This is a genomic window from Streptomyces sp. NPDC057002 (assembly GCF_042673825.1).
Lineage (GTDB): Bacteria > Actinomycetota > Actinomycetes > Streptomycetales > Streptomycetaceae > Streptomyces.
In genome coordinates, this window is record NZ_JBHURZ010000004.1 from 389,884 (window position 1) to 505,226 (window position 115,343).

Here is a 115,343-nt window from a genome sequence, read left to right on the forward strand (position 1 = left end):
AGGCACGCGGTGAGCGCGGCGTCGATCTGGCCGGGGGCCAGGCCCGGGTTGGAGACGACCTGCGCGTCCACGGTGACCTGCCGGTAGACGTCCAGGTTGCTCTCCGCGCGGGGGCTCATGTGCGAGGTGAGCAGGCCGACGGCCCGGTAGTTCTGCCACTGCTCGTAGGGCGGGGAGGCGTTGACGGCGACCAGCGGCACCTGTTCGACGTAGGCGCCGCCGCAGGCGTTGAGCAGGTTGAACGCGCCCACGCTGTAGGTGACGGCGACCGCTCCCACGCCGTGGATACGGGCGTAGGCGTCGGCGGCCTGGCCCGCGCCGCCCTCGGTGGGGGTGCCCACCCACTCGATGTCGTCCTCCTCCCGCAGGGTGGTCAGGAACGGGCCGAGGTGGTTGCCGGGGACGCCGAACAGATGGGTGATGCCCAACTCGGCCAGCCGCAGGGCGAGATAGCGGGCGACCGTGCACCCGCGGCCGATCGAGGTCACGAGCTCTCCCCCTGCCCGTCCGGGCCCGGGACGGTGACCGGCGGGGCCTGGTGGACGGCGAGCGCGGCGCGGACGGCGCTCTCCAGGGCGCCCTCGATCCAGGCGTGCTTGAGGGAGGTGTGCTCCCCGGCGAAGTGCACCGGGCCCTCGGGCCGGGAGACGTCCAGGTGGAAGCTGGTCATCTGGTGCGCGGTGTAGATGGCGGCCTCGCCGAAGGCGTACGGGTCGCGGGCCCAGCTCTTGGTGGCGCCCTGCCCGGTGAAGAACACCTCGATGCGGCGGCCGTGCAGGGCCTGGAGGTTGCGCAGGGCGTAGACGTAGCGCTCGGCACCGCGCATGGAGTCCCAGCGGGCGGCATCGTCGGACCAGCAGTAGGAGGCGAGGACGACGCCGCCGGTACTGCCCTCGACCCGGTGCGAGGGGTAGTACATGAACCGGTTGGGGTTGTCGGCCGCGGAGCCTCCGCCGAAGCAGTGGGTGGCGGGGCGGACGGCGGGGCCGCGCAGCGGCAGGGTGCTGTCGAGCTGCCGCATCTCCTCGGTGACGGCGCTGTCCTTGACGGCCGCGCCGAGCAGCCCGGCGAAGGCGAGACCGGTCCCGGAGTCCGTGCTGACGACCGTGAGAGCGGTGTCCGCGTCGGCGCCCTGCCGGTAGTGCTCGTACAGCCCCGGCGAGATGCGGTCCAGCTCCTCGCGCCAGTCGTCCTCGGTGAACTCCCACCACCGGTGGCTGAACTCCAGCAGCACCTTGGTGGCCTGGTCGTAGTGGGTCTCGATGATCGCGCGGCGCTTCTTGTACGACATCGAGGGGACGATCTCCACGAAGCGCAGGGCGGAGAACGGGACGGTGACGATCGCCAGGTCCGCCGTCCACAGGCGGGGCGGGGCCTGTGGATCATCCTCGGCGACGGTCTGCACGGCCACGCCCCAGCCGTCGGGTCCGACGGCGCCGGTGCCCTCGGGGTCGGTGTCGCGGCTGGGGTCGTGGTACTCGAGGCGGATCATGCGGTGACCGAGCCGCACCTCGTCGCGCAGACCCTGGTGGAGGGCGTGCGGCAGGCGCCAGTTGCCGCCGGGGATCTCCCAGTAGCGGACGCCCGGGTCGATGTCGCTGCGGCTCAGGAAGCTGTGGAAGAAGGAGAGATGGAGCCGCGAGGACATGTTCTCCAGGGTTCCGACGGCCTCGATGGCCTCGTCGGTGAGCCCGGCGTGGTCGCGCAGGAAGCCGCCCATCGAATAGCCGTCGAAGTCGCGGATCACCCGGGCCCAGCCCTCGACCCACTCCTCGAACGGCTTGTTGACGCGCCGGCCGTCGACCACGTCGGAGTAGTAGTCGCGCACGCATTCCAGCGCGTCGTCGACCATTTTCACGACGGGGGAACGCACTTCGTCGCCGGTGAGGTGGAAGCCCTCGTTGACGCGTTCCGGACCAGCGGCGTAGTCGGAGCGGCGCACCTGGACGCGGTTGGTGCGGATCCAGGAGTTGCCGCGCTTGTCCGGCTCGCGGAAATCGGGGCTGTCGTCGCCGTAGGACCAGGTGCGGCCGGTGAAGGAGGAATACGACACCGGGGGCACGGGGACGTCGGGGCCGCTGCCGGTGCCGGGGTCCACGTCCACGTTGTAGAACTGGCGGCGGCCGAGCCCGAGTTTGTCGACCAGGGCGAGGACGAGCGGGTGGAAGTCGGGCAGCCGCATGGCACCGGCCTCGGCGTACTGGGCCGGGTCGTCGAAGGGCTGGTGGTGCTTGGTGGCCCGGAACGTCTTGATACGCCCGCCGACCCGGCTGGCGTTGGCCTCCAGGACGGTGACCTCGTGGCCGGCGTCCTTGAGTAATCGAGCGGCGACCAGGCCGGTGATTCCGGCGCCGATGACGATGATCTTCTTGCGCGGGTGGTGGGTGGGGCCGAGGCGGCCCGTGTCTATCAGGGTGTGCAGATAGTCGAGTTTGAGGTCCTTGCCGTCCGGCCCGACGAGCAGAAGTTCACGGGCGAGCTTGAGACAGGTCTGCCAGCGCGCACGGGTGGCGGAGCTGTCCCGAGAAGTGTCGGTCATAGCCAGCGATCGTAGATATGGCGAAACGATTTCGTGTTTTTACCGGCGGGTAAAGTCCTGAAAACATCGATCGCCCCTATTGACGGGATTTCACCTTGCTCGAATTCCTTTTCGACGGACGGGAGATTCCCCAGAGACGGAAGGGAATTGGGCTCGAAATCCCATGAATAATTCACTTGCGGAATACGTACCACCACCGACGGCCGCCCGCCGCGTTGTTCAGGGCGGTGTACCGGGTGGCCGAACAATCCGTGGCGGGTCTGAACTGGTGCTACGGAGACGGGTCGTGGCAGGGAGAGGGGTCGTCGATGGGCAACAAAGGGAGCGTCGCGGTCGTGGTCGCCGGGCTGGTGCTGGCCGTCGGGGGGTGTGGGGGCGGCGGGGCCGACAACGCGGACGGAACGGCCGGACCGGCCGGATCGGTCGGCTCGGCCGGGAGGAAATCGGCCTCTGACACGCCGGTTCCGCCGCCGTCGGAGGAATTGGTGAAGTGGGCAGGCGGAGTCTGCGAGTCGACACTCGCCCTCAAGGACCTGCGGGCGGAGAGCGCCGCCGATCTGAAGGAGATCCGGGGCGCGGGCGAGGGGGATCTCGCCGCCCGGGCCACCGCCGTCGGCTACCTCTTCAGCACACCGTCCGCGGTGGACAGTGTGCAGAGCGGCCTGGAGGACCTCGACCCGTCGGGCGTTCCGGCGGCCGACCGGATGCTCGACGCCCTGCGGAAAAAGGTGAACGGTGTCGCGGCGAAGCTCGAGGGGGTGTCACCGGCGGTGGCTCTCGAGGACGCGGGGGACGAGGCCGCGGACGTCGACAGGCTCGTCCAGTCCCTCACCCCGCCGAAGCCGGACCTGCCCGAGCTCACCGAGAAGGACCCGCGGCTCGCGGCCGCGTACCGGAAGGCCGCCCCGTGCGCCCCGGGCTGGAAGCCCGGCGAGGAAACCGGCGATCCGGACACGCCCGACCCCACCGGCCCGTTGCCCGAGGCGGCGGACGGCAGGAACTACGCCGCCTGCTCGGACGGCGGGTGCGAGGTCCTGGTGACCTCTCCGGCGGACATCACGGCGAACGGGACGACGGTCCATGTCACCGTGGCGGACGAGCACGTCACCCTGCAGACGGACGGCACGGTGATGCAGCTCGGCGGCACGGGCGGCGAGGCGGGGTTCGGCAACGCGCTGAAGGCGACCGTCGTCGCGCACAACGAGGACGGTGCCGTGCTGAAGTTCAGCACTCCCTGAGCCCCTAGCCCCCTTCGCACACCTCCCGGTACCCGAGTCGCGGCAGGCGTTCCTCCCAGTCGGCCCGGGTGAGGACACCGGCCGTGCGGGCACAGGCGTAGTGGGCCGCGCGGGCCGGGTCCAGGGTCCAGACGCGGGCCGTCAGGTCGTAGCCCGCGGAGGCGAGGGCGTCGCCCCTGGGGCTGAAGGCGACGGTGGTGACGGTGTCGAGATGGCCGGTGAGTTCCTGGCCGGCGGGCTCGGCACGGGCCGGGGCGGCCACGTCCCACAGCCGGACCGCGTGGTCGCCGCCACCGGTCGCCAGGGTCTTCCCGTCCGGGGCGAACGCCAGGGCCCGGACCTCCCCGCGGTGTCCCGTCAGCGGTTCTCCCCACGGGCGTACCCGGCCGTCCTCCCCGACGTCCCACAGCCGCACCGTGCGGTCGTCGCTGCCCGTCGCCAGCGTCTTCCCGTCCGGGGCGAACGCCACCGCGTTGACCGCCTCGTCGTGTCCGCGGAGGGCGGCGCCCGCGGGGCGGGCCGGTGTTCCGCCGCCCACGTGCCACAGCCGGGTCGTCGAGTCCTCGGAGGCGGTGGCCAGGAGACGGCCGCCGCGTGCGAAGGCCACGGAGGTGACGGTGTCCCGGTGGCCGCGCAGCGGCTCGCCGAGCGGCCGGACACGGTCGGGTCGCCGGACGTCCCACAGCCGCACCGTGTCGTCCTCGCCGCCGGTGGCCACCGTGCGGCCGTCCGGCGCGAAGGCCACGGCGGAGGTGCCGCCGTCGTGTGCGGGCAGGGGCGCTCCCAGGGGCGCGGGGCGGTCGGGCGTGGAGACGTCCCACAGGCGTACGGTGCCGTCCGCGCTGCCGCTGACCACCGTACGGCCGTCCGGGGCGAACGCCAGGGCGAGCACCTGGTCCTCGTGGGCGAGCGGCCGCGGCAGCCGGCGCGGACGGTCCGGCCGGCGTACGTCCCACAGGCGGATCAGCCCGTCGTCGGTGCTCGCGGCGGCGAGGAGGCGGCGGTCGGGGCTGAAGGCGACCGCGGTCACCGGGTTGGTGAAGTCGGTGAGGACGCTCGGCGGCCGGTGCCAGAGCAGGACGCTCCCGTCGGCGCCGGTGCTGGCGAGGGTACGGCCGTCGCGGCTGAACGCCACCTCCCAGACGGCCTCGGTGTGGCCGGTCAGCGGCTCCCCGAGCTGTTGCGGATAGGCCGGGTTGGCCACGTTCCACAGGACGGGCGCGTCGTCCTCGCCCGCGCTCGCCAGGGTCTCGCCGTCGGGGCTGAACGCCACCGACATGACGGGCGCGGTGTGCGCGGTGAGCGGTTCGCCCAGCGGTGCGACGCGGCCCGGGCGGGACGTGTCCCACAGACGTACGGTCTCGTCGAAGCCGGCGGTGGCCAGCGTCCGGCCGTCCGGTGAGAAGGCCAGCGTCCAGACGGGCGCGGTGTGGGCGCGCAGGGGCTTGCCCAGCGGTGCGGGGCCGTCGTCCTCGCCGTAGCGCCACATCCGTACGGTGCCGTCGTAGCCGGCCGTGGCCAGCGTGCGGCCCTCCGGCGCGAACGCGACCGCGCGGACACTGCCGTCGTCCGACGCGTCGGCCTCGGCGGGCTCGCCGAGCGGTGTGGGGCGGGCCGGGTCGGCCAGGTTCCACAGCCGTACGGTTCCGTCGTCGCCGGCGGTGGCCAGTGTCCTGCCGTCGGGGGCGAACGCGGCGGAGACGACGTTCTCCTCGTCGTGGCTCACCAGTGGGCGGCCCAGGGCGCGGGGCCGCTCCCGGTCCCGTACGTCCCACAGCCGGATGGCGCCGCCTTCCCCGGTGGCCGCCAGCAGGTTCCCGCCGGACGGTGCGAAGGCGACCGCGCCGACCCGGGCCGTGCCGAGCCGCAGGGGTCCGCCCAGGGCCTTCCCGGTGGTGGCGTCCCACAGCCGGACCGTGCCGTCGTGGCCGCCGCTCGCGAGGGTGCGGCCGTCGGGCGCGTACGCCACGGAGCTGCCGACCCCGTCGTGCCCGCCGGGCAGCCGGGTGGGCAGCACCCGGCCCGCGTCCGAGGCCAGCCGGGTCCTGAGGTCCGGGGTGGAGCGCATGCGGTACGCGGCGACATCGAGCCGGGCCGCCAGCCCGGCGTCGGTCTCGCGGACCCGGTCGGCCTCGGCGGTGAGCCGGCCGAAGACGGCCTCGTCCCGTTCGGCCTGCGCGGTGGCGCGGGCCTGGAGGGCGACGACGGCGGTGCCGGTGGCGAGCAGGGCGAGCGCGGCGAGTACGGCCACGACGGTGCGGCGCAGCAGCGCGGCACGTTGCCGCCGTCCGAGCGAGGTGGTGAGGAACCGCCGCTCCAGGGGCGTCAGTTCGTCGCTGTCCCGGGCCGCCTCGCCGTCCGCCGGGAAGGCGTCGCGGGCTGCGCTCAGCCGGGAGCCCGCGTAGAGCGCGGCGTTCTCCTGCCCGAGTCTCTGCCAGGTCCGGGCGGCCTCGGAGAGCGCGCGGTGGACGCGCAGCCGGTCGCGCTCGGCGTCGATCCAGCCGCGCAGCCGGGGCCAGGCGGTGATCAGGGCCTCGTGGGCGAGGTCGACGGTGCCGTCGTCGAAGGTGAGGAGCCGGGCCCGGGCCAGACGCTCCAGGACGACCCGGGTGTCGGCGGGGCTGCCGAAGTCGAGCTCCGCGCGGTCGGTGGGGCGGCGCGTGTCGGGTGTCCCGTCGCCGGGGGCGACCAGCCGGAGCAGAACCCGGCGAGCCAGCTCGGCCTGCACCGCGGTCAGTTCGCCGTACACCTCCTCGGCCGTCCGCACGACGGCACCGTGCAGTCCCCCGGCCGCCTCGTACGCGGTCTCGGTCAGGGCACGGCCGCTGCGGTGGCGCCAGGTCTCCAGCAGGGCGTGCGACATCAGCGGCAGCCCGCCCGGGGCGTCCTCGACCTCGTCCAGGAGGCGGTCGGTCAGGGCGCGTTCGACGATCAGTCCGGCCGTGGCGGCCGGGCGGACGATGGCGTCCCGCAGTTCCGCGCGGCTCATCGGCCCGGCGAGCAGCGTGGCGTCCTGCAACGCGGCGGTGAGCCCGGGGTGTTCGGCGCAGCGGCCGAGGAAGTCGGCCCGGACCGCGATGACGACGCGCAGTCGGCTGCCGGCGTCGGTGGCGGCGACGAGGCGGTCGACGAAGGCGTCCCGGTCGGCCGGGTCGGCGCCGAGGGTGTACAGCTCCTCGAACTGGTCGACGATCAGCCAGGTGTCGGCGTCCGTGCCGGGGACGGGCTCCAGCCGGCCGGCGTGCGTGTGCAGCGGGTCCGCGCCCGGGGTGAGGATCCGTACGGCCGCGGGCGGCACGCCGTCGTCGGAGGCCGTCCGCAGCCGGGGGATGAGACCGGCGCGCAGCAGGGAGGACTTGCCGCTGCCGGAGGGGCCGAAGACGGCGGTGAAGCGGTGCTTGCGGTTGAGCTCGGCGAGCCGCTCCACGAGCTGGTCACGGCCGAAGAACAGCTCGGCGTCGCCCGGTTCGAACCGGGTCAGGCCCCGGTAGGGCGGCCGGGCGGTCTCGTCGGCGGCGGCCTCGGCGGCCAGTTCGTCCGACGCCTCGCGCCAGCGCCGCTCCCACTCGGCGAGGTCGCCGCCGCAGGCCTTCACATAGGCGAGCGTCACCGCCCGGGTGGGCAGCTGCCTGCCCGCCGCGGCCTGCGACAGGGTGGTCACTCCGTACCGCGCCCGCCGGGCCATCTCCCGGTAGGTGGGCCTGCCCGCGGACTCCCGCAGCGCGCGCAGCCCGGCGGCGAACCGCGGCACCGGCCCGGCCGCCGGATCCAGCTCGCCCTCGGCTCTGCCCGGTCCCGCTTGTCCCGGCACGTCCCCGCCCCTCCCCCTCGTACGCCCTCCCCCGACCTTCGGCCGAATCGGCGGGCGGGACACCGGCGTTCACTCATTCCTCACCCTTCCTCCAGGCCACTCGGCACCGCGCGCGCCCCCGGGTTGTTCGGCGCGGGGAGAGGGCCTGCCGAACAACCCCGTACGGCGGTCGACTTCTGGTGGGCCACGGCGCGGCCCGAGCCCGGCGAGGGGAGGGCTCGGGCCGCGCCGCGCATCCACGAGAAGGAGAGTCATGTACGGACGACATCGGCATCTCGCCGTGGGGCTCGGGGCGGCGGTCCTCGCGCTGACACTCACGGCACCCGCCCCCGCGAAAACCGCGGCGGAGCGGTACGGCTGGGGAGAACCGCTCCCCGCGTGGTCGGACGAGTTCGGCTACGGCTCCGAGGCCGCCCCGGCCGTGCCCGACCGCGCCAAGTGGCGCCTGGCGGGCGGCAACCCCGGCGCCTGCTGGCCCGGCCACGCCGGCAACGGCCGCCGCTGCGACGCCAGCACCCGGGTCGTCGGCGGCATCCTGCGCATGACCGGCGAGACCGGCGGCGACACCGGCTGGCTCGCCTCGCAGTACGGGCAGCGGTACGGCCGGTGGGAGGCCCGCGTCCGCTCCCGGGCCACCGCCCCCGACAACGGCCGGACGTACCACCCGCTGCTGATCCTGTGGCCGGACTCCAACCGGCATCCCGAGGACGGCGAGTACGACTTCCTGGAGAACGGCGCCCCCGGCGAGGACTGCGCGGAGGCGTTCCTGCACTACCCGCACCCCGAGGACGTGCCCGTCCAGCAGGAGCACGCGCGCCAGTGCGGTGTGGACCTGTCGCGGTGGCACAACGTCGCCGTCGAGTGGACCCCGGACCATCTGCGCGGCTTCCTCGACGGCGAGGAGTGGTTCCGCTTCTCCGGCGGCGCGAACGAGGACCGGGGCTGCATCCAGTGCGCCCCGTCGATGCACCAGACCATCCAGCTCGACAACTTCCACGGGGACGGCCTGCAGAGCGCGGTCTACGAGGTGGACTGGGCGCGGGTCTACGCCCTGCCCGAAGACGAAGACGAAGACGTGAGGTGAGGGCGATGCGGGACTCCACGACGACACATATGCCGAAATCCCTGATCTGGATCCTCGTCCTGGTCTGCGTGCACGGGATCGGAACCTTCTTCGGCGGCTGGGCGGTCATCGACGAGAACCAGAGCAAGCTGGACCACGGGCAGGACCCCCTGATGCCGATGGCGATGGCCTGGTTGCTGGCGCTGTTCTGCTGCGGACTTGCGGCGCTGAACATCACCTGTGCCGTGCTGGCACGCGGGCGGCGCTACTGGGTGCGTGTCGCGCTCATCGTGTGCCTGTCGCTCGCGGCCCTGGGGATGGTCTTCGCCTTCCTCGGTTCGCTGACCGCCGGAGCGCCGAGCCACCCGGCGTTCCTGGTCGCGTGCGCGGACCTGGCGGCCCTGTGGACCGTGAGCGGCGAGACGGGCCGCCAGTACTTCTCCGTACGGGCCGCGGCTCCGGGGGTGACCACACCATGACCCACCCGGCATACGAACCTCCGCGGGCGCAGGCCCCCGCCGACCCACTCGCGGTGGCCCTCGGCAACGCCACACTGCTCGGCATCGGCTATCTGCTGCTGCGCCGGTGGCGGTGGGCGGCGGTCGCCGTGATCGGCACGGTCGTGCTCGTCGACCTCACCGCGAAGACCGCCGAGATCTGGTGCGAGATCCTGCTGCTCCTGTGGTGGACGGCCGGCATCGCCCACGGCTGGTTCCTGGCCCGCCGCGGCCCGGAGCGGGCGGTACGGCGCGGGCAGCGCGCCGGCACACTCACCCTCGCGCTCGCGGTCGTCCTGACCGCCGCCCTGCTCCGTATCGACGCGTACGGCATAGAGAACCGTGTGACCGAGGCCCGCGAGGGCGGCGACTGCGGGGCGGCCGTGGCCGCGCAGGGCGAGGTCGGGTGGGGCCACCGTCTGGCGGGCGGGCCGGTGGTGGAACCCGGCGACGCGGTGGTGGAGGCGTGCCGCCGGCTCGACGGGGCGGCGGCCACCCTGGCCCTCGCCGCGCGCAGGGGCAGCACCGAGGACCTTGGGCGGGGCTTCGGCACGCTCGCCGGAGTCCTCCTCGAACCCGGCAACGAACAGACGGTCGGGACGGTCCTGGACACCTTCCTCGACGCCCTGCCCACCGACGACTCCTGCGACACCGCCGCCCTCACCGCCTGGCTCCGCGACCGGGGCCCCAGCCACGACGTCCTGGACCGCTCCGCCGGCACGGCGGCCCACACGGAACCGGCCGCCCTGGTGGGCTGCGGCGACCACCTGATGACCGAGGACGCCTGGCGGCAGGCGCGCACGCACTACCAGCGGCTCCTCGACACCTACCCGGACGACGCCCGCGAGGGCGAGGCCCGCGACGGCGTGCGCGAGGCCACGCTCGCCATCGAACTGAACCACGTGCGCGGCCTGGTCGAGGACGCGTACGACGCCCGCTCCGGCTACTGCGCCGAGCCGGCCAAATACGGCGGAGCCCCGCCGTACCGCAAGGGCTCCGGCCGCGCGCTGTTCCTCGGCGACGAGGAGTACACCGATCAGCTCCCCGCCTCCTGGCGCACCGGCGACCCCGCCAAGGCCGCCCTCGTGGTCTGCGCCGGCGAGGCGGAGAACGGGGCCGCCGTCCAGACCTGCCCGTACGAGAACAAGAAGTCCGAGTACCTCCCCCACCAAGTGACCTTCTACAAGGTCAAGGTCCCCCTGAAGATCTACGAACTCCGCACCGGCAAGCGCCTCGATCCCCACTCGGTCCAGATCGGCGGCGGAAGCTGCCCGAGCATCCTGCGCTACACGTCCTACGGCACCTACGACCTGGGCCCGGGCGACCAGTTCGTCTCCACGTCCAAGTCGGGCGTACGCAACGCCTTCGGCCCGGCCGTCGGCCGCTGAGCCCACGGCCGGGATCGCGACGCAAACAGGTGAATGCGGCGGCCGCGCCGGTAGCGGCCGAGGTGCCCCCGGGAAGGCATGCCCCATGCCGAAGTTCCTCATCCAGGCCACGTACACGCCCGAAGGCACCAAAGGGCTGCTCAAGGAAGGTGCCAGTGGGCGGCGGGCTGCCGTCGACCAGGTCGTCTCCGGGCTCGGGGGGCAGGTCGAGGTCATGTACTTCACCTTCGGGACGGACGACCTCGTGATGATCATCGACTTTCCCGACACCGTCTCCATGGCCGCCGTCAGCCTCACCGTCAAGGCCAGCGGTGCCGTGCAGTCCCGGGCGACCCCGCTGCTCACCGTCGAAGAGATCGACGAGGCCACCCGCCGGCAGGTCGCGTTTCGCGCTCCTGGAACGTAGGCAGCCGTCAGGGCGCATTACCTTGTGAGGCATGGGGGGCATACGCAGGGACCCACGAGGGTGGTGGGCGCACGCGCGGGCGTTGACGGCCGCCAATCCGCTCGTCGTCGACATCGGCATCGCGCTGCTCGTGCAGTGCGCGATGACCATGCCGTTCGTCGTGCCGCGTGCGGCCGGGGCGCCGCCCGCGACCTGGGGCGCCTACGGGCTGAGCACGCTCACCGTGCTGCCCCTGGTCTGGCGGCGGCGCGCTCCCGTCGCCGTGCTGTTCGCGATGCTGGCCGCCACCTTGCTGTACGGGCTGGCCGTGGACGGGCCCGGGCAGCCGCTGCCGTACACCGGGCTCGTGATCACGTACACGATCGCCGCGCTGTCGACCGCGCGGAAGCGGCTGGTCAGCGCGGGTGTGCTGCTGGTCGCCGTGCCGGTGGGGGTGTGGCTCAACACACGGTCCGCGCGTGAACTGACCTTCTCCCTCATCGTGTTCACGGCCGCCTATGTCTTCGGGCGGCTCACCGATGCCCGCCAGCGGGCGAACCGCGTCGAGGCCGAGCAGGCCGCCGCACGCGAACGAGCCCGGATCGCACGGGAGATGCACGACATCCTCTCCCACGCCGTGAGCCTGATGATCGTGCAGGCGGAGGCCGGGCCGGTGGCGGTGCGTGCCGCGCCCGAGCGGGCGGAGGCCGCCTTCGACGCCATCTCCGCGACCGGGCGGGACGCCATGACACAGCTGCGCCGGATGCTGGGCGTGCTGCGGGAGGGGGCCGACGACGACGCCGCCCCGCGTGAACCGCAGCCGGGGCTCGCGGAGCTGCCCGCCCTACTCGACCGGGTGCGGGCCGGGGGCCTCGACGTCACCTACGGGACGGCGGGAGACGTCCGGCGCGTGCCGGAGGCGGTGGCCGCCACCGTCTTCCGGATCGTCCAGGAGTCCCTCACCAATACCGTCCGGCATTCCGGTGCCCATACCGTCGCGGTACAACTCACCTATGAGGGAAGCGACTTGGATGTCAGGGTGACCGATGACGGGCACGGGCCGCGACCCGGCCACGGGGGGCGCGGGCACGGGCGCGGGCTCGCCGGGATACGGGAGCGGGCAGCGGCACACGGAGGGAGCGCGGTGACCGGGCGGGGAGCGGACGGCCGGGGGTTCGAGGTGCGTGTGACGATCCCCGTACCGGCCACCGCGGAGGTGACGCGGTGACGATCCGTGTCGTGGTGGCCGACGACCAGGAGCTGGTGCGCAGCGGCTTCGCGATGATCCTGGACGTGCAGCCGGACATCGAGGTCGTCGCGGAAGCGGGCGACGGGGCCGAGGCGGTCGAGGCGGTGCGACGGCACGCGCCCGATGTGGTGCTGCTCGACATCCGGATGCCGCACATGGACGGCATCGAGGCCTGCCGCACGATCAGCGCCCTGGGCGACTGCCGGACCGTGATGCTCACGACCTTCGACTCCGACGAGTACGTGTACGAGGCGCTGCACGCGGGCGCGAGCGGCTTCCTGCTCAAGGACGTACGCCGGGACGATCTCGTGCACGCCGTACGGGTCGTCGCCCGGGGCGACTCGCTGCTCGCGCCGTCCGTGGCCCGGCGCCTGGTCGAGCAGTACACCCGGCCCGCCGCCGCCCGGCCCCGCCGCCCCGATCCCCGCCTCGATGTGCTGACCGGGCGGGAGCGGGAGACGCTGCTGCTGCTCGCGCGGGGCCTGTCCAACGCCGAGATCGCCGCCGAGCTGGTGGTCAGCGACCACACGGTGAAGACGCATGTCGGCAATGTGCTGGCGAAGCTGGGGCTGCGGGACCGGATCCAGGCCGTGATCTGCGCCTACGAGACGGGTCTGATCGCGGCCGGCGATCCCCCGCCCGGGGGATCGGGCCCGGCCGGTTCCTCCCCCGCGTCGGCGAGGAACTGACTGCCCTGGACCGCCCGCGGGGGCGATCCGCCGGGCGCCTCGGGTCCGGAGGATGGAGCCGTCCTGAACAACGGTTCCATTCAACGGAGTTGACCTATGAACCGCACCCGTTTGCTGACCGCCGTGCTCGTCGTCGGTGTCGTGGCGGGGCCGTCGGTCGTCCCGGCCGCCGCGACCGGAACGGCCGACCCGACCGCCGTGGTGTCCGCGCGATCCTCGAACCCCGCCCTGGAGGCCGCCATCGCCGGCCTGCCCTCGGCCGACGCGACCGCGGCGCTGGTGCGCGTCTCAGGCCCCGAGGGCGTCTGGCGCGGCAGTTCGGGCGTGCACGATCTGCGGACGAACCGGCCGGCCGATCCGGCGGCCCGGTTCCGGGCCGGTTCCGTGACCAAGGTCTTCACGGCGGCGGTCGCCCTGCAACTGGCCTCCGAGGGCGAGCTGGACCTGGACCGCAGTGCCCACTCGTATCTGCCGGACCTGATCCCGGCGTCGTACGCGGGCGTCACCGTCCGGCAGCTCCTGAACCACACGCACGGCATCCCGGCCCCCGACTTCCCCGGCACCACGGTCGAGGAGGCGTACGCGAACCGCTTCCACGTCTACGACCCCCGGGAGATGGTCCGCTCGGCGACGTCGAAGCAGCCGGAGTTCGCGCCGGGCGAGCGGCAGCACTACCTCAACATCGGCTACACGATCGCCGGTCTGCTCATCGAGCGCGTCACCGGTGACTCCTACGAGCGTCAGGTCGCCCGGCGGGTGCTCAAGCCGCTCGGGCTGTGCGACACCTACTTCCCGGGGGCGAACCCTCGGATCCTCGGACCGCACAACCGCGGCTACCAGAGGATGCGGCTGGACGACGGCACGGTCGGGCTCCGCGACGTGACCTTGTGGGGGGCCACGGACGCCTGGGCGGCCGGGGACATCATCTCGACCACGGCGGACCTCGAACGGTTCACCAAGGCCCTTTTCCAGGGCCGGGTGGTGCGCGGGCCGCTGCTGGAGGAGATGTTCACCCTGCCGAAGGTGACCGACTCCAAGACCGGGAAGCCGGCCGCGTACGCCTCGGGCCTGTCGATGAAGGTGCTGGGCGGGCGCGAGGTGTGGGGCAAGACGGGCGGGCGCTGGGGGTACAACGCGGCCATCGCGGGCACCAACGAGGGCTCCCGCTCCCGCACCCTCGTCTACAGCGTCAACTCCACCGACGCCAAGGGCCAGGGCATGAACAAGGTGGCCGAGGCCCTCATGGTGGCGACCTACGGCAGGCCGTAGCGGCCCCCCTCACCCCGCGGGCGGCGTCGCCCGCACCAGCCCCGTCTGGTAGGCGATGACGACCAGTTGGGCACGGTCGCGGGCGTTCAGTTTGGTCATGGCCCGGTGGATGTGCGTGCGCACGGTCAGCGGGCTGAGGGTCAGGTCCTCGGCGATCTCGGTGTTGGACCGGCCCTCCGCGGCCAGGGCCATCACCTCCCGTTCGCGGACCGTGAGGTCGGCGAGGCGTTCCGGCGGTGCCAGATGGGTGCCGGCGGCGGGGGCGAGCAGGAAACGGGTGATGAGGGAGCGGGTGGCCACGGGCGAGAGGAGGGACTCGCCGGAGGCCACCGTGCGCAGCCCGGTCAGCAGGGTGTCGGCGGTGACGTCCTTGCCGAGGAAGCCGCTGGCACCGGCGCGCAGGGCCTCGGCGACGTAGTCCTCGGTCTCGAAGGTGGTCAGGATGAGGACGCGGGTGGCGGACAGCTCCGGGTCGGCGCAGACGGCCGCGGTGGCGGTGAGGCCGTCGGTGCCGGGCATGCGGATGTCCATGAGGACGATGTCGGGGCGGTGGGCACGGGTCAGTTCCACCGCCTCCGCGCCGTCGGAGGCCTCGGCGACCACCTCCATGTCCGCGCAGGAGTCGATGAGGATCCGGAACGTGGCCCGCAGCAGGGCCTGGTCGTCGGCGAGCAGCACCCTGATGGTCATGGCGTGGTTCCTTCCGCGAGATCGGTGGAGGGCTGCAGCGGCAGCGCGGTGGTGACCTCGAAACCGCCCTGGGGGCGGGGGCCCGCGCACAGCTCGCCGCCGATGGAGTGGGCGCGTTCGCGCATGCCCATGACGCCGAAGCCGCGCCCCTGGGCGGCCTCCGGTTTGCTGGGGCCCTCGTTGAGGACCGTGATCAGCAGACGGGAGTGGGTGTACTCGAGACGGACGTGGGCGGCCTCGGCGGCGGCGTGCTTGGTGACGTTGGTGAGGGCCTCCTGCACGATCCGGTAGGCCGTCAGATCCACGCCCGGTGAGAGCGGCTGCGGCTCCCCTTCTGTCGTGACGGTGACCTGAAGGCCCGCCGACTCGCACGCCGCGACCAGCTCGGGCAGCCGGCCCAGGCCCGGGGACGGCTCCAGCCCCGGGGAGCCGGGGTCGGAGTCGTTGTCACGCAGCAGGCCGAGCGTGGCCTTCAGCTCCCGCAGCGCGGAGGACGTGGTGCCGGTCAGGTCGGTGAGGATCTTCTGGGTCTGCTCGGGGTTGGTGAGGGCGAGATGCGCCGCCGTGCCGGCCTGGGCATTGGCCAGGGCCATGTGGTGGGCGACCACGTCGTGCAGCTCCCGGGCGATGCGCATCCGCTCCTCGGTGACGCGCAGGCGGGCCTCCTCCTCCCGGGTGCGCTCGGCGTGTTCGGCCCGGGCATGCACGGACCGGAGGTAGGCGCGCCGCAGCTGGGTCGTCTTGCCCGCGGCGAGGGGCAGCAGCAGCCAGAAGATCGGGCCGATCGTCCTGAGCAGCAGCGAGATGTGGTTCATGGAGTCGGAGAACACGGCCGCGAGCGTCACGGCCACCACGATGGTGAGGCCGTAGACGCGGGTCGTCCTGGCGTCGGTGAGCGCGGCCAGCCAGTACAGGGCCGCCATCATCGGCGCCAGCAGCAGGGGCGTGACCAGGTAGCCGAGCGCGATCGCGGCCACCGTGCAGCCCCCGGCCACGACGACGCAGGCGCGTGGGTGCGTGCGGTGCTTGAGCAGGACGAGACAGGCCACTCCCGAGAGGGCGGTGGCGGTCTTGTCCTGGTCCGGCGGGGCGGCGCCGGGCATGGTCAGCGAGCCGCCGAGGGCCGTGCAGCCGAGCAGCGCCAGGACCATCGCCAGGTCGATGAGGAAGGGGTGGCGTGAGGAGAACTCCTCGAGGCGGTCCGCGTAGCGCCGCTCCAGGCTGATACTCATCGGGCTCTCCGGTCGGTGGGACTGGGACCATCGTGGTCGACTCCGGGCTGGAACGCCCGAGGGGCCGCCCGTGTCCTTCGCCACGGGCGGCCCTGGTCGGGGGTGGGTCAGGTGCGCGCCGGTTCCAGGTCGGGCGTGCCCTCGGGGGCCGGCTCCGTCCCGGGCCGGCGGCTGAGCGCCTCTCCCTCCACGTCCACACGGGGCAGCACCCGGTCCAGCCACTTCGGCAGCCACCACGCCTTGTCGCCGAGCAGGGCGAGCACGGCGGGCACGATCGCCATCCGTACGACGAAGGCGTCGAAGAGGACGGCGGCGGCGAGCCCGAAGCCGATCATCTTGATCATGGAGTCGTTCTCGCCGATGAACCCGGCGAACACCGCGATCATGATCAGGGCCGCGGCCGCGACCACACGGGCGCTGTGCCGGAAGCCGGACGTGACCGCCTGCGCGGGCGCCTCTCCGTGGACGTAGGCCTCCCGCATCCGGGAGACGAGGAACACCTCGTAGTCCATCGCGAGGCCGAAGACGATGCCCACCAGGAAGATCGGCATCAGGCTCATGATCGGTCCGGTCTGCTCCACACCGAGGAGCTCCGCGCCATGGCCCTGCTGGAAGACCACGACGACCGCGCCGAGCGAGGCCAGCACCGACAGCAGGAAGCCGAGGGCCGCCTTGAGCGGGACGAGCAGCGACCGGAAGACCACCAGCAGCAGGACGATCGCCAGACCGACCACGACGATCAGATACGGGATCAGCGCGGCCTGCACCTTCTCGGAGATGTCGATGTTCAGCGCGGTGGTGCCGGTGACCTCGTAGCTGGCGCCGGTCCCGGACTCGATGCCGGGGCGTTCGTCCCGGATGGTCTTCACCAGGGTCTTGGTCTTCTCGTCGGTCGGCGCGGTGGAGGGCACCACGGAGAAGACGGCGGTGTCGCCGGCGTCGTTGAAGCGCGCCGGGGAGACGGACACGACGCCCTTCGTGGCGCCGATCTCCTTGGCGATCGAGTCCGCGGCCCCCTTGGGGTCGGCGGCGCCCTTGCCGTCCACGACGATGGTCAGCGGCCCGTTGAAGCCCGGCCCGAAGCCCTCGGCGAGCGCGTCGTAGGCCCGGCGCTCGGTGGTGGAGGTCGGCTTGGCCTCGTCGCCGGGCATGCCGAGCTGGAGGTCGGCCGCGGGCAGTGCGAGGGCGCCGAGGCCGACGACGCCGAGCAGCAGGACGGGTATGGGGCGGCGCAGGACGAACCGGGCCCAGCGGGCTCCGCCGTTGGTCTCGGTGCTCTCCTCGATCCGGCCGCTCTTGCGGGCCCGGCGCGGCAGCACCGCGTTCGGCCAGAAGCCGAGGAACGCCGGGACTAGGGTCAGCGCGATCAGTACGGCGACGACGACCGCGCCCGCCGCGGCCAGGCCCATCTTGGTGAGCATCGGGATACCGACCACGGCGAGCCCGGCCAGCGCGATGACGACGGTGAGCCCGGCGAAGACCACCGCGGACCCTGCCGTGCCGACGGCCATGCCGACCGCCTCCTGCGGCGCGGCGCCCTTGGCGCGTTCCTCCCGGTAGCGGGAGACCACGAACAGGGCGTAGTCGATGCCGACGGCGAGGCCCAGCATCATCGCCAGGGTGCCGGTGGTGGTGGACAGGCCGAGGGCGCTCGCCAGGGCGAGGATCGTGGCCATGCTGACGCCGACGCCGATGACAGCGGTCAGCAGGGGCAGCCCGGCGGCGGCCAGGGAGCCGAAGGTGACGAGGAGGACGACGGCGGCGATCGCGACACCGATCACCTCGGCCATGCCGCCCGGCCCGGTCTCGTCGGCCAGCGCGGTGCCGCCCGCCTCGACCGTCAGCCCGGCGTCCCGGGCCCCCTCGATGGTGTGCTCCAGCTGGGTCCGGCTGGCGTCGGTGAGGTCGGTGGCCTTGACCTTGTAGGTGACGGTCGCGAAGGCGGTCGAGCCGTCCTTGCTGATCGTCTTCGCCTGGAACGGGTCGACGGCGCTCGCGACCTGCGTGCCGTCGCCCAGGCCGGACACGGCCTTCTCGATGGCCTCCTGGTTCTCGGCGGCGGTCACCTTCTCGCCGCCGGGCGCGATGAAGACGACCCGGGCGGTCGCCCCGTCGGCCGTGGCGCCCGGGAAGCGCTGTTCCATGAGGTCGAACGCCTTCTGGGACTCGATGCCGGGCATCGAGAACTCCTCGTCGACGGCACCCGGCGCCTTGAGGGCGCCGAGCCCTACGGCGGCCAGGACGGCCGCCCAGACCAGGGCGACGTACCAGCGTCGCCGGAAGGCCAGACGGCCCACTCGATACAGGAAAGTTGCCACGGCAGCAGGTCTCCACATCCGGTGTCGATCGTCCGCCAAGCGTGTCCGTGACAAGGCCCCCGCGTCGTCGTGCGGCTGCCGACAATCCCGACTACTGAGAACGCAGTACGACCGGGCCCCGGGTCCGCCTCGGGGACGACATTTCCCGGCCCTCCGAGACGACCTGTGCTACCTTGGCTGGTGTTGCAGTTTTGGTTCCCAGAGACTTCGAGTGCTCTATCGACCTTCGTCGACGAGCACTCTTTTTAGTTTCCGAGGATTTTCGGATCTCTCCGAGGGTGATCATTGCGGCGACTCCGAGTCCGTAAAGTGCGGATCTCGGGTATTTGCCCCTCAAGGGAGATTCACTATGGCAACTGGCACCGTGAAGTGGTTCAACGCGGAAAAGGGCTTCGGCTTCATCGAGCAGGAGGGTGGCGGCCCCGACGTCTTCGCCCACTACTCGAACATCGCCACCTCCGGCTTCCGCGAGCTTCAGGAAGGCCAGAAGGTCACCTTCGACGTCACGCAGGGCCAGAAGGGCCCGCAGGCCGAGAACATCGTTCCCGCCTGACGCTGACGCGTTCGACGTGATCGGGGCCCGCACCCATGTGGTGCGGGCCTCAGGGCCTGTCTGACGAATCCCCGTCTGCTCCGCGACGCGGAGCCCGCCCTCCGGGCGGACGACGGGGATTCATCAGACAGGCCCTAGCACGTTTCACTCCCCACCCGGCTCATTCTTGCGAATCCTGGTGCGGCCCCTGAGGCCGTCTGACCTCCGGGAATTCCCCGATACGTGCCGCATCGAGGAAGGATCCCCTTGGATCGCACCGCTCGCAAGAACAACGGCTCGTCCCACTCCCGCAGGGCGGGGGGCGGCCGGAACAGCTCCTCCCGTTCGGCCGGCGCCGGCCGCGGCACCCCCCGGCGTCGTACGGCGCCCGGCGGCGAATTCGCGCCGCCCGCCACCATCACCCCGGCCCTGCCCGCCGTCGAGGCGTTCGCCGACCTCGACCTGCCCGACCGGCTGCTGACCGCGCTGCGCGCCGAGGGCGTGGTGGAGCCGTTCCCGATCCAGGCGGCGACGCTGCCGAACTCGCTGGCCGGGCGTGACGTCCTGGGCCGCGGGCGCACGGGGTCGGGCAAGACCCTCGCCTTCGGCCTCGCCGTGCTGGCCCGTATCGACGGGCAGCGGGCCGAGCCCAAGCAGCCGGTGGCGCTCGTCCTCACGCCCACCAGGGAACTGGCCCAGCAGGTCACCGACGCCCTCACCCCCTACGCACGCGCACTGCGCCTGCGGCTCGCGACGGTGGTCGGCGGAATGTCGATCGGCCGCCAGGCGAGCGCGCTGCGCGCCGGTGCCGAGGTCGTCGTCGCGACGCCCGGCCGGCTCAAGGACCTCATAGACCGCGGCGACTGCCGGCTGGACCGGGTCTCGGTCACCGTCCTGGACGAGGCCGACCAGATGACCGACATGGGCTTCATGCCGCAGGTGACGGCCCTGCTCGACCAGGTGCGCCCCGACGGCCAGCGGCTGCTGTTCTCGGCCACGCTGGACCGCAACGTCGACCGCCTGGTCCGCACCTACCTCCACGACCCGGTGGTCCACTCGGTCGACCCGTCCGCGGGCGCGGTCACCACGATGGAGCATCACCTGCTGCACGTGGAGGACGAGGACAAGCACGCCACCACGACGGAGATCGCCGCCCGCGACGGCCGCGTGATCATGTTCCTGGACACCAAGCACGCCGCCGACCGGCTGGCCAAGAAGCTGCTGGCCGTCGGGGTGCGCGCCTCGGCCCTGCACGGCGGGAAGTCCCAGTCCCAGCGCACCCGGACCCTGGCCCGGTTCAAGGACGGCGAGGTCACGGTCCTGGTGGCCACCAACGTCGCCGCCCGCGGCATCCACGTCGACAACCTCGACCTCGTCGTCAACGTGGACCCGCCCGGCGACCACAAGGACTATCTGCACCGGGGCGGCCGTACCGCCCGGGCCGGCGAGTCGGGCACCGTCGTCACGCTGGTCCTGCCGCACCAGCGGCGCGAGACGGCCCGGCTGATGGCCGACGCCGGCATCACCCCGCGGATCACCCGGGTCCGCTCGGGCGAGGCGGAGCTGAGCCGTATCACCGGCGCCCAGGCGCCGTCGGGCGTGCCCGTCGTCCTCACCCCGCCGCCCGCCGAGAACCGCCCCGCACGCACGGGTACCGCCCCGCGCGCCCGGCGCGGCAGGCCCTCCCGGGGCCGCCGCCGCTGAACCGCTCCCGGGCCCTGCCCGTCACCCCCCGGCCGGCGACAGCCGCACCACCGTTCCCTCCCCGTTCGCGGACAGCAGCAGGGAGCCGTCCGGGGCCGCGGTGAGGCCCGCGAACCGGTGGGCCAGGCCGGGGACCCGGTGGGTGAAGAGCGCCGGAGCCGGGCGGGGGCCGGTGCCCGGGGGGATGCCGACCGCAAGGGATTCGGCCTCGATACGGGTGTCGCCCGTCGCCGGGGAGACCGCCCACAGCCGGCGGTGCTCGGTGTCCACGGTGAAGAGTTCGCCGCCGTGGGCGGCGAGGCCCTGCGGTGCGCCGAGGCCCTCCGCGACCGGCACCGCCTCGCCGTCGTCGATGCGCAGGACCGCTCCGCGCCGGTCGTCGCTGACGTAGCAGCGCTGCTCGGCGTCGAAGCACACGTCCACGGGGTGGTCGAGGCCCTCGGCGAGGACGGTCACCGTGTCGGCCTCGTCGATGGCGATGACCCGGCCGGCGCCCGTCTCGGCGACGACCAGGGCGCCGTCGGACCGGGTCGCGATGCCCAGGGGCTGGTTCAGGCCGTTCGCTCTGAGCCGGGTCGTCCCGGCGGCGGGGTCGTAGGTCTGGACGGTGCCGAACTGCGAGGTGGTGTGCAGCAGTCCGTTGTCGGCGGTGATGCCGTGGAAGAACGGCTGGAGGATCTCCGTGGCCACGTCGCCCGAGCCGCCCTCGTCGGGGTGTTCCGGCCGGGCCAGCCGGTAGTGGTCGGCCGCGTACACCGTGCCGCCGAGGTCGATCGTCACGCCGTAGGGGCCGTCCAGGCCGCGGGGCACGACGGGGCGGGTGCGGCCGTCGGGACGCAGTTCCGTGATGCCGCCGCTGGCGAAGCTGGAGACGAACATGCGGTTCTCCGCGTCGAACGCGGCGTTGTCCAGGCCCGTGACCCCGCTGATGACCAGTGAGCGCGAGCCCGTGCCGTGCAGGTCGACGCGGGTGACGATGCCCTCGGGGCCGCGTGACAGGACGTTGAGGACACCGCCCAGGTCGAAGCGGACCGCGACCGGGTCGTGCACGTCCTCGGCGACCACCTCGGGCACCCCGCCGTCGGGCGGGATCCGCCAGACCTGTCTGCTGATCATGTGCGGGTAGTAGAGGCAGCCGTCCGGGCCCAGCTGCATCGCGTTGCCGAAGGCCAGCCCGTCGGTGAGGACCACCGGGTCGCCGCCCCCGGGGAAGAGCTCCAGCAGCCGGCCGTTCATCTTCATCTCGTTGACGAAGAGCCGGTCGCCGACGCAGGTGATGCCGTTGGGCACCTTCACCTCCTCGGAGACGAGGAGGTACTCGCCCGCGGGGCTGCGGCGCCACACCCGGCCGGGGACCAGGTCGGCGATGTACATCGAACCGTCCGCCCCGAAGGCCAGGTCGTCGGGCGACTCGACGGGGCTGTCCATCGGGACGACGACCTCGACGTCCCCCGTCGCCGGGTCCACGGCGCTGATCTTCCCGGCGAGGAACTGGGCGACGTAGAGCCGCCCGTCCGGGCCGAACGCCACGCCGTTGGAACCCCACAGCGGGTTCGGTGAGTTGAGGCGCGTGGCCTGCCGGCGGGTGCTGCGCACCCCGGGCGTCTCGTACCGGGTCGGATGCGAAGGAGACGTCATGATCCCAGCACCTCGGTCATGCCGCTCTCCGCGCGCCAGCGCCGGATCAGCTCGTAGAACGCGACCGGGCCGTCGCCGTAGGACTCGCTGCGGGGCCGGGGCATGCCCTCGGCGTTGTAGTAGCCGGGGGTGCACTCGGACTGGAACGTGTACAGGTCCGCCGACTTCTGACGGATCGTGTCCCCCCAGGCGGCCTCCGCCTCGGCCGTCGGCTCCACACACCGGGCCCCGCGCCGGTGCGCCTCGGCGATCACCTCGGCGACATGGGTGGCCTGTTCGTCCAGGACGTGCACATAGTTCACGGAGCTGGCGCTCTGCACGGAGCCGAGCATGAACAGGTTGGGGAAACCCCGGCTGTAGAAGCCGTGCAGGGTCCTCGGGCCGGTCTTCCGCCAGGAGTCCAGCAGTGCGGTGCCGTCCCTGCCGTATGCGGGGAGCTGCCCGGACAGCAGACCGGAGACGCCGACCTCGAAGCCGGTGCCGAAGACGACGCAGTCCACCTCGTACTCCACCCCGCCGACCACGACGGCGTGCTCGGTGACGCGCTCGACGCCCCCGTGGTCGGCCGTGTCCACGAGGGTGACGTTCGGCCGGTTGAAGGTCTCCAGGTACAGGTCGCTGAAGGTGGGCCGCTTGCACATGTAGCGGTACCAGGGCTTGAGCTTCTCGGCCGTCGCCGGGTCCTCGACGATGCTCTCCACCCGGGCCCGCAGCTCGTTCATCTTCTGGAAGTCGGCGATCTCCTCCAGGCGTTCGCGCTCCTCGGGCGTGAGGGCGTCGTAGTTGTTGGTCGGGATGAGCTTCTGCTGGAGGCGGGCACTGCTGGTCCAGCCGTCGGCGACCAGGTCCTCCTCGGTCCGGCCGCCCGTGACGACCGCGAGGAAGTTGTCCCTGCGCTCCCGGGCCCAGCCGGGCTTCAGCGCGCCCGCCCACTCGGGATCCGTGGGGCGCTGTCCGCGCACGTCCACGGAGGACGGGGTGCGCTGGAACACATACAGGTGCCGGGCGTCCCGGCCGAGATGCGGGACGACCTGGATGGCCGTGGCGCCCGTGCCGATGAGGGCCACGCGCTTGTCGGCGAGCCCCGTCAGGCCGCCGTTCGCGTCGCCGCCGGTGTAGTCGTAGTCCCAGCGGCTGGTGTGGAACATGTGCCCCTTGAAGGTCTCGATGCCTTCGATCCCGGGCAGTTTGGGCTGGCTGAGCAGGCCGGTCGCCACGACGACGTGCCGGGCGGTCATCCGGTCGCCGCGGTCGGTGCCGATGACCCACACGGACTCGGCCCCGTCCCAGCGGAGTTCGCTCACCTGGGTCCGGAGGCAGGCGTCGCGGTAGAGGTCGAAGTGCCGTGCGATCGCCCCGGCGTGCTCCCTGATCTCCTCGCCCGGCGCGTACTTCCACTTCGGGACGTAGCCGAGCTCCTCCAGCAGGGGCAGATAGACGTACGACTCGATGTCGCAGTGGATCCCCGGGTACCGGTTCCAGTACCAGGTGCCGCCGAAGTCGGCGCCCTTCTCGATGATCCGGATGTCCCGCAGACCCGCCTGGCGCAGCCGGGCGGCGGCGAGCAGGCCGCCGAATCCGCCGCCGACGACCACCACCTCGACGTGGTCGTGCAGGGTCTCCCGGGTGAATCCGGGCTCGGCGTGCGGGTCCTCGTCGAAGTGGCCGAACTCGCCTGCGGTACGGCGGTACTGGCGGTTGCCGTCCGGGCGGATCCGCCGGTCGCGCTCGGCGCGGTACCGCTCGCGCAGGGCGTCCGGGTCGAAACCCAGGGCCGAATCGGGGGTGTGGGGGGTGGACATGGGTGGCGTCTTCCTCTCGCGGTGTTCCGTCGGTGAGGGGGTCGGGGTCAGACCGCGGCCCAGGCGTTGTCCACCGGCAGGATGACGCCGTTGACACCGCTCGCCGCGTCGGAGGCGAGATAGACGATGGCGGCGGCCTGCTCCTCCGGTTCGCAGATGCGGCCCATGTTGACGAAGTGCCTGCCGACGACGGACGGCCCGTGGGCGTCCCGGTCGATGTGGACATCGGCCGTGATGTCGGTGGCCGTGCCGCCCGGGGCTATGGCGTTGGCGCGGATGCCCTGGTCCCGGTACATCACCGCGAGGGAGCGGGTGAGTCCGAGGACCCCGTGCTTGGAGACGGTGTACGCCGTCCCGGCCGCGCTGCCCCGCAGCGACGCCTCGGAGGCGGTGTTGACGATGGCTCCGCCGCCCGCGGCGATCATGTGCGGCAGGGCGGCCCGGGTCAGCAGGAACGGCGCGGTGAGATTGATCCGCAGCACCCGCTCCCACTCGGCGTCGGTGACGTCCGCCGTGGCGGACATGCTGTCCATGACGCCCGCGTTGTTGACCAGGACGTCGATGCCGCCGAAGGTGCCGGTCGCGGCGGTCACGACGGCGTCGGCCACCGCGGCGTCGCTCAGATCGCCCGTGACGGCGACGGCCGTTCCGCCCGCGGACTCGATGGTTTCTACGACGCTCTTGGCGCCCTCCGCGTTCAGGTCGGCGACCACGACCTTCGCTCCCTCTTCGGCGAACCGCAGGGCGGTGGCGCGGCCGATGCCGGAGGCGGATCCGGTGACGATGACGCTCTTGCCTGACAGACCCGTGGCTCCCATGCGGCTCCTCTGCTCGTCGCGTTGCCCAGTGCGGCGTGAGGCACCGTACTGGTTTTTGTCTCAGTGCGACATAAAGACGCGACGCGACAACAGGGCCTTTCACGCCACTCAGACGTGACGCGACGTAAATTAGAGTGAGCACGGCAAGTCGAGGAGGGCGCATGGCCGGACGAGCAGCTGGTGCCACGGGGCGGCCACCGCTGACGGAGCGGCGGCGCGCCGAGACGCGTATGGAGATCGCCGAGGAGGCGGTCCGGCTCTTCGCCGCCAAGGGCGTGGCGGCGGTGACCGCGGAGGACATCGCCTCCGCCTCGGGGGTGTCGACGCGCACGCTGTGGCGGTACTTCCGCTCCAAGGAGGAGTGCGTACGCCCCCTGCTCACCACGGGCCTCGAGCTGCTGACGGAGCATCTGCGGGAGGGCCGGGACGAGCGCGGCTCACTCGCCGAGGCGATCCTGAGCGTCCCGTACGACGACGACGCCACATCCCGTCTGCGGACCCTGGGCGACCTGCTGCTGCTGTGCCGTGAGGAGCCGGGGCTGCGCGCGGTGTGGCTGGAGGCGCACTACGACGCGGAGGCGACGTTCGCCGCGGTGATCGCCGACCGTACGGGCCGGCCCGTCGGCGATCTCGCGGTCCGGGTGGAGGCGGGGGTGCTGAACACCGCGATGCGCATCGCGGTGGAGGACTGGGCGCTGCGGTCCGACGCGACGGCGGGACCGTCGCTGGCGGAGACCGTCAGGCGCGCGTTGCGGATGGTCGAGGCCGTCGAGAAGCGCTGACCCGCCCCGCCCGGGTCGCTCAGGCGTCGGCCCCTGGCGCCCCGAACCAGCGCCGCAGCGCGTTGAGGAGGGTGGTCTCCGGGGCCGCCTCGGGGGTCCAGGCGACATAGCCGTCGGGGCGTACGAGCAGCGGAGTGGGCACATCCGGCGAGACCCGCTCGGCGGCCAGTACGGCGATACGGTCGCGCCATGCCCGGGCCTGTGCCACGAGTTCGGTCCGGTCGGCGGTGTGGATCAGGACCGCCCGTCCCTCCTGCTGGAGCGTGGCCAGGCGGACCGTGCCGCCGCCGTCCTGCCGCGGGCGTTCCAGCAGCAGATCGGGGCAGGCACGGCCGAGGAGGCCGTCCGGCCCGGACCCCTCGGGGCCCATCGGGTGGACCACGTCCTTCATGGCGTACACGTCGTGCAGGCGCCGCTTGACCGCGGGGGCGGTCATCAGCTCCTTGAAGAACAGCTCGTAGGGGGCCGTGTTGTCCGGGCCCGGGTGCAGCAGCCTGGTGGCCGCCTCCGAGTTGCGCAGCACCCGGGCGGCGACCGGCCTGCGCTCGCTCTCGTAGCTGTCGAGCAGACCCTCGGGGGCGTCGCCGCGGACGGTGGCGGCGAGTTTCCACCCGAGGTTGACGGCGTCCTGGAGGCCGAGGTTGAGGCCCTGTCCGCCGAACGGGGGGTGGACGTGGGCGGCGTCGCCGGCGAGCAGGACCCGGCCCTGCCGGTAGCGGTCGGCCAGCCGGCAGGTGCCGGTGAACCGGGCGAGGGAGACCGGGTCGCGCAGGGTGACCTCGACGCCGCTGGTGCGGCGCAGACTGGCCTCGACCTCGTCCAGGGTCACCTCGCTGCGGCGGTCGACGGGCGGGGCCCCTTGCGCGGGACGAGCCGCGCCGCACAGAGCACGACCGGCCGGTCGCCCAGGCCGTACCGTTCCCGCACCCGGGCCGCGGCGGCCCCGGAGCCCTGGAAGACCTCGGCGTCGACGCCCGGCGCCAGCCGCCGCATGCGGGCCGCGGCCTCCGGCCCGACGGCGGCGGCGATCCGCGCCCGGGTGTACGAACCGAGATACGTGACGCTGTCCACCCCGGCACCGACGCGGCGCAGCAGCGCGCGGGCGCCGGGCGTGCGCGCCCACCACACCTCGTGCCCGTGCGTCGTGGCGACCAGCCGCTCCACCTCCGTGCGGCGGCGCAGTTCGCCGGCCATCAGCCCGAGCGGGGCGGCGGCCCCGAACCAGACGCTGTCGCAGCCGAACCGGCGGGCCAGCTCCGCCGCCCGGGCGGTGACCCGCCGGGTCGGCAGCAGCATGTGGGCGCGGTCGCGCACGACGGGTAACGGCAGCCGGGCGTCGTAGGCCCGGTCGCCCGGTGTGCTGGAGGTGTAGACGGCGACCCGGTCGGGCGGGAAGCGGACCGTCATTGCGTGGACGAAGGTCTCTATGCCGCCCTGGCGGGGCGGGAAGTCGTTGGTGACGACGAGCGTGCGCGGCATGGTCGGTCAGTCCTCCAGCGGCTTCACGGTGAACAGGTAGTTGCGGTGCGCCCCGGTGACCCGGTCCGCGCGACGCCACCGGCCCTCCCGCCACAGGAACATCGAGTAGCCCGCGTCCCGCAGCTCCCCGACGAGCCGGCCGGCCCGCGCCCCGTACTTGGCCAGGTGCCGTTCCTCGATCTCCAGCAGCAGCGTGGGCCGGTCCCGCAGCAGCGTCCCGGCCGCCCCGGCCAGCACGAGGGGCTCCGCGCCCTCGACGTCAGCCTTGACGAAGTCGACGCGCGGCAGCCCGGCCGCCGCCACGACCTCGTCCACGGTGCCGACCCGTACGACGGGCCGCCGTTCGCCCGCGAACTCCTCGTTGGGCCCGAGCCCCCGTGCCCCGTCGGTGAGGAACGCCCGCCCGTGGACGGGCAGTCCGCGGCGGTACGGCAGGCTCATCACCGCCGCGTCCCGGGGCCGGTCGCCGAGGGCCAGCCGGTGCGCGTGGGCCCGGCCGCCGCACAGCAGCCGCACTCCCGCGCCGAGGACGCGGTACGGCCCGGGCAGCGGCTCGAAGCCGTGCACGCGCCCCTTGGGTCCGGCCACGTACGACAGCGCGTAGGTGTACACCCCGTACTCGGCCCCGATGTCGAGGCAGACGTCCCCGTCCCGCACCACGTGCCGCAGCCCGTCGATCTCGTCCTCCACGAAGGAGAATCGGCGGCTGAGCGCGCACAGTGCGGAGTACGTCCAGCGCAGGGGGCGCCCGGTCTCCGGGGACGGGGCGGGTCGGGTGGGCATGAGTCGCGTGGGCATGGCAGCTCCTGGCCGGGCCGGACGGCGGCCGGCCGGCACGAGCCGGAACCAGCCGAACAGCACCAGCGGGTAGACGACGTATCCGAAGCGGGTGGCGGGGATCAGGCACATGGCGATCCCGAGGCCCAGCGCGAGCCGGTCGGCGGCGGCGACGGTGGTGCGCGGCGGGCGCGTCACGAGGGACAGGGCCACCGCGACCGCGCTCAGCGCCAGCGCCGCCACCGCGAGGGCGAACCCCCCGGGCACGTACGTCGCCAGGAGATAGCCCGGCAGCGGGCTGGTCGCCGGGGAGCCGGTACCCCCCTCGCCGAGCGGGAAGAGCAGCACATGCTCGGCGAACGCCCCCGGGTCGGCGAGCGCGACCGGCAGCACGGCCAGTACGGCGAGCGCGACGGCCGTGGCACCGGCCCGTACGGCGGCCCGGCGCCCGGCGGTCACGGCGAGCAGCGCGAGCCCGACGGGCAGCAGCGGCCAGGCGGTCCACTTCAACGCCGCGGCGGCACCGAGCGCGAGCCCGGCGGCGACAGGACGGCCCCGGCCCGCGAGGGCGAGCGCGAGACACATCAGAGCGATGACCGGCAGATCGACCCCACCGACGGCGAGGGGCAGCGCGACGGCGGGGGTCGCGGCGAGCCAGAGGAGGGGCAGGGTGGTGCCGCGCCGGGACGACTGGTCGCCGGCGGAGAGCGGGGCGGTGCGGCGCCGGGCGGACTGGTCGCCCGCGAACAGCAGGGCGATGCGGCGCCGGAACGGCCAGTCGCCCGCCGACAGCGGGACAGCACCCTGCCGGAACGACCGGCGGCCCGCGAACAGCAGGGGTATACGGCGCCGGAACCGCCAGCCGCCCGCCAACAGCCGGACAGCGCCCCGCCGGACCGACCGGCCGCCCGCCAACAGCAGGGCAACACGGCGCCGGAACCGCCAGCCGCCCACCGACAGCGGGACAGCGCCCCGCCGGAACGACCGGCCGCCCGCCAACAGCGGGACAGTGCCCCGCCGGACCGACCGGCCGCCCGCGGACAACGGGACCGTGCCCTGCCGGACCGACCGGCGGCCCGCCAACAGCAGGGCAACACGGCGCCGGAACCGCCAGCCGCCCACCGACAGCGGGACAGCGCCCCGCCGGAACGACCGGCCGCCCGCCAACAGCGGGACAGTGCCCCGCCGGACCGACCGGCCGCCCGCCAACAGCGGGACAGTGCCCTGCCGGACCGACCGGCCGCCCGCCAACAGCAGAGCAACACGGCGCCGGAACCGCCAGTCGCCCGCCGACAGCGGGACAGTGCCCCGCCGGAACGACCGGCCGCCCGCGGACAACGTGACCGTGCCGCGCAGGGACAGCGGATCGCCCGCAGGCATCAGGGCGATGCCGCGCCCGAATGACCGGTACCCCCCGCACACCAGCGCCGCCAGTCCCATCGCCCCGAGGGACACCAGGGCGAACCAGAACCGGGCGTCCGCGAGCGGGACGTCGCCGAGGACGGCCCGGGGCAGGCCGAAGAGGGCCATGCCCGGCAGGTACGGGTTGTAGTCGCGCAGTTCGGCCGGGTCGGGTACGTACGGCGTGCCGGAGTCCAGTAGCAGCGTGCCGGACCGCTCGACGACCGTGACCTCCATCTGCCGGGCCCCGTCGGCGACCAGGAACACCATTGGCACCAGCACCGACCCGACGGCGGCCACCGCCGCGCTCGCCCGGCCCCAGGGCCGCGCGGAGAAGTGGGCGACGAGCGCGGCGAGTCCGTATCCGGCGGCGGCGCAGGCGCCCCACACCTGGTGCGGGGTGATGGTCGTACGCAGACAGAGCAGCAGCGCGAACACCGCGCAGCCGGTCCAGCAGAGGGCCTCCCAGGGGCGGCGGGCGGTACTACGCCGGGGCCTCGGGAGGGAGACGGGAAGCGCCGCCGCACGCACCGGCGGGACGGACCGCACCGGCGGCGCGATCTGTACAGGCGGAGCCGTCCGTACGGCGACCACCGACGGCACCGGCGAGTCGAACAGCCCTCTCGAAGCGCCCCGCATCCCGCTCCCCCTGTCCCCTGCCGGCCGGTGTCGGTCCACTGCCGGCAAGTCTTCGCAAGGGGCGGTCGAGAAGCGTCACACCGGATTCCGATCCTGGGCGTCAACCCGTGGTACTCGCCCGGCACCCGGGTCAACCCGTACGGTGACGCGAGCCGGAGGGCCCTGGCCGACAATGTGGGGATGCGTCAGAAGCCGTCCCTGCGCCCCACCGCCTGGCCGCGCTCCCCCCGCTACCCGTACGTCACCGGCGTCCTGCTGACCCTCCTGGCCGCCGCCGAGGTGCTGCACGCGCGCATCACCTCGACGACGGTGCTGGCGACCCTGCCCTTCGTGGTGCTCCCCCTGCTGTGGCGGCAGCGCGAACCCCGGCTCGGACTCCTGGTGGTACCGGCGGCACTGCTGAACTTCCTCTTCCGGCCCGAGCTGCTGATGGCGGTCGCGGTCGCCGGGGTCATGGGCCTCTACACCCTCGCCCGCCACCGCGTCCTGCACCCGGCGCTGCTCAGCGCCGCCGCGATCACGGGCTCGCTCCTCGTCAACGCGGGCCATGTGGTGACGGGCGTGTACGACCTCGGCGGCCGCTCGCCCGCCCTCGGCGCCGACGGCTCGCTGTCGTACTTCACGGAGTCGTTCGTCCTGGCCGTGGGCGTCGTGGCCACGGTCGGCATCGCGGACGCCTTCCGCAGCCGCGAGGAGTCCCGGCAGGCGCGCGACGCGGCTCAGCGGGAGCTGATCGCCATGGAGCGCAGGCATGCCGCCGCCCAGGAACGAGCGGCCATAGCACGGGAGTTGCATGACATCGTGGCGCACTCGGTGTCGGTGATCGCGGTCCAGGCGGAGAGCGCCACGTACACCACGCCCGACCTGTCCCCGCCCGCGCGCGACGGCTTCCAGCAGATCGCCTCGTCCGCCCGCTCGGCCCTCACCGAACTGCGCCAGCTCCTCAGCGTGCTGCACGCGGACGACGCCGGGGCCGAGGACCCGGCCCCGGTGCTGCCGCAGCCCACGCTCGACTCCCTGGACGCCCTGCTGGAGGCCCACCGGTCGGCCGGCGGAGAAGTCACCCTGCGCACCGAGGGCACCCGGCCCCCCGTGCTCCCGCCCTCCCTCGAACTCACGGCCTACCGCATCGTCCAGGAGGCCCTGACGAACGCCCGCCGCCACGCGAGGGGCGCGGCGGTCGACATACTCCTCACCTACGAGGAGGACGAGCTCCGGCTCCGGATCGCCGACGACGGCCCGGGCCCGAAGAGTCCCCAACTCGACCCGGGGGGCCACGGGTTGAGCGGCATGCGGGAGCGTGCGACGCTACTCGGCGGACGTCTGACCTGCGGGCCGGCCGGCCCCGGGGGCGGCTTCCTGGTCGAGGCCGGACTCCCGGTGGCGGCGGGCGCGAAGAGCTTCGCGGAGGGTGTGTACGAGTGACGGCGGGGGAACCGATCCGCGCGATCGTGGCGGACGACCAGGCGGTGGTGAGAACCGGCTTCGTGAACCTGCTGTCCACCCAGGACGACATCGACGTCGTCGGCGAGGCGGAGGACGGCGAACAGGCCGTCGCCCTCGCGCTGGCCCACCGGCCCGACGTGGCCCTGCTGGACATCAGGATGCCCAGGCTGGACGGCATCCAGGCGGCGCGCACGATCCTCCGGGAGACCGAGGGCGCCACGAAAGCGCTGATGCTCACCACCTTCGACCTCGACCAGTACGTCTTCGACGCCCTCGCGGCCGGCGCCGGCGGCTTCCTCCTCAAGGACGCCACCTTCCCCGAACTCCTGCACGCCGTACGGGTGGTGGCCGCGGGAGACGCCATGCTCGCCCCCGGCATCACCCGCCGCCTCATCTCCGAGTTCGCCCCCCGGCGCCCGGTCAGCACCCCGGGGCCCCTCCTGGACCGCCTCACGGCCCGCGAGATCGAGGTCCTCCTCCTCATCGCCCAGGGCCACTCCAACGCGGACATCGCCGACCGCCTCACCATCACCGACCACACGGTCAAGACCCACATCAACCGCCTCTTCACCAAGCTGGAGGTCCGCGACCGGGCACAGGCGGTGATCGTGGCGTACGAGGCGGGTCTGGTGACGCCGGGGGAGGGCGGCTGACGCCAGGGGAGGCGGGGTGAGGCCGTCTGGCCGGCGAGGACCATCACCGGCGTGCTGCGCATGGCCGGGCTTGAAGAGGGCCCCCCGGGCGGGTTCGGCGGCTAGGCGCCCCCCGCCCCGTAGGGGCACGTCGCGCCCCCGGTGGGTGTCGTGGTGGTGGCGTCGGACGTCACCGGGGTCACGGTGTGCGGCTTGTGCTCGCGTGAGCGCAGACGGACCGTCACGTCCCGCAGGGGCCGCAGGGAGATGACGGGAGAGCCGTAGCCCAGGGCGGCGCCGGGCACGAGGTTGAGCTTGAAGCGCTGGTTGATCATCGCCACGATGATCCGCAGTTCGAGCAGCGCCATGGCGTTGCCGACGCACTGCCGCGGGCCCGCCCCGAAGGGGAAGTACGCCATGCGCGGGCGCTCCCGCACGGCCTGCGGGGTGAAGCGGTAGGGGTCGAAGGCCACCGGGTTGTCCCAGTGGCGCGGGTTGTGGTGCGAGGCGAGCGGCGAGAGCAGGATCGACGAGCCGGCCTCGATGTCGTAGCCGTCGAGAGTGTCGGCGCCGACGGCCGCCCGCGGGAAGATCCAGATCGGCGGGTACATCCGCAGGCTCTCGTCCACCACCATCCGCGTGTACGTCAGCCCGGCCGCGCTGTCCGCGTCGAGGGTGGCGCCGCCCAGCTCGCGGCCGATCTCCTCGTCCAGCTCCTCCTGGACCTGCGGGTGGTTGGCGATCGACAGCAGCGTCCAGCACAGGGAGACGGCCGTGGTCTCGTGGCCCGCCAGATAGATGGTGAGCAGTTCGTCCCGCAGCTGCCGGTCGGTCCACGGCTCCCCGGTCGCCGGGTCCTCGGCCTGCTCCATCAGGGCGATCAGCGGGCCCTCGCCGGTGCGCGCGTAGTTCTCCCGGACGTCCGCGACGACCTTGTCGAAGACCTGGTGGATGTTCGCGATCTTGCGGTTGCGTGCGGTCGGCAGCCAGGACGGCAGCATCTCGGACGGGGTGCCCCGCCGGAACATCACCTCCACGACATCGTCGACGATCCGCTTCAGCGCGGGCGCGTCGGGCTTGATGTCGTAGGCGAACAGCGAGCGGCTGAGGGTGACCAGGGTGAGCCGCAGCATCTCGGCCATCAGGTCCACCGGCTCGTCGCGCGCGGCCCTCGCCTCCCACTCGTCGAGCATCTCGTTCGTCGCCTCGACGATGTTGGGGACGATGTCGGTGACCGCGTTCTTCAGGAACACCGGCTGCACCGCCCGGCGGTGCCCCCGCCAGAACTCGCCGTCCGTGGTCAGCAGGCCCTTGCCCATGACCACTCCGAACTGCTCGTACAGCGGCCCGCGCACATAGTTGGCGTTGTTCTCCACCAGCACCCTGCGGACCGCGTCGGGGCTGGTGGCCTGGTGGACCGTCATCGGCCCGAGCCGCATCCGGACCAGCTCGCCGTGGTCGCGCTGGAGGCCGAGCAGGAACTCGGCGGTGTTGCGGCGCCACGGGCCGAGACTGCCGAGGACGGGAGCGCCCTTCGGGCCGGGGGCGGTGCGGGGGGCCGTGGGGGCAGGGGTGGCGGTGAGGGTGTTCATCGAAGGTCCTTACCTGCGGGAGCGGTTCGGGTCAGGGGCGCCGGGTGCGGGGAGCCGCCGCGCGGCACCGGGAACGCGCGCCGTACGAAGAGGTGGTCGAAGACCACGTCCGGGGCCAGGCGGCGCAGCGCGATGGTGCTCCGGGCGAGGAAGCCGACGGTGTAGCGGGCGCGGGGGCGCCGGGTGCGGGCCGCGCGGGTCACGACGCGGGCGACGTCGTCGGCCTGGACGGCGAAGGTGCCCGCCAGGGTGCGGCGGCTGCCGGTGTAGATGGCCTCGAAGTACTCGGCGGTGCGCTGCCGGAACTCGTCGTACACCGCGCTGACGGAGGGGAGGTTGTCTACGTACGTCGCGCCGAAGTTGGTGGTGCGCACCGGCCCCGGCTCGATGACGACCACCTTGACGCCGAAGCCGGCCGTCTCCAGCCGCAGCGCGTCGCTCAGCGCCTCGACGGCGTGCTTGGACGCCTGGTAGAAGCCGCCGCCGGGGACCGCGTACCGGCCGAAGATCGAGGAGATGTTGACGACGGTGCCCCGCCCGGCGGCCCGCATCCCGGGCAGGACCAGCTGGCTGAGACGGGCCAGCCCGAACACGTTCGTCTCGAACTGCCGCCGCATCTCGGACAGTCCGATCTCCTCCACGACACCGGAGGCGGCGAACCCCGCGCTGTTCACGAGCGTGCCCACCGACCCGTGCTCGGCCTCGACGGCGTCGACGGCCGCGCGCATGCTGTCCTCGTCGGTGACGTCGAGCCGCAGGGTGCGGATGCCCTCGGCGGCCAGTCGGGAGAGGGTCTCGGGCCTGCGTGCGGTGGCGTACACGGTCATTCCCGCGCGGTGCATCCTGAGCGCGCAGGCACGGCCGATTCCGGATGAGCAGCCCGTGATCAGTACCGGGCTCGGTCGGGTGGGCAAGGTCTCGGTGGGCAAGGTCTCGGTGCGCAAGGTCTCCCTCATCTTCCGTTTCGGGCGGGGCATTTCGGAAAGGAGGCGGATATGTATCACCGGATCGTGGCAGCGAAGCTGCGCAAGGCGTTTTCCGACATCAACTCCGGCAATTGGCAGTCCATGGTGGACACGCTCGCACCGGAATTCACTTATGTTTTCTACGGGGAGCACGCGCTCTCCGGTGAGCGGCATACCGTCGAATCCATGAGCCTGTGGTGGCAGCGGGTCTTCCGCCTCATTCCCGACGCGGAGTTCGAGCCACTGGAGATCATCATTTCCGGCGGCCCCTGGCTGACGAAGGTCGCCACCCGCGTCCGGATCGGCGGCCCGCTGCCGGACGGCTCCCGCTACGACAACGTGATGACGCAGTTCATGTATCTCAAGTGGGGGCGCATCACCGAGATCCACACCTTGGAGGACACCGTCGTCCTGCAGCGGGCCCTGGACCGCATCGCCGCCTCCGGCAACGCCGAGGCCCATGCCGAGCCCATCACGGACGCGACCGCGCGGGCGGCCCGTACCGCGTGACGACGGCCCCGGCCCGCCCCCGGCGCCCCTCGTACGGGGCGCCGGGGGCCGCCGTGGTCAGCCGAAGGCGCCCAGCTGCTTCGCGAGGTCGAACGCGTCGAGCGAGAACCAGCTTTCCACGATCACCCCGTCCCGGAACGCGTCGATGACGATTCCTGGAACGGCGAATTCACGCCCCTGCGCCGGAATCCCCTCGTACGGCTCCCCGGTATGGGTTCCCCGCGCGGTGAACCGGCTGACGACCTTGTCGCCCTCCAGGATCCAGTCGTCCACCGTGACATGCAGATCGGGGAAGGAAGCGCGCTGGATCCGCACCCATTCCTTCAGGTGCTCCACGCCCTCCTCGCTGTTCGGGGCGGTGCCGTGACTGATGTGGTCGGGGGCCGCGCCCTCGTAGATGACGTCGAGGTTTCCCTTGTTGAGGCACTCCTCGTAGTAGCGCTCCAGAACGGCCTTGTTCTTCAGGGTGTCGGACATTTTCTCGCGCTCCTTATCTGCGGGAATTCAGCCGGCCGGGACCGGGCCCTCGAATCCGGTCAGCGTCATGACACGGGCGCCGGTCGAGGCGTTCTTCACTTTCCAGGTGCCGAGGACGGGGTCCCCCTCGATGAGGGAGTCGCCGTCCTCGGGGTCGTGCGGGGTGACGCGGCCGACGGTCAGCGGGTCCACCGCGACCGAGAGCCCCGGCCCCTGCCGCGCGCACAGCCGCACCACGTTCTCCAGCGCGGACACCGCGAGGGCGGTGCGCGGGGCGGCGGGTGTCGCCCACAGGTCGCCGGGCGCGCAGGGGCGTACCCGGCCCTCCCAGCGGCCCCGCTCGCCCCTGGTCCAGCGCGCGCGGGGCACCACCGAGGACCGCCAGCGCAACCGCGCGGGCCCCGAACGCCAGGTCGTCATCGGGGTGATGCCGCTGCGCGGCGGGGCGGGCGAGCGGGTCTCCCCGGGCACGTAGCGGAGGCGGACCCTCGCCTCGGTGCCCTGGGCATCCGGTTCGCCCGGCCGCCGGAAGCGGACCTCCACGGTCCAGGAACGCCCTTCGTAGCAGCCCCGGACCTCACGCTCCAGGACCGTCGCCGGGCCGTGGAGCTTCAGCAGGTCGAGAGGGACGACGATGTCCTCCAGACACTCGGCCTCCAGCTCCGGGAAGTCCGGGGGCACGATCCACTCCGCGCCCCGCAGCGCGTTCTCCAGGAGCAGGCTCACCGGGACCGCCTCCGCGTCGTCCACCAGGAAGTCCGTGAGGACCGGCGTGGTGTCCCGGTCGAACCGGACCCGCGACACCAGGCGGGTGTGCGGCTCGTAGGAGGTCACCTCCCCGAGGTGGTGGATCTTCGGATAGACCTCGGGGTGTCCCGGCAGGTCGGGCACGACCGGGTAGCCGGTGGCCTGCCCGGGGTCGATCGCGTCACCGAGCGGCCCGACGAAGGTGATCTCACCGGTGGAGCCGGCCAGCAGCTCGTCCTGCCACTTGGCGAGTCCGTCGGCCACGCCGAGCGGGGCCATGTAGCGGCGGGTCGCCGCGAAGTTGGCGATGAGGCCGATGCGGTCCCAGGTCGGCCAGGCGAGCGTCATCACCGGGAAGTCCGCGCGGCGCTCCGCCCACCGGCCGAGCCGGGCCAGGCCCTCGTTCGCCGCGGCGTACTCCAGCTGGCCGACCATGCCGCCCAGTCGGCCGGTGAGCGAGCCCACGTTGCAGAAGAACTTGAGCCTGCTGCCCTCGAGTTCGCCGAAGAGGTGGAGGAAACTGCCGATCTTCGTCCCCACCGTCCGCAGGATGTCGTCGTCGGACTTCTTGGGCAGCCGGGCCGCGTGGTCCACGCCCGCGTTGTGCACGACGCCGGTGAGGGCGTCGCCCTCCCGCCGCACCAGGTCCCGCACCTGCTCCGGGTCGGTGAAGTCGCAGCGCACGTACTCGATGCGCAGTCCGCGCTTCTGTGCGGCGGTGACGTTGCGGGCGAGTTCCCACAGACGGCGGGTGCGGGCGATGTCGCGGCGGATCTCGGGCAGCGGGCGGCCCCGGCCGCTGCCCGACCACAGCCGCTTCTCGTACTCCTTCAGCTCCGCCTCGTCCACGCCGAACCAGGGTTCGCCCTCGGAGGGGAACGGCTCCCGGCCGGTCACCAGGACCCGCGTGCCGTGCCGTTCGGCGAGCGTACGGGCCAGTTCCCAGCCTATGCCCCGGCCGCCGCCCGAGATCAGGACGCAGTCGCCCTCACCCAGGTCCAGCGCGGGCGGGCCGACAGGCCGCGCGGCGGGCGACAGGGTCAGCCGCCGGCCCTCGCGGTGGCCGACCTCGATCTCCCCCGGCCGTCCCAGCTCGCTCGCGACGATGCCGGGCAGATCGTCGACGGCGGACAGCCCGACGTCGACGACCCGGGCGTTGCAGTTGGGGAACTCCCGGTGCAGCGTCTTGGCCAGGCCCGCCCAGATGCCGCCCAGCGGCTGCGCCAGGTCGTCGTCGGGGTGGTGGCCCATACCGCCCCCGAGACAGGTGACGGCCAGATAGAACAGCCGCCGGGCGGAGGTCTCGCCCGACCAGTCGTCGTACTGCCCACGCAACGCGGCGACGGTCCGCAGCAGGGGCTCGCGCCAGGCACGGTCCAGATCGGCCACACCGTGCCCGTGCGAGACGCCGGTCACCGTGAGATCGACAATCGCGTCCACGGGCCCGTCACCGCCGGAGGCCGGTGCGGATGCGCCGGGGGCCGGTACGGGCACGCCCGGGGCCGGTTCGGGCGCACCCGGGGCCGGCGCGGGCGGGCCGAGGCCCGGATCGGGCGCGCCGGAGGCCTGTGCGGATGCGCCGGAAGCCGGTGCGGATGCGCCGGAAGCCGGTTCCGGCACGCCCGGGGCCGGTTCTGGCACACCCGGGGCCGGTTCTGGCACACCCGGAGCCTGTGCGCCCGCGACCGGCACCGACGGGCCGGGGCCCGGATCCGGTGCGCCGGAGTCCAGCACGGCTGCACCCGGGGCCGGCGCGGGCGGGCCAAGGCCCGGATCGGGCGCGCCGGAGGCCTGTGCGGATGCGCCGGGGGCCGATTCCGGCCCACCCGGAGCCTGTGCGCCCGCGACCGGCACCGACGGGCCGGGGCCCGGATCCGGTGCGCCGGAGTCCAGTACGGCTGCACCCGGGGCCGGCGCGGGCGGGCCAAGGCCCGGATCGGGCGCGCCGGAGTCCTGTGCGGATGCGCCGGGGACCGGTTCCGGCGCGCCGGAAGCCTGGGCGGGCGCGCGGGGGCCCGGATCGGGCCCGCCGGGGGGCCGCCGTGCGGGTGCGACCGGGGTCGGCGCGGGCGGGGCGGGTGCCGGTGTGTGGGTGGTGGGGGTGTGGCGGTGTACGTGGGCGCCGTGTGCGGTCAGTTCGTGTGCGACTCGGTCGGCGGTCGTGTCGTCGCAGGCGAGCAGGAGGACCCGCATGCCGGACAGGCCGGGTGCCACCCCGGTGAGGGGTGGCAGGGCGGCCGGGCGCCACACCATCCGGGTTGTCGGCTGCACCGACGGGTCCTCGGGCTCCGCCCCGGGCGGGGACGACTGCATGGGTGCGTGTTCCTTCCTGGTCGGGCCGGTCATGCCGCGTCGGCGTCGACGTAGCCGATCAGGGCCGCGCGCAGGTCCTTCATCTGGAGGACCATCCGGCCGTCCGGCCGGGCCGCGACGAACCGGTTCTCGGCCCGCTCGGCGTCCAGGCCGAACCCGGGGGGTGTGGCGTACAGGCCGATGCGGTCGGGGCCGGTGGACAGGGTGTGGTCGTTCGCCTCCTCGTAGAGGTCGATACGGCGGATCGACAGGGGCGCGGCGACCGGCATCCGCCGGTCGTCCAGCAGGTCCAGCACCCCGACCCGGGCCAGTCCGTCCAGCAGGACGCACGGCACGGAGAACCCCTGCCAGTGCGGTTCGTCCGAGGGGAGGGAGAGGTCGTAGCGGGCCCTCTTGCCCCGGGGGTGGACGGCGGTGCCGCTCGTCGAGACGAACGGTCCGCTCAGCCGGACCGGGGAGCCCGGCTGGTGGTACGGGTCGGGGACGGGAGTGTCGTCCGCGTGGTCCCAGGCGTCCCAGCGCGGGGCGTGCGGATACGTGTCCGCCAGGAGCACGCGGGCCGTGAAGTGCGGCCTGTCCTTGACGAGTACGACGCCACTGGGAGCCACCACGTCCTCCAGGACCCGGACCTGGACGACCGTGGTCTCGCCCCCCTCGCCCCTCTCGTCCCCCTCGTCCTCGACGACCTCGGCCGTGATGCGCTTCGGTGCCGTGGGGACGTCGCGGTACACCCGCAGGAAGTGCTCGAACGTCACGTCCTCGAAGGCCACCACCCGCCGGCCCGGCACGAGGCGACGGGCCGCCTCGGCCGCCAGCTCGGTCACGAACGTGCCGGGCAGCGTGGGTTCGCCGCGCACGGTGTGGTGTTCCAGATAGCCGTCCGTGCGCAGGTCGAAGGGGCACTCGAACTCCGCCGACCGGCCGTCCGAGGACACCTCGCGCCGTAGGAAGAACCCCCCGGGCTCCCCGGGCCGCTCCGCCGGCGCCTGCGCGAGATAGCCGGGGTAGAACTTCTCCACCGTGGCCTTCTCCGCCTCGCCGAGGTGCACGACCGAGGGGCGCCGGACGGGCGCGTGCAGTTCCTGCACGAAGTGGTGGACGCCCTCGGGAACCGGCATGCTGCTGTAGGAGCCGGCCCGTTCGTAGTACGCCTTCGTCAACTCCCCGGCGCCCATGCCGACACCCGCCCACAGCGTCCAGCCGATGGTGACCTCCGGGTGGTCCGAGGTGGCCGTCGCATGACCGGCCGCCGTGCCCAGGAAGTCGTTGGCGGCGGCGTAGTCCGCCTCGCCGAGCTGCCCGAACCAGCCCAGCAGCGAACCGAAGTTGCACCACAGCCGCGGCGGGGCGTCGCGCAGCGCGTACTTCAGGTTCCGGTACGACGCCACTTTCAGATCCCGGATGGCGGTGAACTCCGCGAAGTCCTTGTCCTTGATGAGCGCCGAACGCTGGAGCCCGGCGGCGTTGACGAGCAGGTCGACCCGTCCCTCCGCCCGGAGGATCTCGCCGAGGGCCTTCTCGACCTCGACTCCGTCGCGCATGTCGCAGGCGCGGTAGGTGACGCGCTCGCTGCCGCTGTGCTCCACCATCTCGCGCAGATTCGCGCGGGACTCGCGGGCGTTGAGCATCCGGTCGAAGTCCTTGGTGATGCTCGCGACGCTACGGCCGCCGCCCTTGCCGAGTTCGGCGGTGATGTACTTCGCCCGGCCGGCGGCGAACTCCTCGTCGGTGCCCTCGAAGACGGACGCCGGGTAGGCGTCGAGGTCGTTGCTGCCGAGGACGTGGATGCGCGGGCCGAACTCCCTGGCGAGGGACTTGGCCACCTCCGCGGTGATGCCCCGGGTTCCCCCGGCCACCACGATCACGGAGTCCCGGTCCAGCGCGGCCGGCGTCGCCTCCTCCAGCTCGACCGGTTCCTCGCGCAGCCGGTGCGTATGGCGTGCTCCGCCGCTCTCCACGACCACGGGGAAGTCCCGCTCGGCCCGGCTCTCCTCCTCGACGCCGAGGACCGCCGCCGTCACGTCCGTCCCGGAGGTGAGGAACGCGAGGCTGCCGCCCTCGGCCAGCTCCAGGCCCGCGCTCTTCAGCAGGCCGGTGAACAGGCCCGAGCAGGGGTGCGGGGTGCCGTCCCGTACGGCGCCGAGCAGCAGCATCGTCAGATCGGCACCGGGCCGGGCCAGATCGTCGTAGGTCTGCTGGACGGCCAGGTACACGGCGTCGTGCAGGGCCGTCAGGGGCGGTGCGGTGTCCGAGGCGAGGGCGTCCGCCTCCGGCGGTACAGCGCGGGCGAGGTCGCTCAGCACCCGCAGGTGCGTGACCGGCCCGGCCGCGCTTCCCGAGAGTGCCTCGCGGACCGTTTCCGGAGTGACCCGGGGCAGGTGGTGCCAGCCGGGGCGGCCCCGGTCGTCGAGCGGTGTGGTGGACAGCACCGTGAGCCGGGTCCCCGGACCGGCGGCCCGGGCCACCAGATCGGGGGCGTCGGTGACGACCACGGCCCCGTCCGGCAGGAACGGCACCTTCTCACGCACCGGCTTCGCGGGCGTCTCCTCCAGCACCGGCACGAAGCGGCGGACGCGCAGCGGGTCGCCGGCCTCGGTGTGGGTGGTGGAGCGGAAGGGCGCGCGCAGCAGGGCGGACGGGGTGCCGGGGGTGACGTCCGTCGGGCCCGGGATCGTCAGGTGGACGCTCGCTCCCGGCCTGCCGGCGTCGCCGCCGCCGGACACGGTCGCCCGGCCCGCCGGCCCGTGCAGGGCACGCAGGACGGCCAGGCCTCCGGACGCGCCCAGATAGCGGGCGTTCTCCGGGGCGTCGGGGCCGCACAGGACGGGTTCACGCGCGGGCGTCTCCCGCACGGTCTCGTCGACGTAGGCGAGCACCGTCAGGCCCGCGCTCCGGGCCCGCTCCTCGGTCGTCAGGGCGAACAGGAAGGCGCCCTCGGCGAGTTCCGCCCCGTCGTCGGGGAGCAGGTCGCCGATGAGGGAGCGGTACTCGGGGAGGCTGTTGCCGTTGATGCCTCCGGCCAGGGCGAAGTCCAGTTCCCCGGTGCGCAGATAGCGGCTCGCCAGGGTGAGGGACGACAGGGCGGAGGCGAAGCCCGAGTCCACGGTCATGTTCGCGCCGTTGAGGTCGAAGTAGTTCGCGACCCGGGCGGAGATGATGTTGGGCATCTGGCCGGGGAAGGAGTCCTCGTTGGACTCCGGGATCATCGACCGCACCTGTTCGCGCAGCCGTTCCAGCACGCGCGGAACCTCGGCGGACCCGGCCGGGGGCGAGGCGGCGAGGGCCTCCCCGACATCGTCCAGGTAGCAGCGGTTGGCGTAGTGCATCGCCGCCCTCGTCGGCCCCATGTGCCCGACGAACACCCCGGTCTTCGCGGCCTGTCCGCTCCAGAAGTCCGGCATCCGGTCGCGCAGTTCGTGCGCGCACTCCAGGATCATCAGCTGGCACCGGTCCAGCGCGCGGATCGTCTTCGGGGGCAGCCGGACCCGGTTGAACGGCGGTACCGGATAGTCCGCCCCGAAGCTGTCGAGCGGCCCGTCGCCGCCCTCCAGCCAGCGCGTCACGTCCTCCCGTCCCTCCAGTCCGGGCAGATGCGCCGACCAGCCCACGAGGGCCACCCGGCTGTCGGCCGCCGGTGCCTTGGTCGTGGGGGGCCGCACCTGTTCCGGTTCGGCGGCGCGGTCCTCGGAGACGATGAGATGGGCGTTCGTACCGCCGAAGCCGAACCCGGACACCGCCGCCAGCCGGGGCCGCTCCCCGTCGGCCGTCCAGGGCCTCGGCCGCGAGGTGACCTCCAGGCGGGTCTCGTCCAGCCGGAAGTCGGCCCGGGGCGTGTCGAGGCGGTACTGCCCCGGAATGGTGTCCTGCTCCAGGCCCTTCAGGTTCTCGATGAGCGAGACGACGCCCGCGGCCCAGCCGGTGTGGCCGAGCAGCGACTTGTTGGAGGTGACGGCCGTCGGCGTGGAGGTGCCGAAGTGCTCCCGCAGCGTGGTGAACTCCTCCAGGTCACCGGCGGGCGTACCGGTCGCGTGCGCGTTGATCCACCGCACGTCGGCGCTGTCGACCTCGCCGCCCTCCAGGGCCCGCTGCACGGCGAGGCCCTGCCCGGCGGCGTTCGGGGCGTAGATCGCCTTGCCCTTGCCGTCGGAGGAGGAGCCGAAGGCCCGCAGCACCCCGAGCACCCGGTCGCCGTCCCGGCGGGCGCTGCTCAGTCGCTTGAGGACGACCAGGGCCGCACCGTCCGCGAAGATCACGCCGTCGGCGCTCTCGTCGAGGGCGTGGACGGTGCCCCGCTTCGACAGGCCCTGGAGCTTGGAGAACAGCACCGTGCCGCGCGGCGCCAGCGCGAACGCCCCGCCGCACACGGCGATGTCCTGCTTGCCCATGAGCAGGCCTTTGGCCGCGATGTCGACGGCGTACAGGGACGAGGAGCACGCGGTGTCGACCATGTGGAGCTCGGTGGACGCCGGCAGGACACCGTCCATGGCCACCTCGCCGACCCGGTGGGGCAGGAAGCGGGACGGGGAGCCGGCGCCGCGCCGGTACCGCTCGGCGAGGGTCCGGTCGATGCCGTCGCGCAGCTTGTCCCGCTCCTCGTCGGGCAGGCCGAGGCCGTCGACGATGTCGTGCGTCAGGCGGGTCGCGCTCTGCAGGACGCCGGCCTCTTCCAGGTGCTGGCTGCCGTCCGGGGTGTAGCCGATCACGAAGGAGCACCGGTCGTCGTCCCGGCGGCTGACGCCGTCGAGCGCCTGCACCAGGCTGTGGCGCAGCCACTGGGTGGTCAGTTCCTGCTCACCGGGGCCGCCGGGCATGCCCGCGAGGGCGCCGTCGGCGGCCTCGAAGTCCGTGATGAACACGCACTGTTCGGCGTACGCCTTGTCCTCGGCGGACAGGTCCGCCGAGTGGAAGCTGTCGTGCCGCCAGCGGTCCCGGGGGACCTTGACGAACAGCTCGTCCCCGGTCGTACGCAGCTTCCAGAACTCGTCGGGGCTGTTGGCACCGGCGACGGCCATGCCCATGCCGACGACGGCGATGGCGTCGTCCCCGGACTCGGCGGGTTCCCTGGGCTCAGCGGGTTCCCCGGACTCGGCGGATTCCCCGACCTCAGCGGATTCCCCGGGCTCCGCCACCGGCTGCTCCGCGGGTTGCCGCGGCGGCGAGAGCAGTGCCGCGCCCAGTGTGAGGCCGCCGTCCGCCAGGACGACCTGCCCCGTGATCCAGCGGGCGTCGTCGGAGGCCAGGAAGGAGACGAGCGCGGCGAACTCCTCGGGGCTGCCGAGCCGCCCCCAGGGCGTGGCCCGTTCGATGACGTCCCGCATCGGTCCGGCGTCGGGGAACTTGTCCGCCACCTCGCTGCTCAGCATGGCGGCGGAGGCGATGTTGACGCGGATGCCCAACGGCGCCAGCTCCACGGCGAGATACCGGGAGGCGGCCTCCGCGGCGGCCTTCGCCGGGGCGCACGCCGAGTAGTTGGCCATCACCATCTGGGAGCCGCCGAGCGCGGAGACGGTGACGATGGAGCCGCCGCCACCACGCGCCATGAGCGGCGCGGCGGCCCGGGCACAGCGCAGCCCGCCCTTGTAGTTGGTCTCGATCGCCTTGTCCAGGTGCGTCTCGGTGACCTCGTCCGGCGGCAGCAGGGCGCCGTTCGCCGCGTTGTTGACGAGGATGTCGAGCCGTCCGTGCAGCTCGTCGATCTCCTGGAACATCCGGTCGACCTGTTCCTGCCGGGCCACCGAGGCCCGTACGAGGTCGACCCGGGCGCCTTCGGCGACGAGCTCGTCGCGGGTCTGCTTGGCCTGGTCGTGCGAGTGGAAGTAGTTGAGGACGATGTCGGCGCCGCGCGCGGCGAGATCCCGCGCGATGGCCTTTCCGATCCCCCTCGACCCGCCGGTTACCAGCGCCACCTTGCCGGTGAGGTCGCTCATGAAATCCGTGTCCTTCTTCCAGAGGTGCGTCAGGCGGTGATCGGCTCGGCGAGCCGGTCCAGCTCCGCGATCACGAAGTCGGCGATGGTGTCGAGCGTGTTGTAGGGGTCCAGGCGGAAGTCGGCCTCGCGCGGCGGCAGCCCGTAGCGCTGCGACACCCGCGACAGCAGCTCCACCTGCTTGACGGAGTCGACGCCGAGTTCCGCCTCCAGCTGCACCCCGGCCTCGAAGACCTCCTCCGGGTACTCCAGCGCCTGCGCGTACAGGGTCCGCAGCTCGGCGAACACCTCGTCCCGGTCGAGAGCGGCGTTCGCGGGCGCCGAGGCCGCCGGGGCCGGCTCGGGCTCGGGCTTCCCGGCCTGCTCCGGCTCCCGCTGCGGCTCCGGCTTCTCCTGCCCGTCCCCGAAGGCCCGCAGATCCGTCCGGATCCGCTCCCTGACCTCGTGCCCGTGCGCCTTCCAGTACGCGTCGAAGAGGTCGGACGGCACGGACGGGGCGAGCAGTTCGGCGAGGCCCGAGCCCTCCGGGCCCGGGTCGGCCAGGCCCGCCGCGCGCAGGTCGCGGAGCGTGGTGTCCAGGGCGAGCCGGTCGCCGTCGTCGAGGGCGAGGGTCGCCAGGGAGCGGACGTCCGAGCCGCGCGTCAGCCGGGTCACCAACTTGGACAGCGCGGGGCGTCCGCCCGCCTCGACGAACGTGGTGACACCGTCGGCGTGCAGCCGGCGCACCGCCGCCGCGAACCGCACCGGCTGGACGAAGTGGTCCGCGAGCCGGCCCGCGAGCGGCTCGCCGGGCTCGTAGAAACGCTGGAGGATCGGCGAGTACACGCGCCCGCGCAGCGGGTGCTGCTCCAGCGTGCGGACGTACGCCTCGAACTCGGGCGCGGCGGGGGCGAGGGCCGGGGTGTGGAAGGGGAAGGGCGCGTCGATCTCGATCGCGCCGATGCCGAGCTGCGCCGCGATGGCCGTCACCTGGTCCAGGACGGCGTCGGGTCCGCTGACCACGGTCTGCTCGTCGTGGTTCTCGGTGGCGACCGCCAGCAGCGGCTCGTCCAGCAGTCCCAGCAGCATCCGCACCCGGTCCGCCCCGGCGGACAGGGCCACCATGCGGCCGTCGATCCCGTCGTGGCGTTCGATGACCGCGACGCGCTGCGCGACGATCCGCACCCCGTCCTCCACCGAGAAGGCACCTGCCGCGACGAGGGCGGTGATCTCGCCGAGGCTGTGTCCCGCGAGAACGTCCGGGCGGACGCCGTGGTCGGTGAGGATCTCGTGGGCGGCGAGGCCGGCGCCGTAGATGGCGACCTGGGACATCCAGGAGTCGCGGGCGAGCAGGTCGCGCAGACCGGCCTCGCCCGGGCCGAGGACGAGATCGCTGATACGGCGGGAGAACAGCTTCTCGGTCTCGGCGTCGAGGCGTTCGAAGACCCGCCGGACCTGGGGGTGGGTGGCGTCGGCCCGGCGCAGCGCGGCGCCGTCGAAGCCGCCCTGGCCGGGCAGGAGGAAGGCGGTGGAGGTGTTTTCGGGCATGGCGGAGCTTCCCTTTCTCGCGAGTGTGTCGAAGGTCGTGGCCGCTCGGCCGCTACGGGCCCGCTATACGGGCGCGGGCTCGGCCGGCCGCTGCCGGGTGCTGTCCAGCAGGTACTGGCCCATGGAGCCCAGGTTCCCGGCGATCAGCCGGTCGCCGGCCCGGCGGGCCGGGGGGAGGTGCCGTGGTGCTCCGCGCACCAGCCAGCGCACCATGCGCACCTTCCAGCTGGTGTCCGGGCCGGGGGCGATGTGGTCCAGCAGGGCGTGCATGTTGGCTGCGGAGTAGAACCGCGCGGGGTCCACGATGGTGGCGAAGACACCGACCATGTCGCGGCCGTGTGTGGCGCTGCGGCTCATCGCCTCGATGAACTCGACCTCCTCGGGGCTGTGATCGGCGATGGCCGCGTGGTCGCAGGTGTACCGGTAGTGACCCCTGACCAGGTCGTCCCGCCGCCTGCCGTAGCGGGCGAGCGCCTCGGGCAGTCCGGCGCCGCCCTGCCGCGACCACGCGGTGTCGACGGCGTCCGCCAGGAGTTCGGCGCTGCGCAGGCTGTCGCTGATGCCGGCGGCGGTGATGGGGTCGCGGGTGTAGCCGGCGTCGCCGACCAGGGCCCAGCCGGGGCCGTGGGAGCGGCGCAGGAAGTTGGGCACGGATCCGGTCATCCAGCGGCCGGTGCGCCGGGTGTCGCGCAGGGCGGCGGCCCACTCGGGGTCGACGGCCTCGAAGGCGTCGATGACCGTCCGGTCGCGTTCCTCCTGGGCTCCGGCCTTGAAGTCCCCGGTGGGCTGGGCGACTCCGACGATCGTCAGGCCGTCGTGGGTGGGCCAGGTGAAGGTGTGCTTGCGGGCGTGCCGGTGGGTGCGGACCCGGCCGTCGTGCGGCAGGCCCTCCCAGTACGCCCAGTGGCTCTTGTTGAGGACGGGCCGGGCGCCGTACTTCTCGGCGCCGGTCAGGCGGGCGACGGTGGAGTTGGAGCCGTCGCCGCCCACCACGAGCCGGGCGTGCTCGGTCACCGCCGTGCCGTCCTCGGTCTGTCCCCGGACGCCGGTGACGGTGCCGGCCTCGTCGGTGCACAGGTCCCGCACGGAGAAGCCCTCGCGGAACTCCGCGCCGGACGCGATCGCGGCGTCCAGCAGGATCCGGTCCAGGGTGGCCCGGTCCGGGGAGTACGCCTCGTCGACCTCGTCGGCCGCGGGCAGCGGGGCCATCAGCCGGGCCCGGCCGCTCTGCAGGCCGTACTCGCGGATCGGCGGGCAGCCCGTGGCCTTCAGCTGCTCCAGGAGCCCCCAGCGCTTGAGCCGGAGGATGCCGGGCGGGTGCACCAGGTTGGTCGCGGCGGCCTTCCCACCGGGGAAGACGGCGCGGTCGAGGAGGAGGACCTTGTGTCCGGCCCTCGACAGGAGCATGGCCGTGGCGGCACCGCTGATGCGTGCCCCGACCACGATGACGTCGTACATCTCAGGTCCCCCAGTCGCCGTGTCGTCCGAATCGCCCGGATCGGCCGAATCGCTCGTACGTCATCGCCGCCGCGCGGCGCTGCCGGCCCCGCTCTTCTCCCGCTCGGCCGGCCCGCCGGCCTCGGGAGACGCGCCGGCCTCGGAGGACGCGCTCGCGTCGGTTTCGCGGGCGGAGGAGCCCCGGGCCGCCTCGGCCGTCCGGCTCTGCTTGGAGCGGCGCGGCGCGGTGAGCATCGCCAGCACGCCGAGCGCGGCGAATCCGGCCCCGGCCCAGGTGGCGGGCACCAGCCCGTCGACGAACTGCTGCGGGGTGCCGTAGCCGCCGTAGGAGGTGAAGATCGAGGTGAGGACCGCGACACCGAGGACACCGCCGAGTTCGCGGAAGGTGTTGTTGGCGCCGGAGGCGATGCCCTGCTCGCGCGGCTTGACGACGTTCATCGCCATCTCGGCGGTCGGCGCGAAGAACAGTCCGAGACCGATGCCGCCCAGCACCAGGCCGGGCACCTGGTCGGTGTACTCGGTGTGCACCTCGGTCACCGAGGCGAGCCAGCCGAGCGCGACGGCCTCGGCCAGCAGTCCCAGCGCCACCACGAGCCGGTTGCCGATCCAGGCGGTCAGGAAGGACGCGAGCGGGGCGATCACCACGGGCATCGCCGTCCACGCGAGCATCCGCACACCCGCCTCCAGCGGCGAGAAGCCCTGGATGTTCTGCATGAACTGGGTGAGCAGGAAGACCAGTCCGAACATGGCCGCGAACATCAGCATGCTGGTGACGTTGACGGCGCTGAAGGCCCGGTTGGCGAACAGGCGCATCGGCAGCATCGGCGTCCGGGCGCGCAGTTCCCACAGCACGAACGCCACGAGCAGCACGAGCCCGGCGATCAGGGAGCCGAGCACCTTGGCGCTGGTCCAGCCGTCGTTGGTGGTGCTCACCAGCGCGAAGACCACACCGAGCATGCCGAGGCTGACCAGGACGGTGCCGACGATGTCGAGCCGGGCTCCGGCCTGCTTGCTCTCGGCCAGCTGCCACACGCCGAGCAGCAGCACGGCGGCGCCGATCGGCACATTGACCCAGAAGATCCACTCCCAGGAGATCTTCTCCACGACGGCCCCGCCGATCAGCGGGCCGAGCGCTACGGCCAGTCCGCTGAGCGCGCCCCACACTCCGAGGGCGATGCCGCGCCGCCGCTCGGAGACCGCCTCGGTCAGCAGCGTCAGGGTCAGCGGCATGACGATGGCCGCGCCGAAGCCCTGCACGGCCCGGGCGGTGATCAGCTCCCCGGGCGAGCCGGCCAGCGCACAGCCCGCCGACGCGGCCGTGAACACTGTGAGACCGATCAGGAACATCCGCCGGCGTCCGAAGCGGTCGCCCGCGGCGGAGCCGCCCATCAGGAAGACGGCGAAGGACAGGGTGTAGGCGTTCACCGTCCATTCCAGTTCCTGGAGATCGGTTCCCAGGGACTTCTGGATGGCGGGCAGCGCGGTGATCACCACGAGGTTGTCCAACGCGGCCATGAACACCGCGAGGGCGCTCACGATCAGCGTCGACACTGCGTTTCCACGGGAAGGGGGCCAACCGAACACAGGAGATCCTTCGTCGGACGTACGGGAGTCAATTTCGGGGTATGGGGGGCGGGTCAGGCGGAGACGGACAGGGTGTCCAGCGCCTCGCGCCACAGGCCGGCCAGCCGCCGCGCGTCGGGCAGGGCGCGGTCGTACAGGAAGCCGACCCGGACCCGCTGCCCGTAGGAGAGCAGCGTCACGGACAGGGCGTTGCCCGGCAGCAGGACGCCGATCGGGGTCGCGTCGACGGCGGGGGCGCCGCCGAAGGACAGCGCCGTGGGCAGGGTGAAGTTGGAGGCGTACAGCGGTGAGGCGTGCGGGCTGAGCAGCCGGCGTACCGTCCACCGGGTCACCGGCGCGGGCAGGATCCCGACCAGGACCCTGCTGGCCGGCCGCAGGCCGTGGGCGCGCATCCGCCGGGTCCGCTCGGCGAGTTGCCCGAAGGCGACGTCGAACGGCGTGCCCCGCTCGGGCAGGTTGACGACCGCGGTGGTGAGGTGGTTGCCGACGAGGGCGTCCTCGCCGGGCACGCGGGTGCTGAGCGGCATCCGGACCGGAACCGGTGCCGTGCGAAAGCGCGCCCGGATCTCCTCGTCGCCGTCGGCCGCCCAGTCGTCGACGGCCTTCCACAGGGTCATCAGGAACGCGTCGTTGAGGGTGGCGCCGAACCGGTGGCTCAGCTCTCGCAGTTCGTTCCAGGTCGCACCGGCCGCGGCCACGCCGAGGCGTTCGGCGCAGGGCCTGGGCGCCCGCGGCCAGGGCTGGGCGGGCAGCAGGGCGCGGGCGAGTCCGGTGCCCACGCTCACCGTGCCCCGGGCCAGTTCGCCGGGAGAACCGCTGACGAGCGGCCGCACACCCGACGAACGCCGTTTGCCGTCCTCCAGGCCGGGGTCGCCGAACAGCGAGGAGACGATGTGGGAGGCGCCCATGCCGTCCTCGGCACTGTGGTGGACCCGGAAGCAGACCGCGAACTCGTCGTCGGCCCAGCCGTGCACGAGGTGCGCCGACCACAGCGGGGCGCTGTCCGGCAGCGGCTCACGGACCAGCGCGGTCAGGACGGTGTCGAGGGGCGTCCCCGGCGGGAACTCCTCCTCGCGCAGATGCGCCGCCGGATCGAAGCCCGGGTCCGGCTCGCGCCGGGGGCGTCCGGGGCCCGGTGTCATGCGGTGGGTCAGTCCCGGGAGCGCGGGCAACCGCTGCTTCAGGAGGTCGTACAGGTCGCTCAGGGGCGGCGGGCTCCCCCGGAACCGGAGGAACTGTCCGTGGGTCAGGCCGGCTTCCCGCGCCACGGATCCTCGGGATCCCCTGGATCCCATGGCGAGGAAGACCTCGTCGATCGGGTTGAGTCGGTGATTCATGCGCTCGGCTCCCCTGCCGGTCGCGGCGTGCATCGTCCCCGGGCGGCTGGTCAGGTGGGTGGGTTGCCGTGCTTGCGGGACGGCAGGTCGGCGTGTTTGGCCCGCAGCGCGCGCAGCGTCTCGATCAGCGTGGCGCGGGTCTCCGCCGGGTCGATGACGTCGTCGACGAGGCCCCGCTCGGCGGCGTGGTAGGGATGCATCAGCTCGGCCTTGTACTCCTTGACGAGCCGCTCGCGGGTCGCCTCGGGATCGTCGGACGCGGCGATCTCCCGCCGGAAGACGACACCCGCGGCGCCCTCCGCGCCCATCACCGCGATCTCGTTGGTGGGCCAGGCGTAGGCGGCGTCGGCGCCGATGGACCGGGAGTCCATGACGATGTACGCGCCCCCGTACGCCTTGCGCAGCACCACCGAGATCCTCGGCACGGTGGCGTTGCAGTACGCGTACAGCAGCTTGGCGCCGTGCCGGATGATGCCGCCGTGCTCCTGGTCGACCCCCGGCAGGAAACCCGGCACGTCGACCAGGGTGACCAGGGGGATGCTGAAGGCGTCGCAGACGGAGATGAAGCGGGCGGCCTTCTCGGAGGCATGGATGTCCAGCACGCCCGCGAGGCTGGTCGGCTGGCTGGCGACGACGCCGACGGTCTGCCCGTCCAGCCGGGCCAGTCCGCACAGCACGCTGGTCGCCCAGCCCGCGTGCGTCTCCAGCCAGTCGCCCTCGTCGACCACCTCCTCGATCACGGCGCGCATGTCGTAGGGGCGGTTGCCGTCGGCCGGCACCAGGTCGGCGAGCGCCTCGCCGGCGCGTCCGGCGGGGTCGGCGCAGTCGTAGGACGGCGGCGTCTCGCGGTTGTTGGACGGCAGCAGGGAGAGCAGGTGGCGGACCTCCTCCAGACACTCGGTCTCGTCGTCGTGGACGAAGCCGGCGACGCCGGACACCGCGCCGTGGACATCGGCGCCGCCCAGCCCCTCGTGGGAGATCTCCTCGCCTGTCACCGACCGCACCACATCGGGACCGGTGATGAACATCTGAGAGGTGCCGCGCACCATGAAGACGAAGTCGTTGAGAGCCGGAGAATAGGCGGCCCCGCCCGCGCACGGGCCGAGCATCACCGCGATCTGCGGTATCACCCCGGACGCTTTGGTATTGCGCTGGAATATGCCCCCGTATCCGGCGAGCGCCGATACTCCCTCCTGGATACGGGCGCCCGCGCCGTCGTTGAGGGAGACCAGGGGTGCTCCCGCCGAAAGGGCCATGTCCATGATCTTGTGGATCTTGGCGGCGTGCGCCTCGCCCAGGGACCCGCCGAAGATGCGGAAGTCATGGGCGTAGGCGAAGACGGTGCGGCCGTGCACGGTGCCCCAGCCGGTGACGACGCCGTCGGTGTGAGGCCTGCGGTGCTCCAGTCCGAAGCCGGTGGCCCGGTGCCGCCGCAGCCGCTCCATCTCGTGGAAGGAGCCGTCGTCGAAGAGCAGGTCAAGCCGTTCCCGCGCGGTCAGTTTGCCGCGGGCGTGCTGTTGTTCGGTGGCGCGCTCGCTCGGCCCTTGCTCCGCTTCGCGCCGGGTGGCGTGCAGGAGGGCGACGCTGTCGCGCAGGGCGGAGTGGTTGTCGGTGGGGGTGTCGGCGTGGGTTGCTAAGCCTGATGCCGGGGCGGGGCTCTCGACCGGAGCCGCGGATCGGACCGTCATCCTCGGGTCTCTCTCCGTCAGTTGGAGGCGGGACTCCTCGCCTTTGAGGCGCTCCCTTTCCCTTCGATTATTCGAGGGTCGCCACACCGCATGTCAAGCGAAATCGGGACTCTCCCGCAGGGCGGGATATCCAGGAATCCAGGGAATCCCGTCTCGCGAGAAGCGGGAGATCCGGTGAATACGACTGCTCCGCGCGGGCACTTTCAATTAACCGCGAACTCGCCGCGAACTCGCCGCGAACTCACCGGTAACTCGCCGGACCCCGGAATTGCCGGCATCCTCCGGCAGCGCTCAGTACGACCCCGGGGCCTCCTCGGACCACGGGCCGTGATCATCGTCGCCGGGCGTGAAGCAGGACGCGGCTCGCCGTACCGCCCGCACCGCGGACACCGAGCAGGCCGACATGTCGTGACCGGGCTTCAGCACCGCCACGGACCCCATGATCAGCCCGTCCCAGCGCACGGGCGCCGCGCAGCCGACCCAGCCCTCCGCCCACTCCTCGACGTCGAGCGCGAGCCCTTCCTTGCGGACGGACTCCAGGGAGGCGAGCAGCCGTGCGTCGTCGCGGAACGCCCCCGGCCCGGCGCCGTCGGGCACGGGCTCGGCCAGCACACCGTCCTGGATCACCTTCGGCAGGAACGCGAGGATGGCCCGCCCGGCCGCCCCCGTCCGCAGCGACCGGCACAGCTCCACCAGCGCCCGGGGGGAGACGCCGAGCTCGGACAGGTCCGACGCGCCGACAGCCATGTCCAGGCACTGTTTCCCGGCACCCCCGAAGGGCGCCAGAGCGAAGAGGAACGCCAGTCCGCCGTCGGTCGCCGTGTGCAGATCCTCCAGAACGGCGTGCGCGACACGAGCGTTGGGCGCGTGGGCGAGGGATTTCAGCCCCAGCCGCGCGGCCCCCGCCCCCAAGCGGTACAGACCGTGCCCTTCCCGGGCGAAAATGCCGTCGTACACACCGGACTGGAGGATCCGGTGCACGGTCGAGTCGTCCAGCCCTGTCGCCTCGGCCAACTCACCGGGCCCGTGCATCTGGCCTTCGACCTCGGTGAAGGCCCGCTGGACCCGGAAGACCCGGTCGGCGTGCGCACTGCCGCCGAGAGTGCTGCGCTTGCTCATTGCCTGCTCCCCGTTGCTCCCCGTTCAGGTGGCTTCGCCTCACCCACGGTGTGACGGCCTGTCCCTTGCCCACCACGGTAGTTGGCCCGGCCGCCGGCCACAGGAGGGCGCCTGATCCGGCCTCAAGCCCACCTCGGACCGGCGCCTTTCGCCCTTCGGTCTTCGCCCTTCGCCGTGAGCCGGAACCACCCCATCGGCACCAGCGGGTAGACGACGTACCCGAACCGCGTGGCCGGGATCAGGCACATGGCGATGCCGAGCCCCAGTGCGGGGCGGGCTCGTCACGAGCGGGCCTCAGTCAGGGCCTCGGCCTTTCGGACGACTCGACGAACCAGGGGCCTGACAGGTCGCCGTCCGCGGTGAGGCCGTAGCGCGGAAGGTCCTCCCAGCGCGGGTCCGTCCGACCCCGCAGTTCCGCGAGGTGTCTCAGCGCACCGCCGTATCCTGCGTCGATCGCGGCCCTGTGAAGGCGGTCGGCGTCATCGGTCAGGCCCCTTTCGGCGCACATGCATGCGAGGTCGCAGAGTGCCTCCACGTGACCGGCACATGCCGCATCGCGGGCATAGTCCTCCGCCGCGTCGTGATCGTCGGCCTGATGCTTCAGACGGGCCATCTCCCGCAGTGCCTGTGTCTCGCCCCGCTTGGCGGCGTGCCGGTAGAGCCGCTCCGCCTCGGCCCGCCTGCCGTCCGACTCCCAGAGCCGAGCGAGCAGCAGCACCACCTTGCCGCCTCCGGCCGTGGCGAGGCGTTCGGCTCCTTCACTGTCACCGGCCTTCTCCCTGCGCAGCACGAACTCGTTGAGCACACGGCTGTCGCCGGCACCTGCGGCCTGAAGGACGAGGCCTTCGGCACCCTGCTGATCCCCGGCCTTCTCCCGTAACCGCGCCAGCAGAACGAGCGCCCCCGAATTCCCCGCACGGTGTGCGGTCTGGGCCAGGCGCTCGGCGCCCTGCCGGTCGCTGGTCTTCTCGCGCAGCCACGACAGTTCGAGCAACGCGAACGTACTGCCCCCGTCCGCGGCGCTGCACGCCATACGCTCGGCTTCCGCGCTGGCCCCCTCTTCCTCCTTCAGCAGGGCGAGGTGCGCCAGCGCGTCCGTGCTTCCGCGCTCGGCCGCGCTGCGGTAGAGCAGAAGCGCGGCCTGGCTGTCGCCCGCCTTCTCCCGCAGCCGGGCCAGCTCGGTCAGGGCGAACATGCTGCCCCGCTGCACGGCCGTGCGCAGAAACCGCTCCGCCCCGTCGTCGTCCCCCCACCGTCGCATCAGACGGGCGAGCTCGGTCAGGGCGAAGATGCTGCCCGAGCCGGCGGCGAGGTCGAGGGCCCGCGCCGCGCCCTGCCAGTCCCTGGCCTGCCGCCGTATGCAGGCCAGCCTGATGGCGGGACGCACCTTCCCGCGCCCGGCCGCGGCGAGCACCAGACGCTCCGCCGCCTCGCCGTCTCCCGCCTTGTCTCGCATGCCCGCCAGCTCGGACAGGGCGTACGTGCTGCCCGTCTGGTCCAAGGCCAGGAACGCCAGAGCATCCGCCTCCGCCCGGTCTCCCGCCTCTTCCCTCGACCGGGCCAGTCCCGCGAACGTCCTGATCTTCCCTCTGGCAGCAGCGTTCCTCGTCAGCCGCTGCGCCCCCTCCTCGTCACCGGCCTCCTGCCGAAGCCGGGCCAACCGGGTCAGCGACGTGCTGTCGCCCTGATTGGCGGCCTCGTGCGCCAGTTCCTCGGCCCTGCCCGGCTCACCCTTGATCTCGCGCAGCCGTACGAGTTCCCAGCGCGCCACGTGATCGTCCCGCCACGCGGCCTCATAGAGCTTCTTCGCCGCGTTGTCATCTCCCACGCCCTCGGCGAGCCCGGCCAGTTCGGGCCGCACGTCGATGTCTCCGGCCCGCACAACTCGTTGGTAGAGCGCCGCTGCGGCCCGCAGCCGTCCCCTCTGCTGCGCGGCACGAGCCAGCGCGACGGTGTCGTCGGTGCCGAGGCTGTGGCGGGCCGCCGCGTTCCAGAAGGAGGCCGGAGGGCATACGAGCCGGCGCTCGATACGGCCATGCTGTTCGAGATAGTCCGCGAGCCGGTACGCCGTGCCCAGGAGAACATCGCCCCGGGGCGGAACAGGCGTCAGCGGTCCCGGTACCCCATGGCACGGCATGGCACAGTACGCCAGTGCCATGTCCAGCCAGCCGCTTCCGCTCAGGGCGAGCTCCTGGTCCTTCATATAGCCCTCCGCGGCTTCGGCGAGGAGCTCATGGGGCAGTACGGGGCCGTGCCCAAGCCTGCGGTAGTCCATCGCCGCGTGGACCAGGGCCTGCTCCGCCGGGGGCGCGCACTCGTAGCGCCGCATGAGTTCCGGGACGCCCGCGAGGTACTGCGTGATCTGCCCGTCGGCCGCCGCCTTCAAGGCGCTGGCCAGACGCGGGTCGTCGTGCGCCTTGCGGCGTGCCTGCCGCAGGTCCCTCTCCGAGAACGTCTTGGGCACCGCGATGCACCGGCCGAGATCGGTGAGGAGCTTGCGCTGCTGGTCGAAGCGGTCGTCCGTCCCCGCAGCCGAGGGGGACGTCAGGAGTTCCCAGAAGCGCGGCCAGACAGTGGCGAGGACCAGGATCGGGCTCCGGCGCATGTCGGTCAGGGCCGAGCGCAGGCCGGCGGCGATGCCCTCTGCGGTCCTCGCGTCCGGGGAGAGGAGGTAGTGCTGGGCCTCGTTGAGCCAGATCACCGTCTGCGGGCCGACCTCCCCCAGGCGCACGAGTGCTGCGTCCGGACGGCTCGGATCGAACGGATGCCATACGCGCCACCCGGGCGGCAGCCTCCGCAGCGCCTCCCAGCAGGCACGGGTCTTCCCGGTCGAGGACTCACCGACCACCGTGACGAGCAGGCTCTCCCCCGCGGCCGCCCGGTCCACGAGGGCGCCCAACTCGGTGTCGTGATCCCTTGGAACGTAGGACGGCAGGCTGGGCAGCGACCGCTCACCCGGAACACTGATCGCCCGGTGCACCTCCAGGGCGAACGGGTCGACGTCGGCTACGGGGATGCCCAGTGGCGGGGTGAAGTGAGCGGCGACCCACATCCGCCGGACCCGCGTCTCCACCTCGCCGAGGTTCTTGTCCGCCTCACGAGCGAGCAGGAGGGCGACGGAAACGACGTCCTCCTGGCTCGTGGGGAGTTCCCTGGAGCCGATGATCCGGTGAATGGTGGCTTTGGAAGGGCTGCCCGGGAGTGCGTCGTCCTTCCCGATCTCGGCCGCCATCCGGTGCGCCGGCGGCGCACCGGCCTCCACATAGAGCTGATAGACGTAGTCCTTCAAGTCCCGCAGTGGGGCCGGTGTCACGCCCAGGGGCTGCGGAATCCGCCGCTGGCTCCCTTGCCGCGAACCACTCGTGTGACTGGTCATCGATGCATCCTTGCCTATGGGAACCGTAGCCGCCCGGACTGTCACGGATTCAGCGACGGTGTGGAGCTTGTACCGCATCGCTCAAGGCGATCCGCGCGGAGCTGCGTCGCGAGTCGCACCGGTCAGGACAGCAACACCTTGAAGGTCTCGCTGATGGCCGCTCCGACGACGGCGGAAACCAGACTGCCCAGGAGGATTCCCATCAGTGTCAACCGTTCACGGCGGTTCAGCGGGCGTCGTGGCACAGCAGGTCTCCCGTCTCGGTGGAATCGGTCGGCGAGTGGCCGACCACGACCTACTTTCGCGGACCTGAAAGGGCCGTGGACGAGTTGAGACGAGAAGGCGACGACCGGACCAACCGGGGGTCTTCGAGGCCGGCGGTCGCACAGCACGACGCCCCCGACCCGGCCACCAGGACGGTGGCGGCGGGCGGGGGCGTCGTGGGCGGATGTGCGAGGCGGGGCTAGTCGGTCGTCACATCCGTCAGCTTCCAGCGCTGGTTGGACCCGGAGTTCGGCTGCCACACGCCGACGGACGCGCCGTCGTTGGTGGACTGGCCGGAGACATCCGGGAGTTGACCAGTGGCGGCGTTGACGAGGGTCCACGTGCCGTCACCGGTGGTCGACATGATCCACTCGGTGGCCTTGTCACGGCGGCCCTCGTCCGGCTCGGCCACCAGGGCGCCGTCGCGGACGGCAAGCCGCTTGTCCTCGCTCGTCTCGGTCAGGACGTACCGCTTGCGGTTGTCGCTCCCGCGGATCTGCTCCACCTTCCACTGCTGACCGCTCGGGTCGGAAGCGTTCGCGCTCCGGATGACCAGGCCAGTGCCGTTGTCGGCGATGGTGAGGTCCTTGCCGCTCTGGGCGCCGGTCAGGCGGTAGGTGTGGCCCTTGCGGAGCTCCGCCGCGTCCTCGGCCGTGCCGGAGACGCCCTTGACGAGGAAGGACGTCACGGACTGGGCGGGCACGGTGAGCGTGGCCCGCTTGCCGGAGACGCGGACGGCCTTCTGCTTGTCGAGCTTGCCGTCGGCGCTGGTCACCACGGGCGTGACGGTGGCGCGGGAGGAGACCCGGCCGAACTTGGACAGGTCGAGGGTGACCTCACGGGCCTCGGCCGTGCTGTTGACGTGGACGACCGTCGCCGCGTCGCCCTTGCGGGAGACCGCCGCCGTGCTGGACGTGTCGTCCGTCTTGATCAGCCGGTCGCCGGGCTTGATGTAGTGCGTGAAGTTGCGGGCCGTGTCGAACTTGGTGTTCGTGTAGACCGGGCAGGACTCCAGCGTGTCCTTCGAGGTGCAGCTGAACGGGAGCTGGATCTCGCCCCAGTTGCCGCCCTTCGCGGACTCGCCGCCCGGCTTCATGTTGTCGTAGTCCTCGACGGGCTGCCAGAACACCCAGGCCTTGGGCTCCAGTTCGCGCAGATCGTCGACGATGCGCTGGGCGAGGCCCAGCCCGGGCCGCATGTCCGTGAAGCTCTGGCCGTCGCCCCAGTCGCCCTCGACCTCGCTCATCCACAGCGGCTTGTCGGCGGCCTTGGCCAGGTCGCGGACGGTCGTACGCTGCCCGGTCCCGTAGGTGTGCACGTTCATCTGGTCGACGAGGTCGCGCACCTCCTGGGGGTAGGAGTTCCAGTTGGTGGCGAAGGTGCCCGGGTTGGTCTCGTCCATCGCCGAGATCTTCGCGTCCGACTTGGACTTCTTCAGCACCGGACCCAGCGCCCGCAGGACCTTCTGCTGCATCTCGGGGCCTATGTGGGCGCCCTCCTGGCGCCCGCCGGTCGGCTCGCCGTCCGGGCCGAGCTTGGTGCCCCAGTAGTCGGTGTTCGGCTCGTTGAACGCGTCGAGCGTGTCGACCTTGATGCCGTGCGCCTTCTCCAGCCGCTCGGTCGCGCCCACCAGGTACTTGGCGAAGTCCTCCACGGACTCCGGCTTGAGCTGGTCCTTGCCCGCGTCGAAGTTGCCGGAGACGTAGCCGCTCTCGGTCATGAACCAGGGCGGGGAGTTGCTGAAGGTCTCCCAGTGGGTGATGTCCTTCTTGATGCGGTCGACCCACCAGCGCTGCGTCTTGTCGGCGTTCTTGTTCCAGTCGGCCGAGTCCTCGGCGTCCCACCAGTCGACGTCCTCGCGGGTCGTGCCCGCCGGCGCCTTCCACCAGCCCTCGACGGCTCCGCCGGCCCGCAGGTAGTCCTTGACGTCCGGGGCGTTGCCACCGCCGATGTTGTAGCGGGCGATGTTCAGCGCGAGGCCCTCGTCGCCGAAGAGGAGCTTGTAGAGCTTCTCGCGTACCGCGGGCGGGTAGTCGCCGGTGGCGTTGGCGAACCAGACGAGGCTGGTCCCCCAGCCCTCGAACTTCTCCCCCGAGTAGGAGGGGTCGGGCCGGACGGTGACCCCGGCCGCGGCGGTCTGAGACGCCGTCTCGGCGTGCGCGGCGGGCAGGGTGGTCGTGGCCAGGACGGTTCCGGTCGCCAGGGCGGTGACGCCGATGGCGCCGAGGAGCCTTCTCTTACGGGTGCGGTGTGCCATCTCGAGTACTCCAGGGCTCTGGTGCGGTGTGGCGCCTTCTTGTACGGATTCGGCTGTTTCTACTGTTTTCTGCTAGGCAATGTTTACGTAAACATCCACTGGCGGGATGTCTACACTGTCCGAATCTCAGGGGTCAAGGAGTCGTTCCGGACCTAAATTTTTCGCGCCGGTCGGGCCGGTCGCGGGGCGAGGAGAGCGAGGGGCAGGTGGGCACAGTGGAGGGCGAGAGCGAACCGATGGGCACGAGCCGTACGAGAAGGCGCGCGGGCCGCCCCCGCCAGGGCGCGTCCATGGCCGACGTCGCCCAGCTCGCCGGCGTCTCCTCCCAGACCGTCTCCCGTGTCTCCAACGGCTTCCCGGGCGTCACCGAGGACACCCGCCGCCAGGTCCTGGACGCCATGCGGGAGCTGGGCTACCGCCCCAACAGCGCGGCCCGGGCGCTGCGCCGGGGCGAGTTCCGCACCCTCGGTGTGATCACCTTCTCCCTCTCCACCATGGGCAACATCCGCACCCTGGAGGCCATCGCCACCTCCGCCGCCCAGCACGGCTACGCCGTGACGCTGCTGCCCGTCGCCGTCCCCACCCAGGACGAGGTGAACGGCGCCTTCTCCCGCCTGGGCGAACTCGCCGTGGACGCCGTCATCGTGATCATGGAGATCCACCTGCTGGACGCGGCGACGGTCTCGCTCCCGCCCGGTGTGCAGGTCGTGGTGGCCGACTCGGACGCCGGCGACCGCTACACCGTCGTCGACACCGACCAGGCGGGCGGCGCGCGTGACGCCGTACGGCATCTCCTGGACCTCGGCCACGACACGGTGTGGCACCTGGCAGGACCCGAGGGCTCCTTCGCCGCCCAGCGCCGCGCCAACGCGTGGCGCGACACGCTGACGGCGGCGGGCCGGGCGACGCCGCCCCCGGTCCGCGGCGACTGGTCGGCCGAATCCGGCTACCGGGCCGGTCTGCGACTGGCCGACGAGCCGGACTGCACGGCGGTGTTCGCGGCCAACGACCAGATGGCCCTGGGCCTGCTGCGCGCCCTGCACGAACGGGGCCGCCGGGTTCCCGACGACGTCAGCGTCATCGGCTTCGACGACATCCCCGAGTCCGCGTCCTTCCTCCCGCCCCTCACCACCATCCACCAGGACTTCGCCCAGGTGGGACGGCTGTGTGTGGAGGGGGTGCTGGACAAGATGCGGCAGGACGGGGCGGAGCACGGGACGACGTTGGTGCCCACGCGGCTGGTGCGGCGGGAGAGTACGGGGGCCCGGCGGCGGTAGGGCCGGGCATCAGCTGGTGGGTGAGCGCGTTCAGCCGGTCGGCGGGGTGAACTCGGGCTGGTCGAGGACGCGCAGCCAGCTGCCGTCGGGCTGGCGCCGGACCACCTGCGCGCGGGCACCCGCCCCGTCCCTCGGCGGGGTCGACGTCAGGGCGATGTCACCGCTGACCAGCGTCGGCAGGGGCGCTTCCGGCTCGAAGCGGGGCCGGCCGGCCAGCACCTTCTCCCACAGCGCGCGGATCGCCTCCCGCCCCACCGTCCGCTCACCGGGCGGATAGGCCAGCACCGCGTCCTGTTCGTAGAGCGCGGCGACCCCGGCCGCGTCACCGGCGTTGGACCGCTCGACGAACAAGCGGGTGAGGTCCTCGGGCCGCAGGGCCTTCTCGTACTCCGGCATGGCGGGTCTCCTGAACGTCGTCGAGGTCGATGCGTGCTTCCAGGCTGCTCACCCTGCGACCAGAAGTCCAACAGATGGATCTACTGAAAACTAGAATCCACAGTCATGGAACTGAGGCAGCTCGAGTACTTCGTCGCGGTCGCCGAGGAACAGAACTTCACGCGGGCCGCCGAGCGGGTGCACATCAGCCAGTCGGGCGTCAGCGCGCAGATCCGCCAGCTGGAGCGGGAACTGGGTGCCGAGCTGTTCGACCGCTCGGGGCGCACCGCCACCCTCACCGCGGCGGGCAGGGCGGCGCTCGACCACGCCCGCGCGACACTCGCGGCGGCCGGGGCGGTGGGCCAGGCGGTCGACGAGGTCACCGACCTGATCCGGGGGCGGCTCGTGGTCGGGATGGTCATCGGCTGCACCCTCACACCGCTGTTCGACGCGCTCTCCGCGTTCCACCGCGCGCATCCGGGAGTCGAGATCTCCCTGCTGGAGGACAACTCCGACCGCCTCGTCGAGGCGGTGCGCGCCGGCACCGTCGACCTGGCACTCGTGGGAACGGCGACGGCCGCCCCCGAGGGGCTCGAGGCGCTGACGCTCATCAGCGAGCGGCTGGTCGTAGCGGTGCCGGCCGGGCATCCTCTGGCGCGGCAGCGGCGGGTCGTTCTACGCGACCTGGTCGCCCACCCGATCATCTGCATGCCCCCGGGCACCGGCCTGCGCACGCTCTTCGACCGCGCGTGCACCACCCAGGACCTCCACCCCACGATCGCCCTCCAGGCCAGCGCCGCCGACGCCATCGCGGACCTCGCGACCCGCGGCCTGGGCGTCGCCGTCCTCAGCGAGTCGATGGCCACGAGCCATGGCGACCGGATCGCCGCCCGCCCCATCGAGGACGTGACGGCACCGGCCCTGCTGGCCCTGGTCTGGAAGGGGTCGCACGGTCCTGCGGTGCGGGAGCTGGTGGGGCATTGCAGGCGGGCGTTCGCGTGAGTCGCCTCCGGCTTCGTGCAGGACCCCCGCTCTACTGCCAAGCCGCGGTGTCGGGATCGACGCCATGGGCGCGAGCGCTCGCGTCGACGACGCGTCGGAACCACGTGGCCAGGCCGGGGCGGATGCCGTCGTAGTGGGCGGCGAATCCGGGATCGGCCTCATACATGCGGCCGAGACAGACCTGCATCTGCCTGGTGAGGGGGAAGTACGAGGCGAAGACTTCGCGGTGCCGCTCGACGAGTCGATTCGCTTCCGCGCTGCCAGGGGTGACGCCGGCGTCCAGCGCATCCCCCAGGGCGCGTTCGAAGCCGGCGACGGCGTCGGCGATGTCCTGCCATTCCTCCGGACCGCGAGCGGCCGAGCGTTCGGCGTACTGCCGCCACTGCGTGGTGTCGCCGTAGCGCTTACGGGCCTGGGCGGGCCCGTCCGGGTCCCACTGAGGGCCGAAGATCGCGGCCTGCTGCTCGACGGTCAGCAGCAGCCCGCGCTCGTGGGCGTCGATCATGCGGTCCAGTCCGGCACTGAGCCGCTGGAGACGCTCGATGCGTTCCGCGACCTGGGCGCGCTGCGCGCGCAACGCACCGGGCACGTCCACGGTCGTGTCGTCCAGGACGGCCCCGATCCTGTCCAGGCCGAGGCCGAGTTCACGGTAGACGACGATGCGGTGCAGGCGTTCCAGATCACCGGCGGTGTAGAGCCGGTATCCGGCAGGCGTTCGCAGCGACGGTCGCGCCAGACCGATCTCGTCCCAGTGGTGCAGCGCGCGGACCGTCACGCCCAGACGCGCCGCGACCTGACCGACGGTCAGGCCATCGGCGTCAGCGGTATCAGGCATGCCGCTCATTGTCGTCACGACCGACGCCGGGCGGGGTGATCCCTACGGCTGCGAGGTTCCGTGCCTCCTGACTGTCCGGATCGAAGGGCTTCGCCGCGGTGAAGACGATCCGTGCGTTCTCGGGGGTGGTCACCACGACATCGCGGGTGTTCCAGGGAGTGTCCCGTGGACCGTCGACCGAGTCCGGGCGCAACGCACGGCAGTCCTCGACAAGGGAATCGACCTGGCCGAGCACGCCCGCGAAGCTGAAGCTCATCGCCGGTGCCTGCTCCGGAACGCTCTCCGCCGGGACGAGGAGTACGTCCTGGAACGCCCACCGGCGCAGATGCACCACCCGGCCGGGGATGCCGAACAGTTCGATGAACCCGAGCCCGCGGGTCCAGAAGTCCACCGACGCCGCCAAGTCGGTCGTGGGGATCGTGACGAAGGCGGGCATCCCGTAGATGCCACGGAAGGGCTCCGGCGGAACCGCGTCCGGGCCGGGGGCGGGCACGGGGCTCATCTCGAACGCGTCGTAGTAGTCGCTCATGCGCACCACCCTCCGGCCTCACGCGACGTGAGGGTCAAGCCGCGAAAACCGGTGGAGCGGCGCCGCTGTGCGCCATTACCGTGCTGCCGACCCGAGTCGTCTGAGCTAGGACGTGCCGTTGTACACCGTGTGAGACCTCCCCGAGAGCTGATCTGTCGCGCGTCGCGCATGTGCGCCGCGCTGCTTTTTGCTGCGGACTTCTCACTGAAACCGGTGTACTTCTGTGCTCGAAAACTGGGTGGTCATGCCCACGTGCCTGCCGCTCGTCCTCCGCCGTTGCCATACGTGCGCGTCCGAACGCTTCCGGGCGAACGGCAAGTTCCGCGTCAACGCCAACCACAAGCTGCTCGACGCCTGGCTCCTCGTGCTCTGCACCGCCTGCGGGGAGACGGCGAAGCTCACGGTCCTGGAGCGGATGAATGTGCGCTCCGTACGACCCGAGCTGCTGGACCGGCTGCACGACAACGACCCCGCCCTGGCAGCCGAGTTGCTCCAGGATCCGGTCGTGCGGCGACGCAATCGCATCGCCCTCGACTGGAACGACGCCTGGCGCCTCGACACCGGCGGATCGGATCACCCGGACCGCGAGGTGATCGACGTTTCGGTCCGCTTCGCGGCGCGGATCCCGGTCCGGCCGGTGCGGCTGATCGCTGAAGGCTGCGGTCTTTCCCGGGCCGAGGTCGAGAGACTGATCACGGAGGGGAAGGTCGTTTCGGCGGTCCGGCTGAGCGGCAGGCTCTCCGGCGACTTCACCTTCACGCTCAAGCGCTGAGCGTTCCCCGGGGCCGGGGCCTGTCCGACAAGATCCAGCACGATCCGTCGGACGGGCCCCGGACCTCGGTCCCCCGTGTCAGTCGATGCGGGCGCACAGGTCGTCCGTGGTCCCCCGGACGAGATGTACGGCCTTGTACCCGGTGGCGCTGATGTCCATCGTGTAGACGCCGTCGACGATGTACAGGCCGCGCGGCAGGGTGCCCTGGCCCTCCCCGACGCCGACGAACACCGGCCCGTGCACGGCCCAGAGTTGTGAGCCGTCGGGCCGGTACTCGACGAGGGCCGAGCCGCTCGCGTCGGCGTCGTAGGCGGCGCCGGTCCCGGTGTTCGTGACGCGGATGACCAGGTCGCCCCTGTAGGCGACCCGGCGCTCGGAACCGTCGGGGTGGGTGCTGAGAACGCGCCGCTCCACCTCGTCGACGACGGGCTCGCCGTGCACGGGGAAGTCGCAGCGCACACCGGCGGCGACGTGCCACGGTGTGGAGGGTGCCGGTTCCCAGCCCCCTGCTGTCGCGGCCGTCGCGGGCTGCGTCCCCAGGAACGCGGTGGCGAGTGTGAGCATCGCTAGGGCGGTTCGGCGCATGGTTCTCCCTGGTCAGAGGGGCGGAAGGAGGGCTCGCCGCAAGGGCGTGCGCCAGTCTTGCCCCGGCTTCTGACCAAAGCCTCACCATCCTCGGCGTGGGCACGGAGACGCCTTCCGGGCCCTGGGCGACACTGGTCGGGTGATTGTCGAACGCGCGTACGCCCATCTCTCCTCGTACGACGAGGACACCTGGCCCTGGTCGGTGCCCTGCGTCCGGCAGCTGCTCGACGAGGGGCTGCGCTTCACCGCACCGGTGACCTTTCTGGTCGGTGAGAACGGCTCGGGGAAGTCGACGCTGGTCGAGGCGCTGGCGGAGGGGTTCGGCCTGGACTCCTACGGTGGCTCCCACGACTGGCGCTACGCCTCCCCGCGCGGCAAGTCGGCGCTCGGCGAGCGGATCAAGTTCGACGCGGCCTCGCGCGGGCGTCGCATGGTCACCAGCTGGTCGGCCCGCAAGGGCTTCTTCCTGCGGGCCGAGACCGCGCTGGACGCGCTGGACAGGGAGGGCTTCGCGCCGGACTCGGTCAGCCATGGCGAGGGCTTTCTCGCGGCGTTCCGGGGGAAGTTCCTGCACGCCGGGCTCTACGTCCTCGATGAGCCGGAGGCGGCGCTGTCCTTCTCCTCCTGCCTCGAACTGATCGGGCACATCGACCGGTTGGCCAAGGAGGGCGGCCAGGTCATCTGCGCCACGCACTCCCCGATCCTGACCGCCCTGCCGGGCGCGGACATCGTCGAGGTCGGCGAGCACGGCCTGCGGAGGGTCGCCTGGGGGGAGCTCGGCATTGTGGATCACTGGCGCCGCTATCTCGCCGACCCGCACGCCTATCTGCGGCACATCACCGATTAGCGGTCAGCACCGCCGCGAGGCCCTCTCGCAGATCCTCGACGAAATACCCGGGAACCTCCAGCGACGGGAAATGTCCCCCGCTTTCGGGCGTCCTCCACCGGACGATGTGCCGGTACCGCTCCTGCGCCCAGGGGCGCGGGCACTTCTCGACGTCGCGGGGATACATGGTGATCGCTGACGGGACGTCGACCCGTAGTCCGGGGTCCAGCGAGTTGTGGCTCTCGTAGTAGATGCGGGCCGCCGATGCCCCGGTCCGCGTCAGCCAGTACAGGGTGACGTCGTCGAGCACACGGTCCATGGAAATCGTCTCGAACGGGCTGTCCTCGGTGTCCGACCACTCGGCGAACTTGTCGAGGATCCAGGCGAGAAGCCCGACCGGTGAGTCGACGAGCGAGTAGCCGATGGTCTGCGGCCGGGTCGCCTGCTGCTTCGCGTACGCCGCGCGGTGGCGCCAGAAATCGCGGGTCTCCTCGGCCCACTCGCGCTCGACCGCCGTCAGCCCGTCCGTCGTCAACCCGGGCGGTCCCTCCGCGAACGTGGTGTGGATGCCGAGAACGTGCGCCGGGAACCTGCCGCCGAGAACCGTGGTGATATTGCCGCCCCAGTCGCCGCCATGGGCCACGAACTCGCTGTAGCCGAGCCTTCCCATCAGTTCCACCCAGGCGGACGCGATCTTTTCGGTTCCCCACCCGGTGGTGGCCGGCTTGTCGCTGTAACCGAAGCCCGGCAGCGACGGGACCACGACGTGGAACGCCGGCGCGTCCGCGTCCTTCGGATCCGCCAGCTCGTCCACCGCGTCGACGAACCGGGCGATGCTGTCCGGCCAGCCGTGCGTCAAGAGCAGCGGAGTGGCATCCGCGCGCGCGGACCGGCGGTGCAGGAAGTGGATTCCCAGACCATCGATGGTCGTGCGGAACTGGCCGATCCGGTTGAGGTGCTCTTCGAACGACCGCCAGTCGTACCCGGTACGCCAGTAGTTCACGACATCGACGAGGTCGGCGAGCGGAACGCCCTGTTCCCATCGGCGAGGGCCGGGCGCGGCGCCATGGACGGTCTCGGCCTCCGGTAGTCGCGCCGCGGCCAGTCGCGCGCGCAGATCGTCGAGGTCGGCGTCAGTCGCGCGGGCTTCGAATGCTTGCACATCGCTCGTCGGGCGGGGCATGAGACCTCCTGGCCATCGCGGAACCGGCTAAGACGGTTCTAGCAGGCCCTCGCGCCGGGCCGCAACCGGCTAAGGTGGTTCCATGTCTGCTGGATTCCCTGACTTCCGCCTCGGCAGCGTGCTGGCGACCAGCTTCACGGGGACTCTCTCGGAGCGTCATGGCGACGCCGTGGAGCGCATTCCCGCGCCGCACCGACTCGTCGACTGGCTGGCGGTGTACGGCCTCGCCGTGGACTCCTGCACCCCTGCCCAGCTCGACCTCGCCCGGGAACTGAGGGAGTCGATCCACGCCGCCGCGACAGCGGCCGCGCTCCAGGCGGCTCTCCCCGCGTCCGCTGTCCAGGTCATCAATGAGCGCAGCGTTCAGGGCCGGGCCGCGGCGGTCCTGACGCCCGAGGGCGAGCGGCGATGGCGGCTCAGCTCGGCTTCCCGCGTGGAGGACGCCCTCGGCGTGATCGCCGCCGACGCGATCAGCATCATCGCGGGCGAACGAGACGGAAAACTGGCCTTGTGCGCGTCACCGACCTGCCAAGCGGCCTTCTTCGACACCAGCCAGAGCCGCACCCGCAAATGGTGTGACATGAACACGTGCGGGAATCGTCAGAAGAAGGCGCGCTTCCAAGCCAAGCAGCGCGCCCTGTAGCCATGGATTTCCAGCTGCTCGGTCCGTTCGCCGTCCGTCACGAGGGACGGCCGGTGCCGGTGGGCGGCCGCCGCCAGGAGCGGTGCCTGCTGGCGGTCCTGCTGCTGCACGCGGGCCGTGTCGTCGCGACCGGACGCCTCATCGACCTGCTGTGGGACGGCCACCCGCCCGCCTCCGCGCGCGCCACCGTCCACACCTATGTCGGCCGGCTGCGCGCCGCGCTCAGACCGTACGGGGTGCCCGTCGAGAGCCGCCACGACGGCTACGCCGTGGAGCAGGGCCAACACCGCATCGACGCACAGGAGTTCACGGACCTCGTCGGGCAGGCGGCCGCCGCCGGGGACCCGGCCGAGCGGATCCGCCTCTACGACGATGCCCTCGGGCTGTGGCGGGGCGAGCCGCTCGCGGACGTGGCCGGCGAACGGCTGCGGACGCGGCTGGGCGGCAGGCTCGCCGAACTGCGGCTGTCCGCCGTGGAACAGCGGGCCGAGGCCCAGCTCGCCATGGGGCTGCACGACCGGGTCGCGGCGGACCTGACACCGCTGCTCGACGAGCACCCGACGCGTGAACGGCTGGTCGCCGCCCGGATGACCGCCCTGTACCGGGCCGGCCGCCAGGCCGAAGCGCTCCGGCTGTACGACGGCACGCGCACCCTTCTGGCGGCCGACCTCGGCATCGAACCGAACCGTGAACTGCGCACCCTGCGTGAGCGCATGCTGAGCGGCGACCCCCGCCTGGACCGGCCCCCCGGGCCCGTCTACGCGGTACGGGTCGGCGACCAGTGGCTGCCGTGGAGTACGAGCGGACACCCCGCGCTGGAGTTCTGCAACACCTACGCCGGGTGGGGCGGGGACCCGCTGCCCGGGTCGGACTGGCTGCGGGGCTACGCCGCGCTCGCCGTATGGGCCGGGCATCTGGACCTGATCGAGGAGCGGACGGTCGCCCGGCTGCGGGAACAGGCCTTACGCGAACCCGCCGAGGCCGCCGCCGCGCTCGACGAGGCCCGGCGGTTCCGTACGGACCTCTACGCCTGCCTGACCGATCCACAGGACGGCCGGGCCTTCAAGGCGGTGGCCGGGGTCGTGGAGGACTCCGCGCGGCTCTCGGTCTTCACCCGGGGCGAGGACGGTCTGGGACGCTGGCGGCCGTCCCCCTCCGCCGGTCTGCGCCTGCCCCTCCTCGCAGTGGCGCGCAGCGCGGCCGAACTGCTCGCCGACACCCGCAGCTTCACCGTCCGCGCCTGCCCCAGCCCGGACTGCGGCTGGCTGTTCCTCGACGGGAGCGGGCGGCGGAGGTGGTGCAGCCTGGCGACGTGCGGGGCCCAGCGGCTCTCCGGAGCCCGGTGACAACGGCCGGCATCAGACGCGGAAGGTGTTCCCCAGGGGCCGGAACCGGTCCGTAGCCGCCACCACGGCATCCGTCGTGGCATCCCCGGACAGTCCGTGTCCCTCCCCGCCGATCAGCACGAGCTCCGCGTCCGGCCACACCCGGCTCAGCCGCCACGCGATGTCCGGAGGCCCGCTGATGTCCATCCGCCCGTGGACCATCACCCCCGGGATACCGGCCAGCTTCCCGGCGTCGCGCAGCAGGGCCCCGTCGTCCAGGAAGCCCGCGTGCCGCCAGTAGTGCGTGACGAGGCGGGCGAAGCGCATCCTGAAGTGCGGGTCCTCGTAGCGGGGATCGGGCCTGTGCCCGGGGTGGGTGGACACATGCACGTCCTCCCAACGGCACCACTCCCGAGCGGCCCGCTCCCGTACGGCCGGATCGGGGTCGGCGAGCATCCGGGCGTACGCCTCCACCAGGCTGCCGTCGCGCTCCCGCCCGGGGACGGCGTCCCGGAACCGGGCCCACTCCTCGGGGAAGATCCGCCCCATGTCCCGGGTGACCCACTCCACCTCACGGCGGGTGGTGCTGGTGACGCTGAAGAGGACCAGTTCCGACACGTGCCCCGGGTGCTGCTCGGCGTAGGCCAGCGCGAGGGTCACACCCCAGGAGCCGCCGAGGACCAGCCACTTCTCGATGCCGAGGTGCCGCCGCAACTGCTCGATGTCGGCGATCAGATGGCGGGTGGTGTTGGCGGCGAGCGAGGTCCGGGGATCGGCGGCGTCGGGCGTGCTCCGCCCGCACCCGCGCTGGTCGAGGAGCACGACGCGGTACGCCGCCGGGTCGAACAGCCGGCGCCAGAACGGCCCCGCCCCGGATCCCGGCCCGCCGTGCAGCACGAGGGCGGGCTTGCCCGCGGGATTCCCGCAGGTCTCCCAGTGGACGCGGTTGCCGTCGCCGACGTCGAGCATGCCGTGCTCGTACGGCTCGATGGGGGGATGGAGACCGGTCATGTGGAGGTGCACTCCTCGACTCCGCCGAGATGTAACAGCGCTGTTAGATTAACAAGGTGAGAGACATCCCGGATCCGGCCGCCGTAGGAACACTGCTCCGCCACGTCCTGGAACTGCTCGACGGTGACGTGACCAAGATCTACGAGGAACAGGGCCTCCCCGAGTACCGGCCCCGCTTCTCCCCGGTCGTACGGGCCCTCCTGGCCGAAGGCCCGCTGTCCGTACGCGACTTGGCGGCGGCGGTGGGCGTCACGCACTCGGCCGCGAGCCAGACCGCGGCCCAGATGGCCCGCGCGGACCTGGTCACCCACACCCCCGACCCCCTGGACGCCCGCCGCCGCCTGATCGACCTGACCCCGAAGGCCCACGCCCTGCTCCCGCGGATCGAGGCGGAGTGGGAGGCCACGGTGGTGGCGATGGCGGAGCTGGATGCCGAGCTGTCGATGCCGCTCGCGGTGTTGCTGAGGGAGGTGGTGGAGGCGGTGGGGCGGAGGCCGTTCCGGGAGCGGGTGGGGGCGGTGTATCGGGGGCCGGGGAGCGAGGGTCCTTCGTGAGCCGCGGGGTGATCGGCGGACAGAGGTCTACTGGCCCTGTCCACGCGGTCGTAATCCCCGAGACTGGTTCAGTGGCGCCTGTTCCCGCCAGGGTTCCGACGATCAGGAGGGCATGCGATGCCGCCGAACGTGCCACCGCCCGCGTTCACTGACCTGCTCGCCGGCGCCACCCGGTCCGCCGTCCACCTCGAGATGCGGGACGCGTACGCCGTCGACTACGAGTCCGGACCGTTCGCCGAGTGGCGCCGCGGACACCGGCACGATCCCGCCGACCGGGCTTCCTGGTGGCGGCCCTGGCTGAGCCTGGTCGAGGAGACGGTCGCGCGTGGCATCGTGATCCGCCGGGCCAGGATCGTGTCGGAACCGGTCAGCGAGTACACCTGGTTCCTGCACAGCTTCACGTTCACCAACATCGCCGCCGGCGAGCTGGTGCGCTGGCTGCCTCGGCGCCGGGCCTCCGATCTCGCGCTGCCCGGCAACGACTTCTGGCTCTTCGACGACGACACGGTCTACTGGAACCACTTCACCGGCGAGGGTGTATCCGCCGGTGGTGAGGTCTCCGGAGACCCTGCGGCAGTGAAGCTGTGCGCCGAGGCCTTCGAGGCGGTGTGGTCACGCGCGGTCCCGCACGACCAGTACGAGATCCACTGACCCGCCCGGAGGGCAGGGGCGCGGCGTACGGTGGCTGCGTGGCAAACGAAGACCTGGGACGGACCCTGCGCCGCTTGCGCCGTCTGGCCTCTTTGACGCAAGAAGAGCTGGCCGAACGCTCCGGCGTGTCCGTCGACGTGATCCGTCAGCTCGAACAGGGACGAAAGCACTCGGCACGCCTGCCCACGCTGCACGCCTTGGCCAACGGCCTCGGTGTGGAGCTGACCACGCTGCTGGGAGATCCGCCTGCGGTCTCCTCCACGGGTGAGAACGACGGACCGCGCTTCGTCGCCGTGCGCCGCGCCATCATGCCTGTGCTCTGGGGACCGGAGCCGGAGCCACCAGGTCCCGGATTCTCGCTGGAGCGGCTGCGCGAGCAGATCGCGGACGGTTGGACGCAGTACCACGCAGCCGAGTTCGACACGGTGATGAAGGCCTTGCCGGACCTGATCTCGGACGCGCGTACCGTCACTGCCTCGGACGGCGACGACGATCGCAAGGCCGGATTCGCGGTCCTGGGCAAGGCACTTCAGCTCGCCGGACACGTCGCCGTGCGGATGGGCAAGACGGACCTCGCCCTGACGAGCCTGGAGCGGGCCATAGAGGCCGCGGGGCAGTCCTCCGATCCACTGCTCGTGCCGATGATCGTCAACTCAACGGCGTGGACCTACCAACGGCAAGGGCGCCTTGAAGACGCGTTGAGCATCGCGCTCCGTGCCGCCGATGATGTGGCGGATGCCGGGCTGGCCGAGACGACCGACGGGCTGAAGGTGTGGGGCGCGCTGACCATGAGCGCCGCCACGTCCGCCGCGCGCAGCGGCGACTACGAGCGCGCGGCGGCAATGATGGAGACGGCGGAGAAGGAAGCCGGACGGGTCTCGAAGCTGCCCGACGGCGGTGACAACCGCATGGTCAGTGTCTTCAGCCCGTCTTCGGTCCGTATCGAGCGTGTGCGTCTGGCCGTTCAGTACGGACACCCGCACGACGCCCTGGCGCTGGCCAAGGGGATGCGGCTGAGCAAGGACACCCCACCTTCCTGGCGGACGTGGCTGTTGCTGGACGTGGCCCGCGCCCACACGGACATCGGGGACGCGGCCGGAGCGGTGAAGACCCTGGAGTCCCTGCGCCGGGTGGCACCAACGTGGATGCAGCATCACACGCTGGCCGTGGCCATCGTGCGTGACCTCTGGGCGCTTCCCAACCACCCTGCGGGACTGCGTCCGTTGGCGGAGTTTCTGGGGGTCGCCGCCTAACGTGGTGAAAGTGGGACGTTACGCCCCTGTCAGCGTCCCCGGCATGTCGCTTACATGAGCGGACAGCGCCCCGCCGACCGCGCGAACGGTCCCGGGGCTCGGCCGATCTGAGAGAGCAGACCGACATGCCGCAACCCACAACGCGAGCGCGTCCTACCGGCTGCCCGGGTACTGCGAGACGCTGCCGCGCAGGCCCGAGAGCGTGGGCACGGCCCGGCGCCTGGTACGCGTCGCACTGGCCGCCTGGAGTCTGGACGACCTTGCCGACGACGGCGTACTGATCGTTTCCGAGTTGGTGTCCAACGCGGTCCAGCACGCCCGAAGCCGTTCCATCCGTGTCACCGTCACCCGGCCCGAGACCGTGCGGGTGCGCATCGGCGTCGTGGACAAGTCCAAGCAGTTACCGGAAGTCAGGGAGCTACGCGAAGGAGACGAGAGCGGGCGCGGCCTCACGCTCGTGGGAGCGCTGGCGAAGGACTGGGGCACCGATCGACTGCCGTGGGGCAAGCGGGTGTGGGCAGAGCTGCACGGGGAGGAACACGCATGACCCACGAGCGAAAGCCCTGGGTGGGCGACCTGATCCATGACGAGGTCACCGATCGGCGGGGCGTCGTCACGGATGTGCGCGGCGGCATGGTCTGGGTACTGCGGCCGGAATGCGGACCGGGGCAGTGGACTTCCCGGCGGCCGGAGCGCCTGGTCGTAGTGACACCCCGCGAAGAGAGAGGGCCGCAGCCCCGTGCTCGTGGAGGAGCGGGCCGTCCTCGGAAGGGCCCGGCCGCCCCTGGCCGAAGCGGATGAGCCACTCGGAGACCGTCACTCGCCCCGGGGCTCCACGCGCATGTCGAGATGCTTGTCCATGAAGCCGTTGATGAACTCCACCCCGAAGGCATGGGTCTCCGGAGAGACATCCGAGGGCGGCTCGCCGAACCACAGGACGGTCTCCGGCCTGCGCTCGGCCTCAGCGAGCCACGAACGCAGCCTGTCGACCCGGCCTCCGCTCAGCCGGACCAGGGCCTGGTGCACCCGTTCACGGTCCACGCCCGCATACAGGTCAAGAAGTGCCAGCGCACTCGCGATCTCGTCGCGCGAGAACGTGGCGTCGCAGAGCTGTCGTGTTGCCGGGGACACCGCCATGCCCGCCATCCTGCTCATCACGGTTATCGGTGACAACGGCCGGGATCGGCCGGAAACAGCCAGGGACGCTCAGTGAGTGAACGGTCGGCTCTCGCCGCCTGCGGATGCTCCGGGGCGGGCCGTATCCCATGAGCGCTTGGGTGATGGCCGGCGCCGCGGTGTCCGCCAGCGCGGCGGAACCTACGGCTTGTGGGTCACCCAGAGCAGTTCCGCCGGCCAGCGGTGTGCCCAGTCGGGCGGGTCGGTTTCGTTGTAGCCGTTGGGTGTTCCGAGTTCGGGCCGCGGCTCGATGAGGTCGTCGATGACGAGACCCGCGCCGCGCAGGACCCTGACCCAGTCGCCGTAGGTGAGCTGATAGCTGGTCGCGCCCTGGCCTTCGGCGATGGTGTCCAGCCCGAAGTAGTCCTGCCGCAGCGTCGTGGTCACGCGGCCGGCGGCTTCGTCGTAGCAGGCTTCGAACCAGGGGCTGGCGACGTTGAACACCAATCGCCCACCGCGGCGCAGGATGCGTGCGGCCTGCGGGACGGCCAGGTGCGGGGGCGCCCAGCTGAGCCCACCGAAGTCGCAGAACACCAGGTCGAAGCTGTCGGCGGCGAACGGGAGTTGTTCGGCGGCGCCTTGCACCAGCGGGTAACGGGCCGCTCCCATCGCACGAGCCGCCGCGGCGAGCTGGGCTTCGGACAGGTCGAGCCCGACCACGCTGGCGCCCTCGGCGGCGAGCGCCCTGGACCACTGGCCGGCGCCGCAGCCGAGTTCGAGGACGCGCTTGCCGGTGACGTCGCCCAAGGCCTGCAGGTGCGCGTCGGGGATGGAGTACATGCCCCACAGCCGGGGTGTGGCGCCGATCTGCGGGTCGTGCTCGTGCTGGTAGGCGCTGCTGATCCGGTTCCAGAACCGCCGGTTGGCAGGGATGCTGTCCACGCGCCGACTCCAGCACTGCCTGCCGGGGGCGGTCAACACGATTAGGGCACCGGCCGGTACCACCGGGCAGGGGCCGACACGAGCCCCGGGTGACGGATCCCTCACGGCCCCTTCGCGCACGGCACTGGCCCCGCCACCCCACCCGCCCCGATCGTGGGCAGCATGAACGATCACGGTGACGAGCCCCTCGAGCCCGACGAGATCCGCAGTTTCTGGGGCCGGCTCGGGCTCCCCGGCCTCGTCGATGTGCATACGCACTTCATGCCCGAGCGGGTCCTGCGCAAGGTCTGGGAGTACTTCGACGGGCTGGGGCCGCTCACCGGTGGGCTGGAGTGGCCGATCACCTATCGGGAGGAGGAGGCCGAACGGGCGCGGATACTGAGGGAGTTCGGCGTACGGGCCTTCACCGCGATGCTCTATCCGCACAAGCCCGGCATGGCCCCCTGGCTGAACGGCTGGGCGGTGGACTTCGCGCGTCGTACGCCCGGCTGCCTGCACACCGCGACCCTCTTCCCGGAGCCGGGGGTCGAGGCGTATGTCCAGGAGGCCGTGGAGGCGGGCGCGCGGGTGTTCAAGGCGCATGTGCAGGTCGGGGCGTACGACCCGGCCGACGAACTGCTGCAACCGGCGTGGGGAGTGCTGGCCGAGGCCGGGATCCCCGTGGTGATCCACTGCGGCTCCGGGCCCGCGCCCGGCAAGCACACCGGGCCCGAGCCGATCGCCCGGGTGCTGGCGAACCACCCCCGGCTGCGGCTCATCGTCGCGCACATGGGGATGCCCGAGTACGAGGAGTTCCTCGACCTCGCCGAGCGGTACGGGGAGGTGCGGCTGGACACCACGATGGCGTTCACCGACTTCAGCGAGCGGCTCGCGCCGTTCCCCGGCCGGGCCCTGCCCCGGCTGGCCGGGCTCGGCGACCGAATCCTGCTCGGCTCCGACTTTCCCAACATCCCCTACCCGTACGTGCACCAACTCCAGGCTCTGGAGCGGCTGGGCCTCGGGGAGGACTGGCTGCGGGCCGTGTGCCACGACAACGGGGCGAAGCTCTTCGGCCTGTGAGGCCCGAGCCCCTGGCCCCCGTCCTGGGTGAACAACGCCGCAACTACCGCCGGGTATTGGAGAGATCGCGTAAGAAGACACCCACAAGGGGGCCCGCGAGGTCACTCCCGCCCCCTTTCCCCTCCGGAGTGAGCTAGAAACTTCAACGAACCGGGCCGCACCACACCACACCAAGGGGTGCGCCGCGGCACTCGCGCACTAGGGGAACACACAGTGACCACACCAGCTCACGGATCCGGCCGGTCCGGCACCGGCTCCGGCACCCGCGCGCGCAGACGCCTCCCGCGTCTGAAGATCGCCATCGCCGCCGCCGTCTCCTTCGCCGTAGCCGGGACCGCCGCCCAGGTCATGGCGGCGCAGCCGGACGAGACCGGCAAGCAGCCGGCCGTACCGGCCCTCGCCTGGTCCGACTGCCAGGACGGCTTCGAGTGCGCGAACGCCGACGTGCCGCTGGACTACCGCGATCCGCAGGGCAAGACCATCACCCTGGCCGTCATCCGCAAGAAGGCCCCGGACCAGGCCAAGAAGAAGGGCACCCTCTTCCTCCAGCCCGGCGGGCCCGGCAACTCCGGCGTGGACTTCGTACGCGGGAACTACGCCGAGCTGCCGGCCTCCCTGCGCGACTCCTTCGACGTCTTCGGATACGACGTACGCGGCGTCGGGCGCAGTTCACAGGTCCAGTGCTGGGACGACCCGACGTACACCCGGGCCATCACCGCGGCCAAGGGCGTCCCCGGCCCGGACGCCTACGAGCCCGCCGTGCGCCAGGCCGCCGAGTTCGACCAGGCCTGCCAGGACAACGCCGGCGACCTGCTGCCGTACGTCGGCACCGAGTACGTCGCCCGGGACATCGACCTGCTGCGCCAGGCCCTCGGTGAAAACCAACTGTCTTACTACGGGCGGTCGTTCGGCTCCTACATCGGCACCGTCTACGCCGCGATGTTCCCCGACCGGGTGCGCGCCCTCGCGCTCGACGGCGCCTACGACCCCGAGCACTACGCGAACCAGCCGTACGCCTACGACCGGCCCCAGTACCTGGCCCTGGACGGCGCGATGGGCCGCTTCCTCGACTGGTGCAAGGCGGACCAGGCCACGTGCGGGTTCGGCGACGGCGACCCCCGGGCCGCGTTCGAGAAGCTCAAGGCCGACCTGGACGCCAACCCCGTGCCGACCGCGGGCGGGGGGCAGGCCAACGGCTACACCCTCGTCTACCGCATCCTGTTCAACATCAACGAGGGCAAGGTCATCTGGCCCTCGCTCGGCGAGGCGCTGCGCAAGGCCCAGCAGCGCGACAACACCTCGTTCCTGCTCCGGCCGCCGTCCGCGGCCAGCTACGACTTCCTCAACCCGAACGTCGTCGTCGAGTGCACCGACAAGGCCTACCCGCGTGACCCGGCCCTGCTGAAGCGGAAGGTGACCTCCTTCGCCAAGGCCGCGCCGCTGCTCGGCCCGGCCCTCGCCTACGGCCCGCCGCTCTACGACCACCAGCACGCCACCGCCTGCGTCCAGTGGAAGGGCGAGCAGGTCAGCCGCTACGACGGTTCCTTCCGCGCGAAGGGCTCCGCGCCGATCCTGGTCGTCGGCAACACCGGCGACCCGGACACCCCGTACCAGGACGCGGTGGCCCTGTCCCGGGAGCTGGACAACGGCCGGCTGCTCACCTTCAAGGCCGAGGGGCACACCGCGTTCGGGCGCAGCGCCTGCGCGACGGACGCCGTCACGAGCTACCTGGTGGACCTGAAGGTCCCGGCGCGCGGCACGACCTGCGCGGACGAGACCCAGCCGCCGTCCTCCACACCGAAGGTGGCCCCGCCCGGCACGACCCTCGGCGAACTCCGCAACGGCGTCAACGACCGGCTCGACCGGCTCGGCGTCCTGCGCTGACCCGACCACACACGACCACGCACGACCACGCACGACGGCACCCCGGGTGCCCGGGCCGCACCAGGCCCGGCACCCGGGGTGTTCGCGTATCCCGGTGGCGCCGGCGGGCGGACAGGCCGTCGTGCTGAAGCCCGTCTGAGGTCGAGGGGTGTGGGGTTTTCCCCAGGGGGCGGGTCCACCGACCGGTGGACGGCAGGTTCAACCGAGTGCCTCTGTCCGGCAACCGCCCTGCTCAGCAACCCTTTTGGGCATGAACTCATTCTCTGTGCGCGTGGCGCGCTGGAGCGCGCGGCACCCCTGGCGGGCGATCGCCGGCTGGCTGGTGTTCGTGGCGCTGTGTCTGGGCGTCGGCAGTGCCGTCGGCACGAACAGTGCGAAGACGGCGGACTACCGGGTCGGTGAGGCCGGGCGGGCCGAGGCCCTCGCCGCCGAGGCCCGGCTGGAGCGCAGGGCCGCCGAGCAGGTGCTGATCTCCTCCCGTTCGGGCGGTGCTCTCGATCAGGGCGCTGCCCGGGCCGCCGCGAAGGATCTCTCCGAGCGGATGCGGCGGCTGCCCGAAGTGGCGGGCGTGGCCGATCCGTTGTTGTCCGAGGACCGCCGGATTCTGATGGTCGAGGTGGCGCTGAAGGGCGAGGAGCGGGACGCCAAGGACAAGGTCGACGCGCTCGTGGCGCAGACCTCGGCGGTGCGGAAGGGGCACCCGGGGCTGCTGCTGGAGGAGACGGGAAGTCCTTCCGTCAGCAAGGGGGTCGACCGGCAGCGCAGTGACGATCTGGCGCTGTCCGAGGCGATCACCCTGCCCGTCACCCTGCTCACGCTGCTGGTCGTGTTCGGGTCGGTGACCATGGCCGGGGTGCCGTTGCTGCTGGCACTGTCGTCGATCGCGGCGGCGGTCGGCCTCTCGATGGTCGTCTCACATGTGTCGCCCGACGCCGGGATCGGAACGAACGTCATCCTGATGATCGGCCTCGCGGTCGGCGTCGACTACACGCTCTTCTATCTCAAGCGCGAGCGGGAGGAACGGGCCCGCTCCGGTGGACGGCTCTCCTCCGAGGCGCTGGTGGAGCTGGCCGCCGCGACCTCGGGCCGGGCGGTGGTGGTCTCCGGGATGGCGGTGGTCGCCTCCACGGCGACGCTGTATCTCGCCTCCGACGTGATCTTCTCGTCCCTCGCGACCGGCACGATCGTGGTCGTCCTGGTGGCGGTGGCGAGTTCGCTGACGGCCCTGCCCGCGCTGCTCGTCAAGCTCGGGCGGCGGGCGGAGCGCCGGGCACGGCGGCGGGCCGAGCGCGGCAAGCCGGTACGCCGGGTGCGGGGTGAGCGGGGCGGCGGCCGGGTGTGGAGTGCCCTGCTGCGGCCCGCCGCCCGGCATCCCCTGGCCACCCTGTGCGTCTCGGTCCTCGCCCTGCTCGCGCTCGTCGTCCCGCTGGCCGGGCTGAAGATCACCGAGATGAGCCGGGACACGCACTCCCGTGACATCCCGGCGATGCGGGTGTACGACCGGCTCAACGAGGCGTTCCCGGAGCAGCGGGTGACCCATCAGGTCGTCGTGCGGGCCGATGCCGCGCGGTCGGCGGAGGTCGTCGCCGCCCTGCGGGAGGTGGCCGGGCGGGCGGAGGACGACCGGCTGTTCACCGGGGCGTCGCGGATCCGGACCTCGGCCGACGACCGCACCAGCACCCTCGAACTGAAGGTGCCGTACCTCGGCAACTCCGAGGAGGCCTACGACTCCCTCGACCGGCTCCGGGACGACTTCCTGCCCGCGACCGTGGGGCGGATCGGCGGCGCCGAGTACGGCGTGAGCGGCGACGTCGCCCGCTACGCCGACTATCCCGCCCACCAGAACGGCAAACTGCCCCTGGTCCTCGGCGCGTTGCTGCTGGTGACGTTCGCGATGACCGTGTACGCCTTCCGCTCGGTCGTGCTCGGGCTGCTCGGCGTCGTACTGAACCTGCTGTCCGCGGCTGCGGCGCTCGGGCTGCTGGTGCTGGTCTTCCAGGGGACGTGGGCCGAGGGCCTGCTGGACTTCGACTCCACCGGGTCGGTCGGGTCGCGGGTGCCGCTGTTCCTCTTCGTGATCCTCTTCGGACTGTCGATGGACTACCAGGTGTTCGTGGTCAGCCGGATCAGGGAGGCGGCGCTCGCGGGCGTGCCCACGCGGCAGGCGGTGCTGGACGGGATCCGCTCCTCGGCGAGCGTGGTGACCAGTGCCGCGGTCGTGATGACGACGGTGTTCGCCAGTTTCGTCTTCCTGCACATCATCGAGATGAAGCAGATCGGCTTCGTGCTCGCGGCGGCCGTGCTGATCGACGCGTTCGTGGTCCGGGTGATGATCCTGCCGGCGGCCATGCTGCTGCTGGGCGAGTCGAGCTGGTGGCCCTCGCGTGCGGTGCGGCGGGCGCTCGCCGTCCCGGAGAAAAGGTCCTCCTCCCGTCCGGCGGTCGACGTACGTTGATCGGCATGACCGCATCCGCCGGTTCCACCGCCGACGCCTTCTGGACCACGACGCTGCGCCGCTGGAACGCGGTGTGCTGGCTGCTGTTCGCCGTCATCGCCGTCGGGTCGACCGCCAGCGACCGGCCCGGCGGGAGCAAGTACGCGGCGCTGGTCCTGCTGGGCGCGGTGATGGTGTCCTACGCGGTCCTGTACCGCTTCCCGGCCAACCCCGTCGTACGGCCGCACGTGTATCTGTCGGTGCTGGTGGTCGCGCTGGGTGGGCTGGCCTATCTGCGGGACAACTACGGGGCGCTGTTCATGGTGACGCTGCCGCACTACTGGCTGTTCGGGCGGACGCCGAAGGCCTCGGTGGTGTTCCTGGGGCTCGCCACGGCCGCGACCCTGGCCGCGAGCGTGCTGCGGCAGGACGGCTGGACGGTGGAGTTCTTCACCGAGACGCTCGTCTCCACGGTGCTCGTCGTCGGGGTGGGGGTGCTGATCGGGCTGTGGGCGCACTCGGTGGTCGGACAGAGCGCAGAGCGGGCCCGGCTGATCACCGAACTGGAGGAGACCCAGGCCCGGTTGGCCGAGGCGCATCAGCGGCAGGGCGCGGCGGACGAGCGGGAACGGCTGGCGCGGGACATCCACGACACCCTCGCCCAGGGCTTCGCCTCGATCATCGTGCTCGCCGAGGCGGCCCGGGCGGGGCTCGGCCCCGAACCGGCTCGCAGCGCCCAGCAGTTGCGGTCGATCGAGTCCACGGCCCGGGAGAACCTCGCCGAGGCGCGGGAGCTGGTCGGCTCGCCCCGGCGCCCCGGCCAGGTGGCGGCGGGGTCGGTGGCCCAGACCCTGCGCCGCACCCTGGACCGTTTCGCCGAGGACACCGGCCTCACCGTCGACGCCGAGCTGGCGGACCTGGAGTGCGACCAGCAGACCCGGATCGCGCTGCTGCGCTGCACCCAGGAGTCACTGGCCAACGTACGCAAGCACGCCCGCGCCTCCACGGTCGGCGTGGTGCTGGCCCGGCAGCCGGACGGCGTGGAGCTGGAGATCACCGACGACGGGACCGGTTTCGTGGTGGCGGAGTCGTCGGGCTTCGGCCTGGACGGCATGCGCAAACGGCTGGCGGAGCTGGGCGGGAGGCTGACGGTGACGAGTTCGGTGGGGGACGGGACGCGGGTGCTGGCACTGATACCCCTGACGGCCGACGCCGGAGAGGCCTCCGCATGACCGACGGACCGCTGCGCATCGTCGTGGTCGACGACCACACCGTCATGCGGGCCGGAGTGGTGGCCCTGCTCGCCTCCGAGTCCGGCATCGAGATCGTCGGCGAGGCGGGCGACGGCCGCGCGGCCCTCGGCCTCGTCGAGCGCCACGCGCCCGATGTCGCCCTGGTCGACCTGCGGATGCCCGTGCTGGACGGGGTGGCGACCACGACCGAGATCGTCGCGCGCTTCCCCCGCACCCGGGTGCTGATCCTGACGACGTACGACACGGACGCGGAGATCGAGCGCGCGGTGGAGGCCGGCGCCATCGGCTACCTCCTGAAGGACACCACGCGTGAGCAGCTGGCCGACGCGATCCACGCGGCGGCGCGCGGCGAGACCGTGCTGGCGCCCCGGGTCGCCGAACGCCTGGTCGCCCGTATGCGCCAGCCCGCGCAGATCCCGCTGACGGCCCGCGAGGCGGACGTCCTGAACGCGGTCGCGGACGGGCTGACCAATGCCGAGATCGGCCGCCGCCTCGTCATCGCCGAGGCCACGGTGAAGACCCATCTGCTGCGGCTGTTCGCCAAGCTCGACGTCAACGACCGCACGAGGGCGGTGGTGGTGGCGATGGAACGGGGGCTGCTGGACCGGCCGACCGGCACGGAAAGCACCTGACAGGGAGGGGATTCTCTCCGGGAGAGTCAGCGTCGTCGGGCCGTCTCGTAGCGGTGGGCGAGATGGCGCTGGAGTCCCAGATGGCGGAACTGGTAGACGGTGCCCACCCGGCGCAGCACGCCCCGGCTCGCATGGGCGTCCGCCAGGAAGGCCATCAGGCGCCACGGTATGCGTCCCTGTCCGGCCAGCAAGAACCGCGCGGTGGCGAAGCGCCACCAGAGTGATCCGCCGCTGCCCACGAAGGTGCCGAACGCCAGTCCCGCCAGCAGGCCCAGGTCCGGACGGGTCCCCGGCCCGATCGCGACAGCGGCCAGGGAGCCGCTCACGCACCACAGGCCCAGGAATGTACGGCGGTCCTTGACCAGAAGGTCACCGGGGCTGACCGCGGCCGACGTCGTGGGGATGTGGGCGCCCAGTCCGCCCGCCACCGCTCCCACCAGTCCGGCGGCGAGCGCGGTCGCCACGCCGTTCCGGGCCCCGAATGGCAGCCCGATCGCGAGCCCCGCCACGGCTCCGCCCACCGCTCCGACGCCGACGAAGACGTTGGGATACCAGCCGACGCCCATGCTCGGCCCCGACTGCTCGTGCACAGGCGAGAAGACGGCTCCCGCTCCGGTCGCCAGGCAGACGAGGCCTCCCGACAGCAGTGCGGCCCGACCTCCCAGAATCGGCCATCCGGCAAGTGCGCCCCAGAGCCCGAAGACGAGGATCAGACGGAAGCCGGGGAAGCGGGCCGACAGTTGCCACCAGGCGAGGTTGGGGGTGCCGCCGAGGGCGGTGTCGAGGTGATGGGCGAGGAAAACCAGGTACTTCTCGGCCTGTTGTGGGCTCCAGCGGCACGGACGGGAGGGATGCGGCCGGTAGGCGGCCAGCACGAAGGCACCGAACAGATGGCTCTCCACTGCGGCGCGCGAGGGAAAGCCGGCATCGACGAGTTCATCGGGTTGCGCCCGATCGCCGATCCGCTCTCCCGGGCGCGGGTTGTAGATGGTGCGGGCCATGAAGAGCCCCAGCGGCGTGCTCAACGCCTGCGCGACGGGCGACGTCCGGTCGCCCAGAGCGTCCGCGACCCGTGCCCAGCGTTCCGCGCCCGACGGCCTCCTGCCACCGGCGTCTCGGCTCAGATACGCGATCGCCGTCCCGGCGTCGAGAGCCGCGAGTTCGATCACGGCAGCCGCGTTCAGCGGTACGCCACTCGCGTCGCCGTCCGGGGCGAGCGCCTGCCCGTATTCGGCGGTACGGCAGGACAACACCAGTGCCTGCTTGGGGTCCAGGGCCTGGTTGATCGCGTCCAGGACGAGGGGCCGGAGAGGGCCGGGCAGCTCGTCCAGGCCATCGAACAGCGGCAGGATCAGACGGTTTTCCAGAAGCTCGTGGGCCAGCGTGAGCCGGGGACCGCCGGGCCGCGAGCCGAGGCCCAGGGCGGGGCCGCCGAGCGCGGGATGCCCCCGGGTCAGCTCGTTCACCATCCATGTCCGCAGGTCCTGGCCGGCTGGGTCGAACGAGGCCAGGGCGAACAGGAACGGCACCGGGCCGCCGTCCGCCCGGTGCGTGGGGTCGAGCAGGGCGAGGAGCAGCCGGACCAGCACCATGGTCTTTCCGGCGCCCGGTTCGCCGAGCACGACCAGGCGTCTCGTGGGCACCCGGTCCAGGAAGACCTGCTCGATGTCGTTGCCCGAACCCCTGAGCCCTTCCGGGCCGTCGGCCCACCGGCCGGGGTCGTTCACCGGACCGCCCGGCGCTTCCCGGGCGATCGACCGGATCAGCGACCATTCCTCGGTCAACCCTCGATCGGCGGTCCAAGCGACCGGCAGCGGATAGGGATCGCTCAGTCGCCGCACCTCGGCTTCCGCCTCCCACTGACGGCGTACCGCCACAGCCAGCCGGTCGGCCACCCCACCCGCCCCTCCGTCGGCCGGCTCCGCAGCACCCTGCTGGAGCCGGAAGGCGGCGAGCAGCAACGGCGGCAGCCCGAGCAGCGCGACGACGACGCCGATCACCTTGCCGATGGCGTCCACCCGGTCCACGCCCTGGGCGTAGAGGACACCACCGACCACCAGCAGGGCCACGCACGCGTAGAGCCGCCACCACCACCGCCCCCTCGCACCACCCACTCTTCAGGCCCTCCGCCCCTGCACCACTCGGGATCACCATGATGCTCCTCCGCAGCTGGTCCCTCACTCATAAAGCCGGATCAGCCGATGTCCACCACCCGGGCCCAGGCCGGCGGTGTGTCCGGGACGTACTCGGGATTGGTCTCGTCGTAGGCGTGCCCCCGGTACCCGCGCGGGAACAGGCCGACCACCGTCCGGCACGGAGGCCGGTTGCCCGGCCAGGGCGTCTGGCCGTCGGTGAGGGCCACGATGACGTCCGGGGCCGGGCGGGAGCGCAGGGCGCGGGTGAAGCCGGCGCGCAGGTCCGTGCCGCCGCCGCCCGTCAGGGGGATGCCCTCGGCGCGGCAGAGGCGGCGGGCGATGCCGGCCGAGGCGTCGCAGGGCACCACGGTGACGAGGTCGCGGCGTCCGCCCACGGCCCGGGCGATCGCGGCGACTTCCAGGAGCGCGCTGCCGAGTTCGGCGTCGCTGACCGAGCCGGAGGTGTCGATGATGACCGATACCCGGGGCGGGCGGCGCCTCAGGCTCGGGAGCACGACACCGGGCAGACAGACCGAGCGCCGGGCCGGACGGCCGTAGGTGTAGTCCTCGCCCGCGCCGGGCCCTGACGCGGCCGAGCGGACCGCCGCACCCAGCAACTCCCGCCAGGGCTGGGGTGGGTGAAAGGCCTCCTCCGCCCAGCGCCGCCAGCCCTGCGGGGCGTTGCCGGGGCGGCCGGTGATGCCCTGCGCCACCCGGAAGCGTACGGCGTCTCGTTCCTGCTCGCTCAGGCCGTGCGCGCCGTCCGGGCCGAGTTCCCACTCCCGGCCCAGTCCGTCGGCGCCGCTCCCGCAGTCCAGCCAGGCCAGGTCCTGCATACGCGGGCCGAGGCTGAACTGCCGGAGGTACTCCTCCATCAACTCGCCCTCCGCCAGCCCCAGATCACCCGGCTCGACGACTCCCTCGGGGCGGGCCAGGCCGTCGCCGTAGACGTCGTCGTTGATCTCGAAGTCCGCGGCGATGTTCATCCGCAGCCGCTCCCCCGGTCCGCTCAGGCCCCGTTCCCGAGCGACCCGGTCGCTGCGGCGGTGGTGGTCGCGCAGCAGGTGCGACACCTCGTGCACCCACACACCGGCCAGTTCCTCGACGGGCGTACGGTCCACGAACAGCGGAGAGACGTAGCACCGCCAGTGCCGGTCGACGCCCATCGTCGGCACCCGGCGCGACTCCACGACGTGCAGGGCGAACAGGGCCGTCGCGAGGTAGGGCCGGACGCGGGCGGCGTGCAGGCGGGCGGCGAAGAGCTTGCCCTGGTCGAGGGCTCCCGTCTGCGTGGTCGTCATCGGCCCGCCTTCGCCGTCGTCCGGGCCGCCGCGCGGTCCGCCCGGCCGGACAGGGAGACGACTCCGGCGAGGCGCTCGATCGCCACCGGTACGTCCCAGCCCTCCCGGCGCAGGGCGGCGAGTGTGGTCGCGGGGACGACCACGACGTCCGGGGGTCCGCTCTCCACCGCCTTGACCAGCAGTGCCCACGCCGCTTCCCAGCGGGACCGCTCCGGGCGGCTGCGGACCGCCGCGACGACGGCGTCCAGCGCGGCCTGGCGCAGATCGCCCCGTGCGGGCAGAACCGCCCCGGCCGGGTCGGCCAGCAGGGTCTCGGGGTCCGGAAGGTCCATCCGGTCCAGGCTCGCCAGCAGTTCGAGTCCCGGCCCATCCCCGACGGTGCCCCGGACCAGCAGGGAGAGCACATCGCGGGAGGAGCCGGCCGCGGTGGCGAAGGCGATCAGGTGCAGCGTCATCTCCCAGCTGCGGGGCGACGGCCAGGCCCCGCCCCTGCGGGTCTCTCCGCTGGGCAGCCGGTGCACAAGCCCGGGGCGTGCGGTGAGCAGCTCGCACACGGCACGGCGGGCGAAGGCCACGGCCTCGGGCAGCTTCCCCGGGTCGAGCCGGGGAAGGGTCGCCCGGGGCCAGGTCCCGCCGAGGCCGCGGACGACGACCTCGGTGTCGTGCGTCCACTGGAGGTGGACGAAGCGGTTGGCGAGCGGCGGGCTCAGTTCCCAGCCGTCGGCGGCCGAGGAGCGCGGGTTGGCGGCGGCCACGATCCGCACGCCGGGCGGCAGCCGCAGCGCGCCGATCCGCCGCTCCAGCACGAGCCGGAGCAGGGCGGCCTGGACGGCGGGCGGCGCGGTGGACAGTTCGTCGAGGAAGAGCAGTCCCCGGCCGGCCCGCACCAGGCGCACCGCCCAGTCCGGCGGGGCCATGGGCACACCCTGTTCGGCGGGATCGTCCCCGACGACCGGCAGCCCCGAGAAGTCGGACGGCTCGTGCACGCTCGCGATCACCGTGGTCAGCGGCAGGTCCAGGGCGGCGGCGAGCTGGTTCAGGGCGGCCGTCTTGCCGATGCCCGGCTCTCCCCACAGCAGTACGGGCAGGTCGGCGGCCACGGCCAGGGTGAGGGCCTCCAGTTGGGTGTCGGGGCGGGGTTCGGTGGTGGTGTCGCGCAGGAGGGTCAGCAGGTCGGCGGCGACGTCGAGGCGGGCGGTGGTGTCGGCCAGGGGCGAGTTGCGTGTGAGCATGTGTGATCACCTTTGGGTCTGGTGGGCTGAAAGGTCCGGGGCGGAAAGGCCCTGGTCACATGTGGCGGGGGTGCGGGCCGTGGCCGCGGGAGCGGCGGCGGTCCCAGGGGCGCAGGCTGCCGGGCGAGGGCCCGTCCAGGCCCGCCCGGAAGAGCCCGTAGGCGATCCGCCGCCGCGCGGCCGTCTCCAGCGCGTCCCGCAACGGGCCGTCGCGCAGCACCGCTTCGGGGCCCAGCAGGCTCTCCACGGCGGCCAGCGCCCCGGTGACGTCGCCGTGCCGGAGGCGTTCACTCACGCCGACGAGGCAGTCCGGGCGGCGGTGTGCGCGGTCGATGGCCTGGAGACAGGGCAGAGGTGGGCCGCCCAGGGCGGCCAGCAGTTCCTCTCGCCGGATCTCGTCCGGGTCGTGGTCCAGCGCGGCCAGGGCGCCGTCGACCAGGCCGATGGTGTGCCGGGCTCCCCGGCACTCCACCTGCCGTGGATCACCCGCCTCGTCCCGCACCCCGGAGGTGCCGGTCCGCTCCACCTCCAGCGCGGAGGCGACCAGCGGATGCAGCCGCCCGGGGTCGATCGCCCCGGCCCGGAGCAGCTCCAGGTCGGGCAGCACCCAGGTCGCCGCGTCGGGCAGGACGGGCAGTGCGGGATCGGGGGCGTGCGACGTCACCACGGCGGTGCCGTCGGACACGTCCAGAACCAGCCGGTCGCGCGCCCCGAGGCGGACACCGACCCGGCCGGCCGGCCGCCCCTCGGCACGCAGCAGGATCTCTGCCTCGGCCGCCCACCGGTCGACGGCGCAGCGATAGCCCTGCGGCAGCGGCCCGGGCGCCGAACGACCGTCCGCGGCAGGAAGATCCGCCCCCGCCCGCACCCGCAGCTCTCCCGCCCGGCGCGCATCCCACAGATGCCGGTGCAGGTCGAGACGGAACCGTCTGCTGGGGCGGGGATGCGGATGACGCCGGTCGGTGGTGTCCGAGGCGTCCCACAGCGCGAGGCCGATCCGCTGACCGGCGTCGGCCCAGGCCGGTGGTGTCCGCACCACGAGGTGCAGCGGTCTCGTGCCCGTGGTGTCGTACCGGGCCAGGCCGATCGTCAGCCCCGGCCGCAGCAGCCCGTCGGGGGCGATCCTCGGCAGGTGCCAGCGCAGCAGGTCGGGAGCCAGGTGCCGCAGGTCGGCCCGGAGCCGGGCGGCGAGTTCCCGGCCGTGGGCCCGGGCCACGGCACGCGGCTGGAGGTCGACGTCGATACCGGCGGCTGCGCACGCGCCCGCCCAGTCACCGGCATGCCGCCGGGCCGTCGCGGTCTCGATCATGGAGGGCGGCACGGCGAACTCGCGCACGCGCGGCCAGAAGGAAGCCGGCCTTGGGGAAGGCGGGGTGTTCCCGTTCGCGGTGTGGGTGAGCATCAGCACTCACCTGGCGCGGACGGGACCCCCAATCTGTCAACGGAGGAGGTCGTCATCGCGGCGATGCTAGCGGCCCCCGCACCCTCGTGCAGCCGAATATCCGGAGCCTCAGACGACATGCGACTCGGGCCGGATCGCCGCCCCCTCCCGGAAGCGGTCGGCACTGAGCGGGCCGACGTCGACGCAGGGCGTCCGGTCCAGGTACAGGTCGCGGACGATCTCCCCGACCGCCGGGGCCTGGAGGAAGCCGTGGCCGGAGAATCCGGTGGCGTAGAGGAAGTTGACGACCTCGCCGGAGCGGCCGATGAGCGCGTTGTGATCGGGGGTGACCTCGTAGAGCCCGGCCCAGCCGCCCGCCGTCTCCATGCCGGCGAGGCCGGGGGCGCGGTGGCGTACGACGTCGCGGAAGAGCTCCAGCCACCCGGGGGTCCAGGTGGTGTCGAAGCCGTCCGGCTCGGCGGGGTCGGCCAGGCCGAAGAGGAGCCCGTCGTCGCTGTTGTGGAAGTACGCCGAGGACGCGAAGTCGATGGTGAAGGGGATGCGCGGGGCGGGGGGCGTGAGCGGCACGGTGAAGGCCAGTTGGCGGCGGACCGGCCTGACGGGGAGGGGGACGCCGGCCAGGTCGCCGATCCGTGCCGACCAGGCTCCGGCGGCGCAGACGACCGTGGCGCAGTCGATCCGCCCGCGGTCGGTGTGGACGGCCGTGACCCGGTCGCCGGCGGTGTCGAGTCCGGTGACAGCGGTGTGGGTCGCGAGGACGACCCCTGCGCGGGCCGCCGCACGCGCGTAGCCCTGGACGACCAGGGCGGGCCGGGCGTGGCCGTCGGCCGGCGAGTGGGCGGCGGCCACCAGTCCGTCGGTGCTGACGTAGGGACACAGGCGGCGGGCCTCTTCGGGGCCGGTCATCCGGCTGGGGACGCCGAGGAAGTTCTGCAGCCGGACGGCGGCCTCGAAGTCGGCGGCCTGCCGCTCGGTGGTGAGCAGGAAGAGGTAGCCGACGGTGTCGAGACGGATGTCGGCGCCGGGGCGGTCCGGGAAGTCCCGGAAGGCGCGCAGACTCCGGTCGCCCAGTTCGATGTTGAGCGGGTCGGAGAAGTGCGCCCGTACACCGCCGATCGGCTTGCCCGAGCTGCCGCGGCCCAGCTCGCCGCGCTCCACGACGACGATGTCCCGCACCCCGGCCTCGGCCAGGTGGAAGGCGATGCTCGTGCCCATCACACCACCGCCGATGATCACGACATCGGCGGTGCGGGGGACGGTGGGGTGGACGGGTGAAGTGGTCAACGGGCCATCCCTTCACGGTGCTCTACATGGCTGTCTGCATCCACAGCACGAGGTGCCAGTCCTGGTCGTTGGCGAGGGGGTCGGCGGTGTGGGCGGCCCTGCCGTCGACGGTCGAGGGCAGGACGAAGGCGCAGGTGGCGGAGCCGTCCTCGCGGTAGTTGGCCAGGTTGGCGCGCCATATCGCCTCGGCGAGACGGTCGGTGTCCGCGGTGCGCAAGGGGGCGGGCAGGCGGTGGAGGGTGGCGGCGGTCAGCGCGCTCCAGTAGTGCGGGAAGACGTCGCCCCACAGCCGGTTGGCGCCGAACCAGTAGCCGTCCCAGTGCCGGACGGCCACGCCGTGCAGCCGGGCGTGGGGCTGGGGGCCGCCGAAGGACAGCAGCCAGGGGAGCCGTTCTGCGGCGGCGTCCAGGAAGCCGGGGTCGCCGGTGAGGGTGTGCGCGTCGACGAGCAGGTCCAGCAGGGGAGCCACGATGGACTGCTCGTAGTTGACCTCATGGGCGGGCAGACGCCTGCCCATGCGGACGAACTCCCGCGCGCTGTCGACCAATTGGCCGCGCAGCCGATCCGCTCGGTCCGCTCCGCCCGTGGCGTCGAGGGCGGCGCAGACGGCCAGGGTCGTCGGGGAGAGGCCGATGGACAGGTGCCCGGCACCGCCGAGTTCGAAGCTCCGCTCCAGGATGCGGGCGGCCAGGTCCAGCTCGTCCTCACGGCCGGTGGCGGCATGCCGGTCGTGGAAGAACCGGGCCAGCCACGGGGTGTCGTACAGCCGGGGCCCGGTGTGCCAGTGCTGCGAGCCGCGGCGCGGGGCGGCGCTGTCGTCGAGCAGATACCGGCGGGCGAAGCGGGACCAGCCGTCCAGCAGCGGCCCGGTCTCCTCCGGGTCCGCCCAGCCGCGTGCCGTGGCGGTCTGGAGCAGCAGCGGCATGGCGATCCGCTCGGAGCCGTCCGTCCAGTCCGCCCAGCCGTTGGCCGCCTGCGTCAGGCCGGTCCGGGTGTCCACCGGCACGAAGGCGTGGGCGAGCAGCCCGGGCCGCTCCCGGGCCCGCTGGTTCCGCGTGACGTAGGCGACCCGGCGCCGTACGACCATTTCCAGCGGCAGGTGGAACAGCACCTCGGTGCGGGCCCCGGCGCCGAGGTCCAGCGTGTAGCTGCCGTGCCGGGAGGCCTGGACGCGGTGGCGGCCCGCCGTGTCCTCCTCCACCTTCAGGGCCGGGTCCGGGCTGCTCACGGAGGGTGCCTCGACGACGATCGGCTCGCCGAGCTCGGCGGCGTACGCGGACAGCACCGCCGGTGGCCGGGTCGCCGCGGTGAACTCCGCGACCGACGCGTACCAGCCCAGCTCCCAGACCAGGGTGTACGACTCCCCCGGTCCCAGGCGCAGTTCCGGCTGGCCGCCGAACGCCTCCGGGTTGCGGGCCCGGTCCGTGACCAGCAGGACCAGGTGGCCACGGGCGTTGGAGTGCGAGTTCAGGTTGCGCGACTCGACGGAGTACGCACCCAGGGCCCCCTCCCGCACGATCAGGCCCAGGCACCGCCCCTGCCCGGACATCGGCTGGGCCAGTGCCCACGCCCAGGTCCCGCCGGTGAACAGGTGGGCGTGGACGGCCCGTTCCAGGGAGTGCTCGGCACCCTCGTACAGGTCGGCGAAGGGGGTCTGGATGCCGAGTCCGGTGACGGTGAGCGGGTCCTCGGCGGTGTTCTCGAGGGTGTACGACTCGCGCAGCACGTCCTCGTGCACGGCCCGGCGGACGACCAGGCGGACTCCGGGCAGCGGCGTGTGCAGCGCCTCCGGTCCCGCCTCCGTGAACCGCAGGTCGGCGGGGGTGTGCCAGCGGGCTCCGCCGCGGTCGGTGACGAGGTGTCCGGAGCCCCACTGGTGCTCGACGGAGTGCCAGGGGGTGGCAACGTCGTCCAGGAGGAACCGGCGTACGGGGTCGTCGCCGTCCGCGAACTGTGTGGGTGCGCCGGTGGTCTGGTCGAGGAGGGCGTGCCCCGGGCCGAAGACCAGGGATTCCGGGATGCGGGAGTGCGGCACGGAGGTGACCCTTCCACGGGGCGGTGGTCGAGGCGGGTGCGACCCGATCCCAAACGGCGCCATTGAACCGGGTGGTGGAGGTGTTGCCAAGAGGGCCGGGGCGCACGCCCTCACCGGACTTTGCCATCTCTTTACAACCTGCCTCGCGGCCGCGTCGTCTCTCCGCACGACCCGTCACCCACCCCGCCGACCATCGGGCGGGACCGACGAAGGAGAGCGATTCCATGCGCCGAACCGTCCTGAGCGCCCTGGCCCTCGCGGGCACCGCCGTACTGCTGGGCACCGGGCCCGCGTTCGCCGACGGCGGCAAGACCCCGAGCCCGGTCCCGTCGGCCACCCCGGCCGGCACCCCCCAGCCGGAGGCCAGTGCCGAACCGACCCGCGCGCCGGACGCCACCCCCCCGGCCTCGAAGCCCGAACCGACCCGGGCACCGGCCGAGGACCAGGTCTCCGTCCGGCCGGGCGGTGCGCCCGACACCGGTGTGACCCAGGCGTCCTCGTCCTCCGGGAGCGACGGCACGGCGATCGGCGCGGGCGCCGCCGCGGCGTTCGCGCTGGGCGGCGGAGCGGTCCTCGTCGTACGCCGCCGCCGGGCGACCGGGGCATGACCGCGTTCTCCAGGCGCGCGTTCACGACCGCGGCACTGGCGTCGCTGCTGACGGCGTGCGGGGGTCACGGGACCACCGAGCGGCAGCCGAAGCCCCGGGCGGTTCCGGCCGAGCGGGCGGTTCCGGCCGAGGGGGCGCGTCCCCTGGCCCGTTCCGCTCCGGTCCGGTTGCTCGTCCCGGCCGTCGGCGTCGACACACCGGTCATCCGGCTGGGCCTGGCACCGGACGGCACGGTCGAGGTGCCGCCCCTCACGGCGGACGACCGGGCGGGCTGGTACCGGCACTCGCCGACCCCGGGGCAGACCGGGCCGTCGGTGATCCTCGGTCATGTCACGGTCGGGAAGTACGGCGACGGCGTCTTCCGTCGTCTCGACCGGCTGCGCCGGGGCGACCGGATCGTGGCGCGCCTGGAGAACGGCACGGCGGCGGAGTTCGCCGTCACGGACGTACGGACCACCCCGAAAACCGACTTCCCGGCGGACGACGTCTACGGGAACGTGGACCGCCCGGAGCTGCGGCTGATCACGTGCGGCGGAGCGCGCACCGGCGACGGATACGCGGACAACGTGATCGTCTTCGCAGCGCTGAGCGGCACCGAGTCCCCGACCTCTGGAGAGCGTTGAAACGGTCCCGCGAGAAGGCCGCGTCCGAACTGTTCGCCGCCCTCTATCCGCGCCTCGCCGGCTGGTGCCGCCGGCTCGTCGACGACGACGGGACGGCCCACGAGATCGCCTCGGAGGCGTTCACCCGGCTCTGGGCCCGCTGGACGTCCGTGGAGGAGCCCCGCGGCTTCCTCTACGTCACCGCGGCCAACCTCGTCCGGGACCACTGGCGCAAACTGGAGCGCGAGCGCCGGGCCATGCACCGCGTCACCTCGGAGGCCGCCGTACGGCCCCACCCCGAGCAGGCCGACCCGTCGGTGCGGCTGCTCGTCCAGTCGCTCCCGGAACGACTCCGTGTGCCGATCCTCCTCCACTACTACGCTGACATGCCGATCCGGGAGGTGTCCGCACTGACCGGGCGCAAGGAAGGAACCGTCAAGGCCGACCTGCACGCGGCCCGGGAACTGCTCCGCGTCCATCTGAGGAGAAGCCTTGACCACACGCCTTGACGACGTCCCGGGCGACCCGGACTCCGGCCCCGACGACCCCCTCGCCGTGATCCTGCGTCCCTCCTCCCCCGACTACCTGGGCGCACCGCCCGGCCAGTACGAGGCGATCCGCCGCAGGGCGACCCGCCGACGCCTCCTGCGCACCGCGGCCGGTGCCGGCGTGTGCTGTGCCGTGGCCGCCCTCGTCGCACTCCCCCTGCGCCTCGCGGCCCCGGACCGCCCCGCCTCCCCGACGATCCCGATGGCCCCGCCGCCCGCGACGACGCCCCTTCCCACCCCGCCCTCTTCTCCCTCCCCTTCCCCGTCCGCGTCGTCCTCCGCGCCGGACTCGGCGCCGTCCTCCGCACCGTCCTCCGTTTCCGAGGCCCCGGTCCCCGACACGGCCGGCCCGCGCACGGACAACTCCCGCGCCACCCCGCGCCCGACGGCCGTGGACCGCACCCCGTCGGCCACACCGACCCCGGCGCGGGACGTCCCGTCGACCCGGCCGAGGGGTCAGTAGGGGGCAACCCGGAGGCCCCGTCCGGGCGTTCGTGGCCTGCCAGACCGACCCTAGGAGCCGGTCCGCGCGACCTCGTCGATGCGTTCCTGCTGCGCCGCCGTGAGCGTGCGGACCATGAGGGCGGCGGTTGCGGCCGCTGCGACGATCACCAGGTCGGCGGCGAGCAGGGGCCAGACGCCGTTGTAGGCGCGGGCGATGACGTCGTCGGTGGAGTCGGCGTAGAACAGGCCGACTCCGCCGGCCAGGCCGGCCAGCCACAGGCCCCACCACCAGTTCACGACGGCGGGCAGCCGCCGTTCGGGGAAGACCGACCCGTGGACGTCCGCGACCATGCCCCGGGGTATCCACAGGTTCACGACGGGCACGATCCAGGCCAGGAAGAGCCAGAAGTACTGGTACCGCGGTTCCTTGCCCGAGAGGACCCTGGCGTTGTCCCGTGCGCGGTCCAGCCAGAGCAGGAACACGAGCGCGCAGACCGCCGTGACGGCGCCGCCCGCGGAGCTGACCAAGTGGTAGGAGTTCTCCAGGGCGTTGAGAGGTCGGTGGACGCCGTTGCCCTGGTCCGGCGGGCCGGACGCCGGCTCGCCTGCCATGGCGAGCCGGATGTGCCAGACCGCCCGGACCGCCCAGGCCAGTCCGGCGAGGGCGAGAGCGACGACGGCGAGGTTGGCCGCGCTCCGGATCGGGCGCGGGGCGGAGGCCGGAAGAGGGGATTCCTTTTCGTTCATCCGGTCATCCTGTCGTACTAGATCATCCGGCTTCCTGTCGCACTCGATCACCCGGGCACCCGGGCTCCCGTCCCGCTCATTCCCGCCGGCTCATTCCCGCCGCCCGGCCCTCCTCGTCCCACCGCACCTCCAGGACGTGGTCGACGGCGTCCCGGTCGAGCGGACCGAACACGTGCGGGAACAGGACGTCCCCGGCGACCCCGGGCGGCGGGGCGGGGGCCGCCGCCTCGAACTCCACCCGCGCGGTGAGGCGCGCCTCGTCGAGGGCGAGCACCAGCAACGGCCTGGGCGCGTCCCGGTAGAAGGCGTTGACGACGGCCAGCGTGACCGGCTCGTCCGGGGAGCAGTGCACAAAGCCCTCCTCGGCGAGGGAGTCGGGCGCGTACGTCCGGCCGGGGGCGGTGTTCCAGACGGTGAGCGGTACGACGTGATAGATCATGGCCCCGTTATAGACCGTCAGAGTTTCAGGGCGGCGATGGTGCGCCGGGTCGCCTCGGCGATCAGGGCGTTGGAGGGCTCGGCCTCGTAGCCGGGCCGGTCGGTCATGACGGCCAGGACGAGGGGCTCGGTGCGGGGCGGTCGGACGACGGCGATGTCGTTGGCCCTGCCGTAGTTGCCCGTACCGGTCTTGTCGGCCACCTCCCAGCCCTTGGGGAGCCCGGCCCGGATGCGCCGGGCGCCGACTTCGGTGGCGTTGCGCGAGAGCAAGTCCGTGAGCAGGGCGCGTTCGCCGGCGGGCAGGGCGGTGCCCAGGAGCAGTGCGCGGAAGTCGGTGGCGATCGCCCGGGGGGTGGTGGTGTCGCTGGGGTCGTCGGGTCGTACGTCGTGCAGTTCGGGCTCGTAGTGGTCCATGCGGCTGACCTGGTCGCCGAGTCCGCGCAGATAGGCGGTGAGCTTCGCCGGGCCGCCGAGGTCGCGCATCAGCAGGTTCCCGGCCGTGCCGTCGCTGTACCGGACGGCGGCGTCGCAGAGTTGGCGCAGTGTCATGCCGGTCGCGACGTGCTTGCCGGTGATCGGCGCCGTGGACTTGAGGTCGGCGCGCGTGTAGGTGACGCGCCGGTCCAGGCCCTTCAGGGAGCGATGGTGCAGGACCGCCGCCGCTGCCAGTGCCTTGAAGGTCGAGCAGAAGGCGAAGCGCTCGTCGGCGCGGTGGATCACGGTGTCGCCGGTGCCGGTGGCGAGGGCGTAGACGCCGACGCGGGCGCCGTACTCGCGCTCCAGATCCACCAGGCGCGCACGACGGACGGTGGGCGCGGGGGCGGGCGGAGTGGCCGTGGACGCTCCGCCCGCCCGGCCGCTGTCCCGGCCGGTGTCCCGGTCCGTGTCCGTGCCGCAGCCGGCGAGAGGGAGGAGGACCGCGGCGGCCAGGAAGGCGCGGCGGGACGACGCGGAGGGCCCGTCGGCGGACCTGCGGGGTGCGACCTTCACTCGGGCTTTCACTCGGGGCTCCTTCACTCGGGGTCGCCGGAAGCGGCGGCCAGCAGGCTGTGGACGATCGGCCCGGCGGAGCCGCCGCCGGTGACGCCCTCCTCGACGACGCAGGCCACGGCGACGTTGCCGCGGTGGGCGACGAGCCAGCCGTTGTTGTCCTGCGCGTCGGAGACCTCGGCGGTACCGGTCTTGGCGCCGATCTCGCCGGGCAGGTCGGAGAGGACCTCCGCGGTGCCGCCGGTCACCGTCGCCCGCAGCATCGCGCGCAGTTCGGTGACGACGCCCCGCGGGAGCGGAGTCGTGGCGGTCTTGTCCTCGTTGCCGCGGGTGAGCGAGGGCTGGTGGAAGGTGCCGGACACGGCCGTCGCGGTCACGGACGCCATGAGCAGCGGGTTGGCCTGCACCCGGCCCTGCCCGATCATCGAGGCGGCCTTCTCCGTCTCGTCCTTCGGCGCCGGCACCGAGCCGTCGTACGTGGGTGCCCCGACGTGCCATTCCTGGCCCACGCCGAAGTACTTACGGGCCACATCCCCGAGTTCCCCGTCGTAGAGCCGGTCGCGCAGGCTGATGAAGGCGGTGTTGCACGACTCGGTGAAGTCCTTGCGGAAGGTGGCGCCCGGGTGCTGGGAGAGCTCCACGTTCTGGAACCGCTTCCCCACCGTGAGGTACCGGGGGCAGTCGACCACGTCGTCCGGCTTGACGGCGTCCTTGAGCAGCAGGGCGCTGGTGGTGACGATCTTCCAGGTGGAGCCGGGCGCGTAGGTGCCGGAGAGCGCGCGGTTGAAGCCGGAGGCGGGGGAGTTCGCCACGGCCAGGATCTCGCCGTCGTCGATGCGCAGGGCGACGAGCGCGGCGTTCTTGCCCTCGGCGTGAGTGGCGAGGGCCTGCTCGGCGGCGGACTGCCAGCCGGCGTGCAGGGTCGTGCGGACGGGGCCCTTGTCCCGCACCGTGCGCGCGCCGAAGGTGGCCTCCGTGCGCTCGACGTCCCCGGTGGCCCGGTCGACCAGGTGGATGGCCCCGCGCGCGCCGGTGTCCGTGCCGTTTCCGCCGAGCCGGGTCATGAGGGGCGCGAGGGAGGGGAGTTCGTCGCCGGACAGGGCCGTCCCCTGCCGGTCGATGACCTCGGGGGGTTTCGTCTCCTCCCGTTCGAGGCGGAACTTCTCGGTGCCGCTCAGCCGCGGGTGGACGACGGACAGCGTCCAGTCCACCTTCCAGGTGCCGTCGCCCCGCTGACGCAGCGGCAGCTTCGACTCGTAGGTCCAGGTGCCCAGGCCGGTGACGGGCATCCGGGCGGTGAACGGGACGGTGACCGTGCCGTCCTCCGCCTCGGTCGCGGCCTTGGCCCTGAGCGCGGGCTCGGTGATCTCGAGTCCGGCGGTGAAGCTGTCCAGCACGCGCTGCGCCGTACCGGGGCTGGTCGTGCGGGCGGCCGCGCTCGGCAGCCGGCCGGCGGCCCAGTCGGCGAGGAAGGCGCTGGCCTGTTTCCCGGCGGCGGGGTCGGGGCCGGTGTCCCGTGCGAAGGGACCGAGACCGGCCGCGTACGACCCGCCCGCGGCGACGGCCAGCACCACCGCTCCCGCGCTGACGGCCCGGACGGCGTTGCGGCGCCGTCTGCGGTCCCGGTTGGAGCGGCTGGTGTATTCGGCAAGGGAGTCCATGCGCCGAGAACAGCAGCGCCGTGGGCAACCTGTCCAAGACCTTTATCGATCTCGCATCGATCAATACCGGATATGGTTACTGTTCGTGGACCTGGTGCGGCACCTGGAGTGCTTCGTGGCTGTTGCCGAAGAGTCACACTTCGGCCGTGCCGCGGCTCGCCTGGGCATGGCGCAGCCGCCGCTCTCGCAGCGCGTCCAGCGGCTGGAGAGGCATCTGGGCGTCCGGCTCTTCGAGCGCACGAGCCGGCAGGTGACCATCACCGAGGCCGGGGCGCTGCTGCTGCCCGAGGCACGTGAGGTGCTCGCCCGCTCCGAGGCGCTCATGGCCACCGCACGCCGTATCCGCGACGGCGAGACCGGGCTGCTGCGGGCCGCGCTGCCGCCGGACATATCCGGCGACACGGTCGCCGCGCTGCTCGCGGGCTTCGCCGACGCCGGCAGCGCGGGCGTGGAACTGGAGCTGCACGAGCTGCCCACCGCCCAGCAACTGGAGCGGTTCGCCGCACACGAGCTGGACGTCGGGCTCATCCACCACCCCTGTGACGTCTCCGGCCTGGAGCTGGGCCCGGTGCTCCGCCGCGAACTGGGCGTACTGCTGCCCCGCGACGCGGCGGCGGCCGGGCTCGACGAGGTCCCCCTCGCCTCCCTCACCGGCTACGACCTGATCCTCTTCCCCCGCACGGGCGCCCCCGCGGTCTACGACGACCTGCTGACCACCTGCGCCCGCAACGGCTACACCCCGCCCGCCGTACGGCACGCCCAGGGCGCCAGCTTCGTCCGCGGACTGGTCCTGTCGGCGGAGGCGGTGTCCTTCAGCCCCCGGGACGCGCACGGGCCCGTGGAGGGCAACAGGGAGGGCTCTCGCCGAGAACCGGCCGCGGGTGTCGCACCGGCCGCGGGTGTCGTCTGGCGTCCGCTCACCGGGGCTCCCCTGGCCCTGCGGCACTCCGTCGCCTGGCCCGGCGGACGCGGTGACGCCGCCGTGGCCGCCTTCGCCGAGGCCGCCACGCACGCGCTGCGCACCACCGCCGGCGCGACCCCCGACCTGCCCACCCGCCCGCTCCATCTGCGCCCGGCCTCGGAGTACTGGCTGTGAACGACCCCCTCGCCCGCATCCACGCGGCCTTCGCCGACGCCGGGGTCACCGGTCGGCTGCACGCCGTCGACATCGACTCCGGTGCTCAGCTCGACGCGGGTGCGGACCAGCCGGTCTGCACCGCCAGCGTCCACAAGCTGTGTGTGCTCGTCACGCTCCACGAGCAGGCCGCGGCGGGGCTCCTGGACCTCACCGAGCAGGTCGAGTGCCCGTCGGAGGGCCGCACCACCGGGCCGACGGGGCTCGCGGCGATGCTCGACGGGGCCCGGCTGTCCCTGCGGGACCTCGCCTATCTGATGATGTCCGTGAGCGACAACGCGGCCGCCGACCTGCTGCTGGGGCGCGTCGGCCTCGACGCCGTCAACCGCACCACGGCCCGTCTGGGCCTTACCCGCACCCACGCCGTGCACTCCTTCGGCGAGCTCCTCGCCACCATCAAGGAGGACGCCGGCCCCGGTGGCGCGCGGGCGCTGGCCGACCCGCTCGTCGTCACCCGGCTGCGGGCGCTGGACCCGGCCCGCACCAACCGCAGCACCCCGCGCGACATGACACGGCTGCTCGGCGCCGTCTGGCGCGACGAGGCGTGCACGCCGGAGCACGGCGCGGCCGTCCGCCGCGTCCTCGGGCTTCAGGTGTGGCCGCACCGGATGGCCTCCGGCTTCCCCTTCGACGACGTCCATGTGGCGGGCAAGACGGGGAGCCTGCCGACCGTGCGCAACGAGGTGGGCGTCGTCGAATACCCCGACGGGGGGCGCTACGCCGTCGCCGTCTTCACCCGCACGGCCCGCACCTCCGCGCTGCTGCCCGCGGCCGACGCCGTCATCGGCACGGCGGCCCGCCTGGCCGTGGACGCGCTGCGCGCGGCCCAGTAGGCCGACGGGGCCGCCGCGCCGGTGGTCAGAGCTGGAACTCGGCGGGAGACACCCCCAGCGTGGCGCAGGCCTCGCGCAGGACCGTCGCCTCGGCCTGGGAGAAGTGGCCGTCGGCCCCGGCGATGACCATGCCGGTCTGGATCACGGCCCTGGCCTCGGTGGGCTTCTTGGCGGCCTTGGCGATCTCCTGCAGGGCCTCGGTCTTGCCGTGCTGGAAGTTCATCGTCAGCTGGTCCACATGCTTGTGGAAGCGCTGGCGCAGCTGCTCCGGCGGGAAGTTCTGCAGCACGTCGTTGCTGAGGATCATCGACTCGACCTGCTGCCGCTCGGAGGCGTCCACCTGCCCGTCGGCCGCCGCGACCAGGGCGCACATCGCCATGCTCGCGTCCCGGTACGCACCGCTCTTCAGCTCGTTCTTCAGCGACCCGAGCTGCGTCTTGAACAGCCCGACCAGCTGGGCCTTGCTGCCACCGCCCGACCGCGAACCCGAGCCGTGCCCGCCGGACGCGCCATGCCCGCCGGACGTGCCGTGGCCGCCGGACGTGCCGTGCCCGCTCTGGTTCTGCTGGAAGGCCTTGGCCTGGTCCTTGAGCTTGTCCCACACTGCCATTGAGTCACCTCGGTATTAGTCGGAGTCATCTCACGAACCCGCTCCCGCGCGCTCACCGGGTCAACGCCCGACCCCGGGTTAAAGGTTCCGCAAAACGCGCCCCTCTCTCACCTCCCGTTCTCTCCGTTCCCCCGAGTGGCGCGGGTCGCGATCAGCGGTCCGGCGACGCACACGGCGGCCAGCAGGATGCCGAAGGCGACGGTGAGGGCCGTGGTGTAGCCGTGGACGGATGCCTCGGCCGGGCCGGTGCGCCCGGCTCCCGCCAGGTAGGACGCCGTGGCACTGGCCGCGACGGTGTTGAGCAGCGCGGTGCCGAGTGCGGCTCCCAGTTGCTGGGAGGCGTTGTAGGCGGCCGACGCGGCTCCGATGTCGCGCGGCGGTACGTCCGCGGTGGCCAGGCCGGCCGTCGGGGGCAGGACGCAGCCGAGACCGAGCCCGGTGAGGATCAGGGCGGGGGTCAGGTACAGCGGCAGGACGTCCGTACTGCGCGCCGTCAGGCCGGTCAGGATCAGCACTCCGGCGGCCGCGGCGACCAGGCCGGGCACGATGAGCGCCGCGGGCGCGACGCGTCCGTGCAGCCTCCCCGCGATGAGGGTGGAGCCGAGCAGGGCGGCCAGGGCGTTGATGATCAGGACCAGGCCCGCCTGGACCGGTGAGTAGCCGAGGACGGTCTGGGTGTAGTAGCTCATGAACAGGTAGAAGCCGAACATCGCGACGAACATCAGGGTGATCGCCAGGAACGCCCCCGCGCGGGCGCGGTTCAGCAGCACGGGCATCGGCAGCAGCGGGTGCGGGGCGCGGAGTTCGACCACGGCGAACGCGGCCAGCAGCAGGACACCGGCGGCCAGCAGCGTGAGCACCTTCGCCGAACCCCAGCCGTGCGGTTCGGCTTCGTTGAAGGCGTACACCACGGCGGCGAAGCCCCCGGCGCTCAGCAGCGCGCCCGCGACATCGAGCCGTCCCTCGCCCCGGATCGGGCGGTCCGCCGGCACGAGAGCCGTACCGAGTACGGCGAGCAGCGCGACCGGGACGTTGATGTACAGGCACCACCGCCAGCCGGCGTACTCGGTCAGCAGCCCGCCCGCGATCAGTCCGAGCGCCGATCCGGCGGCACCGACGGCGGCGAACACGCCGAACGCCCGGCCGCGTTCGCCCGGCTCCGTGAAGGTCGTGGACAGCAACGACAGCCCGGCGGGCGCGAGTACGGCGGCGAAGACGCCCTGTAAGGCGCGGGCGGCGAAGAGTGTCTCCGGGTTCCCGGCGGCCCCGCCGAGCGCGGAGGCGACGGCGAAGCCGGCCAGGCCGATGGCGAACGTGCGCCGGTGGCCGAGCGCGCTGCTGACCCTGCCGCCGATCAGCAGCAGCCCGCCGAAGGCGAGGGCGTACGCGGTGATCACCAACTGCCGGCTGCCGTCGGACATGCCGAGCGCGCGCTGTGCGGAGGGCAGTGCGATGTTGACGACGGTCCCGTCCAGGACCACGAGGAGCTGGGCCGCGCTCACGGCCGACAGCGTCCACCATCGTCGGGTCCCGGGGGCGGATTCGATGACTCGGGTATCCATGACTTCAATCGTTTCGTTGAAGGGACCCCGGAGACTTTTCCCGCCGGGGCCGTCCTCCCGAGCCAGTGCGTGGCGCCGGCGTCCGGCAACCCTCAACTCCGCGGTGGAAACGGCGACTGCCCGCACCCGGTGATCGGGTGCGGGCAGTCGGGGTGACGTGCGGTCAGGCTCAGTCGCGGGAGCGGAGCTTCAGCCGCGGGGCGAAGCGGAACGCCGCGAAGCCGGCCGTGGCCAGGGCCGCGGCCGCCGCGAGCAGGAGACCGATGCCGCCCGCCCCGGTGGAGGCGAGGCTGCCGCCGTCGAGGTTCGTCGAGGTGCCGCCGCCCGTGGTCGTACCGCCGCCGCCGGTCGTCCCGGACTCACTCGCGCTGGGCGAGGGGCTCGGGTCGGCCGAGGGGCTCGGGACGATCGTGGGGCTCGGGGAGGGCGAGCCGGATCCGTCGCCGGGGCCGGGCTCGTCCGGGCCGTCGCCGGGGACTACCTCGACCGCGAACTGGGTCATGGCGTCACCGACCGACGCGGCGACGGTGTACGTGCCCGTGCCCTCACCGGCGGTCAGGTCCGGGGCCGCGGCCTTGCCCGCCGCGTCGGTCTTGACGCGGACGACCTGCTCCTCGCCGCCGAAGCGGGGAGCGTCCTCGCTGCCGTCCTCGACCCGGAACTCCACCTCCGTGCCGGCCGGCGCCGCCTTGCCCGACTTGACCACCATGGCGCGCAACGCCAGGTCGAAGTCCTGCCCCTGCTCGGCCTGCTGCTCGTCGCCGTCGGCGACGCTCACGACGTAGGGCGACTCCTTGACCCGCACGGTGAAGGCCGTCGACGCGCCCTGGGTCTTCGCCCGGACGGTGAACTCGCCCTCCTTCCGGCTGCCCAGCCCGATCCAGGGGGACTGCGCACGCCCCTGGGCGTCGGTCGAGACGACGGTCTGGTCGTCCTCCGGGCCGCCGGTGAGGCGGAAGAGCGGCTTGAGGCCGTCCGGGTCCTCGATCGTGTAGGTCACGGAGGTGTCGGCGACCGGCTTGCCGTCCTTGTCCCGGGCCACCACGGCCAGCGGGTCGACGTCGCTGCCCGGCTGGGTCGTCCGGTCGGTGCCGGAGACCTGCGTCAGCCGGTCGACCGTGGGGGAGGACTGCCACTGGAGGACGATCCGGCCCGGGCCACCGGGGGCATTGCCGCCGCCCATGGCCACGCCCGAGTCGACCGGGTTGTCGGAGGGGGCCCAGAAGGGGTCGTTCTTCTCCGGTGCCGTGGTGCCCTTGCCGACGACCAGACGGGCGTCGTCCACCCGGGCCGGCTCCGCGTAGCTGGAGCCGCCGCCACCGCTGCCGGTGGTGCCTTCGTCGCCGGGGGAGCCGCTCGAATCCGCGCCCGTGCCACCGCCGCCGCCCGCGTAGCCGGCACCGCCGCCGCCACCGCCGTATCTGCCCGCGCCGCCGGCACCACCGGCGCCGCCCTTGGCGTGGTCGGCGCCCGCGACGCCGTTGCCGGTGCCCGCACCGCCCTTGGCGCCGGTGGCGCCCTTGCCGCCGCGGCCCTGCTCGGAGGCGTCCTGGCCCGACTCGCCGCCGGCGACACCCGCCTGGGCGTGGGCCAAGTCGCCGCCGGCGCCGCCCCCGCCTCCGGCGACGACCAGCGGCGAGCCGCCGCTCGTGCGGATGGCGCTGCTGTTGCCGCCCCGCTCGGCGCCGGAGCCGCCCGCCTTGCCACCGAGGGCGTCACCGGAGCGCGGCCCGGCGACGGCCAGGCTCAACGCCTCCCCGGGCGTGACCTTGAGGGTGGCGCCGACGAAGCCGCCCGCACCTCCGCTCGCCATGGTGTTGCCGGCACCGCCCTCGCCCCAGACCCGCACGTTCAGCTGTGTCACACCCGACGGCACCTTGAACTCCTGCGCGCCCTCCGTCGGGACGAACAGGCGGCAGCCGGAGAAACCCTCCGTCGGCCCGCACGCCTTCCCGGCGGGCACGGCGGCACCGGCGGCCGAAACCCCCGTCAGAGCCGTTCCGCCGGTCAGCGCCAGCAGGGTCAACGCGGCCGCGCCGCGCCGGAGTCCGGCGCGGCGCAGGGCGACAGGATCGCGATACATCAAGAAAACTCCCCAACTTGTCACAAGCTCCCCCCCTGGGAGCCATGAAATGCTCGATCAGAATCGAACAAGACCAGTGAGACAGCTGATCAAACCTGGGGCGGTTGGTCAACCGAGAAGGGGCGATTCCGGGCAGTCCGCTGGGGCCGCGATCCGCAGGGCCTCCACCAGCTCCCGGTACAGCGTGTCCGTGGCGAGCAGTTCCCGGTGACCGCCCCGCGCACGGACCCGGCCCGCCTCCATCACCACGATGGTGTCCGCGTCGATGACGGTCGACAGCCGATGGGCGATCGTGACCACGGCACCCGTGGCCGCGCGGGCGCGGACGCAGCTCTGGACGGCGGCCTCGGTCAGCCCGTCGAGCTGGGCCGTCGCCTCGTCCAGGAGCAGCACGTCCGGCGTGCGCAGCAGGGCCCGGGCCAGGGCGATGCGCTGCCGCTCGCCGCCCGAGACGGCCGCGCCGGACAGGGGCGTGTCGAGTCCGTCGTCCAGGGCGTCGACCTTCTCGGCCAGCCGTACCTCGTGCAGGACTCGCCGCAGTTCCGCGTCCGTCGCGTCGGGGCGGGACAGCAGCAGGTTGTCGCGGATCGTCCCGGGCACGACCGGCGTGTCCTGCTCGACGTATGCGAGACGCGACCGGATCTCGTCGTGGCTGTGGTCGCGGTAGGGGCGGCCGTCCAGGAGCAGTTGGCCGCCGGTCGGCTCAAGGAAGCGCAGCACCAGGGAGAACAGGGTCGTCTTGCCCGCGCCCGAGGGCCCGACGATCGCGGTGTGCCCGTGCCGCGGGATGACCAGGTCGACGCCGCGCACCGCCGGTTCCGCGTCGGGGCCGTAGGCCGCGCTGACATCCCTCAGTTCCAGTAAGGGGGTGTCCTGTACGGGCCTCCTCCCCGCAGCGGCCTTCCGTACCGGGCCTTCATGACCCGCCCCGTCCTCCGACTCCAGGTCTTCCGTCTCCCGGATCCGCTCCGCCGCCGCGATCCCTGACTGGAGCGCGGTGACGTTCTGGCTGAGTTCGCTGATCGGGTCCATCAGCCCGAACGCGTAGAGCAGGAAGGCGATGAGGCTGGAGACCTCCAGCTCCCCCTCGGCGACCCGCCAGGCGCCCACGCCCAGGACCAGGATGATCGCCAGCTGGATGCCGGCCAGCGCGATCGTCCAGGCCAGGGCCTCGCGGCGATTCGCGCGGACGCCGTGCTCGGCGGAGACGCGCGCGTCGGCCATGATGCGCTCGGCCGTGCGGTCCTCGGCCCGGCCGGCCTTCACCGTGCGGATCGCGCGCAGCGCGCCCTCCAGATTGCCGCCGAGCCGCCCGAGGTGGTCCTGGGCGCGCTGCTGCGCGGTCGCGATCCCGGGCATGAGGACGGCGAACAGGACGGCGACCACGGCCACCGCCGCCGCGACCGTGCCCAGCAGCACCAGGTCGAGGACACCCATGAGGACCAGGGTCCCGAAGAGCATGACCACGGCGTTGATCAGGCCGACCGGGGCACCGGTGGCGGCCTGGTGCAGCAGGACCGTGTCGGAGGTGACGCGGGTGACGAGTTCGCCGGGCGGGCGCCGGGTGACCGCGGGGACGGTGGCCCGCAGGAAACGCCGCACCATCGACTCACGGGCCCGGAGCACCACCCGCTCGCCCAGCGCGCCGAGCAGCGTCCACTGCCAGTACATGACGGCACTGCCGACCACCAGCAGCACCAGCAGGGCCACCAGCGGCCCCCGCAGCGAGTCCGAGCCGCCGAGCGCGTCGAGCACGCCCTTCGTGACCATCGGCGTGGCCAGCCCCATCCCGGACCCCACCAGGGCGAGGACGAGCGCCAGGACCAGGGAGCGCCGGTGCGGCCGGGCGAACGACCAGAGGATCCGCAGTCGCGGGACGGACACCTTGCGAGACGTACCTTCCGGAACAGTCATGATGCCGAGTGGAACACTCGTGTTCCATAACGGTCAAGCGATTTTCATCATGGAAGACGCGCTACCGTATGCGCATGGTTGAGGAGCGGAGCGGAGCGGCCGAGAGCGGAACCCGGGCACGCACGCGGCGCGCCATCATCGACGCCGCCATCGGCCTGCTGGCAGGCGACCCGACCGCGTCGCTCGGCGACGTCGCCGCGGCGGCGGGTGTGGGGCGTACGACCGTCCACCGCTACTTCCCCGAGCGCTCCGACCTGCTCACGGCCATCGGCACGGACATCCTGGAGAAGGTCGCGGCGGCGACCGGACGCGCCCGGCTCGACGACGGCCCGGCCGCCAAGGCCCTGGAGCGGCTCTGCCAGGAGTACTTCGAGCTCGGCGACGGCCTCACGCTGATGTTCGAGACACCGCAGCTGGCGACCTGGTCGGGCTGGGACGAGGAGACCGCCGCCGACCAGCACTTCCTGCACACGGTCCGGCGCGGGCACACGGACGGCAGCATCGACTCCGAGCTGGACGACGAGTGGGTCCGCAACCTGGTCTGGTCCCTGCTGTACTCGGCCTGGGCGCACACCCGCACCGCCGGTGCCTCGAAGCACTCCGCCATGACGCTGTGCCTGCACACCCTGCGCAAGGCCATCGCCCCGTAGTTGCCGCCCCGTTGGGGATTTCTTCGTCACGTCCGACTCATTGACGGCGCACGGCTCCCAGCCCTACCGTCTGGCCGAATTGCCGAACCTGGTTCGCAATATCGAACGACCGCTGCACTCCGTACCCCCGACGGAAGGCCGAGCCCCCATGACCTCCACCCCCCGCAGACCCTCCCGCCGCCATGTCCTCGGCATGGCCGCGACCGTGCCGTTCGCTCTGACCACCGACCCGGCCCTGGGCGCCGGCGGGGCGAGCGCGGCGACGGGCCCGGCGTATGTGATGGCCTCCTTCACCGAGTCCCCGAGCGGGCTCGGCACCGACTACGGCCTGCATCTCGCCGTCAGCCCCGACGGCCTGGAGTGGACGCCGCTGAACCAGAACAAGCCGGTGGTCACGCCCACCCAGGGCGCCGGCGGCCTGCGCGACCCGTTCGTGCTGCGCAAACAGGACGGCACGTTCGTCGTACTGGCCACCGACCTCAAGGGCACCGACTGGAACCGCAACAGCCAGTACATCCACGTCTGGGACTCCGCCGACCTGCGCTCCCTCACCGGCTACCGCCTGCTGAAGCTGCACGACATGACCACCCACAGCTGGGCCCCGGAGGCCTTCTGGGACGCCTCGCGCGGGCAGTACGGGGTCGTCTACTCGTCGGTCAACGCGAGCGGCCACAACGTGCTGATGGTCAACTACACGACCGACTTCCGTACGGCGTCCGCGCCCCAGGTCTTCTTCGACCCGGGCTACGACGTGATCGACGGCAGCTTCGCCCTCGGCGTCGGCGGCACGAACTACATGTACTTCAAGGACAGTTCGAAGCAGACCCTGGTCGGCGCCAGGTCCGCGACCCTCGCCCCGGGCAGCTGGCAGGTCTTCAGCACGCCCGTGGCCCACGGCGGCACCGAGGCGCCGATTCTGACGCGGTCGCAGTCGACCGGCACCTGGTACCTCTGGGGCGACACCTACACGCCCAACGGTGTCTTCTACGCCTGGCAGACCGACGACCTGGCCGCCGGCACCTGGACGCCGGTCGACCAGCGCCGCTACACCCAGCCGGTGAACTCCAAGCACGGCAGCATCGCGCCGCTCACGGGCACGCAGTACGACAACCTCCTCGCGCACTGGGGAGCCCCGGCCTGGAACCGGCTGAAGTCGTACAACCACCCGGACCGCTACGTCCGTCACGCCGGTTTCGCGGGCCGGATCGACCCCTACCCCTTCGACCCGTACACCGACGCCCAGTGGAAACTCGTCCCCGGCCTCGCCGACGCGTCAGGCGTGTCCTTCCAGTCGGTCAACTACCCGGAGCGGTACCTGCGGCACTACGACTACGCGCTGCGGCTCGACGTCAACGACGGCACCTCGGTGTTCGCCGGGGACGCCACGTTCCACAAGGTCGCCGGGCTCGCGGACGCCGGCTGGACGTCGTTCCGCTCGCACAACAACCCGACGCGCTACATCCGCCACTCCGGTTACGCCCTGCGCGTCGACCCCGTCTCCACCGCGACGGACCGGGCTGACGCGACGTTCCGTATCGGCTACTGACCGGCGGTCGAGCGGGAAGGCGGGAAGGCCGGGCCGGGCTCCCGAGCGGCACACGCGGGGACGCGTCGGCCCGGACCGGCCTTCCACTGCCCGCAATCTGCCACCCGGCACCGCCCGCCGCCTCCCGGGGAGGCCCGAACGAGGACGGCGGAGTCAAAGGCAGCGGAGCGAGGACGGCGGGGCGAGGACTCCGGATCGCGCCTGGGATGATGCGTGCATGTCGACCCTCGCCACCCTCGCGGTGCTGGCTCTCGCCGCCCTCCACGCCTACATCCTGGTGCTGGAGATGTTCCTGTGGACCACTCCACGGGCCCGCGCCGCCTTCGGCACCACCGCCGAGTTCGCGGCGGAGACGAAGGCCCTCGCCGCCAACCAGGGCCTCTACAACGGCTTCCTCGCGGCGGGCCTGCTGTGGGGCGCGGTGGCGTCCGACCCGGTGGGCTTCCAGGTCTCGGTGTTCTTCCTGGTGTGCGTGGCGGTCGCGGGCGTCTACGGCGCGGTCACCGCCAGCCGGAAGATCCTCTTCGTGCAGACCGTCCCGGCGCTGGTCGCCCTCGCTCTGGTGCTGCTCGCGCACTGAGCGGCGGGTCCGGCCGTCACGCGCCCTGTGTGACGGCCCGCTCCATGATCAGGTCCGCCTCCGCCCGGGCCGTCGCGGGCGGCACCACCAGCAGGTCGTAGCGGCCCCGGCCGAGCGCGAGCAGACAGACGGTGTGAGGTGCGGTAGGCGAGTCGGTGTGGCCGACGTGCACCGACTGCCCCGCGATGACCACCTGCTCCGGACAGTCCTGCCAGGTGTCCCCGTGGACCAGGACACTGCTGATGCGCCCCCAGGCACGCGGCAGCACGCCCAGCAGCCCGGTCAGCTCCTGCGCCAGGTCGTTTGAGCGGGGCCACCATGCCCCGTCGATCCGGCGTGCCGTACGGCCGAAGCGCGTGGGCTCGGCGAGCCGCAGCCGGACGTCCCGCGGTGCGGGGAGCGGCGGCGGGGACGAGGATGCGGAGGTCATCGGGGCTCCTGCTGCGAACGGGGGACGTGGCCAGGAGACCGTTCAGCCACCGGTTGCGACCTACCCCCGGTCTCTCCACCGTACGCCGCAGGGCGGTGCGGGAGCCGAGGCCGCCCGCACCGCCCGACGGGTACCGGTCAGAGGCCGTAGCGGTTCTTCAGATGGCGCCAGAAGTCACGCGCCATCCACTTGTCGAACTCGGTGATCTGCGTGGCGCTGCCCGCCTTCATCAGGAAGCAGCACTGGCCGGTCGGCGACCAGTCGTAGAAGTCGTCGAGGCCGAAGGTGTGGCCGACCTCGTGCAGGTAGATGTGGATGTTCTCCTGGTTCAGGGCGCCGGTGAAGTACTCCTGGCCCATGCGCTGGCCCCAGTCGCCGCCCGCGCCGCCGCCGAAGCCCTTCGTCAGCCACAGCGACTGGTCGTAGTGGCGGGCGGCGCCGCCGGGACACTTCGAGTAGTTGCCGTCCTGGTGGAAGAAGCGGCCGCAGTCCGGGGAGCACTGCGGGGCGCCGCCGCCGTCGAGATTGCCGGTGTAGATGTCGACGGAGTTGTCGGTCCACTGGAGGGTGGAGCGGTTCTTGACGGCCCAGCCGACGATGTTGACCGGGACGTTGGTGTACGGCCAGGCGTTGTGCCCCTTGCCGTTCTCGGTCATGGCCGTCATCCACTTGCCGAACTGCTTCTTCAGCGCCGCGTGGATCCGGTCGCGCAGGGCGGCGCTGACCGGGGCGTCGGACTCCCAGCGAACGCAGTAGTTGACGCTTCCCCGGTTGGCCATGACCTGGTCCCAGCCGTAGTTCCGGAAGCCGTACAGGTTCGGGTAGGTCGTCTCGACGTGCCGCCAGACCTCGTTCAGGGGCTGGACGAGGTTCGCGGGCGGGTTCCACTCGTCGGCGGCCTGAGCCTTGCCGTTCGCCATGCCGGGAGTGGCGAAGACGGCGGCTAAGACGGCCAGCACGGTGATCAGTCGCGCGAGATGTCTGCGCATGGTGATCTCCCTCGTGTGGGGGGACGGGGTATCACCGTCAGGTCGTCGCCGGAGCGGCAGAGGTTGCCCACTTTTTACCGACGGACATTCCGGGCGCTTTATGGCATTCCGTCGGCGATACTCGGAGTATGAAAACGGCCACGTATGAACTGCTGGCGGCGTCGTCCGATCACGCGATCGCCGTGGGCATCGCCTTCGTCTGCGGACTGATCGTGGCCTGCGCGCTGATCTGGGGCGTCCGGGTCGGGATGCGGGTCATGGACAAGGACACCCATCACCCCGGCCTGGAGGAACAACCACACGTCCCGGACGGCGGGCCGGTCCACGAGATGCGCGAGAGGCGCGAGCCCGACGAGATGCCGATCACGACGAAGGACGGCGACCGGATCCTGCCCCACGACCTCCACCACGCGAGCACCAGGACGGGCAAGGACCAGAATCCGCGCCGTTGGTCGCCCGGATCCAGCGGGTCCTTCGGCGGCGGCGGCCTCGGACGCACGTGACGCCTATGGCCGCCCACCACCGGACTCGCTGCAAAACGGCCGGAGCGGTGCTGACGCTCGCCCTGGCCGCCGTGCTCACCGGCTGCAACGGCGGCTACGACAGCCCCTCGGACACCGCGAGCAAGGCGGAGTCGGCGGTCGGGTCGGTCGCCTCGGGGGCCTCCGAGGCGGTCGAGTCGGCCACGGCCGAGGCCCAGCGCCGGCTGGACGACATCCAGGACGGCGTCGACGTCAAGGGTGATGTGAAGGCCGGTCCTACCACCGTCGGCTCCGACGGCCGGGCCCGGTCCGAGGTCACCGTCCGCAACACCGACGACTCGCCCCGGTCCTTCGCCGTGCAGGTGAACTTCACCGACTCCGGGAACCGGCTGGTCGACACGGTCATCGTCACGGTGAACCAGGTCCAGCCGAACCACACCGCCACGGCCACCGCCCGCAGCACGCACGACCTCTCCGGCGAGGTCCGGTCCGACATCGCCCGGGCCGTGCGCTACTGACCGGCGCCGGACTCCGTCACCGCGATGTCGATCTGCTCGCTCATGGCGCTCACCCCGTTCAGGGTGGCGACCGCCTGGAGGCGGTTGGCACCCGCCGGAAGGGCCGGGGCCGGGGTGCACGCCCAGGTGCCGTCGCGGGCGGCGGTGGTCGCGCAGGCCTCGCGGTCGTCCTTGTCGCGGACGGTGACCCGGGCGCCCGGGTGCGCCTTGCCGGCGATCTCCGGCCGGGCGTGCAGCGGCACGCCGGACAGCGGACGGGTCAGCGTCGGCCCGGCCAGGCCCACGGTGACGGCACACCGGCCGGATGCCCGCCGCACGCCGCGCGCGTCGGTGATCCGCAGGAAGCAGTCCCGCAGCCGCGTACCGGGCACGGCGCCCGGCGGCACCGCCAGCACGAAGGGGAACGTACGGCCGGCCGCCTCGCGGGTGACGGTGTACGCCCCGCTGCGGCCGTCGGCGGCGACCGAGCCGCGGTAGCCGGACCCGTCGAGCGGCGTGCCCGTCACCCGCGCCCCGCGAGGCGCGGTCAACGTCAGCGTGGCACCCACACCCGGCCCCGCCCCCGGGTGCCCCACGACCTCGACGATGCCCTCCCGCCCGGGCGCGATGACCGCCACACCCCACAGCCCGCCCCCCTCGGCGACCGCGGGCGCCCCCGGAACCAAGAGCACCCCCGCGACCACAACCCCCACCACGGCTGCTGTCCTGCTGTACCTGTTCATCGCGGGCGGGACTCCCTGTGCGGACGGAGACGGCACTCTGCCAGCGATTCTCCCGGCCACCCCCACAGACAACCCGCCCTGCTGCGCCGCACGGGTGCCCCCACGCCCCCAAAGGGGCGCGGGGAACTGCGCGACCAGCCACAACACCGCCGCAGACAAACGACGGCGGGGCCGCACCCCAAAGGGGCGCGGGGAACTGCGCGACCAGCCACGACACAGCCGCAGACAAACGACGACCCACCCGGCCCCACCCAGCGGAGCGCTCAGCGGCCGAGCCACACCGTCGTGTCCGGCCCGACCCGTCCGTCCTCCAGCGGCGCGCTGCTCAACAGCACCTCACCGGCCGGCAGCGGCACCGCCGTACCGGACAGGTTCGTCACACACCGCCAGCCATCACTCCGGTCGAACCGCAGCACACCCTCCGGGGCGTCCGCCGCCCAGGTCAGCTCCTCTCCGGCGAGGAGCTTGCGGCGGAGCCTGAGGGCCCTGCGGTACAGCTCCAGGGTTGAACCCTCCACCCCGTCCTGGGCCGAGACGGCGTACGCGGCGAAGCCGGACGGCTGCGGCAGCCAGGCGCCGCCCGGCCCGAAGCCGTACGACGGTCCGGCCGTCGTCCACGGCAGCGGCACCCGGCAGCCGTCGCGCCCCTTGCGGACATGGCCCGTCTGCTCCCAGATCGGGTCCTGGAGCACCTCGGTGGGCAGGCCGGCGACCTCGGGCAGGCCGAGTTCCTCCCCCTGGTAGACGTACGCCGAGCCGGGCAGCGCCAGCATCAGCAGCGTGGCCGCCCGGGCCCGGCGCAGTCCGGCCGTCTCGTCGACGGCCGGGGCGTGACCGCCGGACAGGAGCCAGGCGTTGAGGTCCGTGCCGGGCGGGAGCATCAGCCGGGAGGCGTGGCGTACGACGTCGTGGTTGGAGAGCACCCAGGTGGCCGAGGCCCCGGCGGCCCGGGCGGTGGCGAGCGAGTCGGTGATGACCTGCCGCAGCTCACCGGCGTCCCAACCGGCCTCCAGATACTCGAAGTTGAAGGCCTGGCCCAGCTCGTCCGGACGGGCGTAGAGCGCACGCCTGGCACCCGGCACCCAGGCCTCGGCGACGGCCATGCGCGGCGGGCGGTAGGCGTCGAGGATCTTGCGCCAGTCGCGGTAGATCTCGTGCACGTCGTCACGGTCGTAGAGGGGATGCGTGCCGGGCGGCAGGCCGGCGAGCGCCTCCTCGCCGCCCGACGCGTGCGTGCCGAGGTCGCGCAGGGGTTCGCTCAGGTCCTTGACCAGGGCGTGGGCGACGTCGATGCGGAAGCCGTCGACCCCGCGGTCGGACCAGAAGCGCAGGGTGGTGCGGTAGTCGGCTCGTACCTCCTGGTTCTCCCAGTTGAGGTCGGGCTGCTCGGGGGCGAACAGGTGCAGGTACCACTGCCCGTCGGGGACGCGCTTCCAGGCGCTGCCGCCGAAGACGGACTGCCAGTCGGTGGGCGGGAGTTCGCCGTGCTCACCGCGGCCGTCGCGGAAGACGTAGCGGTCGCGGGCCGCCGAGCCGGGCCCGGTGGCGAGGGCCTCCTGGAACCAGACGTGCCGGTGCGAGGAGTGGTTGGGCACGATGTCGACGATGACCTTCAGACCGAGGCGGTGGGCCTCGGCGGCCAGGGCGTCGAAGTCGTCGAGGGTGCCCAGGCGCGGGTCGACGTCCCGGGGGTCGGCGACGTCGTAGCCGCCGTCGGCGAGCTCGGACGGGTAGAAGGGGCTCAGCCACAGGGCGTCCACGCCCAGGGCGGCGAGGTGGGTGAGGCGGCGGGTGATGCCGCGCAGGTCTCCGAGTCCGTCGCCGTCGGCGTCGGCGAAGCTGCGGGGATAGACCTGGTAGACGACGGCCTGCCGCCACCAGTCGGGATCCCGGGACGACAGGTCGAGAGTGGAGCGATCGGTCACGCGGTCTCCTTCGCAGGGCATACGGGCGACAGCATTGAATCTGTCCAGAATGCCGGAAAAAGGAAACATCGGGGTGGTCGGAGTGATCCATTCCTGCTGTGATGAAAGTGTGATGGAGGAGTAACTCCCTTTGCATACCCGCAGGTTGACAGCGTGCTGCGGCGCCGCGACGATGAGGTCGCACTGTGGCGCATGTGACCAATGAGCCCAGTGTTTCTCAGACCACTCACCCCGGTACGGCCGGCCGCCGCGTGCTGCCCTGCTGCCGTCACCCGGGTTCCGGCATACGCCAAGAAATGGGATCGCATGTCCATAGCGAGACGTGTCATCGCGCGACGCCTGCTGGGGACCGGCGCCGCGGCCCTCGCGCTCTGCGCCGCCTCCGCCACCACCGCGTTCGCGCACGGTACGCCCGGCGGCGACGGCTGGTCGTCCGGCGGCAGCTACAAGCCCGGGACGGGCGCGGGGACGGAGACCGGCACCGACCGCTGCCAGTTCTCGCTCGACGGCACGAACTTCCACGACTCGGTGAAGGTCGACGACCAGAACCTGAAGCCGACCGAGGACGGCAAGGTCCACATCAAGGTCCGCACCGCCGGTGACGCGGCGACCTGCACGGCCTCCCTCGCCTCCTACCTCGCCCACGGCGCGACGTTCGGCACCTCGGGCGAGCAGGTGTTCGTCGACTTCGACACGGTGACGGTCAAGCCGGGCGTCACCGAGTCGCTCGACATCGCCATCCCGGACAAGGGCTGCTTCGGGCAGATCGACCTCTACCGGGGCGCGGTGAAGTTCGACGGCAAGCTGGACGCGAAGGACGGCTTCGAGCACGGCGAGCTGCCCAAGGGCCCGGACCGCCCGGTCATCAAGGACAAGCTGATCGCGGCCTGGAACGGCGGCACGGAGGACTGCACGAAGACGCCCCCGCCGGCGGAGACTCAGCCCCCGTCCAGCCCGCCCGCCGAGCCCTCGGAGCCGCCGAAGCCGCCGGCCGAGCAGTCGACGCCGCCGGCCTCCCCGTCCGAGCCCGCGGAGCCCTCGACCCCGCCGTCCTCCGACACGGACACGCCCACCCCGTCCGCCTCCGAGTCGACGCCCACCGCCCCCAAGCCGAACGGCGGTGGCGGCGACCTCGCCGAGACCGGCGCGAACAGCAGCACCGGCCCGATCGCCTTCGGCGCGGCGGCCCTGCTGGCGGGCGGCGCGGCCATGATGATCGTCACCCGCCGCCGCACGGCCAAGCGCAACGCCTCCGGCGCCTGAGCCAGGCCCCCCACTCCCCGCCCTGCCGTCACCCCTCCAAGCCTGCGGCAGGGCGGGGTTCGCCGTCAGACGACCTCTGCCATCTCGCTCTGCAGACTGGTCGCCTTGCGCAGCAGACTCCGCATGACGACCATCAGCATCGCGAACGCCGCCCCCACCGCGACCCCCGCCGTCGCGGCGGCCAGGGCGCTTTCGACGTCCATGCCGTCGTCGGGAGAGGGGATCTCCGCGACGGCCAGATGCCCGGCGACCCCGAGGGCAAGGACGGTCGCCACGACCGAGGCGCCGATGATGACGTCGACCCACCGGAAGGCCCGCGGCGTGAAGATCGCGTCCCGCTGCACCATCGTGAGCAGCATCCACACGGCGACGAGCGCGACCTGCACGCAGACGACCCCCACGATCGCCACGGCCGAATAGGGCGTGGCGAAGGGGGCGTAGGGCGGGAAACGGTCGACCTCGTCGGCCGCCGTCGTCGGTATGACCACGAACTGCCCGAAGAGCCCGACCAGGACGGCGAAGGCGATACCGGCCCGGAGCGCGACGATGAGGAAGCCATTCATTTATCGATTCTCGATCGCTATCGATCGAAAGTCAATCGATCGCCACGCAACCCCTGTGCCCGCTTCCGCGCTACAGCGTCTCCAGGTACAGGTTGACGTACCGCTCCACGTCCACATCCAACGCCACGTCCACCAAGGGCTGTTCGCGCACGCCCTCGTGAATCTCGGACTCACCGGGGCGCGGGCGGCGGTCGACGATCGTCTGGCCGCGGGAGGGACCGGGGGCGAGGACGACCTCGACCGGCAGCGCCTCGGTGGTGATGCCCTTCGGGTCGACGACCGCGCAGACCGCGCCCGCGTCGCCGAGGCCGCCCATGGGGGTGGGGTCACCGGAGGTGGCCGGGTCGCGGTGGGCGAGCAGTTCACCGGCCAGCCGCAGGCTCGGTTCCGCGCTGGTGCGCAGCCGCTGCACCTCCCCGGCGGGCACCAGGACCCGCTTGAACACGTCCAGGCCGTACATCGTGATCGGCACCCCCGCGGTGAGCAGGACCGCGGCGGCCTCCGGGTCGTGCCACACGTTGAACTCCGCGACCGGCGTGGCGTTCCCGGTCGCCACCGCGCCGCCCATGAACACGATCCGTTCGATGTTGCGGGTCACCTCGGGGTGCGTCCGCAGCAGCAGCGCGATGTTCGTCAGGGGCGCGGTGGGGATGAGCGTGACCGGCCGCGGCGAGGCGAGGATCTCGCGGCGCAGCAGCGTCACCGCGTCCACGTCGACCGGCACCCGGGTCGGCGCGGGCAGCCCCAGATCCCCCATGCCGTCCTGCCCGTGCACATGCCGCGCCGTCCGCACGGGCTCGATCAGCGGCCGT

At 72.5% G+C, this 115,343-nt stretch carries 93 protein-coding genes and 2 pseudogenes (2 of these 95 only partly in view); 41 read left to right on the top strand and 54 right to left on the bottom strand.

Features of this window, described 5'->3' with window-relative positions:
* Together ACFT32_RS21845 and ACFT32_RS21850 are read right to left on the bottom strand one after the other, a co-directional pair.
* On the bottom strand, positions 1–488 hold the start of the coding sequence (locus tag ACFT32_RS21845; RefSeq protein WP_382491646.1) for a thiamine pyrophosphate-binding protein. The gene continues 1,345 nt to the left of window position 1, outside the view; the window shows 488 of its 1,833 coding nt (coding positions 1–488); the start codon lies at positions 486–488; its stop codon lies off the left edge, out of view.
* Positions 485–2,539, bottom strand: coding sequence for a flavin monoamine oxidase family protein (locus tag ACFT32_RS21850; RefSeq protein WP_382491649.1), 2,055 nt, complete (start codon positions 2,537–2,539; stop codon positions 485–487). The genes ACFT32_RS21845 and ACFT32_RS21850 overlap by 4 nt, the downstream gene beginning before the upstream one ends.
* A 308-nt stretch (positions 2,540–2,847) precedes the next feature.
* On the opposite strand from ACFT32_RS21850, the gene ACFT32_RS21855 reads away from it, so the two are divergent.
* Positions 2,848–3,777: a hypothetical protein gene (locus ACFT32_RS21855; protein WP_382491652.1), complete on the top strand. Its 930-nt coding sequence runs from the start codon at positions 2,848–2,850 to the stop codon at positions 3,775–3,777.
* A gap of 4 nt (positions 3,778–3,781) precedes the next feature.
* On the opposite strand, the gene ACFT32_RS21860 is transcribed toward ACFT32_RS21855, so the two are convergent.
* A complete protein-coding gene (locus ACFT32_RS21860; protein WP_382491654.1) occupies positions 3,782–7,588 on the bottom strand; it encodes a WD40 repeat domain-containing protein in 3,807 nt (1,268 codons plus the stop codon).
* Positions 7,589–7,841: 253 nt separating this feature from the next.
* Here ACFT32_RS21860 and ACFT32_RS21865 point away from each other — a divergent pair, with 253 nt between their 5' ends.
* From ACFT32_RS21865 to ACFT32_RS21895, 7 genes are all read left to right on the top strand, one after another.
* Positions 7,842–8,672 carry a glycoside hydrolase family 16 protein gene (locus ACFT32_RS21865; protein ID WP_382491656.1) on the top strand — a complete coding sequence of 277 codons (831 nt, stop codon included), beginning with the start codon at positions 7,842–7,844 and terminating at the stop codon, positions 8,670–8,672.
* Positions 8,673–8,701: 29 nt separating this feature from the next.
* On the top strand, positions 8,702–9,130 hold the full coding sequence (locus ACFT32_RS21870) for a hypothetical protein (RefSeq protein WP_382491659.1): 429 nt from the start codon (positions 8,702–8,704) through the stop codon (positions 9,128–9,130).
* Positions 9,127–10,536, top strand: coding sequence for a hypothetical protein (locus tag ACFT32_RS21875; RefSeq protein ID WP_382491662.1), 1,410 nt, complete (start codon positions 9,127–9,129; stop codon positions 10,534–10,536). Before ACFT32_RS21870 ends, ACFT32_RS21875 begins: the two co-directional genes overlap by 4 nt.
* Positions 10,537–10,621: 85 nt before the next feature.
* A complete protein-coding gene (locus ACFT32_RS21880) occupies positions 10,622–10,942 on the top strand; it encodes a GYD domain-containing protein (RefSeq protein WP_382491665.1) in 321 nt (106 codons plus the stop codon).
* A gap of 31 nt (positions 10,943–10,973) precedes the next feature.
* Positions 10,974–12,149, top strand: a complete 1,176-nt coding sequence (locus tag ACFT32_RS21885) for a sensor histidine kinase (RefSeq protein WP_382491668.1) — start codon at positions 10,974–10,976, stop codon at positions 12,147–12,149.
* On the top strand, positions 12,146–12,859 hold the full coding sequence (locus ACFT32_RS21890) for a response regulator (RefSeq protein ID WP_382491671.1): 714 nt from the start codon (positions 12,146–12,148) through the stop codon (positions 12,857–12,859). Before ACFT32_RS21885 ends, ACFT32_RS21890 begins: the two co-directional genes overlap by 4 nt.
* Before the next feature lie 96 nt (positions 12,860–12,955).
* On the top strand, positions 12,956–14,128 hold the full coding sequence (locus ACFT32_RS21895; RefSeq protein WP_382491674.1) for a serine hydrolase domain-containing protein: 1,173 nt from the start codon (positions 12,956–12,958) through the stop codon (positions 14,126–14,128).
* A 9-nt stretch (positions 14,129–14,137) separates the two neighbouring features.
* Here ACFT32_RS21895 and ACFT32_RS21900 read toward each other — a convergent pair whose 3' ends face one another.
* The 3 genes from ACFT32_RS21900 to ACFT32_RS21910 all read right to left on the bottom strand — a co-directional run bounded on the left by ACFT32_RS21900 (position 14,138) and on the right by ACFT32_RS21910 (position 18,368).
* Complete coding sequence (locus tag ACFT32_RS21900; protein ID WP_382491677.1) at positions 14,138–14,818, bottom strand: response regulator; 681 nt, start codon at positions 14,816–14,818, stop codon at positions 14,138–14,140.
* Positions 14,815–16,050, bottom strand: a complete 1,236-nt coding sequence (locus ACFT32_RS21905; protein ID WP_382491680.1) for a sensor histidine kinase — start codon at positions 16,048–16,050, stop codon at positions 14,815–14,817. The genes ACFT32_RS21900 and ACFT32_RS21905 overlap by 4 nt, the downstream gene beginning before the upstream one ends.
* A 107-nt stretch (positions 16,051–16,157) precedes the next feature.
* Positions 16,158–18,368 (bottom strand): MMPL family transporter, encoded by a 2,211-nt coding sequence (locus ACFT32_RS21910; protein WP_382491683.1) that lies wholly within the window; start codon positions 18,366–18,368, stop codon positions 16,158–16,160.
* A 349-nt stretch (positions 18,369–18,717) separates the two neighbouring features.
* Here ACFT32_RS21910 and ACFT32_RS21915 point away from each other — a divergent pair, with 349 nt between their 5' ends.
* Both ACFT32_RS21915 and ACFT32_RS21920 read left to right on the top strand, forming a co-directional pair.
* Entirely contained in the window at positions 18,718–18,921 is a 204-nt protein-coding gene (locus ACFT32_RS21915) for a cold-shock protein (RefSeq protein WP_030846597.1), read from the top strand.
* A 246-nt stretch (positions 18,922–19,167) separates the two neighbouring features.
* On the top strand, positions 19,168–20,604 hold the full coding sequence (locus tag ACFT32_RS21920) for a DEAD/DEAH box helicase (RefSeq protein ID WP_382491685.1): 1,437 nt from the start codon (positions 19,168–19,170) through the stop codon (positions 20,602–20,604).
* A 21-nt stretch (positions 20,605–20,625) separates the two neighbouring features.
* Here ACFT32_RS21920 and ACFT32_RS21925 read toward each other — a convergent pair whose 3' ends face one another.
* From ACFT32_RS21925 to ACFT32_RS21935, 3 genes are read right to left on the bottom strand one after another with little or no spacing between them, the layout of a single operon-like run.
* Positions 20,626–22,242, bottom strand: coding sequence for a hypothetical protein (locus ACFT32_RS21925; RefSeq protein ID WP_382491688.1), 1,617 nt, complete (start codon positions 22,240–22,242; stop codon positions 20,626–20,628).
* Complete coding sequence (locus ACFT32_RS21930; RefSeq protein ID WP_382491690.1) at positions 22,239–24,044, bottom strand: flavin-containing monooxygenase; 1,806 nt, start codon at positions 24,042–24,044, stop codon at positions 22,239–22,241. The genes ACFT32_RS21925 and ACFT32_RS21930 overlap by 4 nt, the downstream gene beginning before the upstream one ends.
* 47 nt (positions 24,045–24,091) lie before the next feature.
* A complete protein-coding gene (locus ACFT32_RS21935) occupies positions 24,092–24,862 on the bottom strand; it encodes an SDR family NAD(P)-dependent oxidoreductase (protein WP_382491692.1) in 771 nt (256 codons plus the stop codon).
* Between the two features lie 161 nt (positions 24,863–25,023).
* Here ACFT32_RS21935 and ACFT32_RS21940 point away from each other — a divergent pair, with 161 nt between their 5' ends.
* Positions 25,024–25,644: a TetR/AcrR family transcriptional regulator gene (locus tag ACFT32_RS21940; protein WP_382491695.1), complete on the top strand. Its 621-nt coding sequence runs from the start codon at positions 25,024–25,026 to the stop codon at positions 25,642–25,644.
* A 19-nt stretch (positions 25,645–25,663) separates the two neighbouring features.
* Here ACFT32_RS21940 and ACFT32_RS21945 read toward each other — a convergent pair whose 3' ends face one another.
* The 4 genes and pseudogenes from ACFT32_RS21945 to ACFT32_RS21960 form a co-directional block, all read right to left on the bottom strand.
* On the bottom strand, positions 25,664–26,473 hold the full coding sequence (locus ACFT32_RS21945; RefSeq protein WP_382491697.1) for an FAD-dependent monooxygenase: 810 nt from the start codon (positions 26,471–26,473) through the stop codon (positions 25,664–25,666).
* Between the two features lie 26 nt (positions 26,474–26,499).
* A pseudogene (locus ACFT32_RS21950) lies at positions 26,500–27,123 on the bottom strand (glycosyltransferase); the annotation flags it as partial.
* Between the two features lie 6 nt (positions 27,124–27,129).
* Positions 27,130–27,921, bottom strand: a complete 792-nt coding sequence (locus tag ACFT32_RS21955) for an FkbM family methyltransferase (protein WP_382492725.1) — start codon at positions 27,919–27,921, stop codon at positions 27,130–27,132.
* Positions 27,922–27,951: 30 nt separating this feature from the next.
* Positions 27,952–28,578, bottom strand: a pseudogene (locus tag ACFT32_RS21960) (glycosyltransferase 87 family protein); the annotation flags it as partial.
* A gap of 1,542 nt (positions 28,579–30,120) precedes the next feature.
* Here ACFT32_RS21960 and ACFT32_RS21965 point away from each other — a divergent pair.
* Complete coding sequence (locus ACFT32_RS21965; protein ID WP_382491699.1) at positions 30,121–31,365, top strand: sensor histidine kinase; 1,245 nt, start codon at positions 30,121–30,123, stop codon at positions 31,363–31,365.
* A complete protein-coding gene (locus ACFT32_RS21970) occupies positions 31,362–32,039 on the top strand; it encodes a response regulator (RefSeq protein WP_382491701.1) in 678 nt (225 codons plus the stop codon). Before ACFT32_RS21965 ends, ACFT32_RS21970 begins: the two co-directional genes overlap by 4 nt.
* A gap of 101 nt (positions 32,040–32,140) precedes the next feature.
* On the opposite strand, the gene ACFT32_RS21975 is transcribed toward ACFT32_RS21970, so the two are convergent.
* A complete protein-coding gene (locus ACFT32_RS21975) occupies positions 32,141–33,610 on the bottom strand; it encodes a cytochrome P450 (protein ID WP_382491703.1) in 1,470 nt (489 codons plus the stop codon).
* Positions 33,607–34,566 carry an SDR family NAD(P)-dependent oxidoreductase gene (locus ACFT32_RS21980; protein WP_382491705.1) on the bottom strand — a complete coding sequence of 320 codons (960 nt, stop codon included), beginning with the start codon at positions 34,564–34,566 and terminating at the stop codon, positions 33,607–33,609. Before ACFT32_RS21980 ends, ACFT32_RS21975 begins: the two co-directional genes overlap by 4 nt.
* 39 nt (positions 34,567–34,605) lie before the next feature.
* Between ACFT32_RS21980 and ACFT32_RS21985 the strand changes: the two genes are divergently transcribed.
* Positions 34,606–35,085 carry a nuclear transport factor 2 family protein gene (locus ACFT32_RS21985; protein ID WP_382491706.1) on the top strand — a complete coding sequence of 160 codons (480 nt, stop codon included), beginning with the start codon at positions 34,606–34,608 and terminating at the stop codon, positions 35,083–35,085.
* A gap of 57 nt (positions 35,086–35,142) precedes the next feature.
* On the opposite strand, the gene ACFT32_RS21990 is transcribed toward ACFT32_RS21985, so the two are convergent.
* The 11 genes from ACFT32_RS21990 to ACFT32_RS22040 all read right to left on the bottom strand — a co-directional run bounded on the left by ACFT32_RS21990 (position 35,143) and on the right by ACFT32_RS22040 (position 59,158).
* Positions 35,143–35,562 (bottom strand): ester cyclase, encoded by a 420-nt coding sequence (locus ACFT32_RS21990; RefSeq protein WP_382491709.1) that lies wholly within the window; start codon positions 35,560–35,562, stop codon positions 35,143–35,145.
* Positions 35,563–35,589: 27 nt separating this feature from the next.
* The gene (locus ACFT32_RS21995) at positions 35,590–38,622 is read right to left on the bottom strand and encodes a KR domain-containing protein (protein ID WP_382491712.1); all 3,033 of its coding nucleotides are present in this window, start codon (positions 38,620–38,622) and stop codon (positions 35,590–35,592) included.
* A gap of 29 nt (positions 38,623–38,651) precedes the next feature.
* Complete coding sequence (locus tag ACFT32_RS22000; RefSeq protein ID WP_382491715.1) at positions 38,652–44,549, bottom strand: SDR family oxidoreductase; 5,898 nt, start codon at positions 44,547–44,549, stop codon at positions 38,652–38,654.
* 29 nt (positions 44,550–44,578) lie between these two features.
* Positions 44,579–46,075 (bottom strand): acyltransferase domain-containing protein, encoded by a 1,497-nt coding sequence (locus tag ACFT32_RS22005; protein ID WP_382491718.1) that lies wholly within the window; start codon positions 46,073–46,075, stop codon positions 44,579–44,581.
* A 63-nt stretch (positions 46,076–46,138) separates the two neighbouring features.
* Positions 46,139–47,533 (bottom strand): NAD(P)/FAD-dependent oxidoreductase, encoded by a 1,395-nt coding sequence (locus ACFT32_RS22010; RefSeq protein ID WP_382491721.1) that lies wholly within the window; start codon positions 47,531–47,533, stop codon positions 46,139–46,141.
* A 60-nt stretch (positions 47,534–47,593) separates the two neighbouring features.
* A complete protein-coding gene (locus ACFT32_RS22015) occupies positions 47,594–49,084 on the bottom strand; it encodes an MFS transporter (protein ID WP_382491723.1) in 1,491 nt (496 codons plus the stop codon).
* Between the two features lie 86 nt (positions 49,085–49,170).
* Positions 49,171–50,454, bottom strand: a complete 1,284-nt coding sequence (locus ACFT32_RS22020) for a wax ester/triacylglycerol synthase domain-containing protein (protein ID WP_382491726.1) — start codon at positions 50,452–50,454, stop codon at positions 49,171–49,173.
* Between the two features lie 50 nt (positions 50,455–50,504).
* On the bottom strand, positions 50,505–52,142 hold the full coding sequence (locus tag ACFT32_RS22025; protein WP_382491728.1) for an acyl-CoA carboxylase subunit beta: 1,638 nt from the start codon (positions 52,140–52,142) through the stop codon (positions 50,505–50,507).
* A gap of 291 nt (positions 52,143–52,433) precedes the next feature.
* A complete protein-coding gene (locus ACFT32_RS22030; protein ID WP_382491731.1) occupies positions 52,434–53,261 on the bottom strand; it encodes an IclR family transcriptional regulator in 828 nt (275 codons plus the stop codon).
* Between the two features lie 298 nt (positions 53,262–53,559).
* Entirely contained in the window at positions 53,560–56,637 is a 3,078-nt protein-coding gene (locus tag ACFT32_RS22035; RefSeq protein ID WP_382491733.1) for a hypothetical protein, read from the bottom strand.
* Between the two features lie 463 nt (positions 56,638–57,100).
* Positions 57,101–59,158 carry a glycoside hydrolase gene (locus ACFT32_RS22040; protein ID WP_382491736.1) on the bottom strand — a complete coding sequence of 686 codons (2,058 nt, stop codon included), beginning with the start codon at positions 59,156–59,158 and terminating at the stop codon, positions 57,101–57,103.
* A 290-nt stretch (positions 59,159–59,448) separates the two neighbouring features.
* Here ACFT32_RS22040 and ACFT32_RS22045 point away from each other — a divergent pair, with 290 nt between their 5' ends.
* Positions 59,449–60,435, top strand: coding sequence for a LacI family DNA-binding transcriptional regulator (locus ACFT32_RS22045; RefSeq protein WP_382492727.1), 987 nt, complete (start codon positions 59,449–59,451; stop codon positions 60,433–60,435).
* A 30-nt stretch (positions 60,436–60,465) separates the two neighbouring features.
* Here the strand turns inward: ACFT32_RS22045 and ACFT32_RS22050 are convergent, their stop codons facing one another.
* A complete protein-coding gene (locus tag ACFT32_RS22050) occupies positions 60,466–60,831 on the bottom strand; it encodes a YybH family protein (RefSeq protein WP_382491739.1) in 366 nt (121 codons plus the stop codon).
* A gap of 105 nt (positions 60,832–60,936) precedes the next feature.
* Here ACFT32_RS22050 and ACFT32_RS22055 point away from each other — a divergent pair, with 105 nt between their 5' ends.
* Entirely contained in the window at positions 60,937–61,812 is an 876-nt protein-coding gene (locus ACFT32_RS22055) for a LysR family transcriptional regulator (RefSeq protein ID WP_382491741.1), read from the top strand.
* A 31-nt stretch (positions 61,813–61,843) separates the two neighbouring features.
* Here the strand turns inward: ACFT32_RS22055 and ACFT32_RS22060 are convergent, their stop codons facing one another.
* Both ACFT32_RS22060 and ACFT32_RS22065 read right to left on the bottom strand, forming a co-directional pair.
* A complete protein-coding gene (locus ACFT32_RS22060) occupies positions 61,844–62,647 on the bottom strand; it encodes a MerR family transcriptional regulator (RefSeq protein ID WP_382491743.1) in 804 nt (267 codons plus the stop codon).
* Positions 62,640–63,176 (bottom strand): VOC family protein, encoded by a 537-nt coding sequence (locus tag ACFT32_RS22065; RefSeq protein ID WP_382491746.1) that lies wholly within the window; start codon positions 63,174–63,176, stop codon positions 62,640–62,642. The genes ACFT32_RS22060 and ACFT32_RS22065 overlap by 8 nt, the downstream gene beginning before the upstream one ends.
* A gap of 244 nt (positions 63,177–63,420) precedes the next feature.
* On the opposite strand from ACFT32_RS22065, the gene ACFT32_RS22070 reads away from it, so the two are divergent.
* Positions 63,421–63,948, top strand: a complete 528-nt coding sequence (locus tag ACFT32_RS22070) for a DUF1062 domain-containing protein (RefSeq protein WP_382491749.1) — start codon at positions 63,421–63,423, stop codon at positions 63,946–63,948.
* 78 nt (positions 63,949–64,026) lie between these two features.
* On the opposite strand, the gene ACFT32_RS22075 is transcribed toward ACFT32_RS22070, so the two are convergent.
* Positions 64,027–64,533 (bottom strand): hypothetical protein, encoded by a 507-nt coding sequence (locus ACFT32_RS22075; RefSeq protein WP_382491751.1) that lies wholly within the window; start codon positions 64,531–64,533, stop codon positions 64,027–64,029.
* Between the two features lie 139 nt (positions 64,534–64,672).
* Here ACFT32_RS22075 and ACFT32_RS22080 point away from each other — a divergent pair, with 139 nt between their 5' ends.
* A complete protein-coding gene (locus tag ACFT32_RS22080; RefSeq protein ID WP_382491753.1) occupies positions 64,673–65,380 on the top strand; it encodes an AAA family ATPase in 708 nt (235 codons plus the stop codon).
* Here the strand turns inward: ACFT32_RS22080 and ACFT32_RS22085 are convergent.
* Positions 65,370–66,542, bottom strand: a complete 1,173-nt coding sequence (locus ACFT32_RS22085; protein ID WP_382491756.1) for an epoxide hydrolase — start codon at positions 66,540–66,542, stop codon at positions 65,370–65,372. The two genes, ACFT32_RS22080 and ACFT32_RS22085, sit on opposite strands and share 11 nt — an antisense overlap.
* Positions 66,543–66,624: 82 nt before the next feature.
* Between ACFT32_RS22085 and ACFT32_RS22090 the strand changes: the two genes are divergently transcribed.
* Together ACFT32_RS22090 and ACFT32_RS22095 are read left to right on the top strand one after the other, a co-directional pair.
* Positions 66,625–67,185 (top strand): CGNR zinc finger domain-containing protein, encoded by a 561-nt coding sequence (locus ACFT32_RS22090; RefSeq protein ID WP_382491759.1) that lies wholly within the window; start codon positions 66,625–66,627, stop codon positions 67,183–67,185.
* A 2-nt stretch (positions 67,186–67,187) separates the two neighbouring features.
* The gene (locus tag ACFT32_RS22095; RefSeq protein ID WP_382491761.1) at positions 67,188–68,531 is read left to right on the top strand and encodes a BTAD domain-containing putative transcriptional regulator; all 1,344 of its coding nucleotides are present in this window, start codon (positions 67,188–67,190) and stop codon (positions 68,529–68,531) included.
* 12 nt (positions 68,532–68,543) lie between these two features.
* Here the strand turns inward: ACFT32_RS22095 and pip are convergent, their stop codons facing one another.
* Positions 68,544–69,521, bottom strand: a complete 978-nt coding sequence (pip, locus tag ACFT32_RS22100; RefSeq protein ID WP_382491764.1) for a prolyl aminopeptidase — start codon at positions 69,519–69,521, stop codon at positions 68,544–68,546.
* 56 nt (positions 69,522–69,577) lie between these two features.
* Here pip and ACFT32_RS22105 point away from each other — a divergent pair, with 56 nt between their 5' ends.
* The 4 genes from ACFT32_RS22105 to ACFT32_RS22120 all read left to right on the top strand — a co-directional run bounded on the left by ACFT32_RS22105 (position 69,578) and on the right by ACFT32_RS22120 (position 72,526).
* A complete protein-coding gene (locus ACFT32_RS22105) occupies positions 69,578–70,075 on the top strand; it encodes a MarR family winged helix-turn-helix transcriptional regulator (RefSeq protein ID WP_382491767.1) in 498 nt (165 codons plus the stop codon).
* Positions 70,076–70,192: 117 nt separating this feature from the next.
* Entirely contained in the window at positions 70,193–70,726 is a 534-nt protein-coding gene (locus ACFT32_RS22110) for a DUF6879 family protein (RefSeq protein ID WP_382491770.1), read from the top strand.
* Positions 70,727–70,764: 38 nt separating this feature from the next.
* Positions 70,765–71,979: a helix-turn-helix domain-containing protein gene (locus ACFT32_RS22115; protein ID WP_382491772.1), complete on the top strand. Its 1,215-nt coding sequence runs from the start codon at positions 70,765–70,767 to the stop codon at positions 71,977–71,979.
* Between the two features lie 202 nt (positions 71,980–72,181).
* Positions 72,182–72,526, top strand: coding sequence for an ATP-binding protein (locus tag ACFT32_RS22120; RefSeq protein ID WP_382491775.1), 345 nt, complete (start codon positions 72,182–72,184; stop codon positions 72,524–72,526).
* A gap of 269 nt (positions 72,527–72,795) precedes the next feature.
* Here ACFT32_RS22120 and ACFT32_RS22125 read toward each other — a convergent pair whose 3' ends face one another.
* Both ACFT32_RS22125 and ACFT32_RS22130 read right to left on the bottom strand, forming a co-directional pair.
* Complete coding sequence (locus ACFT32_RS22125) at positions 72,796–73,116, bottom strand: hypothetical protein (RefSeq protein ID WP_382491778.1); 321 nt, start codon at positions 73,114–73,116, stop codon at positions 72,796–72,798.
* Positions 73,117–73,296: 180 nt separating this feature from the next.
* Positions 73,297–74,037 (bottom strand): class I SAM-dependent methyltransferase, encoded by a 741-nt coding sequence (locus ACFT32_RS22130; RefSeq protein ID WP_382491780.1) that lies wholly within the window; start codon positions 74,035–74,037, stop codon positions 73,297–73,299.
* Between the two features lie 162 nt (positions 74,038–74,199).
* Here ACFT32_RS22130 and ACFT32_RS22135 point away from each other — a divergent pair, with 162 nt between their 5' ends.
* The 5 genes from ACFT32_RS22135 (at position 74,200) to ACFT32_RS22155 (ending at position 81,299) form a co-directional block, all read left to right on the top strand.
* Positions 74,200–75,096 (top strand): amidohydrolase family protein, encoded by an 897-nt coding sequence (locus tag ACFT32_RS22135; RefSeq protein ID WP_382491782.1) that lies wholly within the window; start codon positions 74,200–74,202, stop codon positions 75,094–75,096.
* Between the two features lie 213 nt (positions 75,097–75,309).
* On the top strand, positions 75,310–76,980 hold the full coding sequence (locus ACFT32_RS22140; RefSeq protein WP_382491784.1) for an alpha/beta hydrolase: 1,671 nt from the start codon (positions 75,310–75,312) through the stop codon (positions 76,978–76,980).
* A gap of 250 nt (positions 76,981–77,230) precedes the next feature.
* Positions 77,231–79,435, top strand: coding sequence for an MMPL family transporter (locus ACFT32_RS22145; RefSeq protein ID WP_382491785.1), 2,205 nt, complete (start codon positions 77,231–77,233; stop codon positions 79,433–79,435).
* Between the two features lie 5 nt (positions 79,436–79,440).
* A complete protein-coding gene (locus ACFT32_RS22150) occupies positions 79,441–80,646 on the top strand; it encodes a histidine kinase (protein ID WP_382491787.1) in 1,206 nt (401 codons plus the stop codon).
* The gene (locus tag ACFT32_RS22155) at positions 80,643–81,299 is read left to right on the top strand and encodes a response regulator (protein ID WP_382491788.1); all 657 of its coding nucleotides are present in this window, start codon (positions 80,643–80,645) and stop codon (positions 81,297–81,299) included. Before ACFT32_RS22150 ends, ACFT32_RS22155 begins: the two co-directional genes overlap by 4 nt.
* Before the next feature lie 26 nt (positions 81,300–81,325).
* On the opposite strand, the gene ACFT32_RS22160 is transcribed toward ACFT32_RS22155, so the two are convergent.
* The 6 genes from ACFT32_RS22160 to ACFT32_RS22185 all read right to left on the bottom strand — a co-directional run bounded on the left by ACFT32_RS22160 (position 81,326) and on the right by ACFT32_RS22185 (position 90,688).
* Complete coding sequence (locus ACFT32_RS22160; protein WP_382491791.1) at positions 81,326–83,413, bottom strand: NACHT domain-containing protein; 2,088 nt, start codon at positions 83,411–83,413, stop codon at positions 81,326–81,328.
* Between the two features lie 80 nt (positions 83,414–83,493).
* A complete protein-coding gene (locus ACFT32_RS22165; protein ID WP_382491794.1) occupies positions 83,494–84,735 on the bottom strand; it encodes a VWA-like domain-containing protein in 1,242 nt (413 codons plus the stop codon).
* Entirely contained in the window at positions 84,732–85,967 is a 1,236-nt protein-coding gene (locus tag ACFT32_RS22170) for an AAA family ATPase (RefSeq protein WP_382491796.1), read from the bottom strand. Before ACFT32_RS22170 ends, ACFT32_RS22165 begins: the two co-directional genes overlap by 4 nt.
* 55 nt (positions 85,968–86,022) lie before the next feature.
* Positions 86,023–87,369 carry a hypothetical protein gene (locus ACFT32_RS22175; RefSeq protein ID WP_382491798.1) on the bottom strand — a complete coding sequence of 449 codons (1,347 nt, stop codon included), beginning with the start codon at positions 87,367–87,369 and terminating at the stop codon, positions 86,023–86,025.
* 108 nt (positions 87,370–87,477) lie between these two features.
* Entirely contained in the window at positions 87,478–88,653 is a 1,176-nt protein-coding gene (locus tag ACFT32_RS22180) for an NAD(P)/FAD-dependent oxidoreductase (RefSeq protein ID WP_382491801.1), read from the bottom strand.
* A 22-nt stretch (positions 88,654–88,675) separates the two neighbouring features.
* Positions 88,676–90,688: a hypothetical protein gene (locus ACFT32_RS22185; protein WP_382491803.1), complete on the bottom strand. Its 2,013-nt coding sequence runs from the start codon at positions 90,686–90,688 to the stop codon at positions 88,676–88,678.
* A 224-nt stretch (positions 90,689–90,912) separates the two neighbouring features.
* On the opposite strand from ACFT32_RS22185, the gene ACFT32_RS22190 reads away from it, so the two are divergent.
* Genes ACFT32_RS22190 through ACFT32_RS22205 form a run of 4 tightly spaced genes read left to right on the top strand, consistent with a single transcriptional unit; the run spans position 90,913 to position 92,909 of the window.
* Positions 90,913–91,296, top strand: coding sequence for a sortase-dependent protein (locus ACFT32_RS22190; protein ID WP_382491806.1), 384 nt, complete (start codon positions 90,913–90,915; stop codon positions 91,294–91,296).
* Entirely contained in the window at positions 91,293–91,919 is a 627-nt protein-coding gene (locus ACFT32_RS22195; protein WP_382491808.1) for a class F sortase, read from the top strand. The genes ACFT32_RS22190 and ACFT32_RS22195 overlap by 4 nt, the downstream gene beginning before the upstream one ends.
* Positions 91,916–92,407 carry an RNA polymerase sigma factor gene (locus ACFT32_RS22200; RefSeq protein WP_031113208.1) on the top strand — a complete coding sequence of 164 codons (492 nt, stop codon included), beginning with the start codon at positions 91,916–91,918 and terminating at the stop codon, positions 92,405–92,407. Before ACFT32_RS22195 ends, ACFT32_RS22200 begins: the two co-directional genes overlap by 4 nt.
* Positions 92,391–92,909, top strand: coding sequence for a hypothetical protein (locus tag ACFT32_RS22205; protein WP_382491812.1), 519 nt, complete (start codon positions 92,391–92,393; stop codon positions 92,907–92,909). The genes ACFT32_RS22200 and ACFT32_RS22205 overlap by 17 nt, the downstream gene beginning before the upstream one ends.
* 50 nt (positions 92,910–92,959) lie before the next feature.
* Here the strand turns inward: ACFT32_RS22205 and ACFT32_RS22210 are convergent, their stop codons facing one another.
* From ACFT32_RS22210 to ACFT32_RS22225, 4 genes are all read right to left on the bottom strand, one after another.
* The gene (locus tag ACFT32_RS22210) at positions 92,960–93,637 is read right to left on the bottom strand and encodes a DUF4328 domain-containing protein (RefSeq protein WP_382491814.1); all 678 of its coding nucleotides are present in this window, start codon (positions 93,635–93,637) and stop codon (positions 92,960–92,962) included.
* A gap of 76 nt (positions 93,638–93,713) precedes the next feature.
* Positions 93,714–94,076: a DUF952 domain-containing protein gene (locus ACFT32_RS22215; RefSeq protein WP_382491817.1), complete on the bottom strand. Its 363-nt coding sequence runs from the start codon at positions 94,074–94,076 to the stop codon at positions 93,714–93,716.
* Positions 94,077–94,093: 17 nt separating this feature from the next.
* Positions 94,094–95,065 (bottom strand): class A beta-lactamase, encoded by a 972-nt coding sequence (gene bla / locus ACFT32_RS22220; RefSeq protein ID WP_382492729.1) that lies wholly within the window; start codon positions 95,063–95,065, stop codon positions 94,094–94,096.
* Between the two features lie 23 nt (positions 95,066–95,088).
* Complete coding sequence (locus tag ACFT32_RS22225) at positions 95,089–96,726, bottom strand: penicillin-binding transpeptidase domain-containing protein (RefSeq protein WP_382491820.1); 1,638 nt, start codon at positions 96,724–96,726, stop codon at positions 95,089–95,091.
* Between the two features lie 85 nt (positions 96,727–96,811).
* Between ACFT32_RS22225 and ACFT32_RS22230 the strand changes: the two genes are divergently transcribed.
* Positions 96,812–97,822 carry a LysR substrate-binding domain-containing protein gene (locus ACFT32_RS22230; protein ID WP_382491822.1) on the top strand — a complete coding sequence of 337 codons (1,011 nt, stop codon included), beginning with the start codon at positions 96,812–96,814 and terminating at the stop codon, positions 97,820–97,822.
* Positions 97,819–98,694: a serine hydrolase gene (locus ACFT32_RS22235; RefSeq protein WP_382491824.1), complete on the top strand. Its 876-nt coding sequence runs from the start codon at positions 97,819–97,821 to the stop codon at positions 98,692–98,694. Before ACFT32_RS22230 ends, ACFT32_RS22235 begins: the two co-directional genes overlap by 4 nt.
* A 25-nt stretch (positions 98,695–98,719) precedes the next feature.
* Here ACFT32_RS22235 and ACFT32_RS22240 read toward each other — a convergent pair whose 3' ends face one another.
* The 4 genes from ACFT32_RS22240 to ACFT32_RS22255 form a co-directional block, all read right to left on the bottom strand.
* Positions 98,720–99,304: a tellurite resistance TerB family protein gene (locus ACFT32_RS22240; protein ID WP_382491826.1), complete on the bottom strand. Its 585-nt coding sequence runs from the start codon at positions 99,302–99,304 to the stop codon at positions 98,720–98,722.
* A gap of 107 nt (positions 99,305–99,411) precedes the next feature.
* A complete protein-coding gene (locus ACFT32_RS22245; protein ID WP_382491829.1) occupies positions 99,412–100,866 on the bottom strand; it encodes an MFS transporter in 1,455 nt (484 codons plus the stop codon).
* A gap of 169 nt (positions 100,867–101,035) precedes the next feature.
* The gene (locus ACFT32_RS22250) at positions 101,036–102,949 is read right to left on the bottom strand and encodes a hypothetical protein (protein ID WP_382491831.1); all 1,914 of its coding nucleotides are present in this window, start codon (positions 102,947–102,949) and stop codon (positions 101,036–101,038) included.
* 108 nt (positions 102,950–103,057) lie between these two features.
* Positions 103,058–104,863, bottom strand: a complete 1,806-nt coding sequence (locus ACFT32_RS22255) for an ABC transporter ATP-binding protein (protein WP_382491834.1) — start codon at positions 104,861–104,863, stop codon at positions 103,058–103,060.
* A gap of 74 nt (positions 104,864–104,937) precedes the next feature.
* On the opposite strand from ACFT32_RS22255, the gene ACFT32_RS22260 reads away from it, so the two are divergent.
* From ACFT32_RS22260 to ACFT32_RS22270, 3 genes are all read left to right on the top strand, one after another.
* Complete coding sequence (locus ACFT32_RS22260; RefSeq protein WP_382491836.1) at positions 104,938–105,513, top strand: TetR/AcrR family transcriptional regulator; 576 nt, start codon at positions 104,938–104,940, stop codon at positions 105,511–105,513.
* A gap of 148 nt (positions 105,514–105,661) precedes the next feature.
* Positions 105,662–107,059 carry a glycoside hydrolase family 43 protein gene (locus ACFT32_RS22265; RefSeq protein ID WP_382491839.1) on the top strand — a complete coding sequence of 466 codons (1,398 nt, stop codon included), beginning with the start codon at positions 105,662–105,664 and terminating at the stop codon, positions 107,057–107,059.
* 217 nt (positions 107,060–107,276) lie between these two features.
* Entirely contained in the window at positions 107,277–107,639 is a 363-nt protein-coding gene (locus ACFT32_RS22270; protein ID WP_382491842.1) for a DUF1304 domain-containing protein, read from the top strand.
* A gap of 16 nt (positions 107,640–107,655) precedes the next feature.
* Here the strand turns inward: ACFT32_RS22270 and ACFT32_RS22275 are convergent, their stop codons facing one another.
* Both ACFT32_RS22275 and ACFT32_RS22280 read right to left on the bottom strand, forming a co-directional pair.
* Complete coding sequence (locus tag ACFT32_RS22275; protein WP_382491844.1) at positions 107,656–108,069, bottom strand: DUF5994 family protein; 414 nt, start codon at positions 108,067–108,069, stop codon at positions 107,656–107,658.
* Between the two features lie 137 nt (positions 108,070–108,206).
* Positions 108,207–109,058, bottom strand: a complete 852-nt coding sequence (locus tag ACFT32_RS22280; protein ID WP_382491847.1) for a hypothetical protein — start codon at positions 109,056–109,058, stop codon at positions 108,207–108,209.
* A gap of 128 nt (positions 109,059–109,186) precedes the next feature.
* Between ACFT32_RS22280 and ACFT32_RS22285 the strand changes: the two genes are divergently transcribed.
* Positions 109,187–109,561 carry a DUF6479 family protein gene (locus ACFT32_RS22285; RefSeq protein WP_382491850.1) on the top strand — a complete coding sequence of 125 codons (375 nt, stop codon included), beginning with the start codon at positions 109,187–109,189 and terminating at the stop codon, positions 109,559–109,561.
* 50 nt (positions 109,562–109,611) lie between these two features.
* Positions 109,612–110,058 (top strand): hypothetical protein, encoded by a 447-nt coding sequence (locus ACFT32_RS22290; RefSeq protein WP_382492731.1) that lies wholly within the window; start codon positions 109,612–109,614, stop codon positions 110,056–110,058.
* On the opposite strand, the gene ACFT32_RS22295 is transcribed toward ACFT32_RS22290, so the two are convergent.
* Both ACFT32_RS22295 and ACFT32_RS22300 read right to left on the bottom strand, forming a co-directional pair.
* Positions 110,052–110,780 (bottom strand): carboxypeptidase regulatory-like domain-containing protein, encoded by a 729-nt coding sequence (locus ACFT32_RS22295; RefSeq protein ID WP_382491853.1) that lies wholly within the window; start codon positions 110,778–110,780, stop codon positions 110,052–110,054. The genes ACFT32_RS22290 and ACFT32_RS22295 overlap by 7 nt on opposite strands.
* Before the next feature lie 263 nt (positions 110,781–111,043).
* Positions 111,044–112,705: a glycoside hydrolase family 13 protein gene (locus ACFT32_RS22300; protein ID WP_382491856.1), complete on the bottom strand. Its 1,662-nt coding sequence runs from the start codon at positions 112,703–112,705 to the stop codon at positions 111,044–111,046.
* 306 nt (positions 112,706–113,011) lie between these two features.
* On the opposite strand from ACFT32_RS22300, the gene ACFT32_RS22305 reads away from it, so the two are divergent.
* Entirely contained in the window at positions 113,012–113,968 is a 957-nt protein-coding gene (locus tag ACFT32_RS22305; protein WP_382491859.1) for an LAETG motif-containing sortase-dependent surface protein, read from the top strand.
* Between the two features lie 65 nt (positions 113,969–114,033).
* Here ACFT32_RS22305 and ACFT32_RS22310 read toward each other — a convergent pair whose 3' ends face one another.
* Positions 114,034–114,531, bottom strand: coding sequence for a DUF2975 domain-containing protein (locus ACFT32_RS22310; protein WP_382491862.1), 498 nt, complete (start codon positions 114,529–114,531; stop codon positions 114,034–114,036).
* Positions 114,532–114,601: 70 nt separating this feature from the next.
* On the bottom strand, positions 114,602–115,343 hold the 3' portion of the coding sequence (locus ACFT32_RS22315) for a nucleoside hydrolase (protein WP_382491864.1). The gene runs 215 nt beyond the window's last position; the window shows 742 of its 957 coding nt (coding positions 216–957); the start codon falls outside the window, past its right edge — the gene reads right to left on this strand; its stop codon occupies positions 114,602–114,604.

Bases quoted from the DNA above. Each gene is read 5' to 3' on its own strand.
- ACFT32_RS21850 (WP_382491649.1), bottom strand. From the start codon at position 2,539: ATGACCGACACTTCTCGGGACAGCTCCGCCACCCGTGCGCGCTGGCAG.
- ACFT32_RS21855 (WP_382491652.1), top strand. From the start codon at position 2,848: ATGGGCAACAAAGGGAGCGTCGCGGTCGTGGTCGCCGGGCTGGTGCTG.
- ACFT32_RS21865 (WP_382491656.1), top strand. From the start codon at position 7,842: ATGTACGGACGACATCGGCATCTCGCCGTGGGGCTCGGGGCGGCGGTC.
- ACFT32_RS21870 (WP_382491659.1), top strand. From the start codon at position 8,702: ATGCCGAAATCCCTGATCTGGATCCTCGTCCTGGTCTGCGTGCACGGG.
- ACFT32_RS21875 (WP_382491662.1), top strand. From the start codon at position 9,127: ATGACCCACCCGGCATACGAACCTCCGCGGGCGCAGGCCCCCGCCGAC.
- ACFT32_RS21880 (WP_382491665.1), top strand. From the start codon at position 10,622: ATGCCGAAGTTCCTCATCCAGGCCACGTACACGCCCGAAGGCACCAAA.
- ACFT32_RS21885 (WP_382491668.1), top strand. From the start codon at position 10,974: ATGGGGGGCATACGCAGGGACCCACGAGGGTGGTGGGCGCACGCGCGG.
- ACFT32_RS21895 (WP_382491674.1), top strand. From the start codon at position 12,956: ATGAACCGCACCCGTTTGCTGACCGCCGTGCTCGTCGTCGGTGTCGTG.
- ACFT32_RS21900 (WP_382491677.1), bottom strand. From the start codon at position 14,818: ATGACCATCAGGGTGCTGCTCGCCGACGACCAGGCCCTGCTGCGGGCC.
- ACFT32_RS21905 (WP_382491680.1), bottom strand. From the start codon at position 16,050: ATGAGTATCAGCCTGGAGCGGCGCTACGCGGACCGCCTCGAGGAGTTC.
- ACFT32_RS21915 (WP_030846597.1), top strand. From the start codon at position 18,718: ATGGCAACTGGCACCGTGAAGTGGTTCAACGCGGAAAAGGGCTTCGGC.
- ACFT32_RS21925 (WP_382491688.1), bottom strand. From the start codon at position 22,242: ATGACGTCTCCTTCGCATCCGACCCGGTACGAGACGCCCGGGGTGCGC.
- ACFT32_RS21930 (WP_382491690.1), bottom strand. From the start codon at position 24,044: ATGTCCACCCCCCACACCCCCGATTCGGCCCTGGGTTTCGACCCGGAC.
- ACFT32_RS21935 (WP_382491692.1), bottom strand. From the start codon at position 24,862: ATGGGAGCCACGGGTCTGTCAGGCAAGAGCGTCATCGTCACCGGATCC.
- ACFT32_RS21940 (WP_382491695.1), top strand. From the start codon at position 25,024: ATGGCCGGACGAGCAGCTGGTGCCACGGGGCGGCCACCGCTGACGGAG.
- ACFT32_RS21955 (WP_382492725.1), bottom strand. From the start codon at position 27,921: ATGCCCACGCGACTCATGCCCACCCGACCCGCCCCGTCCCCGGAGACC.
- ACFT32_RS21965 (WP_382491699.1), top strand. From the start codon at position 30,121: ATGCGTCAGAAGCCGTCCCTGCGCCCCACCGCCTGGCCGCGCTCCCCC.
- ACFT32_RS21975 (WP_382491703.1), bottom strand. From the start codon at position 33,610: ATGAACACCCTCACCGCCACCCCTGCCCCCACGGCCCCCCGCACCGCC.
- ACFT32_RS21980 (WP_382491705.1), bottom strand. From the start codon at position 34,566: ATGAGGGAGACCTTGCGCACCGAGACCTTGCCCACCGAGACCTTGCCC.
- ACFT32_RS21985 (WP_382491706.1), top strand. From the start codon at position 34,606: ATGTATCACCGGATCGTGGCAGCGAAGCTGCGCAAGGCGTTTTCCGAC.
- ACFT32_RS21990 (WP_382491709.1), bottom strand. From the start codon at position 35,562: ATGTCCGACACCCTGAAGAACAAGGCCGTTCTGGAGCGCTACTACGAG.
- ACFT32_RS21995 (WP_382491712.1), bottom strand. From the start codon at position 38,622: ATGCAGTCGTCCCCGCCCGGGGCGGAGCCCGAGGACCCGTCGGTGCAG.
- ACFT32_RS22000 (WP_382491715.1), bottom strand. From the start codon at position 44,549: ATGAGCGACCTCACCGGCAAGGTGGCGCTGGTAACCGGCGGGTCGAGG.
- ACFT32_RS22005 (WP_382491718.1), bottom strand. From the start codon at position 46,075: ATGCCCGAAAACACCTCCACCGCCTTCCTCCTGCCCGGCCAGGGCGGC.
- ACFT32_RS22010 (WP_382491721.1), bottom strand. From the start codon at position 47,533: ATGTACGACGTCATCGTGGTCGGGGCACGCATCAGCGGTGCCGCCACG.
- ACFT32_RS22020 (WP_382491726.1), bottom strand. From the start codon at position 50,454: ATGAATCACCGACTCAACCCGATCGACGAGGTCTTCCTCGCCATGGGA.
- ACFT32_RS22025 (WP_382491728.1), bottom strand. From the start codon at position 52,142: ATGACGGTCCGATCCGCGGCTCCGGTCGAGAGCCCCGCCCCGGCATCA.
- ACFT32_RS22030 (WP_382491731.1), bottom strand. From the start codon at position 53,261: ATGAGCAAGCGCAGCACTCTCGGCGGCAGTGCGCACGCCGACCGGGTC.
- ACFT32_RS22035 (WP_382491733.1), bottom strand. From the start codon at position 56,637: ATGACCAGTCACACGAGTGGTTCGCGGCAAGGGAGCCAGCGGCGGATT.
- ACFT32_RS22040 (WP_382491736.1), bottom strand. From the start codon at position 59,158: ATGGCACACCGCACCCGTAAGAGAAGGCTCCTCGGCGCCATCGGCGTC.
- ACFT32_RS22045 (WP_382492727.1), top strand. From the start codon at position 59,449: ATGGCCGACGTCGCCCAGCTCGCCGGCGTCTCCTCCCAGACCGTCTCC.
- ACFT32_RS22050 (WP_382491739.1), bottom strand. From the start codon at position 60,831: ATGCCGGAGTACGAGAAGGCCCTGCGGCCCGAGGACCTCACCCGCTTG.
- ACFT32_RS22055 (WP_382491741.1), top strand. From the start codon at position 60,937: ATGGAACTGAGGCAGCTCGAGTACTTCGTCGCGGTCGCCGAGGAACAG.
- ACFT32_RS22060 (WP_382491743.1), bottom strand. From the start codon at position 62,647: ATGCCTGATACCGCTGACGCCGATGGCCTGACCGTCGGTCAGGTCGCG.
- ACFT32_RS22065 (WP_382491746.1), bottom strand. From the start codon at position 63,176: ATGAGCGACTACTACGACGCGTTCGAGATGAGCCCCGTGCCCGCCCCC.
- ACFT32_RS22070 (WP_382491749.1), top strand. From the start codon at position 63,421: ATGCCCACGTGCCTGCCGCTCGTCCTCCGCCGTTGCCATACGTGCGCG.
- ACFT32_RS22075 (WP_382491751.1), bottom strand. From the start codon at position 64,533: ATGCGCCGAACCGCCCTAGCGATGCTCACACTCGCCACCGCGTTCCTG.
- ACFT32_RS22085 (WP_382491756.1), bottom strand. From the start codon at position 66,542: ATGCCCCGCCCGACGAGCGATGTGCAAGCATTCGAAGCCCGCGCGACT.
- ACFT32_RS22090 (WP_382491759.1), top strand. From the start codon at position 66,625: ATGTCTGCTGGATTCCCTGACTTCCGCCTCGGCAGCGTGCTGGCGACC.
- ACFT32_RS22095 (WP_382491761.1), top strand. From the start codon at position 67,188: ATGGATTTCCAGCTGCTCGGTCCGTTCGCCGTCCGTCACGAGGGACGG.
- pip (WP_382491764.1), bottom strand. From the start codon at position 69,521: ATGACCGGTCTCCATCCCCCCATCGAGCCGTACGAGCACGGCATGCTC.
- ACFT32_RS22110 (WP_382491770.1), top strand. From the start codon at position 70,193: ATGCCGCCGAACGTGCCACCGCCCGCGTTCACTGACCTGCTCGCCGGC.
- ACFT32_RS22125 (WP_382491778.1), bottom strand. From the start codon at position 73,116: ATGGCGGTGTCCCCGGCAACACGACAGCTCTGCGACGCCACGTTCTCG.
- ACFT32_RS22135 (WP_382491782.1), top strand. From the start codon at position 74,200: ATGAACGATCACGGTGACGAGCCCCTCGAGCCCGACGAGATCCGCAGT.
- ACFT32_RS22145 (WP_382491785.1), top strand. From the start codon at position 77,231: ATGAACTCATTCTCTGTGCGCGTGGCGCGCTGGAGCGCGCGGCACCCC.
- ACFT32_RS22150 (WP_382491787.1), top strand. From the start codon at position 79,441: ATGACCGCATCCGCCGGTTCCACCGCCGACGCCTTCTGGACCACGACG.
- ACFT32_RS22155 (WP_382491788.1), top strand. From the start codon at position 80,643: ATGACCGACGGACCGCTGCGCATCGTCGTGGTCGACGACCACACCGTC.
- ACFT32_RS22165 (WP_382491794.1), bottom strand. From the start codon at position 84,735: ATGACGACCACGCAGACGGGAGCCCTCGACCAGGGCAAGCTCTTCGCC.
- ACFT32_RS22170 (WP_382491796.1), bottom strand. From the start codon at position 85,967: ATGCTCACACGCAACTCGCCCCTGGCCGACACCACCGCCCGCCTCGAC.
- ACFT32_RS22175 (WP_382491798.1), bottom strand. From the start codon at position 87,369: ATGCTCACCCACACCGCGAACGGGAACACCCCGCCTTCCCCAAGGCCG.
- ACFT32_RS22190 (WP_382491806.1), top strand. From the start codon at position 90,913: ATGCGCCGAACCGTCCTGAGCGCCCTGGCCCTCGCGGGCACCGCCGTA.
- ACFT32_RS22195 (WP_382491808.1), top strand. From the start codon at position 91,293: ATGACCGCGTTCTCCAGGCGCGCGTTCACGACCGCGGCACTGGCGTCG.
- ACFT32_RS22210 (WP_382491814.1), bottom strand. From the start codon at position 93,637: ATGAACGAAAAGGAATCCCCTCTTCCGGCCTCCGCCCCGCGCCCGATC.
- ACFT32_RS22215 (WP_382491817.1), bottom strand. From the start codon at position 94,076: ATGATCTATCACGTCGTACCGCTCACCGTCTGGAACACCGCCCCCGGC.
- ACFT32_RS22225 (WP_382491820.1), bottom strand. From the start codon at position 96,726: ATGGACTCCCTTGCCGAATACACCAGCCGCTCCAACCGGGACCGCAGA.
- ACFT32_RS22240 (WP_382491826.1), bottom strand. From the start codon at position 99,304: ATGGCAGTGTGGGACAAGCTCAAGGACCAGGCCAAGGCCTTCCAGCAG.
- ACFT32_RS22245 (WP_382491829.1), bottom strand. From the start codon at position 100,866: ATGGATACCCGAGTCATCGAATCCGCCCCCGGGACCCGACGATGGTGG.
- ACFT32_RS22250 (WP_382491831.1), bottom strand. From the start codon at position 102,949: ATGTATCGCGATCCTGTCGCCCTGCGCCGCGCCGGACTCCGGCGCGGC.
- ACFT32_RS22255 (WP_382491834.1), bottom strand. From the start codon at position 104,863: ATGACTGTTCCGGAAGGTACGTCTCGCAAGGTGTCCGTCCCGCGACTG.
- ACFT32_RS22260 (WP_382491836.1), top strand. From the start codon at position 104,938: ATGGTTGAGGAGCGGAGCGGAGCGGCCGAGAGCGGAACCCGGGCACGC.
- ACFT32_RS22265 (WP_382491839.1), top strand. From the start codon at position 105,662: ATGACCTCCACCCCCCGCAGACCCTCCCGCCGCCATGTCCTCGGCATG.
- ACFT32_RS22270 (WP_382491842.1), top strand. From the start codon at position 107,277: ATGTCGACCCTCGCCACCCTCGCGGTGCTGGCTCTCGCCGCCCTCCAC.
- ACFT32_RS22275 (WP_382491844.1), bottom strand. From the start codon at position 108,069: ATGACCTCCGCATCCTCGTCCCCGCCGCCGCTCCCCGCACCGCGGGAC.
- ACFT32_RS22280 (WP_382491847.1), bottom strand. From the start codon at position 109,058: ATGCGCAGACATCTCGCGCGACTGATCACCGTGCTGGCCGTCTTAGCC.
- ACFT32_RS22285 (WP_382491850.1), top strand. From the start codon at position 109,187: ATGAAAACGGCCACGTATGAACTGCTGGCGGCGTCGTCCGATCACGCG.
- ACFT32_RS22295 (WP_382491853.1), bottom strand. From the start codon at position 110,780: ATGAACAGGTACAGCAGGACAGCAGCCGTGGTGGGGGTTGTGGTCGCG.
- ACFT32_RS22305 (WP_382491859.1), top strand. From the start codon at position 113,012: ATGTCCATAGCGAGACGTGTCATCGCGCGACGCCTGCTGGGGACCGGC.
- ACFT32_RS22310 (WP_382491862.1), bottom strand. From the start codon at position 114,531: ATGAATGGCTTCCTCATCGTCGCGCTCCGGGCCGGTATCGCCTTCGCC.